This window comes from Rugamonas fusca, assembly GCF_014042365.1.
Taxonomy (GTDB): Bacteria; Pseudomonadota; Gammaproteobacteria; order Burkholderiales; family Burkholderiaceae_D; genus Rugamonas; species Rugamonas fusca.
Genome location: NZ_JACEZS010000014.1, coordinates 1 through 111,864 on the forward strand (window position 1 = coordinate 1; position 111,864 = coordinate 111,864).

Consider the following 111,864-nt stretch of genomic DNA (forward strand, 5'->3'; position numbering starts at 1 on the left):
GCTCACCGGCCCGGGGGCGGGCGCGGGTGGCGCCGCCACCGGCGGGGCGGCCGCGGGCACGGCGATCCGTACCGGCGGCGCGGCCAGCGCCACGGGCGCGGCGGCCGGCAGGGCGGGCACGGTCGCGATCGACTGGCTGGCGCGCAGTTTCAGTTCCAGCACCTGGGGCGCTAGCTGCACCAGCTCCATGCGCGACGGCGCCACCTCGGTGGCGGGCGCGGTGACGGCTGGCGTCGCGCCCGGGGCCGCAGCGGCCGCGGGCGCGGACACGGGCGTGGCGGTCGCCAGCGCGCTGGCCGGCGCGCCAGCGCGGGCCGCCGTTTGCGCCTGCACCAGGTTGTAGTAGGCGCGCCCGTTCGGCTCGAGCGCCACGGCCCGCTGCAAGGTGGCGATGGCGGCCGGGTAGTCGCCCATCAGGTAGTACACATAACCGAGGTTGTTGAGCGGCTGGGCCTCGCCGGGGTAGTCCGCCACCAGGCGTTGCAAGGCGTCGCGCGCGTCGGCCAGCCGGCCCTGCTGGGCGTCGATGGCGGCCACGGCGTTGCGGGCGTCGAGCTGGCCCGCGTCCAGCGCCAGCGACTGGGCGTAGGCCCCCAGCGCCAGGCTCAGCTGGCCGCGCTCCTGGTGGTATTTGCCCAGCCGGTACCAGCTGGCCGCGCTCTGTTCCGTGCTTTGGCTGACCCGCTGCACGCCTTGCACCTGCAGGGACTGGCGCACGGCGGGGCTGCCGCAGGCGCTCAGCATGGCGGCGCCGGCCACGGCGACGACGATCGGTTTCAAGTTCGGCATGATGTGCTCCTTACGTGATTGGGTTAGCCACCGCTGATGCCAGGCAACAGCACGCGGTAGATCTGGATGAACGCCGGCCCCATCAGCACCACCAGCAGCGAGGGGAAGATGAAGAAGATCAGCGGGAACAGCAGTTTCAGGGCGATCTTGGCCGCCATTTCCTCGGCCCGCTGGCGGCGCTTGGTGCGCAGCTGTTCCGACTGGATACGCAGCGAGTCGGCCACGCTGGTGCCGAAGCGCTCGGCCTGGATCAGCATGGCCACCAGCGCGTCCACGTCCTCCACCCCGGTGCGCAGGGCCAGGTTGCGCAGCGCCCGTTCCTTGGTGTTGCCGGCCCGCAGTTCCAGCGTGACGAGGTTCAGTTCGTCGGCCAGCAAGGGGCTTTTCAGGCCGATCTCGTTGGCCACCCGGCCCAGCGCCGCGTCCATGCCCAGCCCGGCTTCGACGCACACGGTCATCAGGTCCAGCGCGTCGGGGAAGCTGTTGAAGATGTCGCGCTGGCGGGTCTGGATGCGCTGGGCCAGCAGCAGATTGGGCAGGTAATAGCCGAAGGCGGCCGCCACCAGCAGCCACATCAGCAGCACGTTGCCGCTGTAGTGGGTGCGCGAGGCGCTCAGCGCGATGTAGGTGAGGAAGGGCAGGCTGATGGCCAGGCCCGTCTTGGCGCCGAAGAACAGGGTGGGCGCGTTCGGGTTGCGCAGCCCGGCCGTCATGAAGCGGGTGCGCAGCGCCGATTTCTCCCAGTCGCCCTCGGGCACGGACAGCTTGGCCAGCGGCCCGGTGAGCTTGAGGAAGCGGGTCAGCCACGGGCCTTGTTCGCGTGCGGCCCGCCCCGCGCTGGTGGTCTGCTCGGTGCTGCCCAGTTGTTCCAGGCGCTGCTGGACGGGGTCGGTGGCGAAGCGGTTCAGCAGCAGCAGGGCGGCACCGAACACGACGATGAACAGCAGCAGCAGCAGGCCGATTTGGGCGATGGTCATGGTGGACTCCTCCTGCTCAGACGCGGATGTGGATGATGCGGCGCATGACGTACACGCCCACGGCCATCAGCACGGCGGCGGCGCCCAGCATCTTGCGCCCGCCCGGATCGGTGTACAGCACGGCCAGGAACTGCGGGCTGGTCATGTGGATCACGGCCGCCGCCGCGAACGGCAGCAGGCCCAGCACCCAGGCCGACATCTTGCCCTCGGCCGACAGCACGCGCACCTGGCCCAGCAGCTTCATGCGGGCCCGGATGATGGCGGCGATGTTGTCGAGCAGCTCGGCCAGGTTGCCGCCCGTCTCGCGCTGGATGGTCACGGCGATCACGAAGTAGCGCAAGTCCGTGCTGGGCACGCGGGTGGCCAGGTTGAGCAGCGCATCCTGCATCGAGATGCCGAAATTGACTTCGTCGAACGCGGCCGAAAATTCGCTGGCCAACGGTTCGCGCATCTCCTCGCCCACCATGGCCAGCGCCGTGGGAAAGGCGTGGCCGGCCCGCACGGCGCGCCCGATCAAGTCCAGCGCGTCGGGCAATTGTTCCTCGATGCGGGCCAGCCGCTGGTCCTTGGCGCGCAGCGCCCACAGCAGCGGCAGGCAGGCGCCGGCCACGGCCAGCGGCAGCGCCAGCAGCCAGGGCAGGCCGAACCAGAAGGCCGCGAACAGGGCCACGCAAAAGCACAAGGCCTGCATGCCCAGCAGTTCGGCCACGCTCCAGGGCAGGCCGCTTTGCTCGAGCAGCCGGTCCACCTGGTGGATGCGGGGCAGCCCCAGCAGCACCCGTTGCAGGCCGGGCGACTCGCTCAACAGGCGCTGCTTGATCATGGAGTTGCTTTGCTGGCCCAGGTGGGCGCCGGCCGACATGGTGCGCAGCCGGCGCGCCACCCGTTCCGCCTCCGGCCCCTTGGTGGCGTTCCAGGCCAGGTATAGCGCTTCGATGCCCAGCACCACGGCCACGAAGATCAGGGTGCCGAAGATGTAGTAGAGAGTGTCCATGATGGTCAGCTCAGCTCGCGGTTGGGGTCGAACATGGTGTCGTCCAGCGCCACGCCGAAGTGGCGCAGCCGTTCGCAAAAGCGCGGCCGCACGCCGCTGGCGCGGAAGCTGCCCAGCACGGTGCCGATCGGATCGAGCCCCGTCTGGCGGAAGGCGAAGATTTCCTGCATGGTGATCATCTCGCCCTCCATCCCCGTCACTTCCGAGATCGAAGTGATCTTGCGCTTGCCGTCCGTCAGGCGCGCCACCTGCACCACCACCCCGATGGCCGAGCTGATCTGCTGGCGCATGGCCTTGGAGGGCAGGTTGGAGGCCGCCATGTTGATCATGTTCTCGAGCCGGGTGAGGGCGTCGCGCGGGGTGTTGGCGTGGATGGTGGCCATCGAGCCTTCGTGGCCGGTGTTCATGGCCTGCAGCATGTCGAGCGCCTCGCCGCCGCGCACCTCGCCCAGGATGATGCGGTCGGGCCGCATCCGCAGCGCGTTGCGCACCAGCGCCCGCTGCGTGACCTCGCCCTTGCCCTCGATGTTGGGCGGGCGCGTCTCGAGCCGCACGATGTGCGGTTGCTGCAGTTGCAGCTCGGCCGCGTCCTCGACCGTGACGATGCGCTCGCTGTGCGAGATGAAACCGGAGATCACGTTGAGCAGGGTGGTCTTGCCCGAGCCGGTGCCGCCCGAGATCAGGATGTTGACCTTGGCCTTGCCCAGGCCCTGCAGCAAGGTGCCCATGCTGCCCGTCAGGCTTTTATATTCGACCAGGTCGGCCAGCCGCAGCGGGGTGGCGGAAAAGCGCCGGATCGACATGATGGGGCCGTCGATGGCCAGCGGCGGGATGATGGCGTTCACGCGCGAACCGTCGGGCAGGCGGGCGTCCACCATGGGGCTCGATTCATCGATGCGCCGGCCGACCCGGGCCACGATCTTGTCGATGATCTTCATCAGGTGGGCGTCGTCGGTGAAGGTGGTGTCGGTCAGCTCGAGCCGGCCGTGGCGCTCCACGTACACCTGCTTGTGGGTGTTGACCAGGATGTCGGAGATGCTGGGGTCGGCCAGCAACGGTTCCAGCGGGCCGAAGCCGAGCACCTCGTACTGGATGTCGCGCGTGAGGCTCTTGCGCTCGGCATCGTTGATGACCATGGTGCCCTCGTCGAGCAGGCGCTCGACGAGGATGCGCAGTTCGTCCCGGATCTCGCTCTGGGACAGGCGCTGCATGCCTTCCAGGTCGACCCGGTCCAGCAGGGCCTGGTGGATGCGGTGCTTGAGCTCCTGGTAGCTGCGGGTGTCGATCGAGCCGGCGCTGGGCAGCACGTAGGGGGTCGGGCCGAGGGCCGTGCCGCCGCTGTTGAGGCGTTCCCGTATCGAGGGTGGCTGGGATGCCATGATGATGCTCCTGGTGAAAGTTCAGTCGGTGCGCGCCATCAGGCCCGCTTCAGTATCTTGGACAGCCAGCCGCGCGTCTCCTCGCCCGGTTCGCCGGCCAGCGTGCGGGCCAGCTCCTGCAAGGCCCGGGACACGGGACTGGTCTTGGCCAGCTGCAAGATGGGCACGCCCTGGTTGACGGAAGCGGCCGCCGCCTCGTAGTGGTTGGGCACGGTCTTGAACATGCGCGTGCCGAACGCGTCCTCGCAGTCGGACAGGCGGATCTCGCCGCCGGGCGCGTAGCGGTTCACGATCAGGTGGATCTTGTCCTTGCGGTAGTCGAGCGAGCGGAACACGCCCAGCAGCCGCTTGCCGTCGCGGATGTAGGGCAGGGTCAGCTGCAGGATGGGGAAGATCATGTCGGCCTGGTCGAGCGCGCGCACGGACACGGCGTCCAGGCTGCGGCCGATGTCGAGCAGCACGAAGTCATAGTGCTGGCGGGCCAGCTGCAGCAGCTGGCTGATGTGCTCAGGCTTGACGTCGTTGGCGTGGGCCGGGTCTTCCGGCGCGGCCAGCACGCCATAGTTGGGCGACACCTGCACCATGCTGGCGGCCAGGAAGGACGGGTCGAGCCGGTGGATCTGCTGGGCCACCTGGGCCAGCGTGGCCGGCGGCTTGTGGTCCGACACGAACAGCGAGGCGTCGCCGAACTGCAGGTTGAGGTCGAACAGGGCCACCTTCTTGTTTTCCTGGGTGGCCAGCGCGTAGCCCAGGTTGGTGGCGATGAAGGTGGCGCCGCTGCCGCCCTTGCACGAGATGAAGGCCAGCACCTTGCCCAGCGGGCGCACGCGGTTCTGCAGTTTTTCCTCGATGCGGCGCACGGCCGGCAGCAGTTGCTCGGGGTCGGCCGGGCTGGGCAGCACTTCGCGCACGCCGCTGCGCATGGCTTGCATCAGGAATTCCGGATCTTGCTGCTGGCAGATGACGATCACGGCCAGGGTCGGGTAGCCGGTGCTGATGCGTTCGAGCTGGTCCAGGTCGGCCTCGTCGAGGGTGGGCTGGTCCAGCAGCAGCAGCTGGCTGTCGATCGGTTCCTGCAGGCGCTGCAATTTGCCCAGGATGGCGTCGATTTCGTCGGCGCCGTTGCGCTCGCGCAGCAGGCGCGACAGTTCCAGCAGTTGCTTCTCGGTTCTGGAAACGACGGTGATTTTCACGATGACTCCTGTCTATGGGTAAGCGGTAGGGCGTTCAGTTGCACATGGGGTTGGGGCTGCCGCCGACCGTGCTGAGCATGCTCTCGCGCGGCAGCGTGGTCGACAGGGCCGGCAGCGACAGCGCCAGCGGCACGCCCGGAATATAGGTGGCGATGGACACGCCGCTGTTGATCGAGACCGTCACGTAGCGGCAGGTCTCGACCGTGCAGCCGCCGGGCGTGTAGCTGACCGTGATGGCGCTGGTGGGCAGCACGTCGAGCATGGCGTGCATCTTGGTCTTGATGGCGCTGGCGTTGAGGTCGCACACGGCGGCGATGCGGGCCCCGAGCCGGGTCGCTTCGGTGGCCGTGTTCCAGTAGAACAGCATGCGGCCCATTTCCATCATGCCCACCAGCAGCATCAGGAACACGGTCGAGACGATGGCAAATTCCAGCGCCGTGGCGCCACCTTGCCGGGCGCGGCGGGCCAGGGCCGGGAGCGGGAGCACGGTTTTCATAGGATTTGCCGCATGGTGGTGCTGATGTTGTTGAAGGTCACGCTGGGGGCGATGAAAGGCACCAGCGAGGTGAACGGGTAGCCGCTGATGGTCACGGTGACCAGGTTGATCACGCCGCTGCCGGTGGCCTGGTTCTGGTGGGTGGACGGGCAGCTGACGCTGTCGCACACGGTGACCATGGCCGTCGTCAAGCCCGGCGCCAGCACGCTGCCGGTGCAGTCGCCGTTGCCGTACACGGCCAGGCACTTGGCCGTGGCCAGGTCGGTGGCGTCGCCCGGACCCTGCTCGGACAGGAAGCGGGCCGCATCCCGGCTGGCCTTGGCCAGCGTGTTGTACTGGTAGATGGCGCGCCCGTACTCGGTGGTGCCGAAGGTCAGCACCAGCAGCGGGATGATCAGGAACGCCAGTTCCACGCTGGCCACGCCCCCTTGTTTGCGGAACCATCTCATGTCGCGTTCTCCTATTGCACCAGGGCCGGCACCAGCGGACCTTCGGCGGCGGGGCCGCCGACCGAGCCGGAGCTGGCGCAAGGGCTGGTGAGGTCGGTCGATTTGCCCAGGTATTCGAGGTAGGTCTCGGGATCGGACTTGCCCATCGGCGCCAGCATCAGCACGCAGGCATAGCCCAGGATGGGCACCTGCTGGGAACTGCTGCCGCCGGCCCAGGCCGCGCAATCGACCACCGGCGCCGTGACCAGGCGGCGGTCGGCGCCGGAGGTGGTCAGCTGGGCCGAGGTCGCCACCGTGACGCCCCCCATGTTGACGGTGCCGCCGGTGCTGGCATTGCCTTGCCATGCCTTGTGCTGGGTGCGCGCGGTCTGGAAGTTCGGCTCGCTGCCGCTGCTGCCCGAGTAGGCGTTGAATTTGGCGGGCCAGTTGGTGGGCGTGTAGGCATAGCCGGTGAAGTCGGGCGCGGCGGTGGCGATGGAATCGCTGCCCTTGTAGAGGCCAAAGCGGGTGTTCCAGGCCGTGTCCAGGCTGGTGATGTTGCCCTGTTCCCCCACCTGGACCGGCGGCGCCGGCACGCTGCACACCCCGGTGCCCTTGAGCAGGTCGGCCAGTTCGCTGGCGCCGCCGCCGGGCGGGGTGAAGTCGACCCAGTCGAAGCTGCCCGTGGCCGACGAACTGAGCTTGCTGGTCACCCACTGGCCCACGGTCAGGCCGGCGAACGGGTCGCTGGAGGGGCCGGGGATCTTGCACAGGCCGATGGGAATGGCGCAGTTGGTGGCGGCCCGCGACAGGGTGGCGACGGCGGAGGCGGCCACGCTCTGGCCGCCCACGCCCAGCACTTCCATGAACCAGGGCAGGATGCCGCTCTGGTGGGTGGTGCACATCACGTACTTGGAAGCGGGGTCGGCGCCGGCCGCGCGCGACAGGTAGGATGAGGCTGGCGCGTAGGTGGTGCTGAAGGTGATGTCGGACGCCGACAGCTGGGCGTTGCCCACGGCCGTGCCCTGGAAGTCGAGGAAGTTGCGCTGGCCCACGGTCAGCCCGCTGTTTTCCGCGTTGAGCAGGAACGACGCGGCGCAGGGGCCGGCGGCCGGATCGCAGGTCAGTTCGCGCGAGGCGGCCAGGGCGCAGGCGTCGGCCGCGTTCTGCAGTTCCGTCTTGTGCAGGTACAGGCGGCCGCCGTCCAGCGCCAGGCCGGCGAAACCGATCAGGATGGGCAGCGCGATGGCGGCGATGATGGCCACCGTGCCGCGCTGGCTGGTCCGTTTTGGGATACGCATGATGGCCGCTCCGTGGCCGCCTATTTGCCCGTGCCCAGGCCGATGGTGAAGGCCTGGGTCTGCGGTTCGGGGGCCCGGTAGGTCTTCTGGTACTGGTCATAGCCGCTCTTGGCGGCCTTGCCGTCCACGCCGACGCTGGGGTTGCCGGCCTGGCCCTGGGGGACGATGGTTTGCTGGGCTTGCAGCATGCGGTTGGCGTTGCCGAACTGGCTGTCCAGGTAGGGGGTGTTGGAGCCGCAAGCGCCCAACAACAGGGCGGCGCCGGCCGCGCACATCAGGGTTTTCATGGTGGTTCTCCTATTTCACGTCAAAGCCGCCAGCCGCGGGGGCGGCCGGCTGGTGGGCCGGGCCGGGCTGGGCGGGCGGCTGGCCTTCGAGTTTGCCCTGCAGGAAGAATTCACCGCGGCTGGGCTGGATGTAGCCATCGGTGGGCAGCTTGTAGTCGGCCGGCAGCGGTTGCACCAGGCGCGGCGTGACGATGAACACCAGCTCGCTGCGGTCGGTCTGGAAGTCGCTCGAGCGGAACAGCGCGCCCAGCACGGGGATCTCGCCCAGGCCGGGGAAGGCCTTGATGCTGGTGGTGACGTTGTTCTTGATCAGGCCGCCGATGGCGAAGCTCTGGCCGTCGAACAGCTGCACCGTGGTGGTGGCGCGGCGCGTGGTGAACGAGGGCAGGATGGCCGTCGTGTTCACGCCGGTGGCCGTGATGCCCACCCCTTCCTTGTTCAGGTCCGACACTTCCGGCGCCACCTTGAGATTGATGCGCCCGCCGTCGAGCACGGTGGGCGTGAACTTGACGGCCACCCCGAATTCCTTCTCCTCCAGCGTGATGGTCTGGGTGGCGCCGTTGTTGTTCTGGGCCACCGGGATGAAGATCTTGCCGCCGGCCAGGAAGCTGGCCTCCTGGCCGCTGATGGCCATGATGGTGGGCTCGGCCAGCACCTTGACCAGGCCATCGCGTTTTTGCGCGTCCAGGCTGGCGAAGTTGCCGTTGCGGTTGTTGAACGCGTCGAGCTTGCCGGGATTGTTGCTGAGCATGTTCGACAGCAGGGTGTAGGTCCAGCTGCCGGCCGTGCGGCTCATGCCCAGGCTGGCGCCGAGCTGGTCGACCAGGGTCTTGGACACTTCGGCCACCTTCACTTCCAGCATCACCTGCTGGGGCGCGGCGATCTTGAGCAGGTTGACCACCTTGGGCGAGGCGCCGGCGGCGCCGCTGTCGCCGCCGGCGGCACCGGCGCCGCCCGTGCCGCCGCCCGTCCCGGCCCCGGCGCGCGCGCCGCGCTGCACGTAGGCGGTGGCCAGCGCCATGGCCTGGTCAGCCCTGACCACGTCCGACACCGTGCCCGACAGGACCAGGGTGTCGGCCGCGGCCGTGATGTGCAAGTCCTTCTCGCCGGGCAGCAACTGCTGGTAGCGGGCCTGCAGGGCCGCCGTATCGACGCCCACGGACAGGTCGACGATGGTGGCGTCGCCCTGCTTGCTCCACAGGGTGAGGTTGGTCGAGCCGGGCGTCTTGCCCAGCATATAGACTTCGTCGGGCTTGAGCAGGATCACGTCGGCCACCCTGGCGTCGCCCACGGACAGCCGGCTGGCCGCGTAGGGCAAGTGCATCAGGGTGGACTTGCCTTCGGCCAGGTGGACTTCGGGCGCGATCTCGATGGTGGGCACATGGGCCGGCACGGCGGCGGGCGTGGTGGCAGGCTTGCCGGCCTTGGCTGCCCTGGCCGGCTTGGCCGGCTTGGCTGGCGCGGTCGCGGCAGCGGGTTCGGTGGCGGCATAGGTCGCGGTGGTCAACAGGCCGGCCAGCACCAGGCTCAGTGGCAGGGCGGTGCTGGTCTTGATGCAGCGTAGTGTCTTCATGCTTAAGCTCCTGGGTTCGGCTTAAAATTGCTGGGTGCTGCGTTCCAGCCCCTTGATGATTTCCACCTGGTTGCCGGCCGGCGGGCGCACGGCCGCGATCCGCCGCGGCGCCGGCACCCGCGGCAGTGGCGCGGCGGCGGCCGCCGCCGGCTTGGTTTCCGGCGCCGGCGCCGTCCGGCCCAGCAGGGTGGATTTGGTGGCGCCGGTCGTCTCCACCGGCTTGGGATCGACCTGGTTGCGCAGCGCCAGCGACAACGTGCCCACGCTGCGCGCCAGGTCCAGTTTCTCGGCCTGTTCCGGCGTCACCTCCAGCGTGACGGCGTTGACCACCTTGGGCTTGGTGTCGTCGCGTCCCGCTTCCTGGGCGATGGCCAGCACCAGGATGTGTTCGAGCACGATCTTGGAAATGCTGGGGTCCCTGACGCTGTTGCGGGCCCCTTCCTCCTGGGTGTTGACGAGGATGTCGACGTAGTTACCCGGCAGGGTGAAGCCGGCCACGCCCACCACGTCGTTCACGCGCACTGTGATGGCGCGCTTGCCCTCGGACACCACGGCCGACAGCCCGCCCTGGGTGCCGGGCGGCGCCAGCTTGCCTTCCATCAGCGGCTCGCCGCGCTGGATGGTGCTGCGGGTGACGCGCGCATCGAGCGCCTTGGGGTCGTTGAAGGAGCCCGGCGGGATGGCGTTGGCGGGCCAGTCCACCAGGCGCACCATCTCGGCGTTGATGCGTGAGCCGAGCGGGATGTCGACCAGGGCCACGGCCACCTTCTGGGTGTTGGCGGCCGACTGCTTGTTGATCCACTGGGCCGCCACCAGCACCGCGCCAAAGGCGAGGACGATGGCTACCAGCATCATGATCATGGCGCGTGTATTTCTCATTTTTGATCCCCCAGGTTAGTGCTGTCGCCGGCAGCGTCCGCGGACGCGGAAGCGCCGAAATAGTTTTGCCAGGCCCAGTCGAGCCCGGCCTGATCGAGGCGCGCGGCGCGGCCTTCGTAATGGGCCAGGTCGCATAACTGGCCCAGCAAGTCGTTCGGATAGCAGGCCATCAGCGGCCGCCCTTCGCGCCCGTGGCGGGCGCGCAGCAGGTAGTCATACATGGCCTCGTCCCAGTCCAGGCCCAGCCGCTCGCACACCTGGCGGAACACGGTGCGGTACAGCGGCTCGGGCAAGGGCCCCACGTGGATCTTGTAGCCCAGGCGGCGCAGGAAGGCGCCGTCGGCCAGTTCCTCGGGCTGCAGGTTGGACGAGAACACCACGATCATGTCGAACGGCACGGCGAACTTGTAGCCGTTCTGCAGGGCCAGGAAGTCGACGTGGCGGTCCAGCGGCACGATCCAGCGGTTCATCAGTTCCACCGCCGAGCAGCGCTGGCGCCCCAGGTCGTCGATCACGAGGATGCCGCCGTTGGCCTTCAGGTGGGGCGGCGCCTGGTACAGGCGGGCGCCATGGTCGAAGCGCAAGTCCAGCATCTCGATGGTCAGCTCGCCGCCGGTGAGCACGGCCGGGCGCTGGCAGCGCACCCAGCGCTGGTCGCGCGTGTAGCGGCGGTCGAACTGGCTGCCGGCCGGCGCGTCCTCGGGCACGGCCGGGTGCACCACGGGGTCGTAGATGGGCACCACGGCGCCATCGATCAGGATCGCGTGGGGAATGGGCACTTCGCCTTCGAGCAGGCCGTGCAGCCGCTCGGCCAGGTAGCTCTTGCCGCTGCCGGCCGGGCCGTGCAGGAAGATGGCGCGCCCGGAATTGAAGGCCGCGCCCAGCTGGTCGAGCAGGGCCGGGCGCACCACCACGCCCTCGTACACGCGCTGCATGTGGGCGCGCGACAGGGGCTGGTGGGTCACGCTGTGGCGCCGGATCTGGGCCACGTAGTCGGCATAGGCCACGGGCGCGGGACCGGCGTAGGCGTCGCGCAGGGCCGCCTCCTGGGCCCGCAGGCGGCCCAGGTCGGTCAGGTTGAAGCACAGGTCGGCGTCCGTGCCGCTGGCGCCGCGGCGCGTGACATCGCACAGCTTTTCCGCGCGCATGGGCGCCAGTACGGCGTCGAGCACGCTCACCGGCAGCCTGGTGGCGCCGGCCAGTTCGCTCAGGTGCATCTGGCCATGCTGGGCCAGTATCTTGCACAGCAAATCGACCAGGAACAGCTGCGGCAGACCCGTCTCCTCGACCGTGCGCGGGGCGGGCGCGCGCAAGGGGTCGGCGACGGTGGCGCTGGTGGCGGGCAGGGTGGTGGCCAACATCATGCTATCCTCGATCGTTGTCAGAACAGGCGTGGAATCACGCGGTACTTCACTTGTGCCATGTACGCCAGGTAGCGCGGATCGCGCGCCAGGAAGCGTTCCTCGCGCAGCAGGCGCGCCACCATCAGGGCGCCGGACAAGACGCTGACGGCGACGTTGAGCGCGCTCGTGTTGTTGACGATGTAGCCGGCGTAGGACAGCAGGTAGCTGGCGTACAGCGGATGGCGTACCACGCTGTACAGGCCGCCCGTCTTGAGCGTGCGGTGGGCCGCCACCAGGCCGAAGCTGCGGTTCAGCGACAGCAGGCCGGCGATCTGGATCAGCACGCCGGCCACGATCATCAGGCGGGCCGCCGGCACCACGGTCTCGCCGGTGGGCGAGAACAGGAACGGGACGAACGTGGCGGCGATGGCCAGGCCCCAGTCGAGCGGGCTGGCGGACACGCGCGCCGGTTCCGAGCGGATCAGGAACAGCACCGCCACCAGCGATTCGGAGGCGCAAAACAGCAGGTAGCTCCAGTCGCCGCTGCGCAGGAACGCTTGCAGGTGGGCGTAGCAGAACAGGCCCCAGGCCCAGGCCAGCAGCATGCCCAGGGCCAGGTTCAGGGGCCGCGAGCGCAGCAGCATGGCCAGCCGGTGTGGTGTGGTGTTCATAGCAGGTTGCTCCAGGCGGGCACGCGCGCCAGCAGCAGTTGCAGCGCGGTGCCGGTGGCGATGGCGATGGCATAGGCCAGCTTGCCGGTGGGGACGGGCGGGGCATCCAGGCGGGTCGTGCCGCCCGTGCCGGCCCGCACCAGCGCGTGCAGCAGCAACTGGCGCAGGTTGGCCAGCACTTGCGCCAGCCGGCCGCTGCCCAGCGCCACCAGCAGCGCCAGCACGCCGCCGGCCAGCATGGTCAGCAGGGCCGCGCCCAGCACGTCGCGCGGGCCCAGGAAGGCGCCGCACATGGCCATCAGCTTGACGTCGCCGGCGCCCATGGCGCCCAGCAGGTACATGGGCAGCAGCAGGGCCAGGCCCAGGCCCAGGCCGGCCAGGCCGTCGAGCAGGCCCAGCGCGCCGAAGGGCGTGGCGAACAGCCCCGCGCCCGGCGCCAGCAAGGCCTGGAACGCCAGGCCGGCCAGCGCGCCACCGAGCACCAGCCGGTTGGGGATGCGGCGCGTGCGCACGTCGTGCCAGACGGCGGCCGCCAGCAGGGCGGCCAGCACGGCGGCCGGCGGCAGCATGCGTGGTTCGACGCTCATGGCGCGCTCCCGGCCGGCGCCGGCGCGGCGCCCGCTTCGGCGGCGCCGGCGTGGCGCTGCAGCCAGCCCACCACGGTCCAGATCAGGATGGCGCCGGCCGCACCGACATAGCCATCGACCGCATAGTGCCAGCCCAGGTGGATGGAACCGGCCAGGATCAGCAGCGCGAACACGGTGAGCGCCACGCCGGCGGCCGGCCGCAGCCGCCAGCCCAGCAGCGCCAGCAGCGTGGAACTGGCCACATGCATGCTGGGCATGGCCGAGATGGTCAGGCCGGATACCCCGACGCCGTGGCGATAGCCTTGCCACAGCATGTCCTGCACGCGCAGGGCCAGCACCGGGATGTGGTGGTCGGCCCGGTGCAGGTATTGCATCAGGGGCGCGTACGGGTCGGGGCCGGCCACCACCAGGTGGTAGTAGCAGGGGCCGGCCGAGGACAGCACGATGGCCATCACGTTGCCCATCACGATCCACGACAGCACGAAGCTGAGCAGGAACTGCATGCGCAGGCGCGGCCGCTCGGTGCTGAACACCAGCCAGTACATGGTGGCGAACATGATGAAGAACCACAGGTGATAGTTGAGGTTGAGGATGGCCGTCACGATGGGGTGGCCGGCCAGCGCCTGCAGCCAGACCCACGGTTGCACGCCACCGTGCAGCAACTGGTCGGCGGCGGCCAGCCGGGTGTCCCAGTCATAGGGATGCAGCAGCGGGACGGCCGCCTTGGCGATGGTGAAGCTGGAGCCGAACACGGGCAGCAGCAACAGGGCCGGCAGCGCGTGCAGCAGGCGCTGGCGGGTCAGGTAAGCCTTGATGTGCTGGCCCAGGTAACGGATCAGTTCGCGCGGCCGTTTCGCCACCATGACATACAAGGCATAGGCGCACAGGGCGAACAGGGGGCCCAGCAGCAGCGAAGTGAGAAAGCCCTCCACCAGCGGCGCCATGTCGCTGCCGTCGGGGTAGCGCGCGCGCAGCACGGCCGCGCCGGCCGCATGGAGCAGCACGATCAGCAGCAGCCAGCGGTGCGCGCGCCACGCGGCGCGCAGTTCGGCCCGCGGGCCAGGGACGGTGGTATGGGACAGGGTGTTCATTGCATGGCGAGGACCACCTGGTCCTTGACGTGTTCAAACAGCAGTTGCACCTGGGTGCCGACGGAGACCACGGCGCCGACGATGATGACGGCGATCAGGGCGGCCAGCAGCGCGTATTCAATGGCGGTGACGGCCGAGCTGTCCTGATGAAAACGCAGCAGCCAATGGTTCACGTTGCACCTCCCTCAGGCAAAGTACGGCCCGCAGGGCCGGGTGCGCGTCGCGGTGCGCGGCCGGCGGGGTATCCCGCCCCGCCAGGCGGCGGCCTGCGGCCACCGTCTGGCGGGCACGTGGCCCGCATCAGGTGTTGGCCGTCTTCAGGTTGTTGCCAACGGTGGAGAAGGTCTTGTTCAACTGGGTGCCGACGATGGTGACGGCGGCGATGATGACGACGGCGATCAGGGCTGCGATCAGGCCATATTCAATGGCCGTCACGCCGTCTTCTTCGCGCAGGAATTTCTGGATAGCTTTCATGATCAATACTCCTCAAGATGGATGGGACAGTCGCACCAAACAGTCCGGATTCCGAGGCGCTGGTGCGTCGCCTCAGAAATTCTTGCCAAGCGCCAGCAATACGATGACGCACACGACGGCGATCAGCGAGGCCACCAGCACCGTTTCGTAAAACGTCGCTCCGCTTTCCCCCCGGAGGAAACGCTGCCAGGGCGTGGGCGAAGGGTCGATGTCACGCATACGGCGCTCCCAGGTGGATAGGTTGGTTCAGCCTTGCCAGTCTCAGCCGGCACCGAAACCGTACTGATGAGTTCACTATAAAGAAAGGAGTGTTGCGCCACATCAGACAACTGTCCTTTTTTTGCCGGGACAAAACGCCCTTTTTGCAAGAGCAATTCCATGACATTTGTCACGAGAAAGGAATGTTGTCAAAATGAATATGCGGCGCACGGGCGCGGCGGCGCGGCGGCGAGCGGACAGGCGGGGGACACGGGCAGGTTCGGGGCCCGGCGGGGAGGCGGCAGGCGCTTAGCGTTCTTGCGGTTCGGCGCGCTGGGTGGTCATGAACACATACAGGTCCAGGCGGTTGGTCACGCCCAGCTTGTGGTAGATCGACGTCAGGTGGTTGCGCAGCGTGTGGTCGGAGATGAACAGGGTCTGGGCCAGCGCCTTGTTGCCGCCGCCACCGGCCGCGATCAGGTCGCAGATCTGGCGTTCCTTGGCCGTCAGGCTGGCCAGCTTGTCGGCCCCGGCGTCGCACTTGCGGCGCTTGGGCGGGTTGCGCATGTCGTCGAAGATGCGGCCCAGGATGCCCTGGTCCAGCCACAGCTCGCCCTGGTGCAGCTTGCGGATCGCTTGCAGCACCACGTCGGCCGCCGCGTCCTTGCCCACCACGCCGCGGGCGCCGTGCAGCACGGCCGCGTCGAGCTGGGACGCATCGCGCGTGCCGCTGAGCACCAGCACGCGCGCGCCGCTGCCATTGACGAGCTCGGCCAAGATGCCCAGCGAGCTGGTGCCATCCAGGTCCAGGTCCAGCACGATCACGTCGGGCGAGAGCGCCCGGGACTGGGCCAGGGCGCCGTCGCAGTCGGCCGCGCAGCCCACCACGCGCATGGTGTCGCCCTCGCTTTCGATCAGCTTGCGCAAGCCCCAGATCATGGTTTGATGGTCGTCCACGAGCAGGACGCGGATGGGGGGATCAGTAGACACGTTATGGCCTTTCTCTCGTTTCAAATGGGGATGGTGATGTGCACCATGGTGCTGCGTTCCGCGCCGGGCAGCACCTCGGCCTGGCCACCCAGGGCCAGCGCCCGTTCCGCGATGGAATGGGGGCGGAAATTGGTCACGGCCTCGGTGGCGCAGTCATTCTCGATACGGATGTCCAGTTCGCGCTCGCTGCACGCGAGCGTGACGGCGCCGGCGCGCGCGTCGGTGTGCTTGCAGATATTGCTGATGCCCTCGCTGACGATCTGGAACACTTCGGCCGCCAGCCGGTCGTTGCCGCGCAACTGGCCGCGGCTGTGGATGGCGATGTCGATGCCGTAGAACTGCTTGACCTGGCTGGCGTGGCGCCGCAGCGCCAGCAGCAGTTCCGGTTCGCTCAAGCCCTGGCGGCCGGCCCGGAAGCTGCTGGCGTAGCGGCGCAGGTCGCCGATCACCTTGGTCGTCATCGCTTGCAGGTTGTCCAGTTCCGGCAGCAGGGGATTGTCGGGCGCGGCCTGCTTGCGGATGGCGCTCAGGCCGTGGCTCAGGCCGATGTACGGTTGCACGGTGGTGTCGTGCAGGTCGCGCGCGATGCGCTCGCGCTCGCGCTGGGAGGCGTCGGAGGCGATGCGGTCGAGCAGCTCGATGTTCTCGATCACGGGGAACACCTGGCTGACGATGTGCAGCAAGAACTGCGCGTCCTGGCGGCTCAGTTCAGGGCGCCCGGTGACGACGATCAGGCGGCCCTCGCCCGTGCGCAGCGGCACCGGCACGGTGACCAGGGCGCCGGCGTCGAGCAGTTCGGCCAGGTCGCTGGCTGCATCGGGCGCCATGCGCACCCAGCGCTGGCGGGTGGCCAGGTATTCGCGCGCCAGCGCGTGGCGGCGCAGCAGGCCGTCCAGCGGGCGCGTGTACAGCACCGTGCGCCCGGCGCTGAAGGCCAGCAGGGGCGCGGCCGCTTCGGCCGAAAGGCGGGTCGGCTGCGGCGTGCGTCCCGCCTGTTCGCCGCTGGCTGCCCGCAGCGACCAGTGTTCGGCACCGCTCTCGCGCATCAGCAGGATGCAGCGGCTGGCGCCATAGAACTGGCGGATCTTCTCGAGCACGGTGGCGATGGTCTGGTCCACCCCGAAGCGGGGATTCGATTGCTGGGTCACCTCGTGCAGCAGGGCCAGCCGCCGCTGCTGCGACACCACCAGCCCGCCCCAGTGGGCGATCATGTAGCCCAGCGCCAGCAGGAAGGTGGCGCGCAGCAGCACCCGCGACAGGGCCGCGTCGGTGTGGGCCGTGACGGCCGTGGTGGCGAACAGCGCGGTCGACACCAGCGTGGTGCGGGCCCCGGCCTCGAAGCCGAAGGTGAACGAGGCGGCCAGGATGGAGAAGAAGAAGAACAGGAAAAAGAAGCTGTTGCTGCCGCCCGTGACGAGCACGATCAGGTAGAACCAGCCCACGTCGAGCCAGTAGGCCACGTGCGGGCGCAGCCGGGGCGAGGCGAACAGGTTCAATACCAGGCTGTGCAGCAGGTAGCCGGCGAATACGAAGATGGTGAAGTCGTTCATCCGGCCCACGCCGGTCGGGTCGATGAACAGCGTGAGCAGGCACGTCATGGCCAGCACCAGGCGCATCCGGTTGACCATGGAGGCGTCGGTGGGGTCTTTCACGTGCCGGGGGGGGATCAGAATGTTGTCGCTCACAAGCGCTCCAGCCCAGTTTTCTTGCTGGTCTTGTAACAATTGGTTCAGTCTAACGGCAGACGGCGCAAGCGTCCATATCCTTGGATCAAATTTGTTGTATCAATAACGGCGATGCCACAGTCGGGGGTTTTATAGCACGAGCGTGCGCCGCCGTGCCCGTCAGGCGATGCCGGCCGGCGCGCCCCAGCAGCGGCGTACGATGGGCCGGGCCGCCGCCAGGCATAGCCCGGCCAGGGCCAGCGCCGCCACGCCGTCGCAGGCGTAATGCCAGGCCAGCACGATGGTCGAGGCCCAGATCAGCAGCGCCAGCGGCAGCGCGCCCCACAGCGCGCGCGGCCAGTGGCGCCCCAGCGACCAGGTGGCCATGGCCGTCATGGCCACATGCAGGCTGGGCATGGCCATGGTGCCGTACAACAGGCCGTTCTGGGCGATGCGCCCGGCCTGGTAGGCTTGCAGGTAGGCTTGCAGCTGGCCGCTCAGGGTGCCGCGCAGGTGGACGAACCAGCCCGGCTGATAATACGCGGGGCCGGCCACGGGAAAGCGCAGCGCGATGGCGGTGGTGCCATAGAAGGCCAGCACGATGGCCACCGCCAGCGTCAGGTAGCGCTCCGTGTGGCGCGCCTTGACCAGCAAGGCCAGCACCAGCAGCACGTACAGCCACATCAGGTGATAGATGGTTTCCCACCATGCCAGCGGGATCAGGCGCAGGCGCGGTATGAGGCGCCACAGTGGCAGCTCGAGGCGCCACAGGACCGGGTCGTACCAGACGGTGGCGGCGTCGCGGTAGACCTGCACCAGGTTGGCGTTGCCGCCGATGGCGAGGATGGCGGCGAATACCAGCGCGCAGCCGGTGATGGCCGCATCGACCGGCAGCACGGCGCGCCACAGCGGGCCGACATCGATCCGCTCGCCGCCGGGCGCCATGAACTGGCGCATGCGGCGCAGCGAGTCGAGCACGGCCAGCAGGCTGAACAGCAAGGCGTAGCAGCCCGTGAAGTAGGCCGCCACCAGCACCTGGGGCCAGGTGAGCAGGCCGACCGAGCGCGCGCCGGCCAGCCAGTTGGCCAGCGCGCCCAGGATGGCCCCCACCAGTAGCAGCGGCGCCAGGGTGCGCAGCAGGCGCGCCGCGGCCGCGCTATGGTTGGCGGACATAAACCACGGCCACCCGGTCGCCATATAGGCGGCGCCAGTGGGGCAGGGTGTCGAGCAGGTACAGCATGGGGTGGCTGTCGGCGGCGATCAGCGCCCAGCGCACGCCGTAGCGGTCGGTGGCCTGTTCGAAGGCGGCGCGGTCGGGCTGGAACGCGGCCAGGTAGGCCAGCACGAAATCGCTGCCGTACATGTCGGCGCGCCCGTCGATGTAGGGCCGTAACTGGCGGTAGATCAGATAGCCGCCGAATTCATAGCTGTTGAACACGGGCTGGGACAACAGGGCGGGCGGCACCTGCGCCAGCGCCGTCATCGGCGTGGCCTGGTCGTCGCCCCGTTGCGGCGGCATGGCCAGGCGCAGCCCGGCCGCCAGCAGGGCCATGGCCAGCAGTACGGCGCCCCAGGCGCGCCAGGCCGATGCGCCCTGCGCGCGCGCGCCATCGGCGTGCGGGGCGCCGGGGCGGCCCAGCGCCAGCCCCAGCGGGGCGGCCAGCACCAGCGCGCCCACCAGGCCGGCGATCATCTGGTGCCGGCTGTGCTTGAGCGCCATGTAGAGCAGCGCCAGCAGCATGAACACGCGCGCGGGCGGCATGCGCAGCGGCCGGGTGAGCGCCGTGTACAGCAAGGTCAGCAGCGCCAGCGTGAGCGGTTGCAGGTGGTTGAAGTTGGGCGGCTGCCATTCGGCGACGGTGGCGGTCAGCGCCGGTTGCATCAGCTGGAACGGGTGCCACAGGCTGCGCCAGCCAAACGGGGTGCACATGGCCACCGCCGCCGCGCCCAGCAGGAACAGGCTCCACTGGCGCAGCGCCGGCCCGCGCGGCGCCGGCGTGGCCGCCAGCGCCTCCAGCGCCAGCACGCCGGCCAGCGCCAGGCCCAGCACGAAACTGCCATGCAGGTTGGCCCACAGCGCCATCAGCGCCAGCCAGCGCCAGGAGGGCGCGCGTCCCGCGTCGCGCGCCGTCAGCAGCGCCACGCACCAGGCGCACAGCGGCACCAGGGCCAGCAGGTGGGGACGGGCGAACAGGCTGGGGACGATGCAGGCGGCCACCAGCGTGGTGCACACCAGCGGCGCGGGCTGGGCCAGGTGGCGTTGCAGGTAGTGGCTCGTCAGCCCCAGCGTCGCGGCCAGCGCGGCGCCGCACAGCAGCATCAGGCCACCCCAGCCGGCGGCGCTGAATGCGGCCGCCATCAGCACTTCGGACAGCCACTCGTGGGCCACCCAGGGCGCGCCGGGCATGGTGGCGGAAAACACATCGGTGTGGGGGATGGCCTGATGGGCCAGCATCCAGCGGCCCGCCGCCAGATGCCAGTAGGTGTCTCCATCAAGCAACAAGGGGCGGTGCACCAGGGGGAACAGGAAGCCGAGCAGCGCCGCCAGCAGCGCGAAGGGGGGCCAGCGCCAGGCAAGCGCTGGCGTGCTGACAGGGGTGGCGTGGCATTCCAAGGTGGCGCTCCCGGGCGTGATGTGGTTCAGTCAACATAGCAGGGGCGCCGGGGATTGTCTATCTCCTAACGCATGAACATCCACACGGTCAGCGTGGCGCCCACCAGCACGACGAAGGTGCGCATCACCTTCTCGGGCAGGCGGTGGATCAGCCAGGCGCCGCACAGGCCGCCGGCGATGCCGCCCGCGCACAGGGCCAGCGCGGCCGGCCAGCTGATCAGGTGCGAGGTGGCGAAGATCACGGTGGCGGCCGCGTTCATGGCCATGGCCAGCATGTTCTTGGTGGCCGTGGCGGCGCGCACCTGCTGGCCGGCGATGGTGAGCGCGGCCAGCATCAGGAAGCCGATGCCGCCGCCGAAGTAGCCGCCGTAGACGGCGATGCAGCTTTGCACCAGCACCAGCGCCCAGCGCGGCACGGAACCGGCCGCGTGCAGCGGCTGGCGGCGGAAGCTGCCCCAGGCGAACATGCTGGTGGCAAACAGCACCAGCCACGGCACCAGCCGGGCGAAGAAGGAGGCCGGTGTGTTCAGCAGCAGCAGCGCGCCCACCACGCCGCCGGCCACGCTGATGGCGAACATCTGGCGGAACGTGAGCGGGCCCACGTCGGCCGTCAGCTTGCGGCCCGCCACGGCCGACGTGGTCTGGCTGGGGAACATGGCGATGGTGGAAGTCATGTTGGCCGCCAGCGGATTGAGGCCGGCCAGCAGCAGGGCGGGGAAGGTGATGAAGGAACCGCCCCCGGCCAGCGCGTTCTGCACGCCGGCGAAAAAGCCGGCGGCGGCGATCATCAGGACGACGGAAATCTCGAGCGGGGGAACGGGTGGCATGGCGGGACAGTCGGTGGGTGGGAAAATAGGGCGCGGTGCGAAATTATACCCGTGCGCCGGCCAGAGCGCTGGGCGCCGGCGGCGCTATAATGGCCGCATGACCTCGCCGCCACGCCGCTCGCCCCCTGGGCTGTTTGCCCGCGTGCCGCTCCCCGTGGCGTGGGCTGGCCTGTGTTTCGCGCTGGGCGCGGCCGCCATTTTCCAGTATCCGCTGAACCACGATGTGGCCTGGCTGCTCGCCATGGCTGGCCGGGCGCGCGGGGGCGCGCGCCTGTATGTCGACCTGATTGAACTGAACCCGCCGCTCATCATCTGGCTCAGCATGCCGGTAACGGCGCTGGCCGACTGGCTGCGGGTGGCGCCTGGCACCGTCTACCGGGTGCTGGTGCTGGCCCTGGCCCTGGCATGCGTGGGCTGGGCGGCGGCGCTGGCGCGCGACCATCGGGGCGGTGCGGCCGGGGCGCTGCTGTTGCCGCCGCTGGCCTATGTGGCCGTGGCGCTGGCCGGCTACGATTTCGGCCAGCGCGAGCACCTGGCTTTGCTGCTGTCCCTGCCTTACCTGGCGCAGGCTTGCGTGCGCCTGCATGGCGCGCCGGTGCGCCGGCGCGGGCGCCTGGCCGCCGCGGCGCTGGCGGCCATCGGTTTCGCCATCAAGCCTTACTTCCTGCTGGTGCCGGCGCTGGTGGAGGGGGTGCTGGTGCTGCGCAGCCGGCGCGGCCCGGACGGCGGCGTGTGGCTGATGGGCGCCATCATGTGCGCCTACCTGGCCGCGATCCTGTGGCTCACGCCCGATTACCTGCCGCTGGCGCGCACGTTGGCGCACGTGTATGGGGCCGGCTACCTTGGCATCGGCCGGTTCGACTTCCTGCACACACCCAATTTCCTGATCGGCGCGATCTGCGCCACGCTGGCCTGGATCGCGGGACCGGCGCCGCGCGGCGCGGCGCTGCCGCTGTCGGCGGCGGCCGCCGGCTTCGCCGGCGCCGCCCTGTTGCAGAACAAGGGCTGGAATTATCACTGGTATCCGGTGGCGGCCCTGGCCTGGCTGCTGTTCGCGCTGGCCGCGGCCGAAGTGCTGGCCAGGCCTGGCCGGCTGCCGGCCCGCGCGGTGGCGCCGCTGGTGGGCGGCGTCATGGCCGTCCTGGCGGCGCTCTCGCTGCTGGCCGCGCCCCATAAGGCCGCGCTGGAAAATCCCGCGCCCGCCCTGTTTTCGCCGGTGATCCGGGAGCTGGGCGGCGGGCCGGTGCTGGTCTGGTCCAACGCCGTGCGCGCCGCCTATCCCCTGGTCACCGAGCCTGACATCGGCACCGCCTCGCGCCTGCCGACGATGTCGCTGCTTTCGGCAGCGATCGTGGCCCGCCAGGCCAGAGTCGAGGCGTACCTGCGCGATATCGTCGTGGCCGACCTGCTGCGCGCGCCGCCGAATGTGCTGGTGGTGGAAAGCCAGCCGTGGGGGCCGGCGCCATCGTTCGACTTCATCGCCTATCTGGCCGCCGATGCGCGGGCCGCGCCGGCGTTGCGCGGCTACCGCCTGGCCAGGCAGGTGGCCGGCTACCGCTTCTACCAGCGGCTGCCAGCGCCGGCGGCGCTAGGTGGCCGAGACGATGGCCAGCAGCGAGACGCCGAACGGCAGGCCCATGAACCGTAACAGGTGGCGCTCGCTACTGAAGGCCTGATGCAGGAGGCGGTTCACGGGCGCGGCGGGGATGGCCGTGCCGCTGGCGGCCTGCTTGCCCGACAGGCGGTCCGTGATGCGCGCGGCGGCGGCCAGCGGGAACAGCAGGGTGTTGAAATGCGTGAGCCGCTCCAGGCGCAGCCCGGCCGCGCCGACCTTGCGGCGCAGTTCGGCGGCGCTGTAGCGGCGCTGATGGTGCAGGAACACGTCGTGCGGTCCCCACATCCAGCGGTTGGCCGGCACCGTCAGCAGCATGCGCCCGCCGCCGGCCAGCAGCGTTTTGGCCAGGGCCAGCGTGGCCACGTCCTCGTCGATATGTTCCAGCACGTCGAACATGCAGACCAGGTCGAAGGAGGCGGGCGGGAACGGGACGTCGTCGGGGCAGCGTCCCTGGCGGATATCGAAGCGGTGGCCCGTCCTGGCGAGCGAGATCAGGCGGGCGCCCGGATCCATTTCCAGGGCGCTGACGGCGCCATGGCCGGCCAGCAGTGCCAGGTTGCCGCCCGTGCCCGAGCCGATTTCCAGGATGCGCGCCGCGGCCGGCAGGGCCATGCCGGCCAGGACGGCATCGAGGATGGCGCGGCGGCCGGTGAACCACCAGTGGCGCTGCTCGGTGTCGGCCATTTCCAGGTACGCTTCAGGGCTCATGCTCATCTCCATGACGTTGGCGCACGATATAGGTGGGCCGCCGCTTCGTCTCCAGGTAGATGCGGCCGATGTATTCACCGAGCACGCCGATGCTGATCAACTGCAGGCTGCCCAGGAACAGGATGGCCACCAGCAGCGAGGCGAAGCCCGGCACGTCCACCCCCAGGATCAGCGTGCGCAGCACGATGAACGCGGCATAGCACAGCGACAGGGCGGCCCCGGCCCCGCCGATATAGGTCCACACCTTCAGCGGCGCGGTGCTGAAACTGGTGACGCCGTCGATGGCGAAGTTCCACAGCCGCCAGCCCGAGAACTTGGTCTCGCCGCGGCTGCGCGCATGGCGCACATAGTCGATGGTGGTGCTGCGAAAGCCCACCCAGGCGAACAAGCCCTTCATGAAGCGCTGGTTCTCGGGCAGCTGTTTCAGCGCCTCGATGGCGGCGCGCGACATGAGGCGGTAGTCGCCCACGTCCTGCGGCACCTTGATGGTCGAGATCTGATTGTGGACCTTGTAGAACAGGCTGGCGGTGGTGCGCTTCAGGTAGGAGTCCGCGCTCCGGTCCACGCGCCGGGCCAGCACCACGTCGTAGCCGCGCCGCCATTCGGCGATCAGGGCGGCGATCAGCTCGGGCGGATCCTGCAGGTCGGCGTCGATGGGGATCACGGCGTCACCGCTGGCCGCGTCGATCCCGGCCGTCAGCGCCGCCTCCTTGCCGAAGTTGCGCGACAATTCGATCACCCGGAACCGGCGGTCGAGGCGGGACAGCGCCAGCAGCAAGTCCAGCGTGCCGTCCCGGCTGCCGTCGTCGACGCAGATCACTTCAAAGCGCAGCTGCGGCTGGCTATCGAGGATGGGGCGCAAGGTGTGCTGGAACAGTTCAATGCCGTCGGCCTCATTGAAGAATGGAACCACGATGGAAACGAGGTCGGGCTGTCCGCATGGTGTCGTCGCTTGCATCATTGTCGTAGGCAATCCGGTGGCTGTCGGCACGGTCCCAGTATGCATGATTCTTTAGCGATTGGACAATGGTGGCACAGGTGCGCCGTTAAGAATTGTGCACATCGGGCGCCGCGAGGGCCGGCGGCGAAGGCAGGGCGGCGAAATGCTGCTAACATGGTCCGATGCATCCGAGCGCGCCTTATCAGCTGTATTACTGGCCCGGCATCCAGGGCCGGGGCGAATTCGTCCGGCTGGCGCTGGAGGAAGCCGGTGTGCCCTACGTGGACGTGGCGCGCAAGCGGGGTGAACGGGGCATGCCGGCCATGCTGGCCAGCCTGGACGGGGCGCGCGAAACGCACCCGTCGTTCGCGCCGCCGGTGCTGCGCGCGGGCGAACTGCTGATCGGGCAGACGGCCAACATCCTGCTGTTCCTTGGCGCGCGCCATGGCCTGGCGCCGCGCGCGCAGCAGGGGCGGCTGTGGGCCAACCAGTTGCAGCTGACCATCGCCGACATCGTGGACGAAGTGCACGACTGCCACCATCCGCTGTCGACCAACCTGTACTACGAACAGCAACGGCCGGCCGCCCGCACCCGCGCGGCCGACTTCACGGCCCAGCGCCTGCCCAAGTATCTCGACTATTTCGAGGGCGTCCTGGAACGCAATCGGGCGCGCGGCAACCATGCCGTGGGCGCCCGGCTATCGTATGTGGACTTGTCGCTGTTCCAGCTGGTGGCCGGCTTGCGCTATGCCTTCCCCAACGCGATGGCGCGCCAGCAGGCCGGCTGGCCGCGCTTGCTGGCGCTGCATGGCAGCGTGGCGCAGCGGCCCCGTATCGCAGCCTACCTGCAGTCGGCGCGGCGCTTGCCGTTCAATGAGGAAGGGATATTCCGCCACTATCCGGAACTGGACCGCTGAAGGGTGGGGGGCTGGTGTCAGTCGTCGGGAGGATCGTCGAGCCGGGCCAGGTCGAAGCTGACCAGGGCCCAGATGCCGCCCGCATAATCGGGCTCGCGCGACAGCGTTTCCACCGGGGAGGGCTTGATCTCGAACGGCTTGCCCTGTTCCACCAGCTGGCCCACGTGGCCGTAGATGGCCTTGGTGGCGTTGCTCATGGCCTTGTCGATGGTGGCGCCCGAGGAGCGCACGCCGGGCAGGTCCGGTACGGTCACGCCGTAGACACTTTCCTTGTCCATGTGGATCAGTATCGGGATGTCCATAGCGGCTTGTCCTGTGGAAAGTGGGCGGCCATTGTTGACGTTGCGCTGCAAGACTAAGTTTTACACGGACAAGGTCCGGCTTCAAGCTATTTCGTGCATGGGGCCGCCAATTTACGACGCGATGCCGCATGCGGGCGCGCCGTCGTGGCCAGGCGCCCGCGCTGCCCTGTTTTGGTGCGCCGCAGCGGCAAGGGCCGTGATACTTGAGTACTCAACTACAAATCAGGGCCGTTAATTGGGGACGTACCCCCATTAACGAAAAGCCCCGCCGGCATCGCTGCGGGCGGGGCGTCGCTGAGGCAAAAAACGCTTACAGCACTTCGCTGGCGTGGTCGGCCAGGCGCGAGCGTTCGCCGCGCGCCAAGGTCACGTGGCCACTGTGCGACCAGCCCTTGAAGCGGTCCACCACGTAGGTCAGGCCGCTCGAGCCTTCCGTCAGGTAAGGCGTGTCGATCTGGGCGATGTTACCCAGGCACAGGATCTTGGTGCCGGGGCCGGCACGCGTGACCAGGGTCTTGATCTGCTTGGGCGTGAGGTTCTGCGCTTCGTCGATGATGAGGAACTTGTTGACGAAGGTGCGCCCGCGCATGAAGTTGAGCGACTTGATCTTGATGCGCGAACGGATCAGGTCCTGGGTGGCCGCGCGGCCCCACTCGCCACCGTCCGAATCGGACTTGTTGAGCACTTCGAGGTTGTCGTCGAAGGCGCCCATCCAGGGCGACATCTTTTCCTCCTCCGTGCCGGGCAGGAAGCCGATGTCCTCGCCCACGGGCACCGTGACGCGGGTGACGATGATCTCGTTGTAGAGCTTGGTCTCCAGCACTTGTGCCAGGCCCGCCGCCAGCGCCAGCAGGGTCTTGCCGGTACCGGCCTGGCCCAGCAGCGTGACGAAGTCGCACTCGGGATTCATCAGCAGGTTCAGCGCGAAGTTCTGCTCGCGGTTGCGGGCCGTCACGCCCCACACATTGTTCTTGTTGTGGGAGAAGTCGCGCAGCGTTTGCAGCACGGCCGTCTTGCCGTTGATCTGCTTGACCTGGCCGTAGAACGGCGCTTCGCCATTTTTCGGCTCGAGGAAGATGAACTGGTTGACCAGCATGGACGGCACGAACGGACCCGTCACGCGGTAGAACGTGGCGCTCTGGCCGTTCTTGTTCTCCTGCCACGATTCCATGTCCTTGCCGTGCTTGTTCCAGAAATCGTCCGGCAGTTGCACGATGCCCGAGTACAGCAGGTCGGTATCTTCCAGCACGTGGTCGTTGAAGTAGTCTTCGGCCGGCAGGCCCAGCGCGCGCGCCTTGATGCGCATGTTGATGTCTTTCGACACCAGCACCACGGGGCGGCCTTCCTGCTCCGCTTCCAGCGAACGCACGACGGCCAGGATCTGGTTGTCGGCCTTGCCCACCGGCAGGCCGGCTGGCAGGTCCGCGCTTTGCAGCCGGGTCTGGAAGTACAGGCGGCCCTTGGCGTCCTTGTTGCCCAGCTTGGACAACAGGATGCCTTTTTCGATCGCGTCATCGTCCGTGTTCGACACCAGCGCGTCCAGCGTGCGCGAGACCTGGCGCGCGTTGCGGGCCACTTCCGTCATGCCCTTCTTGTGGTTGTCCAGTTCCTCCAGCGTCATCATCGGCAGGTAGACGTCGTGCTCCTCGAAGCGGAACAGCGAGGATGGATCATGCATCAGCACGTTGGTGTCGAGCACGAACAGCTTGGTCTGTCCCAACTGGTCGGCGTGGCGGCTGGTGGAGGACTTGAGCGGCACTTCCACCGGCTTGTGCTTGGCCGGATGGGGCGCCTCGGCCGTGATCGGCGTGACCTTGGCGCGCGCGGCCGGCGCGGCCTTGACCTTCGATGGCGAGGGCGACGCTTCGCCGGCCGGCACATGGGGCGCGGCCTGCAGGATGGCGGCCTTGGCCTTGCTCCTGGCGGCCGGCTTGGCCGCTGGCGCAGGCTTGGCCACGGCCACCGCCTTGACGGTGGCGGCCTTGGCCTTGGCGGGCGCCTTCCTGGCCGCTGGCGCGGTTACTGGTGCGGCGACGTCGACCGCGAGGGCCGGTGTGGGGTTGGCGCCGCTGGCCTTGGGATAATCTTTTGCCAGCAGTAAAGTTGCTGGCTTACTTGGAATTTTTGGCAGTGGCATCAGGATCTCGATCAAATAAATTCTGGAGGAATCCGCCCACGGGCGTACCTGGCAGGGGAGCCATATGGGGTGGATGCGGGGGAAACAGGGTTACAAGACTGCCGACGGGCACTCGGGCGGCCCGGGTAAGATACCGCGTGGTGGCCAGCTGGCCACCATGTAGGGCGAGGTTTGGTACAGTGCTGACTCAAAATGGCCGGTTGCGCTTGGACGAGCTACGGTTGAGCAAACTGGATGTTCGCAACGCGCCTTAAGCTGAACTAAGCCTGACGCGCCACAAATTCCAGCACTTCATCGACGTGACCTGCTACCTTCACGCCTCTCCATTCTTTCACCAATTGCCCATGAGCGTCAATGACAAACGTGCTGCGCTCGATACCGCGCACGGTCTTGCCGTACATCTGCTTGAGCTTCATGACGCCGAATTGCTGGCACAGCGTTTCCTCGGGGTCGGAAATCAGTTCGAACGGCAGGCCCAGCTTGGCCTTGAAGCCTTCGTGCGAGCGCAGCGAGTCGCGGCTGATGCCGTAGATCTCGGTGCCGGCCGCCTGGAACTGGGCGTACAGGTCGCGGAACGCCATGCTCTCGGTGGTGCAGCCGGGCGTATTGTCCTTGGGGTAGAAATACAGCACCGTGTAGCGGGCCGGACGGCCGGCCAGCTGGAAGGTCTGGCCGCCCGTCATGGGGGCGGAAAAATCGGCGATGGGTGCTACGGTTGGGCGATCAGCCACGGGGTACTCTCCTGAACGGTGAACTTCATCAGCAACGGGGACGGCGGGCACTAGCGGGCGGCGCCTTGCACCATCAGCTGGCCCGAACGTCCCGGCAATTCGCCCCACGTCATGGGGCACACGGGCAGCACCTCATCCTTGATGTGCCCGTAGTGGTCGGCCATCGACGCCAGTTGATAACCCTGGGCGCGCCAGCCGGCCAATAACTGCTCGAAGATGGGGGCGAGTTTCTGGCCTTCAAGCTCGGCGTGCAAGGTGTACACGTGGTCGCGCGTGGCGCAGGCCGTCAGCTTGAGCAGGCAGGCGGCGATGTTGGCCGTCGTGATGACGGTGCCATCGATCTCGCGTCCCAGCAGCTCGTCCAGCGTGGGCAGGGTGGTGGGCAACTGGAGGCAATCGAGCACCTTGCCATCGACCGACAGCCGGTGCGGGCCGTCGGCCGGATTGGCCAGCGTACCGTTGTCGTTCAACACGCAGCGCCCGTCCGAGGCGTAGCGGTAGCCGGCCGCATCGTGCTCGATGAAGGCGGCGCCGTTCATCTGCCAGCCAGCCGCGCCATGCGTGTGCGGCGGCGTGCCGAACACGGTGGTGTAGCGGGCGGCCGCCTTGCGCATCATGGCCACGGTCCAGGCAGTGTGGCGTTTGGCCACGTTGTCCTGCCACAGCACGTGGTCCCAGGTGTGGATGCCGCATTCGAAACCGGCGTCGCGCACGGCGCGCAGCTCGGCCGCGCAGTGCTTGCCGATGTCCGGTCCCGGCAGCAGGGTGCCGTACATCAGGGTCTTGAAGCCGTAGTGCTCGACCACGGAGGTGCGCGATACCTTGCTGAAAAAGCCTGGCCGCAAGGCGCGTCGCAAGGCCCAGCCCGTGTGGTCCGGGCCCAGCGAGAACAGGAACGTGGCGTGGGCTTGGTGCGCTTGCAGCATGCGCACCAGGTTGGGCACACCCTCGCGGGTGCCGCGATAGGTGTCCACATCGATCTTGAGCGTCAGCAGGGGCTGACGCCGGGTGGGCAGGGGACCGGTCAAATCATCAATCCATCAGGGCCTGGGCTGCGGCTACCTGGCTGCGGTAGGCGTCGAAGATCTTGCGCAGCGCGTCGGCCATGGTGGTCGATGGCTTCCAGCCCAGTTCTTCGCAGGTGTTGGTGATCTTCGGCACGCGGTTCTGCACGTCCTGGTAGCCCGCGCCGTAGTAGGCGCCGGACGTGGTTTCCACGATCTTGACCTGCTTGGCGCCGGTGGCGTACTCCGGATATTCCTCGGCCAGTTTCAGCATCATGCCGGCCAGGTCGCGGATCGAGTAGTTGTTGGTCGGGTTGCCGATGTTGTAGATCTTGCCGCTGGCGGCGCCGTTCTTGTTCTCGATGATCTTCATCAGGGCGTCGATGCCGTCGTCGATGTCGGTGAAGGCACGCTTCTGGTTGCCGCCGTCGACCAGCGAGATGTTCTCGCCACGGACGATGTGGCCGAAGAACTGGGTCACCACGCGCGACGAGCCTTCCTTCGGCGTGTGGATCGAGTCCAGGCCGGCGCCGATCCAGTTAAATGGACGGAACAGGGTGAAGTTCAGGCCTTCCATGCCGTAGCCCCAGATCACGCGGTCCATCAGCTGCTTGGCGTTGGAGTAGATCCAGCGTGGCTTGTTGATCGGACCGCAGATCAGTTCCGAGTTCTCGGGATCGAATTCCTCGTCGTGGCACATGCCGTACACTTCCGAGGTCGATGGGAACACCAGGTGCTTGCCGTACTTGGCGGCCGAGCGGACGATGGGCAGGTTGGCCTCGAAGTCCAGTTCGAACACGCGCAGCGGCTGCTTGACGTAGGTGGACGGGGTGGCGATGGCCACCAGCGGCAGGATCACGTCGCACTTCTTGACGTGGTACTCGACCCATTCCTTGTTGATCGTGATGTCGCCCTCGAAGAAGTGCATGCGCGACTTGTACGCTTCATTCTCCAGGATGTCGGTGATGCGGTCCGTGCTCATGTCCATGCCATAGACGTGCCAGTCGGTCGTTTCCAGGATGCGCTTCGACAGGTGGTGGCCAATGAAGCCGTTGACGCCGAGGATGAGGACTTTTTTCATGTGATCTTCTCTAGGTAATGTTCAATGTCCGCTGGCGGAAGCGGCCAGGCGGGACTGCAACTGCGCGGCCGTGATGGGTTCACCGTCGGCCGTCAGGGCGGAAATCGCCAGCATGCGGCCATCGCCGCACACGCCAAAGATGCAATTATCCACTACTGTCAAGCCCGGACGCAAACTTGCGGCGGCAACATTGTCAGTATGTTCATGGTTGGCCTTGCGTAAGCGTGCCCGTTGCACCACATAGCGCACGCCATCGATGTCGGTGAAGGCGCCCGGATACGGCGGCGCCACGGCGCGGTGCAGGTTGTACACCGTTTGTGCCGGCTGGGTCCAGTCGATGCGGCCATCTTCGGGCTTGCGGCCGCCGAAGTAGCCGCCCTGGGTCAAATCGTTGTGCAGGCGCGGCGCCGTGCCGTCCAGCAGCGTGGGCAGCACGCGCCACAGCGCCTGCTCGGCCGCCACGGTGACCTTGCCGAACACTTCGAAGGCCGTGTCGTCGGGCAGGATGGGCACTTCCATCTGGGCCACGATGGCGCCCGCGTCGGGCTTGACCGTCATCTCGTGCAGGGTGGCGCCGGTCACGTCGGCGCCGTGCAGCACGGCCCAGTTGACGGGCGCGCGGCCGCGGAACTGGGGCAGCAGCGAACCGTGCATGTTGTAGGCCGGCGCCACGGCCAGCAGTTCGGCCGGCAGCATGTGGCGGTAGTAGAAGCTGAACATCAGCTCCGGCTTCGCCGCGCGCACCTGGGCCAGCAGTTCAGGCGACCTGGCGTCGGCCGGGGTGATGTAGGGGATGCCCTGGTCCTGGCAGACCGAGATCACGGAATCGAACCAGATGTTCTCGCCCGCGCTGTCCTCGTGGGTGACCACGAGGGCCACGTCCACGCCGCCGGCCAGCAGCACTTTCAGGCAGCGCACGCCGACGTTGTGGTAGGCGAACACGACGGCGCGCGGCCGGTGTTCCAGCATGGCGCCGTTCATCGGGCCACCGAGCGTTTTTCGAGCTCGTCCGTGTTGAGCTGCTCGTGGCCGTGCTGCTGTTGCAGGATGGTCTGTACCACGTAGCGCGGGCGGGCCCGCACTTGCTGGAAGATGCGGCCCACGTATTCGCCCAGCAGTCCGATGCCGAACAGGATCACGCCCATGAAGAAGAACGCGATCGCGAACAGCGTGAACAGGCCTTCCGCTTCCGCGCCCAGGAACAGGCGGCGCACCAGCAGCACCAGCACCAGCAGGCCGGAGCCGACCGACAGCGCCATGCCCAGCATGGAGAACATTTGCAGCGGCACCAGCGAGAAGCCCGTCACCAGGTCGAAGTTCAGGCGGATCAGGCTGTAGAGCGAGTATTTCGATTCGCCGGCCGCCCGTTCCTCGTGCTCGACGATGATTTCCGTCGGCTTGCGCGCGAAGCGGTAGGCCAGCGCCGGCACGAAGGTATTCACTTCGCCGCACTGGTTGACCAGGTCGATCACGTTGCGGCCGTAGGCGCGCAGCATGTTGCCCTGGTCCGTGATCTTGATGTTGGTGATGCGCTCGCGCAGCTGGTTCATGGCCTTGGAGGCATAGGTGCGCCAGGCCGAATCCTGGCGCTTGCGGCGGATCGAACCGACGTAGTCGTAGCCTTCGCGCATCTTGGCCACCAGGTGGCGGATTTCCTCGGGCGGGTTCTGCAGGTCGGCGTCGAGCGTGATCATGATGTCGCCGCGGGCCGCCTCGAAGCCGGCCAGGATGGCCATGTGCTGGCCGTAGTTACCGTTGAACAGCACCACGCGCGTGACGTCGGGCCGGGCGCGGAACTGCTCGGCCAGGATGGAGACCGAGTTGTCGCGGCTGCCGTCGTTGACGAACACGATCTCGTAGCTGGTTTGCAGCGCGTCGAGCGCGGGATAGAGGCGGTCGAACAGGGTCTGCAAACCGGCCTGCTCGTTGTAGACCGGGATGACGACGGATATTTCTGGTTTCATTGGTGTGACGGTCATTGCGGTCATTATTTGATCAGGATGGCCTTGACGGCGGCGACGGCGCGTTCGACGTCGGCCGTGGTCATGGCGTAGAACATGGGCAGCGTGACGGTCAGGCGGCCCACTTTTTCCGACACGGGGAACATGCCTTCCTTGAAGCCGCGCGCGCGGTACATGGTGAACAGGTGAATCGGCGCGTAATGGTAGCCGGTGCCGATGTTGTACTCGGCCATCTTGCGCATGAAGTTGGCGCGCGTGTCCGGGCCCTGGTCGGGCAGCACGATCTGGAACAGGTGGTAGTTGCTGGTGTCGAAGGCTTGCAGCGGCAGCTGGGCGCCCGATTGCGCTTCGAAGTCGGGGCCGAAGCAGCTGAAATAGTGGCGCGCCAGCGCGCGGCGGTGGGCCGTGATGGCGTCGATGTTGGCGAACTGGCCCAGGCCGATGGCGGCCATGATGTCGCTCATGTTGTACTTGCCACCGAGGACGTCGACGTCGATACCGTCCACGCCGCTGCGGGTCACGCCCTGCAGGCGGTATTTCTCGGCCAGCCGCGCTTCTTCCTCGTTGTTGAGGACCAGGCAGCCGCCTTCGCCGGTGGTGATATTCTTGTTGGCCTGGAAGCTGAACGAGACGAAGTCGCCGAACGCGCCGATGCGCTTGCCCTTCCATTCGGAGCCGAAGGCCTGCGCCGCATCCTCCACCACGCGCAGCTGGTGCTTGTTGGCGATGGCGTACAGGCGGTCCATGTCCACGGGCAGGCCGGACAGGTAGACCGGGATGATGGCCTTGGTGCGCGGCGTGATGGCCGCTTCCAGCTTGTCCAGGTCGATGTTGCGGGTCACGGGGTCGATGTCGGCGAACACCGGCGTGGCGCCCACTTCGATGATGACATTGGCCGTGGCCACCCACGAGATCGGGGTGGTGATGACTTCGTCGCCGGGGCCGATGCCGGCGATGCGCAGCGCGATCTCCATGGTGCAGGTGCCGGAATTGAAGGTGCGCACGGGGCGCCCGCCAAAGTATTCGGACAGCTTGGCTTCAAAGGCTTGCACTTTCGGGCCGCTGGTGATCCAGCCGGAACGCAGCACCTCGCCGACGGCGGCGATGGTGGCTTCATCGATGGTGGGTTTGGAAAAAGGCAGGAAGGGCAGGGCTGCGCTCATATCGGTGGTCACTTTCTTCAACTTGTTCTGGTGGTCAGGCGGGCGCTCGTGGCGCGCCGCCCCCAAGGGCAGCGCATATTCTAATGGGTTCTCGCTACGACCGGCCATTTTGTTGGCTGGCCGGCAAAAAGCGCGCCGGGTCAGCTGCGCGCCAGCAGGGCCACGCCGACCAGGATCACGACGATGGCGGCCATGCGTTGCAGCGACACGGCTTCGCCGAAGAAGTACCAGGCGCCCACGGCCGTCACCACGTAGCCCAGCGACAGCATGGGGTAGGCGATCGACACGTCCACCCGCGACAGGGCGATGATCCACAGCACCACCGACAGCACGTAGCAGGTCAGGCCGCCGATGATGGGCAGCTGGGTGGCCACCTTGAGGCCGATCGAGAACCAGTTGTCCATGGTCAGGTGGATGGCGCCGACGGCCTTGGTGCCGGCCTTGAGCAGCAGCTGGGCCAGGGCGTTGAGCAGCACACCCGTGACGATAAAACTGAAGGTTGCGAGATTCATCAGGAAATACGGTTAAAAATTCAATCAGTTACAGGTTGGCGACGGCCAGGCGGCGGGTATCTTCGGCGATGACGCGCATGGGGATGCCGCGCGCCTGCAGTTTCGGATAGTCCTCGACGTCGATGATGGCGATGTCCTTCACACCGGCCTTGGCGTCCTGCTGCCAGATGGCGATCCAGGCGTCCACCGTGGGGATGGACAGTTCCGGCTGCTGTTGCAGGCCGAAGGTGAATTCATCCCAGTAGTTGACCAGCGTGACGGTGCGGCCCAGGTAGAACGTCATCGACTGTTCGTAGGTGGAGACGGAATAGATCTTGGTGTCCGGCTTCAGTTCGGCCTGGATGCGGTGGGTCAGCGCCTTGCCGGCCCGCAGCTTGCCATACGGCTCGAAGCCGGCCAGCACCATCTGGGTGGCCAGGAAGCCGGCGATGGCCAGCGTCAGCACGCTGGCGTCGCGGCGCAGGTGGCGCGCATGGAGCAGGGCCAGCGCGCCGCCGGCCGCGGCGACGATGGCGGCCGCCAGCACCCACGGCTGGTAGGCTTCCAGCATCTTCACTTCGGCCGGGCTGTAGACCTTGATGTGGGCGATCTGCGGCACGGCGGCGATGCCGGCCACGCCGACGATCAGCAGCAGCACGGCGGCGAACACGCGGTTGGGGCGCGAGGCGTTTTCCAGGTAGACGGCGATCAACAGGGCCAGCGCCGGGAAGATGGGCAGGATGTAGCCGGGCAGCTTGGAGCTGGAATAGCTGAAGAAGAAGAAAATGAACCCGGCCCAGATAAGCAGCATCAGGCGCGGCTGGAAGCTGGCCAGCGGTTGGCGGCGCAGCGCGCCCAGCAGGCTTTGCGGCAGCACGCCCAGCCACGGCATGATGCCGGGAATGAGCATGACGAAGAAGTAGTACCACGGGCCTTCGCGGTGGTGGGTCTTGAGCAGGAAGCGCTCGACGTGTTCGTGGATGAAGAAGAAGTGCGGCTGTTCCGGGTTTTTCAGCGCCACCAGCACGAACCATGGCGTGGCCACGGCGAAGAACAGCAGCAAGCCCTTGCCCAGGTGCAGCCGGGTCCAGATGCCCCAGTCGCGCGCGGCCACCGTGTACAGCACCAGCACGGCGCCGGGCAGCACCAGGCCGATCAAGCCCTTGGCCAGCACGGCCAGCGCCATGCCGGTCCAGCATACGAGCATCCAGTTGCGCCGCTGCGCGGCCATGGCGCCGTCGCGCTGGGCCAGCAGCAGGGCGCACAGGGCGATGGTCATCATGCCCGACAAGCTCATGTCGAGCGAGTCGATCTGGCCCGAGGCCACCCAGAACAGGCTGGCGCCCAGCGCCAGCGCGGCGTAAAAGCCGGCGCGCGCGCCGAACACCTTGTGGCCCGTGTAGCCGGTCAGCAGCACGCCGCCCAGGCCGCACAGGCCCGTCCACAGGCGCGCCTGCCATTCGCCCAGGCCGAACACGGCGAACGAAAGCGCGTTCATCCACGTTTGCAGGGGGGGCTTTTCAAAGTACTTGATGCCGTTCAGGCGGGTGGTGATCCAGTCGCCCGTGGCGAGCATTTCGCGCGCCATTTCCGCGTAGCGGCCCTCGTCGGGCGGCACCAGCGTGCGCCAGCCCAGCACGTACAGCCAGACCAGGGTGAAGACGATCGCGAGCGACCACAGCAGCTTTTTGGAGTTGTACAGGTCGTTGTTCATCAGGCCGGCTCACCCGCACCCAGGGTTGCCCCCATCACCAGGGCCAGCGTGACCTTGCGGCCTTCGCCCATCAAAATGTTGTAAGTCCGGCAAGCGGCCTGGTTGTCCATGCATTCCACGCCGATGCGGCGCATGGTCAGCGCGGCCGTCAGCCTGGGGTGGATGAAGCGCTGGCGCGCGCCCGTGCCGAGGATCACGACGTCGGGCGCCAGGTCCAGGATGGCGGTGAAATGGGCTTCCGTCAGTGCCTCGAAGGTGGCCGCGCCCCAGGCTTGCGGCGCCGTCTCGGGCAGCACGAGCAGGCTGTAGTTGTAGCGCTGGGCGTTGATTTCGACCCCGGTGTCATCGTAGCCGGTGACGGTCTGGTATTGTTGGGTGCTGCTGGGATGGAGCTTCATATAGGGTTTCAGGCGCGGTCTTGCGGTCTAGGGTCGGCAAAAGAAGCGTCATTGTAGCGTTTTTCCCGGACTTGCCCGCCGCAAAGGTTGATTAAATGGGAGGCTTTCGGCAGAATGGGTCTTTTCGCATTGCAGCATGGGCCAGGGCCGGATTTTGGCAGGCCGCGTCGTTTTGCCTCACCAACACAGGATTTTATTTTGCGACCGATTCATAAATCGAACAAACTTGCGGAAGTGTGCTACGAGATCCGCGGGCCCGTGCCGGAAAAAGCCCGGCAAATGGAGGAGGAAGGCCACAAGATCACGAAGTTGAATATTGGCAACTTGGCCGTGTTCGGCTTCGATCCGCCCGACGAGATCGTGCACGACATGATGGTCAACCTGCCCAACGCGGCCGGCTACACCGATTCCAAGGGCATGTTCGCGCCGCGCAAGGCGGTCATGCATTACACGCAAGGCAAGAACATCCGCGGCGTCACCATCGACGACATTTACCTGGGCAATGGCGCCTCCGAGCTGATCGTGATGGCCATGAACGCGCTGCTCAACACGGGCGACGAAGTGCTGGTGCCGGCGCCCGACTATCCGCTGTGGACGGCCGCCGTCAGCCTGTCCGGCGGCACGCCCGTGCACTACATCTGCGACGAGCAGCAGGACTGGTACCCGGACCTGGCGGATATTCGCAGCAAGATCACGTCCAACACGCGCGCCATCGTCATCATCAACCCCAACAACCCGACGGGCGCGCTGTACCCGGTCGAGCTGCTGCGCGAGATCATCGAGATCGCGCGCCAGAACCAGCTGATCGTCTACGCCGACGAGATCTACGACAAGGTGCTGTACGACGAAGCCCAGCACGTGTCGATCGCCTCGCTGGCCGACGACGTGCTGTGCGTGACCTTCAACGGCCTGTCGAAGAATTACCGCTCGTGCGGCTACCGTTCCGGCTGGATGGTGGTGTCGGGCGAGAAAAGCCATGCCAAAGATTACATCGAGGGCCTCAACATGCTGGCCTCGATGCGTTTGTGCGCGAACGCGCCGGGCCAGTTTGCGATCCAGACTGCGCTGGGCGGCTACCAGAGCATCAAGGACCTGGTGGGGCCGGGCGGACGCCTGTTGAAGCAACGCGACCTCGCTTACCAGCTGCTGACGGACATCCCCGGCATCACCTGCGTCAAGCCGAAAGCGGCGCTCTACATGTTCCCGCGCCTCGATCCGAAGATCTACCCGATCGTGGACGACCAGCAATTCGCCTACGAACTGCTGGCCGAAACCAAGGTGCTGATCGTCCAGGGCAGTGGCTTCAACTGGATCAACCATGACCACTTCCGTGTCGTGTTCCTGCCCAACACGGACGACATGACGGAAGCGTTCGGCCGCATCGCGCGCTTCATGGAAGGTTACCGCAAGCGCCACAGCCTGGGCTATTGAGCCGTTTCCGCCCTTTATTCACCGGGCGCCGCCGCGGCGGCGTTCGATATCACCGTAATGAAACGAGTTGTTATGAATCCCATCAAAGTAGGTCTGCTAGGCATCGGCAACGTTGGTGCCGGTACGTTCAACGTGTTGCGCCGCAACCAGGAAGAAATCCGCCGCCGCGCCGGCCGCGGTATTGAGGTGGTGGCCGTCTCGGCCCGCAACCTGGAACGGGCCAAGGAGCGCACCGGCGGCCAGGTGAAAGTGGTGGCCGATCCATTCGACATCGTCAACGATCCCGAGATCGATATCGTCGTCGAGCTGATCGGCGGCTACGACACGGCCAAGGCCCTGGTGCTGCAGGCGATCGCCAACGGCAAGCACGTGGTGACGGCCAACAAGGCGCTGCTGGCCGTGCATGGCAACGAGATCTTCGCCGCCGCCCAGGACAAGGGCGTGATGGTGGCGTTCGAGGCGGCCGTAGCCGGCGGCATCCCCATCATCAAGGCGCTGCGCGAAGGCTTGACGGCCAACCGCATCGAATGGCTGGCCGGCATCATCAACGGCACCACCAACTTCATCCTGTCCGAGATGCGCGACAAGGGCCTGGACTTCGCCACCGTGCTCAAGCAGGCGCAGGAACTCGGTTACGCGGAAGCCGACCCCACCTTCGACATCGAAGGCGTGGACGCGGCGCACAAGGCCACCATTTTGGCCGCGATCGCGTTCGGCATTCCGGTGCAGTTCGACAAGGCGTACGTGGAAGGCATCTCCAAGCTCAACGCCGTGGACATCCGCTACGCCGAGCAACTGGGCTACCGCATCAAGCTGCTGGGCATCGCCAAGCGCGCCAAGGTCAATGGTACGGAAGGGGTGGAACTGCGCGTGCATCCGACCCTGATCCCGGCCAAGCGCCTGATCGCCAACGTGGAAGGGGCCATGAACGCCGTGCTGGTGCAGGGCGACGCCGTGGGCGCCACGCTGTACTACGGCAAGGGCGCCGGCGCCGAGCCGACCGCCTCGGCCGTGATCGCCGACCTGGTCGACATCACCCGCCTGGCCACGGCCGATCCCGAGCACCGCGTGCCGCACCTGGCGTTCCAGCCCAACGAGATGACCGACATCGAGATCCTGCCGATGTCGGAAGTGACGACCAGCTACTACCTGCGCATGAACGTGGCCGACCAGCCCGGCGTGCTGGCCGACCTGACCCGCATCCTGGCCGACGCCACCATCTCGATCGACGCCATGCTGCAGAAGGAGCCGGCCGAAGGCGAGATCCGCACCGACATCATCTTCCTGACCCACCAGACCCAGGAAAAGAACGTGGAAGCGGCCATCGCCAAGATGGAAGGCCTGGCCAGCGTGTTCGGCACGGTGACCAAGATCCGCCTGGAAAACCTGAGCTAAGCGCCCGGCCCGCATCCGCGGCGACGAGGCCAGCCCCCGGCAACGGGTGCTGGCTTTTTTTTGGTTCTTCACGGATTACCGGGAAAGCCTGCCTTGATCGTCCGGAAGCAGCAGGCCCGGTCCCGGCCGCCGCAGGCCATCGGCTGCGTCATGTTGATGCGCTCATTCCTTTTTTTTTCGCAGTAAAACCACAGCATGACGGGAGAGCGCACGCGGCAGTGGCGCAACGGGGTTCATGGCGTTACAGTGATAGCGAGTATTGCCATCCGGCTATCCTGGATGGCCTACGTTATGGGCGGCCAAGCGCAGGCTGGTGCGGGCGCCCGGATCGCGGGACGGCGCACGGTTCCCGCTGCATCCAGATTGTTGCAAAATAGAATGAAAATAGAGTACGCTGAATGCAGCATGGCCGGCGTATTGCCTGCGCACGGCCAGCGAAGTGCCGCAGTCATGAGGCGCGCCGTCAGAGCGCCAATTCACATTCCGGGGAGAACATATGTCTGAATTCTTACGCCGCCTGTCGATCCAGCAAAAGCTGATGTCGAGCATGGCCCTTTGCCTGTTGTTGTTCCTGGTGCTGTCGGCCACGCTCAGCGTGGTCATGACGGGCAACACCATCCAACAACGCGTGGTGGGGCAGGAACTGCCGGCTGTGGTGGGCGAGATCCGCAACGATATCCAGCGCCAGATCGGCGCGCCGGTGGCGTCCGCGCTGGCCCTCAGCGCCAACACCTTCCTGCTGGAGTGGGAAAAGGCCGGGCTGCCCGAGAGCGGCGACGCGGCCTGGAAGGCCTATGCGCAAAGCGTGAAGAAAGTGAGCAAGGCGGCGTCCGTGTCCTGGGTCTCGGCCGCCACCGGCAAGTATTATGACGAGACCGGCTATCGTCGCATGGTCGACAAGAACGCGCCATCGGACCAGTGGTTCTTCGGCTTTCTCGCCAGCGGCAAGCCCTACACGCTGAACCTGGACAAGGAGCAGGGCAGCACCACCTATAACGTGTTCATCAACACCCGCTTCGACGCCGGCGATGGCAAGATCGGCATCGGCAGCCTGGGGCTGTCGGTGGACAAGCTGGCCGAGACCATCCGCAACTACAAGATCGGCAACTCCGGCTTTGTCTACCTGGTGCGCCCCAACGGCATGCTGCTGGTGCACCGCGATCCGCAACTGGCCGACAGCAAGCACTTCATGAAGGATTTGCCCGGCTTTAGCGAGGACCTGAGCGGCAAGCTGCTGGGCGGCCAGCAATTTGCCACGGTCAATTACAGCGCGCCGGACGGCAAGCGCATCGTCGCCTCGTCGTTTGTGCCGGAACTGAATATGTACGTGATCGCGGAAGTGCCCGAGCAAGAAGTGCTGGGCCAGGTGACCCGTTCCGTGCTGCTGGCTGCGCTGCTGGGCGGGCTGGTGGGCGGCGGTATCGGCCTGTTCATCATCTACCTGGTGAGCCGCGCCATGGCCGCGCCCGTGGCGCGCGCCGCCCAGATGCTGGGCCAGATCGCCGACGGCAATGGCGACCTGTCGCGCCGCATGACGGTGGAATCGGGCGACGAGATCGGCATGCTGGCTGACGCCTTCAACCGCTTCGTGTCCTCGCTCAACCGCACCATACGCGAGGTGCGCAACAGCACGGAGACCATCGCCCACGCATCGCGGGAGATCGCCAGCGGCAACCTCGACCTGTCGTCGCGCACGGAAGGGCAGGCCTCCAGCCTGGAGCAGACGGCGTCCGCCATGGAGGAGCTGACGGCCACCGTGACCCAGAATGCCGACAGCGCACGCCATGCCAACGAGCTGGTGCAGTCCGCGTCCGGCTACGCCACCCAGGGCGGCGCCGTGGTGGGACGGGTGGTCGAGACGATGGCCTCGATCAAGGACAGTTCGCGCAAGATCGTCGACATCATCGGCGTGATCGACGGCATCGCGTTCCAGACCAACATCCTGGCCCTGAACGCGGCCGTGGAAGCGGCCCGCGCCGGCGAGCAGGGCCGCGGCTTCGCCGTGGTGGCGTCGGAAGTGCGCAACCTGGCCCAGCGCAGCGCGGCGGCGGCCAAGGAGATCAAGGAACTGATCGGCGATTCGGTCGTCAAGGTCGACGCCGGGGGCTCGCTGGTGGACGAGGCGGGCGCCACGATGGCCAAGATCGTCGCCTCGGTCGAGCAGGTGACCAGCATCATGGGCGAGATCGTGGCGGCCAGCCACGAGCAGAGCGATGGCATCGCCCAGGTCAACCTGGCCGTGACGGAGATCGACAGCACCACCCAGCAGAACGCGGCGCTGGTGGAACAGGCGGCGGCCGCTGCCGCCTCGCTGCAGGAACAGGCGGCCAACCTGGCGGCCGTGGTCAGCGTGTTCAAGCTCGACGAGCGGGGGTGATGGCGGCGTTGGCGGCGTCAGCGTGATTGGTTTTACTGCGCCTGGAACGCCACCCGCACCAGTAACCCTTGCGGCCCGACCGCATCGGCCAGCGTGACGGTGGCGCCGTGCAGGGCGGCGATGTCGCGCACGATGGCCAGTCCCAGGCCGGCGCCGCCCGGGTTGCGCTCCAGCGTGGCGCTGGCCCGGTAGAACGGCGCGAACACTTTTTCCCGTTCGGCGGCCGCGATGCCGGGGCCGCTGTCCTCCACTTCCAGCGTGGCGCCGCGTGCATCCTCGCGCACCCGCAGCACCACCGTGCCACCGGGCGGCGTATAGCGCAGCGCGTTGTCCACCAGGTTGGCGATCATTTCGTGCAGCAGCAGCGCCTGGCCATGTACCACGGCCGGCTGATCCCCTTCCAGCGACAGGTCGATCTGCTTGGTGACGGCCGCAATCGCCAGTTCCAGTCCCACCTGGCGCGCCACGTCGCGCAGCGAAACCGGCGCCAGCGCCGCATGGTCGCCGCCCTGGCCGCCGTGTTCGATGCGCGCCAGCGTCAGCAGCCGGTTGGCCAGGTTGACGGTGGAATCGGTGGTGGCGGCGATGCTGTGCACGATGTCGCGCAGGGCCGATTTCATCTGTTCGGGATCGGCCTGGGCGCGCTCGCATTCGCGTAGCGCCAGTTCGGCCTGGGTTTTGAGCACCGTCAGCGGCGTGCGCAACTGGTGCGAGGCGTCGGCGATGAAGCGGCGCTGGCTGGCGATCAGGCTTTGCAGCCGCGCCATCGAGGTGTTCATGGCCGCCACCAGCGGCCGTACTTCCTTGTGCACCAGCGCCGGGTCCACGTCCGACAGGTCGTTCAGGCTGCGCGTTTCCACTTCCAGTTTCAAGCGCATCAGCGGCTGCAGCACGAGGCGCACGGCGAACCACACCAGCAGCGCCAGCGCCAGCAACAGGGCGGCTTGCCACAGCAGTGTGTCGAACAGGATCTGGTTCGACAGGCCGCGCCGCGCGTCCAGCGTCTCGCCCACCTGGATCAGGGCGATGCCGCGCATGGAGTCGTCATACACGGGCTGCAGCAGGGCGGCGATGCGCAGCGGCTGGCCGTTGTAGTTGGCGTGGTAGAAGCGCACCAGCGCCGGGTAGGCTTGCGAGCGCGGGACGTTGGCCGGCACCGGCGGCAAGTCGTCGTAGCCGGACACGGTCTCGCCGTGGATGCCGGTCACCTTGTAGTAGATGCGGCCCAGCGTGTCCGTCTCGAAGCTGTCGAGCGCCACGTAGGGCACGTCGGCCACCACCTTGCCGTTGACCACGGACACCCGTTCGGCCAGCGCCCGCGTGGAGGCCAGCAGCGAGCGGTCGTAAGCCATGTCGGCCGCGTCGAGCGCGTTGCGGTAGACGAAGAAGGCGTTCACGATGACCAGCACGATCAGCGGCACCAGCAGCCAGCGCAGCAGCTGGCCGCGCAGGCTGCCCAGCGGGGCGCCCGGACCGGGCCTGCGCAGGTGGGCGCTGGCCGCCAGGCGGGACGGGCGCGCCGCCATCTAGCCGCCGACGGCGCCGCGCGGCTGCAGCAGGTAGCCGATGCCGCGCAGCGTGGTGATGACGGCGGCGTCGGGCAAGCCGTTGTCGAGCTTCTTGCGCACGCGGTGGATGTACAGTTCGATCGCGTCCAGGTTGGCCTCGTCGTCCAGCGCGAACACTTCGTCGAACAGCTTTTCCTTGGACACGGCGCGGCCCGACCGCGAGATCAGCGCTTCGAGCACGGCGTGCTCGCGCGGCGTGAGCGCCAGCGCGGCGCCGCCGTAGCTGAAGCAGCGCGTGACGGTGTCGAAACTGAGGGCGCCGCAGCGGTGCACCAGCGCCTCGTTGCCCACGCTGCGGCGCAGCAGCGCGCGCACCCGCGCTTCCAGTTCGGCCAGCTCGAACGGCTTGGCCAGGTAATCGTCGGCGCCCAGGTTCAGCCCCTGCACGCGGTCATCGAGGCCGCCGCGGGCCGTCAGGATCAGCACCGGGGTCTGGCTGCGCGGGGCGGGGCGCGCGCGCAGGCGCTTGAGCACCTCCAGCCCGTCCATGCGCGGCAAGGTCAGGTCCAGGATCACCAGCGCATAGTCCTGGGTGTGCAGCAGGGCGTCGGCGTCGGCGCCGTTGTCGGCGCATTCGACCGTCATGTTGGCGTCGCGCAGGGCCTTGGACAGCCAGCGTGACAGCTCGGTGTGGTCTTCCACTAACAAAATGCGCATAAATCTTGCCAATCCGATCAAAGAAGTTCAGTGTCAGACTGCATGATAGCCCCAGCGCGCCGTCCGCGCGGCGACGTTGGCGCTTTGTGGTGCACGGGAGACAGGGGCGGCCCAAGCTGCCGGGACTGAAAGGCAAATGAAAGGAAGTGAATTTTATAGTGGACCCCTGATTTCCGATCAGGTGCTTCACTAATAGCGAACTCATAACTACATTTACCGGAGACTCACATGAAAAAATCCTCTTTGTCCCTCGCCATCCTGGCCCTGCTGGGCGCCGCCGGCGGCGCGCACGCGCAATCGAACGTGCAGGTATATGGCTTGCTGGACATGGGTGTGGATTACGCCAGCGACGCCAAGGCGGGCGGCGGCGCGATGACCCGCGTGACCTCGGGCGGCATGAACACCTCGCGCTGGGGCCTGCGCGGCACCGAGGACCTGGGCGGCGGCCTGAAAGCCGTGTTCAACCTGGAAGGCGGCATCCTGATGGACACCGGCGCCTCCGACGGCGTGCTGTTCAAGCGCCAGGCCAACGTGGGGCTGGAAGGCGGCTTTGGCCGCGTGGTGCTGGGCCGTTCGTTCACCAGCGTGTACGACACGGTGATCCATTTTGACCCGATGGGCTTCGCGCCGTTCTACTCGTGGGCCACGTCCGGCCCGGCCACGGGGCCCAGCAAGTATGGCTTCACCACGGCCTGGGACAACATGATCAAGTATTCCGTGGCCGCCGGCGGCTTCAAGTTCGGCGCGTCCTATGGCGCCGGCGAGCAAAGCACCAGCAGCAATGACAGTGCCAAGTTCTCCACCGCGCTCACCTACACCACCGGCCCGGTGAGCGTGATGGCGACCTGGGAGCGCGTCAACGGCAACACCGTGGTCGCCACCGGCAACCGCGACAAGAGCACGGTCTGGCACCTGGGCGCCAACTACGAGAACGGCCCCGTGAAGCTGACGGCCGTGGTGCGCGACTACAAGCTGGTGGCCGGCAAGGCGCTGACCGCCGATGTCGATGCCACCACCACCTGGGGCGGCGTGGTCTACAAGCTCGATGCCGTCAACACGCTGACGGGCGCGATCTACCACGTCAACGTCAAGAACGTGGCCGCCGGCAAGGACGCCGATCCGACCCTGTACGTGGCGCGCATCCGCCATGCGCTGTCCAAGCGCACCGACCTGTACGTGGCCGCCGCCTACGCCAAGGCCAAGAATGGCCAGCTGACGGGCCTGTCGCGTGACGATGCCGGCTTCGCCGACACCCAGCGCGGCTTCATGACGGGCATCCAGCACCGCTTCTGATCCGGGACATCCGGGGCCGTTTTTTTCTGCCTGGCCCCGGATGTTGAAAGCGCTTTGAAAGCTGGCGCGAACTACCATACCTACATCGATGAAAACAATTTTGCTGGCATGGCTGGCCGTCCTGATGGCCGGCACGGCGGCGCAGGCGGCGGGCACGGAATGCATCGTGCCGTCCAAGCCGGGCGGCGCGATGGACTTCACCTGCAAGCTGGCGCGGCAAGGGTTGCTGAGCTTGCCGGAACACGGCGGCGCGCCGATGCGGATCAGCTACATGCCCGGCGGAATTGGCGCCGTGGCCTGGCACGCGCTGGTGTCGCAGCGGCGCGCCGAGCCGGACACGCTGGTGGCTTTTTCGGGCGGCTCGCTGCTCAATCTGGCCCAGGGCAAGTTCGGCAAGGCCAAGGCGGACGACGTGCGCTGGGTGGCGGCGCTGGGCGCGGACTACGGCATGATCGCGGTGCGCGCCGATTCGCCCTACCACACGCTGGGCGAGCTGGTGACGGCCCTGAAGCACCATCCGGAGCAGGTGCTGATCGGCGTGAGCGGCACCATCGGCAGCCAGGACTGGCTGAAGATCGCGCTGGTGGTGAAGGCGGCCGGCGTGGACCCGAAAGTGCTGCGTTTCGTGGCGCTCGAGGGCGGCGGCGAAGCCTTCACGGCCATGCACGCGGGTTTTGTGCAGGTGGTGTCGGGCGACGCGTCGGAAGCGACGCTGTACTCGGCCGGCGGCAGCACCCGGGTGCTGGCCGTGCTGTCCGAGCAGCGCTTGCCGGGCGTGCTGGCCAAGGTGCCCACGGCGCGCGAGCAGGGCTACGACGTGGTGTGGCCGGTGATCCGCGGCGTGTGGATGGGCCCCCAGGTATCGGAGGCCGATTACCGCAAGTGGGTGAGCGCCTTCGACCGCGCACTGGCCAGCCCGCAGTTCGCGCAGGCCCGTGCCAGCTACGGCCTGTATCCGTTCAGCTTGACGGGGCCGGCGCTGACGGCCTACGTCAAGAAGGCAGTCGATGATTACGGCAAGCGCGCCAGCGAACTGGGTCTGGTGCGATAGCCAACAGAGCAAAAGCAGTCACGCAGCATACACATGGCAGTACATAAACAGACGGAGACAAACATGATGTTCAAAACCACCCTGGCCGCCGCAGTGGCCACCACCTTGGCCACCGCATTCGCCACCGCCGCCCTGGCCCAGGTGCCGGCCGGCTATCCGGCCGACTACCAGAAGATCATCGACGGCGCGAAGAAGGAAGGCAAGCTGGTGATCTACGGCGCCACCGACAGCAAGGCTACCCAGCCGCTGATCAAGGATTTCAACGCGCTGTACCCCGGCATCACGATCGAATACAACGACATGAATTCGACCGAGGTGTACAACCGCTTCATCTCCGAAGTGGCGGCCGGCGGCAACACGGCCGACGTGATGTGGTCCTCGGCCATGGACCTGCAGATGCGCCTGGCCTCGGACGGCTACGCGCTCAAGTACAAATCCGTGGAAGCGTCCAAGATTCCCGGCTGGGCCATCTGGGATGACCAGGCCTACGGCACCACGTTCGAGCCGGCCGCCATCGTCTACAACAAGCGCCTGCTGGACGCCAAGGAAGTGCCGCAGACCCACGCCGAGTTCGCCAAGCTGATCCAGCAGCCCAAGTTCAAGGACAAGGTCACCACCTACGACATCGAGAAATCCGGCGTCGGCTTCATGTTCATGACCCAGGATGCGCGCGAGCTGGGCACCAGGTTCCCCGACCTGGAGAACGCGTTCGGCGTGGCCAAGGTGCGCGTGCAGTCGTCCACCGGCACCATGATGGAGCGCATCTCGTCGGGCGAGAACCTGATCGGCTTCAACGTGCTCGGCTCCTACGCGCTGGTGCGGGCCAAGGCTGATCCGTCGATCGGCGTGGTGCTGCCCAAGGATTACACCCTGATCCTGTCGCGCGTGCTGTTCATCAACAAGGGCGCCAGGAACGTCAACGCGGCCAAGCTGTGGCTGGACTACATGCTGTCGCACCGCGGCCAGACCATCATCGCCAACGATTCGCGCCTGTACGCGATCCGCACCGACGTCACCGGCGAAACCACGTCGGCTGACCTGATCAAGCAGATCGGCAAGGACAACGTCAAGCCCGTGCCCGTGCACCCCATCGTGCTGCAATTCCTTGGCCCGGCCAAGCGCATGGCCTTCCTCAAGCAGTGGAAAGAAACGGCCGGCAAAAAATAAGCGGCCCGCCGCCGGCGCTGCCGGCGGCCGCATCATCCCTCCATTCAAACACGCGACGGCGCCCGCCCGCGCCGCGCCTGAAGGTATCCTCACATGCAAACGATGACCATACCCGGCTCCGGCCGGCGCAGCCTGAACTGGCCACGCGGCGTGGTGGTGACGCTGACCGCGCTCGCCATCTTCGTGCCGCTGCTGCTGATTTTTTACCAAAGCTTCCTGTCGGCGCCATTCTTCGTGCCGGGCAAGGAGCTGGGCCTGGACGCCTACCGCTTCATCTTCGATGATCCCGACTTCATCGTCGCGTTCAAGAATGGCCTGATCCTGGCCACCGGCCTGGCCGTGATCGCCGTGCCGCTGGGCGGCATGCTGGCCTTCCTGATGATCCGCACCGACCTGCCAGGCCGCGGCTGGATCGCGCCCATGCTGCTGGTGCCGATCTTCGTGTCGCCGATGGTGATGGGCTTTGGCTACGTGGTGTCCATGGGGCCGGTGGGCTTCTACTCCACGTGGGCCAAGGAACTGCTGGGCTTCGTCCCCTGGAACATCTATTCGTTCACCAGCATCGTCGTGATCGCCGGCCTGACCCACGTGCCGCACGTCTACCTGTACGCCTCGTCGGCGCTGAAAAGCCTGGGCTCGGACGTGGAGGAGGCGGCCCGCGTGGCCGGCGCCTCGCCGCTGCAGGTGATGCTCAACGTGTCGCTGCCCATGGTGATGCCGGCGCTGGCCTACGCGGCCGTGCTGGTGTTCTTCCTCGGCTTCGAAGTGTTCGGCCTGGTGCTGGTGCTGGGCGACCCGGAAGGCCACCTGGTGCTGGCCACCTATTTGTACAAGCTGACCAACAAGCTCGGTACGCCGTCCTACCACCTGATGGCCGCCGTCGCCGTGTGCCTGGTGATGGTGACCATGCCGCTGGTGATGCTGCAGCGCTGGCTGCTCAAGTCGGCCAACAAATACGTGTCGATCAAGGGCAAGGGCGCGCGCACCAAGTCCATGCCGCTGGGCCGCTGGAAGTGGCTGGCGTTCGCGCTGATCGCCGCCTGGCTGCTGTTTACCATCGTGATGCCGATCTCGGGCATCGTGCTGCGCTCGTTCGTGCAGTACTGGGGCGAGGGCGTGCGCCTGGCCGACGTGCTGACGCTGGACCACTTCCGCGAAATCCTGGAACAGCCCTCGCTGATGCGCGGCATCCTCAACACCATCCTGATCGGCGTGGTGGGTGGCGGGCTGGCCGTGATCTGCTACAGCGGCATCGCGCTGGCCATGCACCGCAAGCCGGACGGCATCACCCGCCTGCTCGACTACAGCGTGCTGGTGCCGCGCGCCATTCCCGGCCTGCTGGCAGGCCTGTCGTTCCTGTGGGTGTTCCTGTTCGTGCCCAGCTGGCTGGACGGCATGTTGAAGGGGATGGACAACGGTGTGGCCCTGTGGCTCAGTGAACATGCGATTCCCGTGCTGCGCTCGCTGCGCTCGACCATTTTCGCCCTGTGGCTGGCGTACTCCGTGGTGTGGCTGGCCTACGGCATGCGCTTGATCTCGACGGCCTTGCTGCAAGTGGGGCCGGAACTGGAGGAAGCGGCGCGCGCCGTGGGCGCCCGCCGCGGCCAGGTGACGCGCGACGTGACGCTGCCCTTGATCAAATACGGCATGCTGGGCGCCTGGCTGATGGTGTTCCTGATCTTCGAGCGTGAATATTCGACCGGCGTGTACCTGCTCTCGCCCGGCACCGAGGTGATCGGCGCCATGCTGGTGTCGCTGTGGGCCGGCGGTTCGACCGACCTGGTGGCGGCCCTGTCCTTCATTAACATTTCCCTGGTCGCCATCGGCCTGGGGATCGCGCTGCGCTTTGGCGTCAAACTGCATAACTGAGAACCTAGCCATGAAACGAGACCTGATCATGAATGAACTGAGCGTCAACGAACTGCACCTCGATTACGGCAGCGGCGCCCACGCCAATCCCATCCTCAAGGGCGTGTCCATGCATTTGCAAAAGGGCGAAGTGGTGGCGCTGCTGGGGCCTTCGGGCAGCGGAAAGACCACGCTGCTGCGCGCCGTGGCGGGACTGGAAAGCCCCAAGCTGGGCACCATCGCCATCGGCGACCGGCGCGTGTTCGACGGCGAACGCGGCTTCGAGATGCCGGCCGAGCAGCGCAACCTGGGCCTGGTGTTCCAGTCCTACGCGCTGTGGCCGCACAAGACCGTGTTCGACAACGTGGCCTATGGCCTCAAGCTGCGCAAGATGGGCGCGGCCGACATCGCCGAACGCGTCAACGAAGTGCTCAAGCAGTTGGGGCTTGGCCATCTGGGTGAACGCTTCCCGCACCAGCTGTCCGGCGGCCAGCAGCAGCGCGTGGCCATCGCCCGCGCGCTGGTGTACAACCCGCCCGTGATTTTGCTGGACGAGCCGCTGTCCAACCTGGACGCCAAGCTGCGCGAGGAAGCGCGCGCCTTCCTGCGTGAGCTGATCGTGCGCCTCGGCTTGTCGGCGCTGATGGTCACCCACGACCAGGCCGAGGCGATGGCCATTTCCGACCGCATCCTGCTGCTCAACAACGGCAAGATCGAGCAGCAGGGCACGCCGCAAAGCATGTACGAGACGCCCGACACCTTGTTCACGGCCGAATTCATGGGCAGTAACAACCGCCTGCCGAGCCGCATCGTGCAGCGCAACGGCAGTCGCGTGCAGCTGGACGTGAACGGCACCACGCTGCAGGCCACGGCGCGCGGCGCCTCCACCGGCGCCGAAGGCAGCACCATCATCCGCGTTGAGGAAGTGCGCGTGAGCGCCACGCCGGTGGAGAACGCCATCGAACTGCCGCTGCTGACCTGCATGTACCTGGGCGACCGCTTCGAGTGCCTGTTCAAGAGCGAGTCCGGCCCCGAGATCAGCCTGCGCGCCCACTCGCGCTACAAGCTGGAACCGGGCCGCTACTGGCTGCAACTGCCGGCCGATAAGCTCTGGGTGTTTTAAGAAATGGCAGGGAGTCCCGCGGCATGACGTGGTTGGTCTGGTTCGAGGGCGGCGGGACGCAAGTGCAGGCATGGCTGGCGGCGCTGCTGGCGTCGCTGGCTGGCGCCGCGCTGTGCCTGTGGCTCGATACGCCGCTGCCGTGGATGATCGGTCCGCTGTTCGCCACGGCCATGCTGCGCCTGGCCGGGCGCGACCTGCGCACACCCGTGTGGGCGCGCGAGGCGGGGCAGTGGGCCATCGGCACGGCGCTGGGCCTGTATTTCACGGCGCCCGTGCTGCTGGCGTTATCGAACTACGCGCCCTTGATCGCGCTGGCCGTGGGCTTTACGCTGGCGCTGGGCTGGGGCAGCGGCTATCTGCTGCATAAGATGGCGCGCACCGACCGCACCACCGCCTTTTTCGCGATGGCGGCCGGCGGCGCGTCCGAAATGGCGGTGCAGGGCGAGCGCCACGGCGCCAGCGTGGAGCGGGTGGCGGCCGCGCACAGCCTGCGCGTGATGCTGGTGGTGGCCGTGATTCCGTTCACGGTGCGCTGGTGGGGCAGTCACGGGCTGGCCCTGGGCGACGATGTGTACCACCCCGGTGCGGCCGAGGTGCATATCGGGGGCTTGCTGCTGCTGGTGGCGCTGACCAGCGTCGCCGCGCTGCTGTGCAAGCGCACCGGCATGCCCAACGCCTGGGTCATCGGCCCGCTGCTGGCGGCGATGGCGCTGACGGCCGGCGGGATGCACCTGAGCCGCCTGCCCGAGTGGATGATACGGGGCGGCCAGCTGTTCATCGGCGCCTCGCTTGGCTGCCGCTTTTCACCGGCGTTCCTGCGCGCGGCGCCGCGTTTCCTGGCCAGCGTGGCCGCTTGCAACCTGGCGGCGATGGCGCTGGCGGCCGGCTTCGGCCTGTTGCTGGCGCGGGGCGCCGGCATCCATCCTGGCACGGCCATCCTGGCCACGTCGCCGGGCGGCATCGCGGAAATGGCGCTGACGGCCAAGACGCTGCACCTTGGCGTGCCTATCGTTACGGCCTTTCACGTGGCGCGCATGGTGGTGCTGGTGCTCACCATCGGCCCGCTGTTTCGGCTGATCCGGCGCGTGGCGCGGCGCTAGGACGAAAAAAACCGGCGCAAGGCCGGTTTCGCGATCAGTCGGATCTGATGGCAGCTTAGAACTTGACGCGCACGCCGACGGACAGCAGGTCGGCTTTGACGTTGAGCGAATTTTGCTCGGCGACTTTGCCGAAGTTTTCATATTCAGCCACGAAGGTGATCTTCTGGTCCAGCGCGAACGATGCGCCGATGCCGATCATGGCTTGGGTCTTGTTCTTGGATGTGCTGTAGAACTGACCTGGCAGCCAGGCTTCAATCGTGGTGTGGTTGTATGCTACGCCCAGTTTGCCGAACAGCGAGAATTGCGCGTTCAATGGCAGGGTGCCGGTGGCGGCGGCGTAGATGGCCGATGGCTTGGACGATGCGCCGTAGCCGGAGTCCGAGCCCTCCACTTTGCGGAAGTCGACGTAGCCGACTTCGGCGCCGAAGTTGTTGGTGTAATTGTAGCCGCCGTACAGTTTGAAGCCGGTCGTGTTTTCCGTGCCCGTGCCGGACGGAATTTCCAGTTTTTGTTCAGCGCGGCCGATGTTGGCGCCAACGTAGGCGTTGTCTGCTTGGGCGGCCAGCGGAGCGGCCAGGGCGGCGATTGCTGCGATGATGATGCTGTGTTTCATGCGGATATCCTTAATGTGTAAGCCCTGCGGCAAGGGTGAAGGGCGCGAATGGCGCCGGATATTGCCTTTAGGAAACGCGGATTCTAAAGCCTGATTATGATTTCTGCAATAGTTATTTTTGCTTAAGGAAACTTGTCTTACATATTTTTAATTTTGACAATCCCGGTCACGGCCGGCGGCGCCCTGACCGGGGGCAATGCATCAGCGCTGCGCCATTGCGGACCGCCGCGCGCTGCTGTATGTTCTCTACCCATCCCCACCCACGCTGACCGGACATGAGCCAAACCAACCAGTTTTCCCTGTTGTCGCAGCGCCGCTTCGCCCCGTTTTTCTGGACCCAGTTCCTGGGCGCGTTCAATGACAACCTGTTCAAGACGGCGCTGATGGTGATCCTCACCTACGACGCCTTGAGCTGGACCACGCTCAAGCCATCGCTGCTGACCAACCTGATTCCGGGCCTGTTCATCCTGCCCTACGTGGTGCTGTCCGCCACGGCCGGGCAGATGGCCGACAAGTTCGAGAAATCGGGCCTGACCCGCTTCGTCAAGTGGCTGGAACTGGCCATCATGGGCGTGGCCGCCATCGGCTGGATGCAGCACATCCTGTGGCTGCTGATCGCGGCCGTGGTGGGCATGGGCATCCATTCGACGCTGTTCGGCCCCGTCAAATATGCCTACCTGCCGCAGCACCTGAAGACGGAAGAACTCATCGGCGGCAACGGCGTGACGGAGATGGGCACCTTCGTCGGCATCCTGCTCGGTGAAGTGCTGGGCGCCATCCTCGTCATGCAAAAGCCGGCCGGCCTGCTGCTGACCGCTGGCGGTACGCTGCTCACGGCCGTGCTGGGCCTGATCGCCAGCTACCGCATCCCGCACACGCCGGCGGCCGATCCCACGCTGCGCATCAACCTCAATCCGCTGACGGAGTCGGTACGCAATATCGGCTTCTCGCGCAAGAACCGGGTGGTGTTCCTGTCCATGCTGGGCAATTCGTGGTTCTGGTTCTATGGCGCGCTGGTGCTGGCCCAGTTCCCCGTCTACGCCAAGGATTACCTGCACGGCGACCATGGCGTGTTCGTGCTGCTGCTGACCATATTCTCGCTGGGCGTGGGCGCCGGTTCGCTGCTGTGCGAACGGCTGTCGGGCCGCAAGGTGGAGCTGGGGCTGGTGCCGTTCGGCGCCATCGGCCTGACAGTGTTCGGCATCGACCTGTACCTGTCCAGCGTGGGCTTCGCCGGCACGGGCGGCCAGGTGGCGGCCGTGCTGGTGCAGCAGGGCGGGGCGCGCCTGGGCGCGTTCGACTGGCTGGCGCTGCACGGCACGCTGCGCATCCTGGCCGACGTGCTGATGATCGGCATGTTCGGCGGCTTCTTCATCGTGCCCCTGTTCGCGCTGATCCAGGTGCGCTGCGAACCGGGCCACCTGTCGCGCACCATCGCCGGCATGAATATTTTGAACGCGTTGTTCATGGTGGCGGCGGCGGGCGTGGCCATCGTGCTGCTGGGGCAGGGCTTGACGATACCGGAACTGTTCCTGGCCACGGCGCTGATGAACGCCCTGGTGGCGCTCTACATCTTCTCGCTGGTGCCGGAGTTCCTGATGCGCTTCCTGGCCTGGATGCTGATCCACACCATCCACCGCGTCAAATGCATCAACGCCGACCGCATTCCGGCCGAAGGGGCGGCGGTCCTCGTGTGCAACCACGTGAGTTACGTGGATGCGATCGTGATCGGCGCGGCCAGCCCGCGCCCGATCCGCTTCGTGATGGACCACCGCATCTTCAAGCTGCCGCTGCTGGGCTGGATCTTCCGCACGGCGCGCGCCATCCCCATCGCGCCGGCCAAGGAAGACCCATGGCTGATGGAGAAGGCCTACGTCGATATCGCCCAGGCCCTGCATGAGGGCGACCTGGTCTGCATTTTCCCGGAAGGGAGGCTGACCACGACCGGCGAGATGAACGAATTCAAGGGCGGCATCGCCAAGATCGTGGCGCGCTCGCAGGTGCCGGTGATCCCCATGGCGCTGCGTGGCCTGTGGGGGCATTTGCTGAGCAGGGGCGCCCAGCCCGTGCTGGAGCGCACCTTTCGCAAAGGCTTGCGTTCGCGCCTGGCGCTGGCCGTGGGCGAGCCCGTGGCGCCGCCCGACGCCACGCCCGAATACCTGTACCAGCAAGTGCGCGAACTGCGCGGCGGCTGGAAGTAAGTCCGCACCTCGCCACTGTCCCATCACCAGGCCCGCCCCAACCTTCCCGGTTGCGCGGGCCTGGTGCTTTTTGGCGCTTCTCTCCCTCTGTCGCCGCGCTCTTGCACACAAGTCGTTACAAATCGTTTCTTGACGACATTAGAATGATCGTTCATTCTATCAACTGGATTACGTTAAATTGGAAAAATAACAATGAAAGCCTTGCTTACCCCGCACATGCGCCGCCGTGCCGGCGCCGTTGTCCTGCTTAGCGCGAGTGGCCTGCTGGCCGCTTGCTCCCCATCCACGGCCGTAGCACCTCATGCGCAGGTGGCGGAAGTGGGCGTTTTCACCGTCACGCCGCAGGCGCTGCCGATCACCACCGAACTGCCGGGCCGCACGGCCGCGTTCCAGGTGGCCGAGGTGCGCCCGCAGGTGAGCGGTATCGTCCAGCAGCGCCGTTTCGTCGAAGGCGCCGACGTGGCGGCTGGCGCCGCCCTGTACCAGATCGACGCGGCCAGCTATCAGGCGGCCTACAACTCGGCCAAGGCGGCGCTGGCCAAGGCCCGCGCCAACCTGCTCACCAGCGGCCCGAAAGCGGCGCGCTACAAGGAGCTGGTGCAGATCGAAGGCGTGAGCCGCCAGGAGCTCGATGACGCCATCGCCGCCAACGAGCAGGCCAAGGCGGAAGTGGAATCGGCCACCGCCGCCGTGGAGGCGGCCGCCATCAACCTCAAATACACGCGGGTGGAAGCGCCCATCGGTGGCCGCATCGGTCGCTCCACGGTGACGCCGGGCGCGCTGGTGACGGCCGGTCAGGCCGCCGCGCTCACCACCGTGCAGCAGCTCGATCCGATCTACGTGGACGTGACCCAGACCAGCACCGAGATGCTGCGCCTGAAGCGCGCGCTGGAATCGGGCAGCCTGAAACAGTCGGGCGGACAGGCCAAGGTGAGCCTGATCCTGGCCGACGGCAGCAAGTACGCGCAACCGGGCAAGCTGCAATTCGCCGACGCCAGCGTCGATCCGGGCACTGGCAACGTAACCTTGCGCGCGCTGTTCCCCAATCCCAAGCACGATCTGCTGCCCGGCATGTTCGTGCGCGCCGTGCTGGAAAACGGCGTGGACGAACAGGCCATCGCCGTGCCGCAGCAGGGCGTGTCGCGCAATCCCAAGGGCGAGGCGACGGCGCTGGTGCTGAACAAGGACGGCAAGGTGGAGCAGCGCATCATCGCAACCGGCGGCACACTGGGCGACAAGTGGCTGGTGACGGCTGGCCTGAGCGCCGGCGACCGCGTGATCGTGGAAGGCGTGCAGAAGGTCAAGCCTGGCGCACCCGCCACCGTGGCTGCCACGCCGGCCGCGTCGCCCGCACCGGCCGCCGTCGCGGGGGGCGCCATGCCCGCCAACGCCAAGAGCGCGCATTAAGGCGAGGGCATAGTCATGGCTAAATTTTTCATCGACCGGCCCATCTTCGCGTGGGTGGTGGCGATCGTCATCATGCTGGCCGGCGCGCTGGCGATCCACGGGCTGCCCGTGTCGCAATACCCGAGCATCGCGCCGCCGTCCATTTCCATCACCGGCTCCTATCCCGGCGCCTCGGCCCGCACGGTGGAAGACGCCGTCACCCAGGTGATCGAACAGAAGATGAAGGGCATCGACGGCTTGCGCTACATGTCCTCGTCGAGCGATTCGGCCGGTGGCATCAACATCACGCTGACGTTCCAGAACGGCACCAATCCAGACATCGCGCAAGTGCAGGTGCAGAACAAGCTGCAACTGGCCACGCCGCTGCTGCCGGCCGCCGTCACCCAGCAGGGGTTGGTGGTATCGAAGTCCACCAAGAACTTCCTGATGGTGCTGGGCTTTATCTCCGAGGACGGCAGCATGAAGCAGGCCGACCTGGGCGACTACGTGGCCGCCAATGTGATCGATCCACTCAGCCGCGTGCAGGGGGTGGGCGACGTGACGCTGTTCGGTTCCCAGTACGCCATGCGCATCTGGCTCGACCCGGCCAAGCTGCAAAGCTACCAGTTGACGCCGGCCGACGTGAGTGCGGCCATCGTGGCGCAGAACACGGAAGTGTCAGCCGGTGAGCTGGGCGGCGCACCGGCCGTGCCGGGCCAGCAGCTGAACGCCACCGTGACGGCGCAAAGCCGCTTGCAGACGGCCGAACAGTTCGGCGCCATCCTGCTCAAGACCTCCAGCAACGGCGCCACCGTGCGCCTGCGCGACGTGGCCCGCATGGAGCTGGGCAGCGAGAGCTACAACACCGTGGCCCGCTACAACGGCCATGCCGCCACCGGCGTGGCGATCAAGCTGGCCACGGGCGCCAACGCGCTCGACACGGCCGCCGCCGTCAAGCACAAGATTGATTTGATGAGCAAGCAGTTCCCGGCCGGGATGAAGGGCGTGGTGGCATATGACACCACGCCGTTCGTCACGCTGTCGATCGAGGAAGTGGTCAAGACGCTGGCCGAGGCCATCGTGCTGGTGTTCCTCGTCATGTACCTGTTCCTGCAGAACGTGCGCGCCACCTTGATCCCCACCATGGCCGTGCCGGTCGTGTTGCTGGGCACCTTCGGCGTGCTGGCCGCGCTGGGCTATTCGATCAACACGTTGACCATGTTCGCCATGGTGCTGGCCATCGGCCTGCTGGTGGACGACGCCATCGTGGTGGTGGAGAACGTGGAGCGGGTGATGACGGAGGAGGGCTTGTCGCCGAAGGAGGCGACCCGCAAGTCGATGGGCCAGATCACGGGCGCGCTGGTGGGCATCGCCCTGGTGCTGTCGGCCGTGTTCGTACCCATGGCCTTCTTTGGCGGCTCCACCGGCGTAATCTACCGCCAGTTCGCCGTCACCATCGTGTCGGCCATGGTGCTGTCGGTGCTGGTGGCCATGGTGTTCACGCCAGCCCTGTGCGCGACCTTCCTCAAGCCGGTGGCCAAGGGACACCATGCTGCCAGCACGGGCTTCTTCGGCTGGTTCAACCGCAGTTTCGAGCGCGGCAGCAGCCGTTACCAGGGCTGGGTGGGCGCAATCCTGCGCCGCGGCGGCCGCTCGATGGCGCTGTACGCGATCCTGCTGGCGGTGCTGGCGCTGGCCTTCATGCGCCTGCCCACGTCCTTCCTGCCGGCGGAAGACCAGGGCGTGCTGTTCGCGCAGGTGCAGCTGCCTACCGGCGCTACCCAGCAACGCACGCTGAAGGTAATCGAGCAGGTCGAACATCATTTCATGGTCGATGAGAAGGATGCCGTGCAGTCGATCTTCACGGTGGCCGGCTTCAGCTTCGGCGGCAATGGCCAGAACACGGGCATCGCTTTCGTGCGCTTGAAGGACTGGGAGGAACGCAAGAGCGCCGCGCTGCGTGCGCCGGCCGTCGTGGGCCGTGCCATGGGCGCGTTCTCGCGCATCAAGGACGCGATGGTGTTCGCGTTCGCGCCGCCGGCCGTGCTGGAGCTGGGTAACGCCAGCGGCTTCGACCTGCAACTGCAGGACCAGGGGGGCGTGGGCCACGACGCGCTGATGGCGGCCCGCAACCAGTTGCTGGGCATGGCGGCCAGGAATCCGCTGCTGGTGGGCGTGCGCCCCAACGGGCAGGAAGACACGCCGCAGTACAAGATCACGGTGGACCAGCAGCAGGCCGCCGCGCTGGGGCTGGCCATCGCCGACGTCAACAAGGTGCTCAGCACCGCCTGGGGCGGCGCTTACGTGAACGACTTCGTCGACCGTGGGCGCGTGAAGAAGGTCTACATGCAGGGCCAGGCCGACGCGCGCATGGTGCCGGAAGACCTGGGCAAATGGTTCGTTCGGAACGCGGCTGGCGAGATGGTGCCATTCTCCGCCTTCGCCAGCGGCCAGTGGATCTACGCTTCGCCGCGCCTGGAGCGCTACAACGGCATGCCGTCCGTGGAAATCCTGGGCATGCCGGCGCCGGGCCAGAGTTCGGGCGTGGCCATGGCCGAGATGGAAAAGATGGCGGCCCAGCTGCCGCCCGGCATAGGCTACGAGTGGACCGGCCTGTCCACCGAGGAACGCGACTCCGGCGCGCAAACGCCAGCCCTGTACTCGATCTCGATCCTGATCGTGTTCCTGTGCCTGGCCGCGCTGTATGAAAGCTGGTCGGTGCCGTTCTCGGTGCTGCTGGTGGTGCCGCTGGGCGTGATCGGCGCCGTGCTGGGCACGTGGGCCTTCCACCTGTCGAACGACGTGTACTTCCAGGTCGGCCTGTTGACCGTGGTGGGCCTGGCCGCCAAGAACGCCATCCTGATCGTGGAATTTGCCAAGGAGTTGCAGGAGCAGGGCGTGCCGCTGCAGCAGGCCACGCTGCAGGCCGTGCGCTTGCGGCTGCGTCCCATCCTGATGACGTCGATCGCGTTCGGTCTGGGCGTGCTGCCGCTGGCCGTGGCCAACGGCGCCGGTTCGGGCAGCCAGAACGCCATCGGCGTGGGGGTGTTGGGCGGCATGTTGTCGGCCACCTTCCTCGGCATCTTCTTCGTGCCACTGTTCTTCGTGCTGGTGCGCGGCCTGTTCGCCGCCAAGCACGGCGCGGTGGCTCCAACCGCTGTTGCGGAGTAACGCATATGAACAAGACCTTGATTTCCATCGCGGCGGGTGTGCTGCTGTCCGGTTGCAGCCTGGCGCCCGTGTACCAGCAGCCGCTGGCGCCTGTCGCGCAAGCGTGGCCGTCCGGCGACGCCTACAAGCCCGCGCCAGCGGCGCCCGGCGCGCAAGCCGCCGCCGACATCGCCTGGCGCGACTACTTCACCGATGCGCGCCTGCGCCAGGTGATCGCGCTGGCGCTGGCCAACAACCGCGACTTGCGGGTGGCCGCGCTCAATATCGAGAAGGCACGCGCCCAGTACGGCGTGACCGGCGCGGCGCAACTGCCGTCCGTGTCGGCCTCGGTGAGCCAGAACGCGTCGCGCACGCCGGCCAATATGCGGCCTGACGGTGAGGCGGCCATCAACCGCCAGTACAGCGGCGGCCTGGGCGTGGCGTCATATGAGCTGGACTTCTTCGGCAAGGTGCGCAACCTGTCCGAGGCCGGCCTGCAAACCTACCTGGGCACGGAGGAAGCGCGCCGCGCTGCGCAAATCAGCCTGGTGGCGGAAGTGGCCAACAGCTACCTGACGCTCATCGCGGACCAGCAGCGGCTGGCGCTGGCGGCCGATACGCTCAAGAGCCAGCAGATCAGCTATGAACTGAGCCAGCGCCGCTTCGCCGCCGGCGCCACCTCTGGCGTGGACATGTACGAGGCGCAGAGCAGCGTGGAAGCTGCCCGCAACGAGATGGCCGTCTACACGGCGCAGGTGGCGCAGGACCGTAACGCGCTCACGTTGCTGGTTGGCGGCGCCGTGCCGGACGCCATGCTGCCGCAGGGCGAACTGGAAGCGGTGGCGCAGACGGCCAGCCTGCCTGAAGGCTTGCCGTCCGACGTGCTGCGGCGCCGGCCCGACGTGCTGCAGGCGGAACGGACGCTGCGCGCGGCCAACGCCAACATCGGCGCGGCGCGCGCCGCCTTCTTCCCCAGCATTTCGCTGACGGCGACGGCCGGCAGCGCCAGCGGCGACCTGACTGGTTTGTTCAAGGGCGGCTCGTCGGCGTGGACGTTCCTGCCGCAGATCCGCCTGCCGATCTTCGACGGTGGCGCCAACCGCGCCAACCTCGATATCGCCAAGGTGGACCGCGACATCGCCGTGGCCAGATACGACAAGGCGATCCAGGGCGCGTTCCGCGAAGTGGCCGACGCGCTGGCCCAGCACGGTACGCTGGATGAGCGGCTGGCGTCGCAGCAGGCGCTGGCCGAGGCGTCGGACAAGAGCTTCCGCATCCACCAAGCGCGCTACGAGAAGGGCGCCGAGTCCTACCTGAACGCGCTGGTGTCGCAGCGCGCGCTGTACGCGGCCCGGCAAAGCCTGATCACGGCGCGCCTGGCCAAGGCCAGCAACGCCGTCACGCTGTACAAGGTGCTGGGCGGCGGCTGGCAGGAGGAGGGCGGCGGCCAGGTGGCGGCGGCTGGTACCACCGCCGGCGCGCGGGCAAATTGACAAACGGCGCCGCCTTGGCCACAGTATCGCCTGGACCAGATATCACGAAAGCAGCCATGAGCATCACGGAAAAACGCCACACGGACCCGGAGCGGGCGCAGAGCCGCCGCAGGCAGGTGCTCGACGCGGCGGCCCTGTGTTTCAGCCGCAGCGGTTTTCATGGCGCCAGCATGGCCGAGATTTCGAAGGCGGCCGGCATGAGCGCGGGCCACATCTACAACTACTTCGACGGCAAGGATGCGATCATCGCGGCCTTCGTGGAAGAGGAAGTGGAGCGCGTGGCGCTGCTGCTGCGCGACCTGGAGCAGAAGGACGATCCGCTGCAAGCCATCGTCGACGAGAGCGACAACTCCGTCGACGAGCACATGGCGCCCGATTTCTGGCGGCTCAAGCTGGAAATATTTGCTGAGGCGTCGCGTAATCCCAAGGTGGCGGCCGTGATGGTGAACGCGGATCTGCGCATGCGCACGCAGTTCCGCGCCATCGTCAAGGCGGGCCGCGAACGGCATGGCCTGGCGGCGGACGACGCCACCATCGACGGCCGGCTGGAAGCGACCATTGCATTGTTCCAGGGGCTGGCGCTGCGGGCGTTGCATCATCCTGAACTGGACAAGGCTGCGCTCAAGCGCGCTTACCGCGTCGGGCTCGGGGCGCTGCTGCTGTCCTAGTGCCATGAAGGCTGTTTCATCTTCCCGTACAACTACCCGTAAGGAATCCGCATGACCTCCTACGTTTTCCCCGCCCATGACATCGTCGGCCTGCCGGTGGCCGGCACCGAACAGCGCTTCCCCGTGCGGCGTGTCTACTGCGTGGGCCGCAACTACGCCGCGCACGCGCGCGAGATGGGTTTCGATCCCGAGCGCGAGCCGCCGTTCTTCTTCTGCAAACCGAACGATGCGCAGGCCGTGGTGCCGGTCGCGCCGGGGCAGGTACTGGAGCTGCCGTATCCGCCGGCCACGGCCAACCTGCACTACGAGTGTGAGCTGGTGGTGGCGCTGGGCGTGGGCGGGCGCAATATCGCCGTGGAGGATGCGGCGCGCCACATCTACGGCTACGCCGTGGGCCTGGACATGACGCGGCGCGACCTGCAGTTCAAGATGCGCGACGCCGGCCGGCCATGGGAGATCGGCAAGGCCTTCGACTTTTCCGCGCCGGTGGGCACGCTGGTGCGCGCGGCCGAAGCGGGCGACATCCACCACGCGGCCATCACGCTGGACGTGGACGGCGTGCGCAAGCAGGACAGCACCATCGCCCACCTGATCTGGTCCGTGAGCGAGACGATTGCCAACCTTTCGACCCTGTTCGCACTGGAGCCGGGTGACCTGATCTTCACCGGCACGCCCGAAGGCGTGGGCGCCGTGGTGCGCGGCCAGGCGCTGGTCGGGCGCGTGGCTGGGCTGCCGGAACTGGCCGTCAAGCTGGTGTGAATGTTGGATGCGGCAATATCCGACCAAAATGTAAGGTTTATTGCCGAAAGGTGTCCCGCAAGTGTGGCAAAAGGATAAGCGGGCTGCTATAATGCTTGCCTAGTCGGGGCGTAGCGCAGCCTGGTAGCGTACTTGCATGGGGTGCAAGGGGTCGGAAGTTCGAATCTTCTCGCCCCGACCAATAGATTTAACGAGATAGGCCAACCTTCGGGTTGGCCTTTTTCGTTTGCATCATTCAATGGCTACCCCAATGGGGGGATTACCGGAGTAGCACAGCAATTAGTCGACATGCCACATACATTTTTCCTCGAAAATTGAATCGCTATTGCTCATGGGGTAAGTACGATCGGCGCTTTGGGTCAATCCGGCGTCGGCGCCAACACCGGTGGGATCAGAATTTTTCCCAGTCGGTGCCGACAGCCGCCGCCTTGCGGGGTGCCGGCGCGCCCAGCTCGGTCAGCCGAAGGGGACTTTTCGCGGCCCTGGCTTCGAGCGGTACGGCAGGCGCCAGCGGCCGGGTACGGCCGTCCGTCCCGACCTTGAAGATGTCCACCACTTGGGCCAGACCGTCGGCCTGCTCCTGCATCGAGCCGGCGGCGGCAGCGGCCTGTTCCACCAGCGCCGCGTTCTGCTGGGTGACATTGTCCATTTGAATGATGGCCTCGTTGATTTGTTCGATCCCAGTGCTTTGCTCGCGGCTGGCCGACGATATATCGGCCACGATCGCGCTCACTTGGTGAACGCTGTCGACCACTTGTTGCATGGTGGTGCCGGCCTGCTGCGCCAATTCGCTACCAGACGCCACCTGCGTGACCGAATGGTTGATCAAATCCTTTATTTCCTTGGCGGCCGCTGCGCTGCGCTGCGCCAGGTTGCGGACTTCTGTCGCCACCACGGCAAAGCCGCGCCCTTGTTCGCCGGCGCGCGCCGCTTCCACGGCGGCGTTTAGGGCCAGGATGTTGGTCTGGAATGCGATGCCGTCGATGACGCCGATAATATCGACAATCTTGCGCGAAGAGTCATTGATCGCGTTCATGGTGCCCACCATCTGCTGCACCATTGCACCGCCGCGGGACGCCACATCGGAGGCCTTGCCGGCTAGCTGGTTGGCCTGTTGCGCGTTATCGGCGTTCTGCTTGACAGTACTGGTCAGCTCTTCCATCGAGGAGGCGGTTTCCTCCAGCGCGCTGGCCTGTTGCTCGGTGCGCGACGACAGGTCTAGGTTGCCGTGCGCAATTTCGCGTGAGGCAGTGCCGATGGTGTCGCTGGCCTGGCGCACCCGGCCAACGATGCCGGCCAGATTATGGTTCATGTCCTGTAGCGCCAGTAGCAGCTGTCCCATTTCATTGCGGGCGCCAATCTCGATGTGCCCGGTCAGATCGCCGCGGGCCACGCTTTGCGCCACCTGAACGGCCTGTGCCAGCGGCTGGGTAATAGCACGCAGCAGCCAGGCGCCGAAGATGATGGCCAGCGCCAGGGCGGCCAGCAGCACCACGCAGACCACGATACGGAAACGTTGGTATTGCTGCTGCGAGCGGTCGTATTCGCCTTTTGCCACGGTGAGCTGCAGCGCGATCAGGTCGTTGAGCGGGGTACGCACCTTGGCGTAGAGCGGCATCACCTTCTGGTGCAGGATCTCGGTCATTCCAGCCATATCACCCGTCCTGGCCGCCGCAACTGCCGGTTCCACGCCCTCTCGAACAAAGGTCTGACGCGCAGCGACGAACTGCTCGGCCAACTGCTTTTCCTCGGGCGTCAAATAGGTCGCCGTGTATTCGTCCCAAATCTTGTCCACTTCGAGACGGTTGTTCACCACGGCCTCGACCATGGTGGGGAGCTGGGCGGGGTCTTGGGTGGCCGAGCTGGCGATGGCCAGCTGGCTGCGGTTGAGGCCGCGGATGATGCGGTCGAGCTGACCTAGGGCCACCAGGCGGTCGTCATAGATTGTTTTCACCGCACTATTGCTGGTTTGCAGGCTGAACAGACCGGCCAGGCCGATGCCCACCATCATGACGCTGAGCGCGGCGAGCGTCGCAATCAGCAAGCTTTTGATTGAAATATGCTTGAACATAAGGTCCCCTTGGCGTGTTTCGTGGTTGGGTGCGCTAGTCTGGGGGCTAGGCCGCGAGGGCTGGACTGGGGCCGCAATGTTTGGGCGGTGAGGTGCGCTGTCGGGCAGGTTTGCGGTCAGGGGCGGTGACGGTCGGCTGCTTCATTGCAAAACGATAGTAACGTGATTACCTAGCGCAAAGCAAATGCAAATAGGTAATTTCCAGTATCTTGCGGGCCGGGCAAATCATGGGCCGCCAGTCAGTGTGCAGCGTCGGTCGGCCCGCTTTTGGCGTCTACGCCAAATTGAACTAGACCGATGATTTTCGCTGCGCCAGGCGAATTCGCGAAAGCGTAGGCTCAGTGCGACTCCCGGAAGGCATCGCCGCCATGGCCGCCTCGCGCACCACCTGGATCGCCCGTTCGCGGAACCATTGATGCACGCGGTCAGCGTCGCGCATCTCGTGCCAGTAGGCGAAGATCTGGTACGGCTTGACCCGCAGTGGCAATGGCTTGACGACGATGGGCAGCAGTTCGGCCAGGCGCAGCGCGTAAATGCGCGGCAGGGTCAGCAGCAGGTCGCCGGACGCGGCGATCTGGCAGGCGGCGAAATGGTGCTGGCAGTACAGGTGGATCTGCCGGTGGCGGCCATCGTTGCCGAGCAGGACGTCCAATGTGTTGGGTTCTCCCAACGTTGATACGCACACATGCCGCGCCGCGAAGTAATCGTCGCGGCTCGGGGTGCCATGGGCCAGCGGATGGTCGCGGCGCATGACGACGACGTGCGTTTCGTCGAACATATAGGCGCTGGCTACGCGCGGACCCACCCGCAGGCGGCGCTCGAACACCAGGTCCAGCTGGCCGCTGGCCAGCGCCCGCTCCACCTCGTCCAGTGGCACGCGCCGGCTGGCCAGCCGCAGCCGCGGCGCTTCGCGCGAAAAAGCGGCCGCCAGGGCGGGCAGCGTCATCGATTCCAGCATGTCGCGCGCGCCCAGCTTCATCTCCACATCCAGTGTCTCCGGCTGCACTTCCGCCTCGCTGTGCAAGGTGCCTTGCAGGCCATGCAAATGGCTTTGTACGGTGTCGATCACGGCCAGCGTGCGCTCGGTGGGCACGATGCGGTTGCCCTGCCGGACAAACAAGGGGTCACCGAAGTGCTCGCGCAAGCGGTTCAAGGCATGGGTCACGGCCGGCTGCGTGAGGTGCAGCGCGCGCGCGGCGGCCGTGATGCCGCCCTGCTGGTAGATCGCGTCGAGGACGCGGAACAGGTTCAAGTCGATGCGGCCGTCGGTGGACATGGTGGAGCGGGATGGATGGCGGGGAAGTCGGCGAATTCAGGCATATTAACCGTATTTATGCCGCCGCATTACTAATATTCATTTTATGGATGGGCATAATTCGCTTACGCTGGCTGTATCACAACAGCCTGGGCTTCGCATTATGAAATTCTCTGCATTTGAACGTCGCCGCGCGCGTGCCGTGCGTGGCGTGGCCGCCAACAACGCATCGCAGCTGCGTGCTGCCGCCCGAAAGGAGCACGCATGAGCAGCGCGATCACCGACGCCCGCCCCGTGCGCGAGGAAGACCGGCTCGACATGGCGCGCCTGGACGCCTGGCTCAAGAGCGCGATCGACGGGCTGGAAGGGGAACCGGAGATCCGCCAGTTCCAGGGTGGCGCTTCCAACCTGACCTACCTGGTCAACTATGGCGAGCGCGCCCTCGTGCTGCGCCGCGCCCCGGCCGGCGCCGCCGGCGCGGGCGCGCACGACATGCTGCGCGAGGCGGCCGTGATGGCGGCCCTGAAAGCCAGCTATCCCTACGTGCCGGCCATCCTGGCGCGCTGCGATGATCCGGCCGTGATCGGCGCGCCGTGCTTTGCCATGGAATGCCTGCCCGGCATCATCCTGCGGCGCGACCTGCCGCCCAACCTGGGCCTGGACAGGGCCGGCGTGCGCCAGCTGTGCACCAATGTGCTGGACCGCCTGATCGAGCTGCATGCCGTCGACACCTCGCGCCCGGAAATCGCCGCGCTGGGCAAGGGCGATGGCTACGTGGAGCGCCAGTACGGCGGCTGGACGGGGCGTTGGCAGCGCGCGCTGACCGAAGGCACCGACGGCTGCGAGGACGTGGTGGCCTGGCTGGGCGCCATGCGGCCGCAGCGCGACACGCGCCAGTGCGTGATCCACAACGACTACCGCTTCGACAACGTGGTGCTCGATCCAGCCGATCCCACCCGCGTGATCGGCGTGCTGGACTGGGAGATGGCGACCATCGGCGACCCGCTGATGGACCTGGGCGGCTCGCTGGCCTACTGGGTGGAGGCGGGCGACGAACCGGCCTTCCTCGCTTCGCGCCGCCAGCCCACGCACGCGCCGGGCATGCTGACGCGGCGCGAAGTGCTGTCGTACTACGCCGAGCGCACCGGCACCGACATCGGCGACTTTGCGTTCTACGAAGTGTTCGGCCTGTTCCGCCTGATGGTGATCGCGCAGCAGATCTACCGCCGCTACGCGCTGGGACAAACCACCAACCCGCAGTTCGCCGGCTTTGGCGACATGGTGCGCTACCTGGGCCAGCGCTGCCGGGCCGTGATCACGGCTGGCGGCAGCGTGCGGTGAGCGAATATTTCAACCTTCAAAAGAACACCAACATGAACCCATCCAATCTGTTCGACCTGACCGGCAAGGTCGCCCTGGTCACTGGCGCCAGCCGTGGCATCGGCGAGGAAGTCGCCCGCCTGCTGGCCGCCAGCGGCGCGCATGTGATCGTCACCAGCCGCCGCGTCGATGACTGCCAGCGCGTGGCCGACGAGATCGTGGCCGCCGGCGGCTCGGCCGAAGCGGCCGCCTGCCACATCGGCGACATGGCGCAGATCGAAGCCTTGTACGCGCACCTGGCCGCGCGCCACGGCCGGCTCGACATCCTGGTCAACAACGCGGCCACCAGCCCGTATTTCGGCCCCATCGCCGACACCAGCGCCGAGGCGTTCCAGAAAACGGTGGACGTCAACATCCGTGGCTACTTCTTCATGTCCACCCACGGCGCCAAGCTGATGGCGGCCAATGGCGGCGGTTCCATCATCAACGTGGCGTCCGTCAACGGCGTCATTCCGGGCATGCACCAGGGGATCTACTCGATCACCAAGGCGGCCGTTATTTCCATGACCAAGGCCTTCGCCGTCGAAATGGCACAACAGGGCGTGCGCTGCAACGCGCTGCTGCCGGGCTTCACCGACACCAAGTTCACCACGGCGCTGAAGGACTCGCCGGCCGTGCTCAAACAGCTGCTGGCGCACGTGCCGATGCGCCGCGCCGCCCAGCCTTCCGAGATGGCCGGCACCGTGCTTTACCTCGCTTCGGCCGCGTCGAGTTACACTACGGGAGCTGTTCTCAATGTCGACGGTGGCTACCTGTGCGTTTGAACCGTCGTTAATGTACGCTTTCATGGAATAACAGGAACAACATATGTCTCTAACGATAGCTGTGCCACGTGAAGTTTACCCGCAGGAGAAACGTGTCGCCACCGTGCCCGATGTGGTGGAAAAGCTCATTAAGCTGGGCTTTTCCGTCGCAGTGCAAGCGGGCGCCGGCGATGCCGCCAATTTCAGTGACGACGCCTATCGCGCCGCCGGCGCGCGCATCGTCGACAGTGCGCCCGAATTGTGGGCGCAGGCCGATATCGTGTTCAAGGTGCGTGGCCCGAACCCGGAAGAAGTGGCGCTGGTGCGCGAAGGCAGTACCCTGGTGTCCTTCATCTGGCCGGCCCAGAACCCCGAGCTGCTGCAGCAACTGGCGGCCAGGAAGGTGACGGTGCTGGCGATCGACGCGCTGCCCCGTACCTTGAGCCGCGCCCAGAAGATGGACGCGCTCACCTCCATGGCCGGCGTGGCCGGCTATCGCGCCGTGATCGAGGCGGCCAATGCGTTTGGCCGCTTCTTCAACGGCCAGGTGACGGCGGCCGGCAAGATCCCGCCCGCCAAAGTCTTCATCGCCGGCGCCGGTGTGGCCGGCCTGGCCGCCATCGGCACGGCCGTGGGCCTGGGCGCCATCGTGCGCGCCAACGACACGCGGGCCGAGGTGGCCGACCAGGTGGTGTCGCTGGGCGGTGAATTCGTCAAGGTCGATTACGAGGAGGAGGGCGGCGGCGGCGGCGGTTACGCCAAGGTGATGAGCGAGGGTTTCCAGCAGGCCCAGCGCGCCATGTACGCCAACCAGGCCAAGGAAGTGGACATCATCATCACCACCGCCCTGATCCCCGGCAAACCAGCGCCCCGGCTGATCACGGCCGACATGGTGCGCAGCATGAAGCCGGGCAGCGTGATCGTCGACATGGCCGCCGAACAGGGCGGCAACTGCGAACTGACCGTGCCCGGCCAGGTGGTGGTGCAGCATGGCGTGACCATCGTCGGCTACACGGACCTGGTGAGCCGCCTGGCCAAGCAATCGTCGACGTTGTATTCCAACAACCTGCTGCGCCTGACCGAGGAACTGTGCAAGACCAAGGATGGCGTCATCAACGTCAACATGGAGGACGATGCGATTCGCGGCCTGACCGTGGTCAAGGATGGCGCAGTCACCTGGCCGGCACCGGCGCCCAAGCTGCCGCCGCCGGTCGCCAAGCCGGCTGCGGCCGCCGTGCCGGCGCCCAAGGCGCACGGCCACGGCGCGCCGTCCGAGCCAGCGTCGGCCGGGCGCGTGGTGGCGCTGTTCGGCGTGGCCGCCGCGCTGTTGCTGGCGATCGGCGCGTTCGCGCCGGCCGCCTTCCTCGGCCACTTCACCGTGTTCGTGCTGGCCTGCTTCATCGGCTACATGGTGGTGTGGAACGTGACGCCGGCCTTGCATACGCCGCTGATGAGCGTGACCAACGCCATTTCCAGCATCATCGCCATTGGCGCCCTGGTGCAGATCGCGCCGCCGGTGGACGCGGCCATGGCCCGTCCGGCCGACGCGATCCGCTGGCTGGCCATGCTCGGTATCGTGCTCACCGCGATCAATATGTTCGGCGGTTTCGCCGTCACGCGCCGCATGCTGGCGATGTTCCGCAAATAATTCGAAGAGGGCTAAAACGATGTCTGAAAGTCTCACCACCGTCGCCTATCTGGGCGCGACGATCTTGTTCATACTGAGCCTGGGCGCCTTGTCGCACCCGGAAACGGCACGGCGCGGCAACGTGTACGGCATGATCGGCATGGCCATCGCCGTGCTGGCGACCGTCTTCGGCCCGCACGTGACGGCCTCCGGCCTGTCGTGGATCGTGATCGCCATGGTCGCGGGCGGCTCGCTGGGCCTGTACGCGGCGCGCACCGTGCAAATGACGCAAATGCCGGAACTGGTGGCATTGATGCACAGCCTGGTCGGCCTGGCCGCCACGCTGGTCGGCTACGCCAACTACATCGATCCGTCCGTGTCGGCCCAGCTGTCGGGCGCGGAAAAGGCGATCCATGAAGTGGAAATCTATGTCGGCGTGCTGATCGGCGCCATCACGCTGTCCGGTTCCCTGATCGCGTTCGGCAAGCTGTCGGGCCGCGTGGGCGGCAAGCCGCTGCTGCTGCCTGGCCGCCACTGGCTCAACCTGATCGGTTTGCTGATCGTGATCGTCGTCGGCCAGCGCTTCCTGCACGCCGAAGCGGTGGCCGACGGCATGCTGCCGCTGGCAGTGATGACCGTGATCGCGCTGCTGTTCGGCGTGCACATGGTGATGGCCATCGGCGGCGCCGACATGCCGGTGGTGGTGTCGATGTTGAACAGCTATTCGGGCTGGGCGGCGGCGGCCACCGGCTTCATGCTCAATAACGACCTGCTGATCGTGACCGGCGCGCTGGTCGGTTCGTCCGGCGCCATTCTATCCTACATCATGTGCCGCGCCATGAACCGCAACTTCATCAGCGTGATCGCGGGCGGCTTCGGCAGCGGCGCCAGCAAGCCGGCCGCCGGTGGCGGTGCGGCGCAACCGGCAGGCGAAGTGGTGGCCGTGACCGCCGTCGAGACCAGCGAAATGCTGCGCGAGGCGAAGAACGTGATCATCGTGCCCGGCTACGGCATGGCGGTGGCGCAGGCGCAGCACACGGTCAACGAGATCACGCAGTACCTGCGCTCCAAGGGCGTGAACGTGCGTTTCGGTATCCACCCGGTGGCGGGCCGTATGCCGGGCCACATGAATGTGCTGCTGGCCGAAGCCAAGGTGCCCTACGATATCGTGCAGGAGATGGATGAACTGAACGATGATTTCGGCGACACCGATGTCGCGATGGTGATCGGCGCCAACGACATCGTCAATCCGGCCGCGCAGGATGATCCTTCGAGCCCGATCGCCGGCATGCCGGTGCTGCAGGTGTGGAAGGCGAAGAACTCGATCGTGATGAAGCGCAGCATGGCTTCCGGCTACGCGGGCGTGGACAATCCGCTGTTCTACAAGGAGAACAACCGCATGCTGTTCGGCGACGCGAAGAAGATGCTGGACGAGGTGCTGGCAGCGTTGAAAGCGGCAGCGTGATGGTAAGCAGGCGCTGATTTGACGTGCGAAAGGCCAATCTCCCGATTGGCCTTTCGTTTTTCCGGCATCGTCTTTCCGGGCAGTGTGCGTGATCAGTGCGCGCGGCGCCGCTTTACAGGCAGGCTGGCCTGGGGCAGGGCGGCCGGCGTCCCGGCTGTGGCGCCCTCTGCCGCCTCCAATGACTCGATGATGGGACAATCGGGCCGTTCATCGCCATGGCAGCAGCGCACCAGGCTTTCGAGCGCGGTGCGCATTTGCTGAAGTTCTCTCAGCTTGGCGTCCAGCTCCGCGAGGTGCGCCTGTGCCAGTGCCTTGACCTGGCGGCTGGAACGGTCGCGGTTCTGCCACAGGTCGAGCAATTCGCCCACCTGGTCCAGCGCAAAACCCAGATCCCGGCAATGGCGGATGAAGCGCAACCGCGCCACATCCTTGTCGCCGTAGCGCCGATAGCCGGCATCCGTTCGGCCCGGCTGCGGCAACAAGCCGATACTTTCGTAGTGCCGTATCTTTTTCGCCGAGACCCCGGAGATCGCGGCGACTTCGCCTATATTCATCGAATCACTCCTGAAGCGCTTTACGTAATCAGTCTGATCCTTGCCATGGTGGGAAGGTCAATCGCATTGTACTGCGTGGCCAGCCATACGGTGACGCTAGCGGCCACCGAGGCCGAGCTGCAGGCGCTGTGCGACGCCATCGCGGATGCCGGCTACGCGCCGGTGCGCATCGTGCCAGCCTGGCCTGCCCGCGAATGACCTGTCGCGAGGGCGGCCTATACCCTAAGCGAGGAAAGTCATGACCAGCACCAGCGTGGCCGCCGACAACAGGGGCTGCAGCGTGATCACCCCGGCCATCAGGTGGCTGTCGCCGCCCAGTTGCCGGGTCAGCACGTAGGAGGTCGGGGCCGTGGGCAGGGCGAAGAACAGCACCAGCGCCGCCGTTTCGACGGCCGACAGGGCTAGCAAGCGCGCACACCCCCAGGCGACGGCCGGCACGATGAGCAATCGCGTCAGGCTGTTGATGATCAAGGCGCCGCTCTGGCCGCGCAGTTCGTCCAGCCGCAGCGCCGCGCCCACGCTGAGCAGGCCAAGCGGCAGGCTGGTATTGGCCAGCAGCGCCAACAGCCGGTCGGCACCCCAGCGCAGCTCGATGCCGGCGAGGTTCAGCAGCACCCCGGCCAGGCAGGACACGATCAAGGGGTTCCTGGCGAGGGAGAACAAAAGCGCTCCTGGCGTGGTATGCCGGTCCGCCGACAGGGCCAGCACGGACAGCACATTCACCATCGGTACGAGCAGGGCGATAATGACGCTGGCGAACAGCAAGCCCGGTTTGCCGTACAGGCCGCCGATGGCTGCCAGCCCCAGGTAGGTGTTAAAGCGCAGGATACCCTGCAGCAGCACGCCAAAACGGGCCGCAGGCCAGTTCCTGATCTTGCGCGCGATGAGCAGCCCCGCGCCACAGACCGCAACCGTCAGCGCCACCGCCGCCAGCAGGCGCGGTAACGCCGGATCGCGCAACGGCGCCGTGGAAAGGCTGGAGAGCAGCAGGGCGGGGAACAGGATGAAGTAATTGAGGCGCTCGGCGCCGGGCCAGAACTGCTCGCCGGGAAAGCCGCATTTCCTCATGGCGTATCCCGCCACGATCAGCAGGAACAGCGGCCACAGTGCGATCAGGATGGTAATCATGGTCCGGTTGCCTCAGCGCGCCAACATCGTTATACGTGCCCGTCATGGTAGGGTTCATCCGTTTCATGGACAATCGAATTCGAATTCGAATTCAATGCAGCTGCCACGGGGGGGAGACTAGGACGTTTTCCTCCACGGGGCGATGGTCCGCCATGAGCACACCGGCCTTGCGCCAGCTTGAGCTGTTCGGCCACGCCCGGGAAGCATGTCTCGGCTGGTTTCTCGTATGCGTTTCCAGCGAAGACGGTAAGCACGTGGCTTATTCGCACGCGTTCAGGGAAAGCATGGGCAATACCAGCTTGCCCAATACCGCCGCGCCGATCGACACCCGCCATGCACAGGACAACCTGGTGCTTGCCTACACCCGCCTGTTGTAAGCGCGCGGCATGGCCCGATCAGGGCCGCGAGGCACGACAGCCCCTCTGCGCATGGGCGGTCGTGCCGTCACGCCTACCTTAGTTCGCCAGGAAGCCGGCCAGGCGTTCGCGGATGATGCTGTTGGCTTCGGCCATGATGCGCTCTATCAGTTCCCGGACGGTGGGGATATCGTGGATCAGGCCAGCTACCATGCCGCACGACCACGCGCCCGTTTCCATGTCGCCTTCTTTCATGATGCGGGGATAAACGCCGGCCACTTCCTCGATGATGTCCTCGAACTTGAGGGCGGCGCCCAGTGCGCGTTCCTTCTCCATCAGGCGGTCCACGGCCGCGTTGCGCAGCACCCGTTCCGTGTTGCGCAGGCCGCGCATGACGAGGCGGGTATCGAGTTCGCTGGCGGCCACGATGGCTTGCTTGACGTTCTCGTGCACCGGCGCCTCCTTGGTGGCGATGAAGCGGGTGCCCATGTTGATGCCCTGCGCGCCCAGCGCCAGCGCGGCCACCAGGCTGCGCCCGTCGGCCATGCCGCCCGAGGCGACGAAGGGGATTTCCAGCTCGTCGGCCGCGCGCGGCAGCAGGATGAAGTTGGGCACGTCATCCTCGCCGGGATGGCCGGCGCATTCGAAGCCGTCCACGCTGACGGCGTCGCAACCGATGCTTTGGGCTTTCAGCGCGTGGCGCACCGAGGTGCATTTGTGGATCACCTTGACGCCGGCTTCATGCAGCAGGGGCAGGTATTTCTGCGGGTTGTTGCCGGCCGTCTCGACGGCCTTGACGCCACCATCGACGATGGCGCGGATGTAGGCGGGATAGTCCGGCGTGTTGATGATGGGCAGGAAGGTGAGGTTGACGCCGAACGGCTTGTCCGTCATCTCGCGGCAGCGGGCGATCTCGCGGGCCAGGTCGTCGGCCGAACGCTGCGTCAGGCCGGTGATCATGCCCAGGCCGCCCGCGTTGGAGACGGCGGCCGCCATCTCCGCGTAGCCCACGTGGTGCATGCCGCCCTGGATGATGGGGTGTTCGATGCCGAATAATTCCGTGATTTTCGTTTTCATGGCTGTTCTACCTGCTGGAAGTGGATGGTTCGATGCGGCGCAGACACCTGTCTGACCGGGGGCGTGCTGGCCTGTCCCGGCTATTGTCGCAGCGGTATCGGGCATCGCCACAGGGCAGGGGTGGACATTCGATAGTCATTTCAGGCCAATTTGCGTTATGCTGGCCACATGAACCCGACCGCCACCCCGACCGCCCCCTCTTTGCGCGCCCGCCAGGCGCCCAGCATCCACCCTGTCTATGTGCGCCTGTTGTGCAACACCCTGCGCAAGCGCGGGCTCGAGGTGGACGCCTTGCTGGCCGGCGCCGGGCTGGCGCCGGACGCGCTGAGCGAGGCGGCCGGTCCCATCCTGTTTTCCCAGCTGCTGGCGCTGTTGCGGCTGGCCGTGCGCCAGTGCCCGGATCCCTTGCTGGCGATCGAATGGGGCCGGCGCATCCGCGCCAATGTCCATGGCAATGTCGGCAATGCCATCTTTTCCAGCAACACCGTGCGCCAGGCCCTGCGCACGGCGGAACAACTGGCCAGCCTGCGCTGCTCGGGCATCGGTGTGACACTGCGCGAGGCGGGCGCCTTTGTCCGGCTGGAGCTGGTGCCCGTGGTGCCGCTGCATGGGCTCGACGAGTTCGTTTCCACGGTGGTCGCGTTCACGGCCATCGAAGTGCTGCGCGGGCTGGTCGGCGGCGGCATTGGCCGGGTGTGCATCGAGTATCCCTTCCCGTCGCCGGCCTGGGCGCCCGAGCGCGCCGCCCATTGCCCGTGCGACGCCCGGTTCGATGCGCCCATGCTGGCGGCCCGGATACCGGCCGAGCTGCTGGAGCAGGAATTGCCGACGGCCGACGCCCACGCCCACGCCCTGGCCATGCGCCAGTGCCAGCTCGACATGCGGGCCGGTTCGGCCCAGTTGTCCGAGCGCGTGGCCGCCTGGCTGGCTGGCCACGCGGGCGCCTATCCCACGCTGGACCAGGTGGCCGACCACTTCTGCCTGTCGCCGCGCACGCTGCGGCGCATGCTGCAGCAGGAAGGGCAGCAATACCAGAAGATCCTCGACCAGGTGCGCATGGACGCCACCCGGCTGCTGCTCACGCAGTCGGCGCTGAGCGTGGACGAGATCGCCGCGCACGCGGGCTACAGCGACACGTCCAACTTCATCCGCGCCTTCCGCCGCCATCACGGCCAGACGCCGCGCCAGTTCCGCGACGCCGGCGCGGCCGATAGCACCGCCACGTAGCGCGACCGGGGCCGGCGCACCCGTGGCAGAAAATGATCGCGGGTTGGCAGGAATTAACAAGTTTCGTCGCGCGGCCTGCCCGACAATGTCTCCCATCAAAGGCCCCCATCGAGGGCCGTCATCAACCAGGAGACTATGCGATGGAGATCATGCCGCGAAGCGCGCCGGCGAAGGCGGGCGTATGGAACTGAACAAGGAATTGACGAGCAAGCGCTTGTGTGTCAACGGCATCACCCTGAACGTGATCGACGTGGGGCAGGGCGAACCGGTGCTGCTGCTGCATGGCTTTCCCGATACCAGCGCGATCTGGCGCCACCAGATCCCGGCGCTGCTCAAGGCCGGCTACCGCGTGATCGCACCGGACTTGCGCGGCTGCGGCCAGAGCGACATCCCGCGCAGCAAGTGGTCATACCGCTTGAACAATCTGGTGGCCGACGTCGCCGCCTTGCTGGACGCCTTGCAACTGCGGCAGGTGCGCCTGGTGGCGCACGACTGGGGCGCCGTGATCGGCTGGGCCTTCGTGCTGCGCCATCCCGAGCGCGTGTCCTGCTACGTGGCCATGTCCGTCGGCCATCCCACCTGCTACGCGCGCGCCGGCCTGCTGCAAAAGCTCAAGGGCTACTACACGCTGGTGTTCCAGCTGCCCTGGCTGCCTGAATGGCTGCTCAAGCTCGGTGATTTCAAGGGGCTGGCCTTGATGGGCGGCAGTCCGGTGGAGATGCCGCTGTGGCGCAAGGCGCTGTCCGTGCCGGGCCGGCTCACGGCCGGCATCAACTACTACCGTGCCAATCCCGACCTGCTGCTGCCGTTCAGCCGCGGCGACGCGCTGGTGCCCGTGTACGGCATCTACTCCACGGGCGACCGCTTTCTGGTGGAAAGCCAGATGACGAACTCGCAGCGCTACTGCAAGCGCGGCTGGTCCTACACCCGGCTCGATCACGTGGGCCACTGGATGACGGTCGAGGCGCCCGAAGAAGTCAACACACTGTTGTTGTCCTACCTGGAACGCCAGGTTCCTACCTCCACTCACTAAAACGAGCACAATATGCGCAACAGCACTTTCATGGCCCGCCTTGGCGCGGCCTTTGGCGTGATCTTCATCGCCATTTATTTGTGGCAGACGCCCGGCCTCATCACCGGCAAGCTGACCAAGCCAGAGATCGACCACTACCTCGCGGCCGCCGACAAGAACCTGGAGATGCCCGATCCCGCCCTCAAGCAGCGCGTGATGCAGCGCCTGCGCGCGTGGTCCGAGGCCGACGACGGCAAGCCGTTCTACATGCTCAACCTGATGCGTCACTTCCCGCAGCTGGTCGAGCCCAAGGGCGCCCCGTCGCTGAACATGACGCCGCAACAGGCCAATGACTATTACGAGGGCGAGGCATTCAAGCTGCTGGCGCCGAACGCGGGCAGCTTACCCTACGGCAGCGACATCCGCTTCAAGGATGCTTTGATCCCGATCGGCGACCAGGCTTCGTTCGACCACTGGTCGCGCATCCTGCTGGTGCGCTACCCGAACCGCCGCGCCTTCCTGCAACTGGTGGCCGACCCGAACTACGCGCCGCTGGAGCCGTACAAGCTGCGCGCGCTGGAAGTGCTGCTGGTGCCGACCGATGGCGACGTGGTGCTGCCCGACGTGCGCCTGGCCGCCGGCGCCGTGCTGCTGCTGTCCTTCCTGGGCCTGGGCTGGTACCGCAGCGCGCGCCAGCCATCCGTCCGTACTGATGTGAGGAACTGAACCATGAAAGCTGTCGTCTGCCAGAACGCTGAACTGACCGTTCGCGAACTTCCCGATCCCGTGCCGCAGCAGGGGCAAGTGCTGCTGAAGGTACTGCGCTGCGGTATCTGCGGCTCGGACCTGCACATGCGCCACCATTGCGACCACATGGGTGAACTGATGGCGCGCACCGGCTACCACCATTTCCCGAAAGCGAGCCAGCCCCTCGTGATGGGGCACGAGTTCTGCGGCGAAGTGCTGGAGCAGGGCGCCGGCACCTCGCGCAAGCTCAAGACGGGCACGCGGGTTTGCGCCATGCCCGTCATGCGCCAGGGTAGCGAGATCGACATGATTGGCCTGTCGGCGCGTTCGCCGGGCGCCTACGCCGAGCGCGTGGTGGTGGCCGAGAGCATGCTGATGCCGATCCCGAACGGCTTGCCCAGCGACCAGGCGGCGCTGACGGAACCGATGGCCGTGGCCCTGCACGCCGTCAACCGCAGCCAGATCACGCGCAAGGACGTGGCCATCGTGGTCGGCTGCGGCCCGGTGGGGCTGGCCGTGGTGGCCATGCTCAAGGCGCGCGGCGTGGCCACCGTGGTGGCCAGCGATTTTTCGCCCAAGCGGCGCGAACTGGCCCGCCTGTGCGGCGCGGACGTGGTCATCAATCCGGCCGAGAATTCGCCATTCGACCAGCCGGAGCGCTACGGCTTCCTGGACGGCTTGCCGGGATTGCTGGAGCTGGGCGTGGGCACGCGCGAGCAGCTGGGTAAATTGCCGCTGCCGTGGTGGCACGTGTGGCGCCTGGCCGAGAAGCTGGGCCTGCAGCCCAAGCGTCCCATCATCTTCGAATGCGTGGGCGTGCCCGGCATGCTGCAGCGGATCATCGAAGGCGCGCCCCTGCTGTCGCGCATCATGGTGGTGGGCTATTGCATGGAGCCGGACCGCATCGAGCCGGCCATGAGCAACAACAAGGAGATCGACCTGCGCTTCTGCATGGGCTATTCGCCGCTCGAATACCGCGACGCGCTGCACCTGATGGCCGAGGGCAAAGTGCAATGCGCCCACCTGGTCACGGGCACCGTGGGCCTGGACGGCGTGGCCACGGCCTTCGACGCACTGCGCGATCCCGAGCGCCACGCCAAGATCCTCGTCGATCCGGCCAGCCTGGCCTGTCAGCCATAAGCAGCATCGCCGCATGTGATCGATCGACGATCAGCACTTGCGGCGCAAGTACCGTGGCCGTTGGGGGCGGGCCAGGAACCGCCTCCTTTCCAGACGCTGCTAATTGCGCGGGAACGATGCTATTGCGTGCTATCGCTTACCCAAAACACCGCGCAGGCAATACGATTACTCTCTGATCGGGCCGATAGTCACTCGAGGCATTGAGTGCGCTTTAGCGCCGCTATTCGGCCCTGGCCGCTCACAGGTAGCCCAGCGCCGGCGCGTTTTTCACCGTCAGCTGGCGCGCCAGGCGGCGCGACAGGCGCATGGTGCGGCAGGCCAGTTTGGCGAACGGGCCCGTCTCGACAAGGGCCGCGCCGCTTTGCACGCCGCGCACGATATCGTCGCCCACCACGGCCGGCGCACAACCCTTGGCATCGTAGTAGGCTTGCAGCCGGCGCAGTTGCGCCTCGGGGATGGCGGGCGAGATATTGCCGCGCGCGTTGAAGATGTTGGTGCTGATCACGCCCGGCGCGACGATGGTGACGGTGATCGGGGAAGCGGCCAGCTCCATCGCCAGCACTTCCGACAAACCCACCACGGCGTGCTTGGAAGCGGCGTAGGCGGCCATGGTGGGCGCCGGCGCGAAGCCTGCGGTGGAGGCAATGTTGACGATGGCGCGCGCGCCGCCGGCCTCGCGCATGCCGGGCAGGAAGGCGCGCGTCATGTGCACCACGCCGTTGACGTTAATCTCCATCACGCGCCGCCAGGCCGCCATCGGCGTGTCCATGAAGGCGCCGAGGTAGACGATGCCGGCGTTGTTGACCAGCACATCGACCGCTCCGGCCATGTTGGCCAGTCTCTGCACGGCCGTCTCGTCGGCCACGTTGCAGGTGTGCGCCTCGCAGTGGGCGCCAGCCGCCACCAGTGCGCTCCGCGCCTGTTCCTGTGCGTCGGGATTGATGTCGGAAATGATCAGCCGCGCACCTTGCCGCGCGAAGCTGTGGGCGCAGGCCAGGCCGATGCCCGATGCCGCGCCCGTGATGAGGACCCGCTTATGGTTCAAGTCCGGTATCGCCATGTGTGGCTCCTTCCTGTAAATGTTTGAGTAACAGGGCGTTGACCTGTTCGGGCGCGGACAACTGCATCCAGTGGCAGGCGCCGATGATGCGGTCGTAGCCGAACGGCACCGCCACATAGCTGGCCGACAGCGCCATCTGGCGCTCCGTCACGTAGCGGTCGCCGGTGGAGAAAATGCCGCGCGCCGGCATAGGCAGCGGGCGCAAGCGGGGTGGGCGCAGCAGGTGGCCGATATTGGCCCGGTAAAAATTCATGCCGGCCGTCAGCCGGCCTGGCCGCTCCAGCGCCGCGCGCCAGTGCGGATATTCCTGCGGCAGGTTGGTGACGACGCGGAAGGCCAGCCAGTCGCAGGCCGTGACGACCCGCTCGGCGATGCCGCGCAGCTGGAAGATCCACACGTACCACGATTTGAGTTTCTGCATCAGGCCGCCCCTGGCGTAGCACGATGGATGGCCCACCGACAGCGCGATCAGGCGTTCCACCCGTTCCGGATACTGGCTGGCCATGAACCAGGCCTGGAACGCGCCCAGGTCGTGGCCCACCAGGCGCACCTTGTCTATGCCCAGCACGTCGAGCAGGCGCACCAGGTCGGCCGCCATCGTCTCGATCCGGTAGTCGCTCACGTGCGCGGGCATGTCGCTGTCGCCGTTGCCGCGCGTGTCGGGCGCCACCACGCGGTAGCCGGCCTGGCGCAGCGCCCGGATCTGATGGCGCCAGACCTGGTGCGTGTCGGGGAAGCCGTGCACCAGCAGCACGGCCGGGCCATGGCCACCGTCATACACGTTCATCCAGATGTCGCCCACGCGTACCCGCCGGCAGTTGTCTTGCTCCATGGCGGCCTCCTACACCAGGTCGCGCCGTTCGCTGCCGGGCAGTTCGAGCACGAAGTCGGCGCCGAACAGGCCGCCCGGGGTCTGGAAGCCCGGCCTGGCCTGGCCCGCCAGCACGCGGGCCGCGATGGCACAGGCCGAGTCGACGGTGAGCGCGTAGCCTTCGCGCGTGGCCAGGTAGCTGCGGCAAAGCTTGCCCTGCGCGTCGCGCGCCTCGGCGATGAATTCGCAGCGCCCCGCCTCGCGCTGGCCGGCGCCGGGGCCGGTCACGAAGCGGCGCACCAGCGCCTTGAGCGCACGCTGCACCGGCGCCGACTGCTGCAGGCTGCGTCCGTAGCGCGACAGCGCGACCATGATGGGCGCGCCGGGCAATAAGCTCATATGGACGGCGATGTCGGCAATGCCCGTGGTGCGCCAGGCCGTGGCGATATCGCCCCACGGCACGCTGACCATGGACACGGTGCGGTCGGGGAATGGCACCTTGCGACGGTCGGCGCCGGCCGTGCGTTCCACCAGCTGGCCGCCGGCCCGCACCACGTTGGGCAAGCCCATGCCTTCGATCATGGTGGTGGCGGTGCCCGGCGACAGCTGTTCCAGCGCGCGGATGTAGATGTCGAGCCGTACGGCGCCCGGCATGCGCCGGCGCATGTGGGCCGCCAGGCAGTCGGTGGGCACCACGTCCATGCCCACGCCGCACATGGCCATGATGCCGGCCTCGCGCAAGGCCGCGTCGCGCGCGGCCACGGCCTCGATCACCTGGTATTCGCCGCAGATGTCGAGGTAGTGGGCGCGGGCGCGCAGGCAGCCGTCCAGCATGGGCGCGGCAGTGGCCGAGAACGGGCCGGCGCAATGGAGCACCACGGCGATGCCTTGCAAGCCCTGGTCCACCTGGGACGGCTGCTCCAGTGCGAAACTGCGGAACGGCAGTCCCAGTTCGTGCGCCAGCGCCGCCGTGCGCGTCGCGTCGCGGCCGGCCAGCACGGGCCGCATGCCGCGCGCCACGGCCGCTTCGGCGATCAGGCGGCCGGAATAGCCGTAGGCGCCGTAAATCAGAATGTCACTCATCTTCGATTTCCCAAGAAACGCATGATCGAACGATGATTGTGCGGTGGCGGCCAAGGCGCGGTATTGTCATTCGGGGACAAACAATTTACATTTAAGGACATGCGATCCCCCCCTCCAAACGACTTTCATCCCGCGCTGGTGCGGGCCCGCGCGCTGACCGGTTTCCCCCAGCTGGTGGCCGACGCGGGCGGCGACCTGGCGGCCCTGCTGGATGCCGCCGGCATCGCGCCGCGTTTGCTGGAAACGCCCGACGCGGCGCTGCCCCTGGACCAGGTGGCGCGCCTGCTGGAGCACGCGGCGCGCGTGCTGGCCATGCCGGACCTGGGGCGCCGGCTGGCCCGCCGGCAGGACATATCCGTGCTGGGCGCGGTGGCGCTGGTGATGGGCAATGCGCCCACGGTGGGCGAAGCCTTGCTGGCCCTGCAGCGCGATTTCGCCTATCACTCGCCCGGCGCCCACCTGGAACTGGACCACGGCCCCGGCGCCGGCCAGGTGACGCTGCGCTACGACTTGCGGCTGGGCGCGGGCGTGCCGCGCCGTCACATGCTGGAACTGGGTTATGGCATCGGCATCGGCTTCCTGCGGCTGGTCGCGCCCGGCGACTGGGGCGCGTGGGAGCTGCACTTTCGCCACGCGGTCGGGCCCGACGCCGAAGCCTGCCAGCGCTTCTTCGGCGCGCCGGTGCGCTTCGGCCAGCCCTGCGACGCGGCCATCATCCCCGCCGCCGTCCTGGCGCACCGCATCGCCTCGGACCAGGGCGCGTTGCGGCAGGCGGCGGAACGGGCCGTGCGCTACGCCATCCGCAACCATCCGCTCGACATCGGCGCCCAGGTGCGGCTGCTGGCGGCCGCGCAGCTGCCGTCCGGCCAGCTGTCGCGCGCCATCATCGCCAGCCAGCTCGGGTTGCACGAGAAGACGCTGGCGCGCCGGCTCGGGCAGCAGGGGTTGGTGTTCCAGCAGATTGTCGACCAGTTGCGCCAGGAACGCGCCATGGCCTATCTGGAGGAGGCGGCGCTGCCGCTGACGGAAGTGGCGGCGCTGCTCGGCTACACGGAGCAGGCCTCGTTCATCCGGGCCTGCCGGCGCTGGTTCGGCAAGACGCCGAAGGCGCTGCGGCTGGTTTAAGCGGCGTCGCCGCCGCCTTGGCCGGCCCGGTAGCTGCCGGGCGAGACGCCGTTGACCTTGCGGAACGAGCGGCTGAAATTGGCCACGTCCGTATAGCCGAGGCGATAGGCGATCTGCGAGATGCTGGACTTGCCCCCCGCGAGCAGCTCGCACGCGCGCTCGTTGCGGATCTGGACCGCCAGCGTGCGGAAGTTCACGCCCTGACGCGCCAGGTGGCGGTCCAGCGTGCGGGTCGACACATTGAGCACGGCCGCCAGCTCGTCCAGTTTCGGCTGGCTGTCCTCGGCCCCGCGCAGCATCATCTCCACCCAGTCGCGCCAGTTCCCGTGCACCGTGAATTCATCCATCATCTGCTTGCAGCGTTCCTCGGCCTGGCGCAGTGCGCGCAGGTCGGCCATGGGCAGCGGCTGGTCCAGCAGGCAGGCATCGAATACGAGGCGGATGCCGCGCTGGCCGCCGTCGCCGAAGTGCACGCGCACGCCGCGCAGCTCGCGGTAGCGCGCCAGGTAGGGCGGGGCGGGGGCGGACAGGAAGATGTCGTACACGGGCTGCCGGCCCTGGGTGAGCACCGCGAACTGGCCGTGGCATGACACGGTGATCATGTCCGTGTAGAAGGCGAATACATCGGGCGGCAGGTTGGCCACGGGCTGGAACAGCACTTCGGCCGACGTGGCGTGGCGGATGTAGCGCATGGTGAACAGCGGCACCATCAGGCGGTAGTAGCGCGCGGCCAGGCGCAGCAGGTGGTCGATGGTGGGCGCGCTGAGGAAGGCGTAGCCCAGCACGTCGTGCGAATTGAGCTTGATCAGGCGGCCCAGTTCGAAACCGAGGTCCTGGCGGCCCGACAGGCGCGCCGCTTCCGTCAGCAGGGCACGCACCTGGGGCAGCGTGAGGCGCGCATGGCGGTCGTTCAGCGTGCGGATCTGGGCCGCGCTCAACACGTCGCGGCATGGCATGCCTTGCGACTCCAGGTGGTCGAGCAATTGCGTGAAATAACGCGCGGGGATGGACAGTTCATTCGGCTTCATGACGTGGGAAATTGTAGCAGCGCCGCTTTCATTCTACTTCCGGGCTGGCGGGAAATGACCATCGCATGACGGGAAATAACCATCGGCGTATGGCCGCCGCCACAACGCGCAGCCCGGCCCCGCTGCCGCAGTGCGCCCGCGCTGGCCGGAAATGACCAACACTAGTCGGCAAATGACCAAGCCTTTGCGCCGCCGCCGCTCCACAATATTTAACGGGACCAGCGCCACCAAGGCCGCCCGCAACCATCGCGTTGATAAAAAATACAAAGGAGATAGCAAAGCATGACTTACCCGAACCTGCGGCTGCGGCCCGCGCGGCATGCGCTCGCCCTGGCGGCCGCCTTGTGCGCGGCGGCCAGCGCCGGCGCCGGCGAAATCGATACCGGCAATGCCGACCTGTCGATCCGCTTCGATAACACCGTCAAGTACAACTACGCACGCCGCGTCGTGTCGCAGAACGCGGACATCCTGCGTTCGCCCAATTACGACGATGGCGACCGCAATTTCGACAAGGGCACGGTGGGCAACCGCCTGGACCTGCTGTCCGAATTCGACGTCGTATGGCAAAAACGGATGGGCATGCGCGTGAGCGCGGCGGCCTGGTACGACGCCGCCTATGACAAGCTCGATAACGCCAGCGTGGCCACTTCCAACCATATCGAGAACGGCAAGCCGGCGCTGGGCCTGTCGGACTACGCGCGCCGCTATCACAAGGGCTTGTCGGGCGAAGTGCTGGACGCGTTCGTGTTCAGCAGCTTCGAGGTGGGCGACATGCCGGCCAACGTCAAGCTGGGCAAGCACACCCTGTATTGGGGCGAGAGCCTGCTGTCGCCGATCCACGGCGTGAACTACGGCCAGAACGCGATCGACCTGATCAAGGGCCTGTCGGTGCCGGGCACGGAAGCGAAGGAATTGTTCCTGCCGCGCGAATCGCTGTCGGCGCAACTGTCGCCTGGCACCGAACTGGCGCTGGCGGCCCAGTACTTCTTCAAGTGGCGCCCGGCGCGCCTGCCCGAAGCGGGTTCCTACCTGGGCTTCTACGACTACGGCTTCCAGGGCGGCGAATCGCTCAACCTGGGTCCCCTGGGCACGGCCTTGCGGGCCAAGGACAGCGAGGCGCAGCAGCGTGGCGACTTCGGCCTGTCCGCCCGCTGGAGCCCGGACTGGGTGGACGGCACGCTGGGCATGTACTACCGCCAGACCTCGGATCTGCTGCCGCAGGCGAACCTGCGCCTGGCCGCCCTGCCCACGGCCATGCTGGGCGGGGCCGGCGGCGCCGCCATGGGCGCGGCCGTGTGCCAGGGCGCCATCCCCGGCGCGGCCGTGGTCGGACCGTACTGCCTGCTGTATCCGGCCGCGCTGGGGCAGACCAGCCGCTATCAGCTCGAATATGGCGACCATATCGACATGCTGGGCTTGTCGCTGTCGAAGAACGTGGCCGGCATGTCGCTGGGCGCGGACTTGAACTACCGCCACAACATGCCGCTCAACAGCAGCCTGGCCGTGCTGATGCCGGCCGGGACGGCCGCCCCCGTGATGGCGGGCCTGAACGGCACCCTGGCCGCGATGGGCGGCGCCATGGTGGCCAAGGCGGCCGACGTGCCCGGCGTGGGCGGCGTCAGCGGGGCGCGCGGCAACACCTGGCATGGCGTGCTCAATCTGCTCGGCACCACGGCCAAGTCGGCGCTGTACGACGCTTCCACCTGGCTGGTGGAATTGCAGTGGAACCGCTGGGACAAGGTGACCCAGGGCGAGGAACTGTTCAAGGGGCGCGCCGGCTATAACGGTGTTGACCGCGTCACCAGGGACTTCGTCGGCCTGGCCATCAACTACACCCCGACCTGGTTCCAGGTGCTGCCCGGCGTCGACCTGTCGGCCCCGATCGCCTACACGCGCGGCCTGTCGGGCACGTCGGCCGTCAACTCGGGCGGCAACAAGGATGCCGGCAATTACTCGCTGGGCCTGTCGTTCGATATCCAGCAAAAGTACAAGGTGGACGTGCGCTATGTCGATTTCTTTGGCCCGTACGCGACTGACGCCAGCGGCGCCATCACCAGCAACGCGGGCGTGACGGCGGTGCTGAAAGACCGCGGCTTCGTGGCCGTGACCCTGAAAACCACCTTCTGACGCGAGGAAGATCATGCAGTTAAAGACCACCATCATCGCGGCCGCGCTGGCCGCGGCCTTGCCGGCCTGGGCCAACGTGTCGCAGGACGAAGCCCGGCAACTGGGCGCCACGCTGACGGCCGTGGGCGCCGAGAAGGCCGGCAACAAGGACGGCACCATCCCCGACTACACGGGCGGCCTGACCAACGGGCCGGCCGTGGCCAAGGGCAGCGGCATGCGGCCCGACCCGTACGCGGCCGACAAGCCGCGCCTGGTCATCACGGGCAAGAACCTGCAGGGCCAGGAAGACAAGCTGACCATGGGCACGCGCGAACTGCTCAAGCGTTTCCCCAGCTTCCGGGTGGACGTGTACCCGACCCGGCGCAGCGTGGCGTTCCCCAAATTCGTGCAGGATAACGCGGCCAAAAACGCGCTCAACGCCAAGGCCGTCGAAGGCGGCCTGGGGGTGGAGGGCGCCGTCGGCAGCGTGCCGTTCCCGATTCCCAAGTCCGGCTACGAGGCGATGTGGAACCACCTGCTGGCCTACAAGGGCCGTTCCATCTACTTCAAGTACGATTCCTGGAACGTGGATGCCTCCGGCACGCCGGCCCTGGCCACCACGGGCGAGATCTGGGAAGAGTTCCCGCTGGCCGACGCCAAGCGCACCGAGGCGGCCAGGCCGAACGACGTGTTCTTCCGCACCAAGCTCAATTACACGGCGCCAGCCCGCCGTGCGGGCGAGGGTGTGATGGCATTCGACGCCATCAACCCGCTGGCGCAGCCGCGCAAGGTGTGGCAGTACCTGCCGGGCCAGCGCCGCGTGAAGCTGGCGCCGGACGTGGCCTACGACACGCCCAACCCGGGCAGCGCCGGCGCCTCGACTTACGACGACAGCTGGCTGTTCAACGGCGCCATGGACCGCTTCGACTTCAAGCTGCTGGGCAAGAAGGAAATCATCGTGCCCTACAACGACTACAAGCTGGCCTACCACAAGAACGTGGCCGACGTGACCACGCCGCACCACGTCAATCCCGACCTGGTGCGCTGGGAGCTGCACCGCGTGTGGGTGGTGGAGGCCAACCTCAAGCCGGGCAAGCGCCACATCTACGGCAAGCGGGTGTTCTACATCGACGAGGACAGCTGGGTGACGCTGGCCTCGGACGCCTACGATGCGCGTGGCCAGCTGTACCGCGCCGCGTTCACCTACCTCACCTACTCGTACGACGTGCAGGCGCCGCAGACCGATGGCCAGGTGTTCTATGACTTCGTGGCCGGCGTCTACAACGTTACGGGATTGGCCGGCCAGTCCGGCGGCATCAAGTACATCGACCCGCTCAAACCTTCGGAGTGGTCGGCCGAAGCCCTGTCGGGCGCCGGCGTGCGCTGACGGGTAGTACTGAGTTTCTCGCTGTGTCTCTTGGCGCCAGTCCAGCCCGCGACGCGTGGTTGGCTGGCGCGTTTTTTTTCACACGGGAGGCGTGATGGCACCAGTGCTCCGCGCGCGTCTCAAGTGGCGCCGCGCGGCATGTCGCCGCGCCCGGCGTGCGCCGCCAGCGCCTGGCCGGCTGGCGCCAGCACTTTCTGCCAGTAGCCAACGTCGACCCAACGCCCGAATTTGAAACCGACTTCGCGGAACTGTGCCACCTTCTCGTATCCCATCTTCTCGTGCAGCGCCACGCTGGCGGCATTGGGCAGGGCGATGCCGCCGATGACCAGGTGGCAGCCCTGCGCGCGCAAGCGCTCCAGCAATGCCGTGTACAACATCGTGCCCAGGCCCTGGCCAGCGGCCTGCGGCGCCAGGTAGACGGAACTCTCCACGGAGAAGCGGTAAGCGTGGCGCACGCGCCATTTGGTCGCGTAGGCATAGCCCAGCACCACGCCGCCATCCTCGATCACCAGCCAGGGCAGGCCCGCCTCTTGCACCTCGCCGATACGGCGCGCCATGTCGGCATCCGTCACCGGCTGCTCCTCGAACGAGATGGTGGTGTCGGCGATGTAAGGGTTGTAGATGGCGGTAATGGCCCTGCTGTCGTTGGTGATGGCGTCGCGTATGTGCATATTGGTTCCGAAGTTATTTGCCCGATGATACCGGCGTCCGGTACAGCCAGCCAAACAGCGCCGTGGCCGCCGCCGCGCCGGCCAGTTGGGCGAGGATGAAGCCGGGCGTGTCGGCCGGGCGGATGCCGGCGAAAGTGCTGGTGGCGGCGCGCGCCAGCGTCACGGCCGGATTGGCGAACGAGGTCGAAGCCGTGAACCAGTAGGCGGAGGTGATGTAGGCCGCGACCGCGAACGGCGTCATGGCGGGGCGCGCGCGCGAACAGCCCATGATGACGGCGATCAGGCCGAACGTGGCCACGCATTCGCTCCACCACTGGCTGGCGCCGGTGCGCACGTGTTCCGAGGCGGAGAACAGCGCCTCGCCGAACATGCCATGTGCGGCCGCCACGCCGGCGAAGGCGCCCGCCACCTGCACCAGGATGTAGGGCGCCACCTCGCGTCCCGGCAACTTGCCTTGCCACGCTTCCGACAGCGTGACGGCCGGGTTGAAGTGGGCGCCCGAGACGGCCCCGAACATCAGGATCAGCGCCACCAGGCCGGCGCCGGTGGCGAGCGCGTTGGCCAGCAGCGCGATGGCGACATTGCCGCCAGCCAGCCGCTCGGCCATGATGCCCGAGCCCACCACCACCGCCAGCAGCATGGCCGTGCCCAATGCCTCCGCGGCCAGCCTGCGCGCCAGCGTCATGGTTGCACCTGGCCGATGCGGTCCAGTTCCGCTTTCAGGCGCGCCGGTTGCGACTGCAATTGATCCAGCGGCAGCGCCAGGAACGCTTCGATGCGTGCCCGCAGCGTGCGGTAAGCGCGCAGGAAGGCCGCGTCGATTTCTTCATCCGTGCCGCTCGCGTGGGCCGGATCATCCACGCCCCAGTGCGCGCGGATCGCCGGCGCCAGGTAGGCCGGGCAGGTTTCGCCGGCGGCGCTGCCGCACACGGTGATGACGATATCGGGCGTGACCGGGAGCTGGTCCCACGACTTGCTGTAACAGCCTTCGGTGGCGATGCCTTCGCGTTGCAGCAGCGCGAGCGAACGCGGGTGGACATAGCCGGCCGGCTTGCTGCCGGCGCTGATGGCGCGCCAGCCCGGCGGCGCCAGGTGGTTGAACGTGGCTTCGGCCAGGATGGAGCGGCACGAGTTGCCGGTGCAAAGAATCAGGACATGCATCGTAAGGTTCCGGTGGTGAGTGAGGAGATCAGCCGCGGCCCGCCGTGGCGGGCACGCCGCAAGGGGCGCCACCGCAGCAGTTATCGGTGAGGAAGGCCAGCACGCCATTCAAGGTGTCGACGTTGGCGTGGTAGATGACGTAGCGTCCCTCCTGCCGCGATCCGATCAGGCCCGCATGGGTCAGCTCTTTCAGATGAAACGACAGCGACGAAGGCGACACGTCGAGCTGCACGCCGATCTTGCTGGCCGCCAGCCCGTTGGGGCCCGCTTGCACCAGCAGGCGGAACGTGGCCAGCCGGGTTTCCTGCGCCAGCGCGTCCAGCGCGGTGATGACTTGTCTGGTTTCCATGATGATGGCTTGTTAGGGTTTTTTGTAATAATACGATATTTCAAGAAATATTGAAATATCGTGGCCGTGGCGCGCGCATCCGTGGCCGCTATCGGGAGTAAAATCGCGGTTCCGATCGCGCCAGCCGGCCAAGGGAGGCATATGGGGAGCATGACAACCAGACGTCGACTGCTGCTTTGCGCATGCGCCTTGCTGGCGCTGGCGGCGCTGCCGGTGCCGTACGCCGCCGCGCGCGAGCTCGATATCGTCTTCATCCCCAAGGCCCGCGACCAGGATTTCTGGACCTTCATGCGCCAGGGCGTCGAGCAAGCCGTGCGCGAAGCGGGCGATGTGAAGCTGACCTGGCGCGGCCCGGCCAGCAACGACGATATCGATTCCCAGATCCAGATCCTGGGCGTGTACACGCGCCCCGGCGTGGATGCCATCATCATCGCGCCCACCGACCGCTTGCGCCTGGTGGCGCCGGTGCGCAAGGCGGCCGCGCTGGGCATCAGGATCGTCGTCGTCGATTCGGGCCTGGCCGATAAAACCCCCGTCAATTTCATCAGCACCGACAACGTGGCGGCCGGCCGCCTGGCGGCCGAGCGCCTGGCGGGGCAGTTGACGGGACCGGCCACCGTGGCCGTGCTGCGCACGGTGGCGGGCAGCGCCTCCACCGATGAGCGGGCCGAAGGCTTTCTGGCTTACCTGCGCAAATTCGCGCCGCAGATCAGCGTGGTGGCCGACGAATATGGTGGCGGCACGCGCGGCAAGGCTTACCACAAGGCCCTGGCCATGCTGGAACAGCGGCCCGGCGTGGATGGCATTTTCGCCGTCAACGAATCGTCCAGCGACGGCATGCTGCGGGCGCTGCGGCAAGCCGGGCTGGCCGGCAGGAAGAAATTCGTCGGCTTCGACACCACCGACTTCCTGCTGGAGGGCGTGCGCAAGGGCGAGATCCAGAGCCTCATCATCCAGAACCCGCGCCAGATGGGCTACCTGGGCATGAAGGCCGCCGTCGCGGCGGTGCGGGGCGAGCATGCCAGGGAGCCGGTCATCTACACCCAGGCGGTGGCGGTCACGCTGGACAACCTGGATCGTCCGGACATCCACGATTTGCTGGTGCCCTGACGTGCCGGCCCGCCCCGCGCAGCGTCACAGCGTCTCGCGCACGTAAGGGAGTCCCACCTCGTCGTAGATCTCGTAGATCACGGCCAGCATGCTTTGCAGCTCCTCCGAGCGATCCAGCTTGCGCACGCTGAACATCACGGGCGAAATGGCGTGGCGGTCCGAGATGTCCCGGTAGACCACGTCGTCGCGCCGCATCCCTTTCACGCTCTCGGGCACCACGGCCACGCCCTGGCCGGCCGCCACCAGGCCGATGGCGATCTGCAGTTCGCGCACTTCCAGGATCTTGTGCGGCGTGATGGCCCGTTCCGTCAGCACGGCCAGCACCTGGTCGGCGAAGCTGGGGCGCGGCGTCTTGGGATACACGATCACCGATTCCATTTGCAGGTCCAGCAGCTTGACCGGATCGGTGGAGCTGGCCAGCGGATGGTTCGACGGCAGGGCCACGATCAGCCTTTCCTCGCGCAGCACGATGCGGCGGATATTCGGGTCCTCGCTCTTGACGCGGCCGAAGCCGACGTCGATCACGCCATCCTTCAAGGCCTGGATCTGCTGCATGGTGGTCAGTTCGTGGAACGTCACATCGACGTTGGTATTGCGCTCGCGGAAGCGGCGCACGATCTGCGGCAGCAAGCCGTACAGGGTGGAGGCGACGAAGCCGATCGACAGGCTGCGCTCGATCTTGCCCACGCGCTGGGTCATGGTCTTCAACTCGGCCGCCTTGGCCAGCAGCTCCTGCGCGTGCGCGTGGAAGAAGTGGCCGGCCTCGGTCAGGCGCAGCGGCCGCGACCCCTTTTCGATCAGGTCCACCCCCAGCTCCTGCTCCAGCAACTGGATCTGCCGGCTCAGCGGCGGCTGGGCGATGAACAGCCGCTTGGCGGCGCGGGTGAAGTTCTTCTCGTCGGCGACGGCGACGAAGTAGCGCAAGTGACGTAATTCCATACTATACCTTTTAGGTATTAAAACAATACTAACTCAGTGTTGGACGGACGGATTTGCGTGGCATATCGTGTATCCATTGCGACCCATTATACAAACTAAATATGATCACCCACATCGAAGTCATCCTGGCCGAGGTCCCCACCATCCGTGCGCACCGCCTGTCCGTGGCCACCATGCATACCCAGACCCTGGTGCTGGTCCGGGTGCGCTGCGCCGATGGCGTGGACGGCTGGGGCGAGGCGACCACCATCGGCGGCCTCAATTACGGCGAGGAGAGCCCGGACAGCATCAAGGCCAACATCGACCGCCATATCGCGCCGCTGCTGATCGGCATGGACGCGCGCCAGGTGGCCAAGGCCATGGCCAAGGTGCGCAAGGTGATCCAGGGCAACCGCTTCGCCAAGTGCGCCATCGAGACGGCCTTGCTGGACGCGCAATCGCGGCGGCTGGGCGTGCCGCTGAGCGAACTGCTGGGCGGCCGGGTGCGCGACGCGCTGCCCGTGGCCTGGACCCTGGCCAGCGGCGACACGGCCACCGATATCGCCGAAGCCGAGCAGATGCTGGAACTGCGCCGCCACAACATCTTCAAGCTCAAGATCGGCGCCCGCCCCGTGGCCGACGACGTGGCCCACGTGCTGGCCATCAAGAAGGCGCTGGGCGACGCCGTCAGCGTGCGCGTCGACGTCAACCAGGCCTGGTCCGAACTGGACGCGGTGCGCGGCATCGCGGCGCTGGAGGCCGGCGGCATCGACCTGATCGAACAGCCGGTGCGGGCCGAACACAAGGCCGCCATGGCCCGTCTGGCGCAGCGCTACGCGGTGGCCCTGATGGCCGACGAGGCCCTGCATGGCCCGCTCGATGCGCTCGACTTCGTGCGCCACGACGGCGCCGACGTCTTCGCCGTCAAGATCACCCAGTCCGGCGGCCTGCTGCCGGCGGCCCAGGTGGCGGCGCTGGCGCAACTGGCCGGCATCGGCCTGTATGGCGGCACCATGCTCGAAGGGGGCGTGGGCACGGCCGCCTCGGCCCAGCTGTTCTCCACGTTCGGCGAGCTGGCCTTCGGCACCGAATTGTTTGGCCCCTTGCTGCTGACCCAGGAGGTGCTGCGCACGCCGCTGGTCTACCAGGACTTCATGCTGCACGTGCCCACCGGCCCCGGCCTGGGCGTGGAGCCGGACCTGGACAAGCTGCGCGACCTGCGCCGCCGTTGAACCAACAGCCCATCAAGGAGAGACACGATGTTATTCCACGTACGCATGGATGTGAACCTGCCGCCGGCCATGCCGCATGAGCAGGCCGAGGAACTCAAGCGCAGCGAGCGCGAACTGGCCCAGCGCCTGCAGCGCGACGGCCAGTGGCGCCACCTGTGGCGCATCGCCGGCCAGTACGCCAACGTCAGCATCTTCGACGTCGACAGCGTCGACACGCTGCACGCGCTGCTGACGTCACTGCCGCTGTTCCCGTACATGCAGATCCAGATCATGCCGCTGTGCCGCCACCCCTCGTCGGTGCGCGACGGCGACGCCTGACCCCAACGCAACCGACCACCACCACCACGAAGGAGACTAGCATGACCCATACCGACATCGACACCCTGGTTAGCAGCTGGATCAGCGCACCAGCCACCGGCCCCGTGAACCCGCGCGTGCAGCAGGTGATGCTGCGCCTGGTGGGCGACCTGTGCAAGGCGATCGAAGACCTCGACATCCAGCCCAGCGAATTCTGGAAAGGCCTGGAGTACCTGAGCGAAGCGGGCGCCCGCAATGAACTGGGCCTGCTGGCGCCGGGCCTGGGCCTGGAGCGCTTCCTCGACATCCGCGCCGACGAGGCCGAAGCGCGCGCCGGCCTCACCGGCGGCACCCCGCGCACCATCGAAGGCCCGCTGTACGTGGCCGGCGCGCCAGAGAGCAAGGGCTACGCCCGGCTCGACGACGGCACCGAGAGCGACCGCGCCGAAGTGCTGTTCATGCAGGGCACGGTACGCGATCAGGATGGCAACCCACTGCCGGGCGCCAAGGTGGAAGTGTGGCACTGCAACCTGCTGGGCAACTACTCCTTCTTCGACAAGACCCAGTCGCACTTCAACCTGCGCCGCACCATCATCGCCGACGGCGAGGGCCGTTACCAGCTGCGCAGCATCCTGCCGGTCGGTTACTCCTGCCCGCCGGACGGCACCACCCAGCGCCTGCTGGACCAGCTGGGCCGCCATGGCAACCGTCCGGCCCACATCCACTTCTTCATCAGCGCCGCCGGCCAGCGCAAGCTGACCACCCAGATTAACATCGACGGCGACCAATACCTGTGGGACGACTTCGCGTTCGCCAGCCGCGAAGGCCTGGTGCCGCCCGTGCGCCGCGTCAGCGAGCCGGCCGCCATCGCCGCCAAGGGCTTGCAGGCGCCGTACGCCGAGATCGATTTCGACTTCCAGCTGTATGCCGACACGCCAGTGGCGCCCGCCACCGTGGTGCAACGCGTGCGCGCCGCCGCCTGAGAGAGAGCGCCATCATGATCCCCATCCATCCCGCCGCCGCGCCCACGATCGAGAGCCTGGACGGCTTCCTGATCGAGGACAAGGAGCGCGGCGACTATCGCCTGCACCGCCGCGCCTTCACCGACCCGGCCCTGTTCGAACTGGAGATGAAGCATATCTTCGAGGGCAACTGGATTTATCTCGCCCACGAGAGCCAGATCCCGAACAACAACGACTACTACAGCACCCACATCGGGCGCCAGCCGGTGTTCATCGCCCGTAACCGCCAGGGCGAGCTCAATGCCTTCATCAACGCCTGCACCCACCGCGGCGCGCAGCTGTGCCGCCACAAGCGCGGCAACAAGGCCACCTACACCTGCCCGTTCCATGGCTGGACCTTCAGCAACAACGGCAAGCTGCTCAAGGTGAAGGACCCGGAGGACGCCGGTTACCCGGACTGCTTCAACAAGGAAGGCTCGCACGACCTGAAGAAGGTGGCCCGTTTCGAGAGCTACAAGGGCTTCCTGTTCGGCAGCCTCAATCCGGACGTGCTGCCGCTGGCCGAATTCCTGGGCGAGGCGGGCAAGATCATCGACATGATCGTCAACCAGTCGCCGGACGGACTGGAAGTGTTGCGCGGCTCGTCCACCTACACCTTCGAAGGCAACTGGAAGCTGCAGGCCGAAAACGGCGCGGATGGCTATCACGTCTCGGCCGTGCACTGGAACTACGCGGCCACCACCAGCCGCCGCAAGGAGCAGACCGAGACCCGTCCCGACAATATCCGCGCCATGGACGCGGGCAAGTGGGGCAAGCAGGGCGGCGGCTTCTACGCCTTCGAGCATGGCCACATGCTGCTGTGGACGCAGTGGGCCAATCCGCAGGACCGGCCCAACTTCCCGCGCCGCGAGGAATACGCGCAGCGCTTCGGCGGCGCCACGGCCGACTGGATGATAGGCCGCTCGCGCAACCTGTGCCTGTATCCGAACGTGTACCTGATGGACCAGTTCGGGTCGCAGATCCGCCTGCTGCGCCCCCTGTCGGTGGACAAGACGGAAGTGACGATCTACTGCATCGCGCCCAAGGGCGAGCCGGACGAGGCGCGTGCGCGCCGCATCCGCCAGTACGAGGACTTTTTCAACGTCAGCGGCATGGCCACGCCGGACGACCTGGAGGAGTTCCGCGCCTGCCAGCAGGGCTACCTGGGCAGCGCGCTGGAATGGAACGACATGTGCCGCGGCAGCACGCACTGGATCGAAGGCGCCGACGCGGCCGCCCGTGAAATCGGCCTGCAGCCGGTGATGAGCGGCCTGAAGACGGAGGACGAAGGCTTGTACACCATCCAGCACCGCTACTGGCTGGACGTGATGCGGCGCGCCGTGGGCGGCGAAGGAGAGCAGGCATGAGCGCCATCACCCTGGACCAGGTCCACGCCTTCCTGTACCGCGAGTGCCGTCTGCTGGATGACCAGCAGTGGGACGAGTGGCTGGCGTGCTACCACCCGCAAGTGCAGTACTGGATGCCGTCGTGGGATGACGATGGCCAGCTGATCACCGATCCGCAACGCGAGATTTCGCTGATCTTCTATCCCACCCGCCAGGGCCTGGAGGATCGCGTGTTCCGCATCAAGACCGAGCGTTCCAGCGCCACCATGCCCGACACGCGCACCAGCCACAACATCTCGAACGTGGAGATCGAACGGCAGGAAGGTTCGCGCGTGACGGTGCGCTTCAACTGGCAGACGCTGAGCCACCGTTATCAGACCGATTTCAGCCACTTCGGCATGATGCGCTACGAGATCGATTTTGGCGGCCCGCAGCCGTTGATCACCAATAAGTACGTGGTGCTCAAGAACGACTACATCCAGCAAGTGATCGACATTTACCACCTGTAGCAAGCCCGCTTTACCGCAACAGAACCAGGAGAGAGACGATGAGCTACCGCATCGCACTGCAGTTTGAGGACGGGGTGACCCGCTTCATTTCGTGCAACGACAACGAGAAGCTGGCCGACGCCGCATACCGCCAGCAAGTCAACATACCGCTCGATTGCCGCGATGGTGCCTGTGGCACCTGCCGCGGGCTGTGCGAGACGGGCAGCTACGACATGCCCGAGTCGAGCTACATCGAGGACGCGCTGACGGCGCAGGAGGCGGCCCAGCGCCACGTGCTGGCCTGCCAGATGAAGCCCACCTCGGACTGCGTGGTGCGCATTCCCGCCACGTCGGCCGCCTGCAAGACGGGCGTGTCCCGTTACGCCGGCAGCCTGGCCCAGGTCAAGCGCCTGTCGGAGACCACGCTGGGCTTCGCGATCGAACTGGAGGAGGGCGCCGACGTGGGCTTCCTGTCCGGCCAGTACGTCAACGTGGAAGTGCCGGGCACGGACCTCACGCGCTCCTACTCGTTCAGTTCCGCGCCGGGCGCGCGGCGCTACGAGTTCGTGGTGCGCAATGTGCCGCAGGGCCGCATGAGCACCTTCCTGGCGCAGGATGCGCAAGTGGGCCAGCCGATCGCCTTCTCCGGCCCGTATGGCAGTTTCTACCTGCGCGAGGTGCGGCGCCCCTTGCTGCTGCTGGCCGGCGGCACGGGCATCGCGCCGTTCCTGTCGATGCTGCAGGTGCTGGCCGCCAGCGGCTTCCGCCAGCCGGTGCGCATGGTGTTCGGCGTGACCAACGACGTGGACCTGGTGGCGCTCGACCACCTGGAACGCATCGCGGCCAGCCATCCCCAGTTCAGCTACCGCACGGTGGTGGCTTCGCTCGACAGCGCCCATCCGCGCAAGGGCTATGTGACCCAGCACGTGGACCCGGCCTGGCTCAATGGCGGCGACGTCGATCTCTACCTGTGCGGCCCCGTGCCCATGGTGGAGGCGGTGCGGCGCTGGCTGGACGAATGCGGCGTGACACCGGCCAATTTCTACTTCGAGAAGTTCTCGGCCAGCAGCGAGGTGGCAGCATGAGCGCGCGCCGGTTTGAAGGACAGGTGGTGGTGGTGACGGGCGCCGCCCAGGGCATCGGCCGCGGCGTGGCGCTGGCGCTGGCCGGCGAGGGCGCGCGGCTGGTGCTGGCCGACCGTTCGCCGCTGGTGGAGGAGGTGGCGGCCGAGGCGCGGGCGCTGGGTGCGCCGGTGCTGGTGGCCATGGTCGACCTGGAGACGTGGGCCGGCGCCGAACAGCTGGTGGCGGCCGCGCTGGCCGAATATGGCCGGGTCGAAGTGCTCGTCAATAACGTGGGCGGCACCATCTGGGCCCAGCCCTACCAGGAATACACGCCCGAGCAGATCGAGGCCGAAGTGCGGCGCTCGCTGTTCCCCACCTTGTGGTGCTGCCGCGCCGTGCTGCCGGACATGGTGGCGCGCCAGCAGGGCGTGATCGTCAACGTGTCGTCCATCGCCACCCGCAGCATCTACCGCATTCCGTATGCCGCGTCCAAGGGCGGGGTGAACGCGATGACGGCCAGCCTGGCGATGGAACACGCGCAGAACGGCATCCGCGTCAACGCGGTGGCCACCGGCGGCACGGACGCGCCGCCGCGCCGCATCCCGCGCAACGCGCAGCCGCTCAGCGCGCAGGAGCAGGCCTGGTACCAGGGCATCATCGACCAGACCGTGGCCAGCAGCCTGATGCACCGCTACGGCACCATCGACGAGCAGGTGCGCGCCATCCTGTTCCTCGCCTCCAGCGAGGCGTCGTACATCACCGGCACCGTGCTGCCGGTCGGTGGCGGCGATCAGGGTTGATCCACACCATACCGGGAGCCAGGCCATGCCTGTAGTACGCAGCAACGATATCGACATTCATTTTGAGACCGAGGGCGATCGGCATCTGCCGGCGCTGCTGTTCTCCAATTCGCTGGGCACCGACTGGCGCATGTGGCAGCCGCAGGCCGAGCATCTGCGCAGTCGCTTCCACGTGATCCGCTACGATACCCGCGGCCACGGCCAATCGGGCACGCCGTCCGGCCCCTGCAGTCTGGCGCAACTGGGGCACGATGTGCTGGCGCTGCTCGACCACCTGGACATCGAGCGCGCCCACGTGTGCGGCATCTCGATGGGCGGCGCCACGGCGCAGTGGCTGGGCATCTACGCGCCGCAGCGGCTGCGCAAGCTGGTGATCGCCAATTCGGCGGCCCGCATCGGCACCGAGGCGGGCTGGCGCGAGCGCGCCGCGCTGGCCCGCCGGGAAGGGCTGGACGACATCGCCGATGGCGCCCCGGCGCGCTGGTTCGGGCCCGCGTTCGCGGCCGCCGAACCGCAGGCGGTGGCGGCGCTGGTGGCCACGCTGCGCGCCGGCAGCGCCCATGGTTACGCCGCCTGCTGCGATGCGCTGGCGGGCGCCGACCTGCGCCCGCAGCTGCCATTGATCGCCGCGCCCACCCTGATCATCGCCGGCGCCGCCGATCCGGTGACGACGGTGGTCGACGCGCAAGCCATGCGGCAGTTGATCCCGCACGCCGAACTGGTAACGCTGGCCGCCTCGCACATCTCGAACATCGAGGCGGCGCCGGCGTTCAACGAGGCCCTGGCCAATTTCCTGGCCGATTGAAGGGCGCCCGCCGCCGCGCTTGCAGCACCCCATGACGGACCGCCACCGATAAGGGCGGCCGGACTTCACAACAACAGGAGACACGATGCACCAGGCTGCCCGCCATCAGCAGGACCCGTCACGCCCGGACGCACCGCCCGAACCGGCCGGTGCGCCGCGCGCGGCCAGCGGTTCCTTGCGCCTGTTTTTCGCTGACTGGTCCCTGTCGGCCATGGTGGCGGGCTTCCTGGCCGTGCTGGTGTCCTTGTCCGGCCCGCTCACCATCTTCTACCAGGCCGCCCAGGCGGCGCATATGTCCAACGAGATGTTCGCCTCGTGGGTGTGGGGCATTTGCGTGGGCGCCGCCGTGGCGGGAATATTCCTGAGCTGGGTGTTGAAGGCGCCCGTCATCACGGCCTGGTCGGCGCCCGGCACGGCGCTGCTGATTCCCCTGTTCCCCGGCCTGTCGATTCACGAGGCGGTGGGCGCCTACATCACGGCCGCCGTGCTGCTGCTGGCGATTGGCCTGTCGGGTGGCTTCAACCGGCTGATGGCGCACGTCCCCAAGGGCATCGCCAGCGGCATGATGGCCGGTATCCTGCTGCCGTTCGGGCTGAACGCGTTCAAGGGCAGCGGCACGCTGCCGCTGCTCACCGGCGGCATGATCATTTCCTTCCTCATTTACAAGCGCTGCTTCCCGCGCTACAGCGTGGTGCTGTTGCTGGCGACGGGCGCCGCCATCGCCGGCGCCACCGGCCTGACCCATTTCGGCGGCGTGCGGCTGGAACTGGTCGCGCCGCACTTCATCGCCCCGGCATGGTCGTGGACCAGCACTTTCAGCCTGGCCTTGCCGCTGGTGCTGACCACGCTCACGGGCCAGTACCTGCCCGGCATGGCCATCCTGCGCTCCAGCGGCTACGACAGCCCGGCGCGCCCCATCATCGTCGTCAACAGCCTGGCCTCGCTGGCCACGGCGCTGGCGGGCGGCATCACGATCGCCATCGCCGCCATCACGGCCGCCATGTGCACCGGCCGCGACGCCCATGAGGACCCGGCCCGGCGCTACGTGGCCGGCATTGCCAATGGTTTGTTCTACCTGCTGGCCGGCGCCTGCGGCGGCTCGGTCGTGATGCTGTTTGGCGCCTTGCCGCATGAACTGATCGTCACCCTGGCCGGCCTGGCGCTGCTGGGACCCGTCACGGTCAACCTGGTCCATATCGCTTCCGCGCCGGAGCGCGACGCGGCCGTGCTCACATTCCTGGCCACGGCGTCCGGCATGACCTTGTTCGGCCTGGGCTCGGCCTTCTGGGGCATTGTGATCGGCGTGATCGCGCACCGCCTGCTGCGTGCCGAAACACCCGCCCCGGCCGCGCCAAAGCAAAACTGATTCACCTGTTCCAACGTCGTATCGATCGCAGTACCCACACCTACAACACAGAGGGAGACAAACATGCAGCAAATCGATGTTCAACAACTGTCGGATGGAGCGCGCTTCAATCGCTTCCATGCCGGCGTGCTGGCCTGGTGCGCCGTCATCATCATCTGCGACGGCTACGACCTGGCCGTGGCCGGGATCGCACTGCCTTCGATCATGAAGGCCATGGGCGTGACGGCCCAGAACGCGGGCTTCATGGTCAGCTCGGCGCTGTTCGGCATGATGTTCGGCGCCATCTTCCTCGGTTCCGTGGCCGACCGCATCGGCCGCCGCTACGCCATCGCCATCTGCCTGGCGCTGTTCAGCGTGTTCACGGCCGCCGCCGGCCTGGCGCACGACCCTTATCTGTTCAGCGCCATGCGCTTCCTGGCCGGCCTCGGCATCGGCGGCGTGATGCCCAACGTGGTGGCGCAGATGACCGAGTACTCACCGCGCCGCATCCGCGCCACCATGGTCACGCTGATGTTCAGCGGCTATGCGGTGGGCGGCATGCTGGCGGCGCTGCTGGGCAAGGGGCTGATCGAGTCCTACGGCTGGTCGTCCGTGTTCCTGGCCGCCGGGGTGCCGGTGGTGCTGATCCCGTTCATCCTCCGGAGCTTGCCGGAGTCGATGCCGTTCCTGATTCGCCGCCAGCGCTTCGATGAGCTCAAGCGCATCCTGGCCCGCATCGAGCCGCAATACCTGCCCGGCGCGCGCGACCAGTTCGTGTCGGCCGGCAGGGAGCGCGCAGGCGCCGCTTCCATCGGCCAGTTGTTCCAGGAGGGCCGTGGCTTCAGCACCGCCATGTTCTGGGTGGCCTTTTTCATGTGCCTGTTCATGGTCTATGCGCTCAGTTCCTGGCTCACCAAGCTGATGGCCAGCGCTGGCTACAGCCTCGGTTCGGCGCTGACGTTCGTGCTGGTGCTGAACTTTGGCGCCGTGATCGGCGCCATCGGCGGCGGCTGGCTGGCCGACCGCTTCCACATCAAGTACGTCCTGGTGGGCATGTATGCGCTGGCCGCCGTGTCGATCACCCTGCTCGGCTTCAAGGTACCCACGGCCGCGCTGTTCGTGCTGGTCGGCCTGGCCGGCGCGTCCACCATTGGCACCCAGATCGTCACCTATGCCTACGCGGGCCAGTTCTACCCGGCCGCCGTGCGCGCCACCGGCATCGGCTGGGCCTCCGGTGTGGGCCGTGGCGGCGCCATCATCGCCCCGATCGCCATTGGCACGCTGGTCGGCCTGGCCTTGCCGCTGGAGCAGAACTTCATGGCGATCTCCGTTCCCGCCGTGATCGCGACCATCGCGGTGGCGCTGATCCGGCACGGCCGCTCCGCATCGGCCGTCCAGGAGGGCGGCGATGCGGCGGGTGGCTTGCGCACGGCGGCCGCTTAAGGATGCCTGAGGGCCGCCAAGGCAGCCTTATTTATAGAAGCCGGCGCCGACCACGTAGTCGTCGCTGCGCTCGACGTAGGATTTTTTCTGTTGCAGTTGCCCGGTGGCCGGGTTGATCCATTTGTATTCGACCCAGCCGCTGCCGGCCGTGCTGGCGATGCGCACCATCTCGCGACTGAAGGCGAATCCATTGGCATCCTTCAGCTCCGCCAAGTCCTTGCCGACGATGCGTGGATTGGAGGGATTGCACACCATCTTGACGTGCATGTCCTGGATGAAGACGTAGGAAGCGCCCGCCATGTAGCCCTTGGCCGGGTCGCCGAAATCGGCGCAAGCCTGCTGCAGGCCGCTGGCCTTCAAGTGGCCGATGGCCTTCTTGACCAGTTGCCGGGCGCTGTCTTCCGGCGTGGCCAGCACCGCTGGCGCGCTGGCGCCGCCGACGGCGGCCAGGGTGGCGATGGCCAATAGTTTTTGTAACGTCATGGTGGTTCTCCTTGGGGACTGCGGTGGTGAGTAAAGGCGTAGTGAGTGTTTTACCCGCACATGGTATATAGCCAGTGTGCGATTATCAATCATGTGGGCGTTATTCGCACACAATAATAATCAAGGAGCAAACAATGAACAACACGATCCGCCGCGCCTGCGCGCTGCTGGCAATGGGCGCCGCGAGTGGCGCCATGGCGCAAAGTTCGGTCACGGTCTACGGCCTGCTCGATACGGGACTGGCCCACATGACCAACACCAACGCCGCCGGCGATGCGGTGACGAAGATGCCGTCATTGACAGGTTCATTCCCGTCGCGGCTGGGCTTTCGCGGCGCCGAGGACCTGGGCGATGGCTTGCAGGCCATCTTCACGCTGGAATCGGGACTGGCGATGGATACCGGCGCCATGGGGCAGGGCAACCGCCTGTTCGGGCGCCAGGCGTCGGTGGGCTTGAAGGGCGCGTTCGGTACGGTCTCGCTGGGGCGCCAGATCAACATGACCTACGTGGCCTTGACCAAGACGGATGTGCTGGGGCCTAACCTGTTCTCGATCAACAGCATCGATCCCTACCTGCCGAACGCGCGCAGCGACAACGCCATCGGCTACCTGGGCAATTTCAACGATGTCGTGCTGGGCGCCACCTATAGTACGGGGCGCGACGGCTCGGCCGCCGGCGGCCCGTCCGCCACCAACTGTCCGGGCGAGGTGCCCGGCAACGCCAAGGCCTGCCGGCAGGTCACGGGATTGATCGGCTATGAGACCAAACCGTTCGGCGTCAATGCTTCCTACGACATCATGTATGGCAACGCCGGCGCGGCCAATGGCCTGACCAGCAGCGACAACAGCGACCGGCGCGTGACGGTGAACGGCTACGTGATGGCGGGTGCGGGCAAGCTAGCGGGCGGCGTGATCGAGCGCACCACGCGGGCGGTCGCCGGCGTGACGCGTTCGGACCTGTATTACTTCGGCGGCAGCTATCCGGTGGCGCCGCAGGCAACGCTGGATGTGCAGGTGGCCAGACGGGACGTGAAGCACAGCGACGCCGACGCCACCATGCTGGTGGCACGCCTGAGCTACTACCTGTCCAGGCGCACGGCTGTCTATGGCAGCGTGGGCCACATGAAGAACAGTGGACTGTCGGCCATTGCGCTCGATGCGGGCGGCACGGTCGGGGTGGGGAGGACGCAGAACGGCGTGATGGCCGGCCTGCGCCACACGTTCTGATTCTGGGCAAGGCGAAGGCGCCGGCGTGGGCCGGCGCCGGTCAGGGCAGCAGGATGGCCAGCGCCTGGGCGCCTTGCTGCAGCACCGGCAGGAACTCCTGCTCCAGTTGCCGCACGCTGACGCGGGCCGCTTGCGCGCCCACGTTGAGCGCCGCCAGCACCTTGCCCGAGGCACCGCGCACGGGCACGGCGATTGAACGCAGGCCCAGTTCCAGTTCCTCGTCGTTGACGGCGTAGCCAGCCTGGCGCACGCCGGCCAGGATCTCGCGCAACCGTTTGACGGAGGTGACCGTGTTGTCCGTCATGGGCCGCAGACGGGTCCGGGCCAGGTACTGGTCCAGTTCAGCGGGCGGCAGGTGGGCCAGCAGCACGCGGCCCAGCGAGGTGCAGTAAGCCGGCAGCCGGCTGCCCGTGTTGAGCGCCACCGACATCACGCGCGAGGTGGCCGCGCGTGCCACGTACAGCACTTCATCGTCCTCCAGCACGGCCAGCGAACTCGATTCGTTGAGCGTGCGGCTGATGTCGTTCAGGTAGGGCTGGGCCGAGACGGTGAGCGGCGTCGACGACAGGTAGGAGTAGCCCAGCGTGAGCACCTTGGGCCGCAGCGTGAAGTTGTTCAGCTCCGCGTCCACGTAACCCAGCTCGCGCAGCGTGTGCAGGCAGCGTCGCACGGCAGCGCGCGGGATGCCCGTCTTCTGGCTGATGCTGGCGATGGTCTGCGGCTTGCGCGCATCGCTGAACGCATGCAGCACGGCCAGGCCGCGCGCCAGCGAAGTCATGAAACTGGGATCGGTCAGCGCGTCGATCTGTTCGGAGATGGTCAGTTCGCGCTCCGGCGCCGGCGCGGCGGCGGGACGGTCGTTGGTGGTGGTCTTGGGCATGGCGTGATTTTAATGCAGCGGGCAGTTTCGATAGTTGTTTTTTTCTTGACCTGGCCATCCCGCTCTCGCTACACTGGATGTGCGGTTATCAATCATTAGTTCGATAATCGCACAACTGAGATAAGCAAGGTGGAAATATGATCGACAAAACTTATGCATCACTACAGCGGGCCGTGGCCGATGTGCACGATGGCGCCACTGTCATGATCGGTGGCTTCGGCAATGCCGGCATGCCCTCGGCGCTGATCGACGCGCTGATCGAACAGGGCGCGCGCGAGCTCACCATCGTCAACAACAACGCCGGCAATGGCGACACGGGGCTGGCCGCGCTGCTGGCCGCCGGCCGGGTGCGCAAGATCATCTGCTCGTTTCCGCGCCAGGCCGACTCGCACCATTTCGACGCCCTGTACCGGGCCGGCAAGATCGAACTGGAGCTCACGCCGCAAGGCAACCTGGCCGAGCGCATCCGCGCCGCCGGCGCCGGCATCGGCGGCTTCTTCTCGCCCACCGGCTACGGCACCCAGCTGGCAGAGGGCAAGGAGACGCGCGAGATCAATGGCCGCATGTATGTGCTCGAATCGCCCATCCATGCCGACTTCGCGCTGATCAAGGCGCTGCGCGGCGACCGCTGGGGCAACCTGGTGTACCGCAAGACGGCCCGCAACTTCGGCCCCATCATGGCGATGGCGGCCAAGACCACCATCGCCCAGGTGCGCCAGGTGGTGGCCCTGGGGGAACTGGACCCGGAAGTGATCGTCACCCCGGGCATCTTCGTACAGCGCGTCGTCAAGGAGGCCGCATGATGAACCGATACACCCGCGACCAGATCGCCGCCCGCGTGGCGCAGGACATTCCTGAAGGCGCCTACGTCAACCTGGGCATCGGCCTGCCGACCAAGGTGGCCAACTACCTGCCGCCCGAGCGCGAAGTGTTCCTGCACAGCGAAAACGGCCTGCTCGGCATGGGCCCCGCGCCCGCGCCCGGCGAGGAGGACGAAGACCTGATCAACGCCGGCAAGCAGCCCGTCACGCTGCTGACGGGCGGCGCCTATTTCCACCACGGCGACTCGTTCGCCATGATGCGCGGCGGCCATCTCGATATCTGCGTGCTGGGCGCGTTCCAGGTGGCGGCCAACGGCGACCTGGCCAACTGGCACACGGGCGCGCCGGACGCCATTCCCGCCGTGGGCGGCGCGATGGACCTGGCGATCGGCGCCAAGCAGGTGTTCGTGATGATGGACCACCAGACCAAGGACGGCGAAAGCAAGGTCGTGGCCCAGTGCAGCTACCCGCTCACGGGCGTGGGCTGCGTCGACCGTATCTACACCGACCTGGCCGTGCTCGACGTCACCCCGGCCGGCCTGGCCGTGCGCGAGATGGCGCCCGGTCTCACCTTTGAAGCACTGCAGGCCGTCACCGGCGCGCCGCTGCTGCCCCCCAACGACTGAACGAGGACACCATGCAACAAGCTTTTATCTGCGACGCCATCCGCACCCCCATCGGCCGCTACGGCGGCGCGCTCAAGGACCTGCGGGCCGACGACTTGGGCGCCGTGCCGCTGCGCGAACTGATGCGCCGCCATCCCGGCCTGGCCTGGCAGGAAGTGGACGACGTGATCTATGGCTGCGCCAACCAGGCCGGCGAGGACAACCGCAACGTGGCGCGCATGTCGGCGCTGCTGGCCGGCCTGCCGCAGGAAGTGCCCGGCTCCACCGTCAACCGCCTGTGCGGTTCGGGCATGGACGCGGTGGGCACGGCGGCGCGTGCCATCATGGCGGGCGACGCCAGCCTGATGATCGCCGGCGGCGTCGAGTCCATGACGCGGGCGCCGTTCGTGATGGGCAAGGCCGATGCCGCCTTTTCCCGCAACGCGGCGATCTACGACACCACCATCGGCTGGCGCTTTCCCAATCCCCTGATGCAGCGCCTGTATGGCGTGGACGCCATGCCGGAGACGGCCGAGAACGTGGCCGACGATTACGGCATCAGCCGCGCCGACCAGGATCGCTTCGCGCTGGCCAGCCAGCAGAAGACGGCGCGCGCCCAACGCGACGGCCTGTTCGCCGACGAGATCGTGCCCGTGGCGCTGCCCCCGGCCCGGCGCGGGGGCGGGGCGGGCGAACCCGTGCTGTTCGCGCAGGACGAGCATCCGCGCGAGACGACGCTGGAGGCGCTGGCCAAACTCAAGGGCGTGGTGCGGCCCGATGGCAGCGTCACGGCCGGTAACGCCTCTGGCGTCAATGATGGCGCCTGCGCGCTGCTGCTGGCCAGTGCGCAGGCGGCCAGCCGGCATGGCTTGACGCCGCGCGCGCGCATCATCGGCATGGCCACGGCCGGCGTGGCGCCGCGCGTGATGGGAATCGGCCCGGCGCCGGCCAGCCAGAAGCTGCTGCGCCAGTTGGGCCTGACGCTGGACCAGATGGATGTGATCGAGCTCAATGAAGCGTTCGCCGCGCAGGGCCTGGCCGTGCTGCGTGCGCTGGGACTGCGCGACGATGATCCGCGCGTCAATCCGTATGGCGGCGCCATCGCGCTGGGCCATCCGCTGGGCATGAGCGGGGCGCGGCTGGTCACCACGGCCATGTACCAGTTGCACCGGAGCGGCGGCCGCTACGCCTTGTGCACCATGTGCATCGGCGTCGGGCAGGGCATCGCGATCGTCATCGAACGGGTGTAGCGGGGCGGCGGGGCGGCTTGCCCAGGCCGGGATCGGCGATGCCGTACTTGGCCGCCAGCCGCTTCGCGTCGCCGCTGCGGCCGAGGGCGTCGATGCCGTCGTTGAGCACCTCCAGCAGTTCGGCGCCATAGGGCACGTTACGACTCACCATCATGTGAAATGGCGAGGGCGCCAGGTCCGGCAGCGCGCCGTAGGCGATGCCCAGCACTTTGAAATCGACCTTGCCCAGCGCCTGGTAGCCCAGCGCGATCTCGAGCCGCTCGGGCACGGCGTCACAGCGGTTGTTCTTGAGCTTGAGCAGCGACTGGATCAGGTCTTGCGCGCCGGTGTCCATCTGCGCCGGATTCAGGCCGAACGCGGCATAGGTATAGCCGTTGATGCCGCACAGGCGCAGCTTCTTCAGGTCCGGCGCCGTCTCGACGGCCGGCCTGGGGCGCGCCAGGTCGTAGAAATAGACCAGGTGCTGGCTGTAGTAGGGCTTGCTCACCAGGTAGATCCTGGCCCGCTCCGGGTTGCTGGCCAGGTCCGTCATCATGTCGTGCATGCCGAGCCGGACGGATTCCGTGCACCGCTTCCAGGGTAGCATGTCGAAGGTGTAGCGCAAGCCTTTGCGCTCCAGGCTCAGTTGCAGCATCTCGGCCGAATAGCCGGTCACCTCGTCGGTCGCCCCGCCCAGGTCGCGCTTGAAATACAGGTAGGGCGGCCATTCGGCGATCTGCCCGCACACCCGGATCACCTGTTCCGGCGCCAACGGCGTGGCGTGCGCACCGGCGTTCACCCCGGCGAGCAGCAGGGCGATGGTGGGCAGGGCGACGGTGGTCATTCTCATGCGGGATCCTGGACGGCCGGAGCCCCCATCTTACTGGACAGCTTGCAAACTTTCTAGCCGACAATAGGTCATCATGCTAAGAAATATGGAGTTGACGCCACACCCCGTCAGCGCTCCTCGTGTTGATCCTTGTCGCGCCGGCCTTCGTTCTGCCTGCCTTGAGGCCCGCGGCGCTCCTCGCCACGCTCGGGCCGTTGCGCCGCCTCGTGTGGTGGGGCGGCCCGGCCGGGTGGCGTCGCTTGCTGGTGTGGGGCAGGCGCCTGCTCGCGCGGCGGGGGCGGGCGGTTGGTCTCCATGCGATTGGGCGGCGGCGATGGCAGAGGTTGTGGCGCATGCGGCGGCGGACCATAGTGCGGCACGGCTTGCTGTTGCCGCTGTTGCGGATGCTCCGGCTGTGGCGGACGTTGCTGCTGCTGCTGCTGCTGCGCGTGCTCCTGCCGGCCCGGCGGCGCATGCTGACGTTCCGGCGCGATGGGTGGGGCGGGCCGGGGGGCGGGTGCCGCTGGCTGGAAGTGCTGCTGCGCCAGCGCGTCATGCGGACGGTAGCGGTAATGCTGGCTTTGCAGGTTTTGTTGCTGGGCTGGCTGCGGATAGCGGCTGCCCGCGTACTGGCGCTGGTAAGTGGGCAATGGTGCGGGCGCGGGCACGGCGCGGCGGTCCCAGTGTTCCCAGCCTTCGTGGCGGCGCTCCCAGTCCGGTCCCCAGTGGCGGCCCCACATGGGCGGCTCATCGCGACGCCAGTCCACGAAATAGACGGGCGGCGCGAGGTAGTAGCGCACGGGCACGCGCAGGACGAACAGCGGCACCGCGTCCGGCCCCACGTAGGACCACGGGCCGTTGTACCAGGTGCTGACATACCAGCTGTCGCCGATCAGCAGCCAGTACAGGCCATCGTAAAAGAAGAAATTGGCGTGCAGCCGGGGCGCGTAGTAGACCGGGTAGCCCGGCACGGGCACCAGTTCCGGGTAGGTGGAGACGCTGAAGTTCAGGCTGACATAGGTGGCCGCGCTACCCAGCAAGGGTGCGCCGGCCAGCAGCCAGCAAAGTAGTAGCCGGTTTCTCATGATCGTTCCTCCGCGCCGTTATCGCCGCTGGCACCGCCGGTACTGGTTGTCGCGTTTGCATGCGCGTTTGCATAGTTTCATGCTAGCAGAATGGCACCATCCTTGTCGTACCCGGTGCACCTACCGTGCGCGGCCATGGTAACTGGCGGTCCCATTTTGCTTGCCGCTGTCGTATGATGGACAGCAACGGCCCGCAGCCCGGCCACAGCCAAGGATGAGCATGATCAGCATCGTCGCGGCGCATCGCGCCGGCTTATTTGTACGGAACCAGATTCTGCGCAACGTGATCGCCGGCGTGATCGTCGGCGTGGTGGCGTTGCCGTTGGCCATGGCCTTCGCCATCGCTTCCGGCGCGCGGCCCGAACAGGGCTTGTACACGGCCATCGTGGCCGGGGCGCTGGTGTCGGCCTGCGGCGGCACGCGGGCCCAGATCGCCGGTCCCACGGGCGCCTTCATCGCCATCCTGGCCGGCGTGACGGCCCGCTACGGCATCGACGGCCTGCAGGTGGCCACGCTGATGGCCGGCCTGATGCTCGTCACCATGGGCTTTGCCGGCATGGGCGCCGTGATCCGCTTCATTCCCGCGCCCGTCATCGTCGGCTTCACGGCCGGTATCGGCGTCATCATCTGGGTGGGGCAGTGGAAGTATTTCTTCGGCCTGCATCCGGTCGAGGCAGGCCATTTCCACGAAAAGTTGTGGAACCTGATCCAGATCCTGCCCCAGCTGCACCTGGCCACCACGGGGCTGGCGCTATTGAGCCTGCTGCTGGTGCTGCTGTCGCCGCGCATCCCCGGCCTGCGCCACGTGCCGGGACCGCTGGTGGCGATGGTGGTGACCACCGTGGTCTTTGTGATCTTCCGTTTCGACGGTGTGGCCACCATCGGCAGCGCGTTCGGCGGCATCCCGCAGCAGTTGCCCGGCTTCAAGCTGCCGACCGTATCGCTGGCGCGCATAGTTGAACTGATCAGCCCTGCCTTCACCATTGCCATGCTGGGCGCGATCGAGTCGCTGCTGTCGGCCGTGGTGGCCGACGGCATGGCCGGCACCCGCCATGATTCCAACCAGGAGCTGATCGGCCAGGGCCTGGCCAACATCGCCGCGCCGCTGTTCGGCGGTTTCGCCGCCACCGGCGCCATTGCGCGCACGGCCACCAGCATCCGTAACGGCGGTACCAGCCCGCTGGCCGGCATCGTCCACTCCATCACGCTGGTGCTGATCGTGCTGGCGCTGGCGCCGCTGGCGGCCAGCGTGCCGCTGGCCGCGCTGGCCGCCATCCTGTTCGTGGTGGCCTACAACATGAGCGAGATCAAGCACTTCGCGCGCATGGTACGGCGCGCGCCGCGGGCCGACGTGGTGATCCTGCTCATCACGTTCCTGCTGACGGTGTTCGCTGACCTGGTGGTGGCCGTCAACATCGGCGTGATCCTGGCCACCATGCACTTCCTGCGCCGCATGTCCAGTTCCGTGGAAGTGCAGTCGCAGACGGACAAACAACTGGCCCAGGAGCTGGCCGAGCAGGGCTTGCAGTCGCTGCCGCCCGGTGTACTCGTGTACGGTATCGAAGGGCCGGTGTTCTTCGGCGCCGTGGAGAATTTCGAACGGGCCCTGATCCAGACGCACACGGAACCGCACATCCTCATCATCCGGCTGCGCCATGTGCCGTTCATGGACATCACGGGCATCCAGACGCTGGAGGAAGTGGTACGCAAGATGCAGGCGCGCGGTGTGCGGGTGCTGCTGTGCGAGGCCAACGAACGCGTCAAGGCCAAGCTGGAGAAGGCTGACCTGTTCGACGTGCTGGGACCGTCCGACTACCAGCAGGAGTTCGGCGCGGCGCTGGCGCGCTGCAAGGACGAGATCGCCCACGGTGGCCGCAAGCGTTCGCCGGTGACGTTGCAGGCGGAAAAGCTCGTCAACGTCAGCAAGCACTTCTTCGCCAACAAGCACGATGTGTAGTCGCTGATATTCTAGCTGCCACGAGGCGTCAAATGGGTTATGGGAGGCTTTGACTGCTTTCGCCATGAGCAGCCCTTCTATTCCTCCGCCAGTCTGATATTGCTTTACTCATTTTCATACGGCAGATGCCTAAGTCTCCGCGGATACTTATTCTGCGTTCTCTGCCAAATTAAGTTGCCGTCCATGCGAATTCAAGTCTCACCCGATGCACGTCTTTTTGTCGATGTCGATGGCTCCGGTCTCGTGCCAGACGGCGCAGGCATGCGAGAAAAGCCGACGCTACTATTGCTTCATGGCGGTCCTGGTTACGACCACGCTGGCTTTAAACCAGGCTTCTCTCGGTTGGCGGACATCGCCCAAATCATCTACTACGACCATCGCGGCCATGGCCGAAGCGACCGGCGCCCCATCGAAGAATTGACTCTAGACACCTACGCCGAAGACGTCGTGCGGCTGTGCGACGCACTGGGCATAACCAAACCCATACTCCTCGGGCAGTCATTCGGAGGCTTCGTCGCCCAGCGTTACATCGACAAGTATCCGGAACACCCGGCGAAAGTCATCCTTTCCAGCACGTCCCCGAGCCTTGGATTGGCCCGCAAGCTAGCCGTGTTCGAACGCCTGGGCGGTACGGAGGCACGTGACGCCGCAGAGCAATTCTGGCGTTCGCCCAGCGAAACCACATGGGTTGCGTATCAGCGCGTGTGCAAGCCTTTATATTCGCAAGCTCCGCTAGCCTGTGGCGATGTGGTGCCTCGCACTACTGTCAACAAAGATATCCTGTTTGCATTTGCAGGCGAGGAGCAGCAAATCATGAACTTGCTGCCGGGACTGGCGCGAGCACAATGTCCGGTCTTAGTGCTTGCCGGCGAGCTCGACCCGGTATGCCCGCTGGAGGATGCGAAGGATATCGTCGCCGCCTTACCTGCGCATTTCGTTCAATTTGAACAGTTTGACGGTTGCGGTCACGGCGTGTGGAGAGATGCCCCGGATGCTGCGTTTGCGCGGATACGGCGGTTCATCAATGAATAAATGGGAGCAGCGTGCGGCCAAAAGCCGCCAGCCCGGTATGCCAATACATCAGTGTTAGAACATTAGTGATGTGGTTGCTTATCAACGAGGCAAGTTTATTTCGTGCCACCGCAAGTAGTCGAGTCCGGAGGTAGTAAGGCAGAGACTACCAGCCGAATCTCGGCTCACTAGCCCAAGGGTCGTCAGGATGCCCGCTTCAGGGAAAATCGGCTGGTAGACGCGCCCGAGACTTTCCATCAACTGCAATGTGTTGAGTTCTTTGATGCTCAGGCTTGGAAACACGTTAGTTCTCCCCTGGGGGACAGATCGATTGGCATTCGTCAGTTGCAGTGTATGCCTTTGGTGAACGTTCACCTAACACTATTGGATTCTCTGCTGGATCATTCACATCTGCGGCACATGAAGGTCGGCAACTGGGCGGCTTCAGCCTGAAGTGAGGATTTGTGAGCTTTGCTGATAAGCAAGCTGCTATCCTGAACGCCGTTGGGCGAGGTCGGCCAATAACTGCTGGTCATGCTGGTCCACCAAAGCGCGCTGTCTCTGCAAACCAAGCATGCTATAAATGCAACTTATTTCAGTTGTTTGTGATTTTACGTGGCTTGTTCATTTTGTTAAGCCTAATGAGCGTTTTGCAGTTTATAACAAGTTAGGCGTCATGAAGCACCTCGCACTGGCTGTCTCCCTCGCACTCCCGAACCTGGCGTATGCCGGGGCGTCTCCATTCGTGCGGGCAGAACTGCTCAGCAACGGAGCCACGTTGAGTTTGCAACGCCATGATGGCAGCAAGTTTGTTGCGCCCAAGTTCGATGATCAGGACTTTTTCGACAAGCCGGCCATCGCAAGCAATTTCTCCTATGTCGGCTGGCTTGCCCTGTTTCCAGATCGCGGGGCTTCGTACTCCCAGCCGTTGTATCTTGTGATTCTGGATTGGTCTAATCGAGTCCATCGCTTTCAAGGCAAGTTTGGCATGGTTTTCGGATGGTGCTTTACGGAAGACGGACGTTCTGTAGTGTATGAGTATAGTTTCCCGCACGGCACAACTCCCATCGCCTTTGACATGCGCCGCATTGAGGATGGAAAGCTTCTGCGCCGGTTTGAACTCGCCCCGGTCGCTCCTAAAGACGATGAGGACGCGGTTCTTCAAGCAAAGACTCCAAGATGGGCGAGGTGCGCGGAAAAAAACGCACGCGGGCAATAATGATGTTCCGAACATTTTCACTGGACGCTTGGTTCATGCCTGCGCGGTTCTTTCGACGGGATTGATCGTCTCCGTGCCGGTGACTTTATACCCATCGGAATTGCGCGTCGAGGAGTTGGATGGATTGATTTCAAGGGTGGCTTCGGGGCGACAGCAACCGGCCAGGAGTGGGCGGCTGAATATGATTTTGGAGCTTCTATGAAAGAGTTGCGGTTTAATATTTTCGGTGCCCTCATCGCTATAACTGATTCAGGCGGGGTTTGGCAGGCCTGTTACCTTGGGACTGACGGGAAGCGCCGACCAGCAGACTTTGTGGTGCCGAGTGATGTTGCTGAGGATGAGTTATGTGAATATCTAGCTGACCTCTACCACGAGAACGCGACACCTCGAAACCCTAATGCCGTGCAATTGACCTGAGTCCGCGCTCGGCCAGGAGCGGACGGTCAAAGCCGCCCGGTGCTGAAGCCCGACTAAAACTAGTTCGGAGTGATTCGATGGCAGCAGATGTTGAGACGATGTTGTTCCCAACCCAGGTAGCGTTTGCGCGGTGGCTGGCAGCGCACCACGATAGCTCTGACGGGGTATGGCTGCAGCATGCGAAGAAAGGGGCTCCGGTCCCTAGCATAAGCTATCAAGAGGCATTGGAAGTTGCGCTGTGCTTCGGCTGGATTGATGGCCAGAAGCGTTCGCTCGACCTGCATCACTATTTGCAGCGCTGGACGCCCCGTCGCCCACGCAGTCTATGGTCCAAGGTCAATCGCGAGAAGGTGCTGAGGTATATTGAGGAGGGTAAGATGCAGCCGAGCGGCCTGGCTGAAATCGAACGAGCGAAAAAAGATGGTCGATGGGATGCAGCCTACGATTCGACTAGCATGGCGAACGTGCCGCCCGAACTCCATGCTGCATTCGC

Annotated in this window: 107 protein-coding genes and 1 tRNA gene (1 of these 108 only partly in view); 51 read left to right on the forward strand and 57 right to left on the reverse strand. The window is 66.6% G+C overall.

The annotated features are described in order from the left end of the window. The 23 genes from H3H36_RS16380 to H3H36_RS16490 form a co-directional block, all read right to left on the reverse strand. On the reverse strand, positions 1-789 hold a 789-nt coding region (locus H3H36_RS16380; RefSeq protein ID WP_182219171.1), incomplete at its 3' end, for a tetratricopeptide repeat protein. A 23-nt stretch (positions 790-812) separates the two neighbouring features. Beyond that, positions 813-1,766 (reverse strand): type II secretion system F family protein, encoded by a 954-nt coding sequence (locus tag H3H36_RS16385; protein WP_182219172.1) that lies wholly within the window; start codon positions 1,764-1,766, stop codon positions 813-815. 16 nt (positions 1,767-1,782) lie between these two features. Continuing rightward, the gene (locus H3H36_RS16390; RefSeq protein WP_182219173.1) at positions 1,783-2,760 is read right to left on the reverse strand and encodes a type II secretion system F family protein; all 978 of its coding nucleotides are present in this window, start codon (positions 2,758-2,760) and stop codon (positions 1,783-1,785) included. 5 nt (positions 2,761-2,765) lie between these two features. Continuing rightward, on the reverse strand, positions 2,766-4,139 hold the full coding sequence (locus H3H36_RS16395; protein ID WP_182219174.1) for a TadA family conjugal transfer-associated ATPase: 1,374 nt from the start codon (positions 4,137-4,139) through the stop codon (positions 2,766-2,768). A gap of 38 nt (positions 4,140-4,177) precedes the next feature. Then, complete coding sequence (locus H3H36_RS16400; RefSeq protein ID WP_182219175.1) at positions 4,178-5,332, reverse strand: CpaE/TadZ family protein; 1,155 nt, start codon at positions 5,330-5,332, stop codon at positions 4,178-4,180. A gap of 34 nt (positions 5,333-5,366) precedes the next feature. After that, entirely contained in the window at positions 5,367-5,828 is a 462-nt protein-coding gene (locus H3H36_RS16405; RefSeq protein WP_182219176.1) for a TadE/TadG family type IV pilus assembly protein, read from the reverse strand. Continuing rightward, the gene (locus tag H3H36_RS16410; RefSeq protein ID WP_182219177.1) at positions 5,825-6,277 is read right to left on the reverse strand and encodes a TadE/TadG family type IV pilus assembly protein; all 453 of its coding nucleotides are present in this window, start codon (positions 6,275-6,277) and stop codon (positions 5,825-5,827) included. Before H3H36_RS16410 ends, H3H36_RS16405 begins: the two co-directional genes overlap by 4 nt. Positions 6,278-6,288: 11 nt before the next feature. Then, a complete protein-coding gene (locus H3H36_RS16415) occupies positions 6,289-7,557 on the reverse strand; it encodes a pilus assembly protein TadG-related protein (protein ID WP_182219178.1) in 1,269 nt (422 codons plus the stop codon). Between the two features lie 20 nt (positions 7,558-7,577). Continuing rightward, positions 7,578-7,844 (reverse strand): pilus assembly protein, encoded by a 267-nt coding sequence (locus H3H36_RS16420; RefSeq protein WP_182219179.1) that lies wholly within the window; start codon positions 7,842-7,844, stop codon positions 7,578-7,580. A 10-nt stretch (positions 7,845-7,854) separates the two neighbouring features. Then, complete coding sequence (locus H3H36_RS16425; RefSeq protein WP_182219180.1) at positions 7,855-9,417, reverse strand: type II and III secretion system protein family protein; 1,563 nt, start codon at positions 9,415-9,417, stop codon at positions 7,855-7,857. Positions 9,418-9,438: 21 nt separating this feature from the next. Next, positions 9,439-10,296: a Flp pilus assembly protein CpaB gene (gene cpaB, locus H3H36_RS16430; RefSeq protein WP_182219181.1), complete on the reverse strand. Its 858-nt coding sequence runs from the start codon at positions 10,294-10,296 to the stop codon at positions 9,439-9,441. After that, positions 10,293-11,660 carry an ATP-binding protein gene (locus H3H36_RS16435; RefSeq protein ID WP_229219950.1) on the reverse strand — a complete coding sequence of 456 codons (1,368 nt, stop codon included), beginning with the start codon at positions 11,658-11,660 and terminating at the stop codon, positions 10,293-10,295. Before H3H36_RS16435 ends, cpaB begins: the two co-directional genes overlap by 4 nt. Before the next feature lie 17 nt (positions 11,661-11,677). Then, positions 11,678-12,310 carry a methyltransferase family protein gene (locus tag H3H36_RS16440; protein ID WP_182219182.1) on the reverse strand — a complete coding sequence of 211 codons (633 nt, stop codon included), beginning with the start codon at positions 12,308-12,310 and terminating at the stop codon, positions 11,678-11,680. Next, positions 12,307-12,897, reverse strand: coding sequence for an A24 family peptidase (locus H3H36_RS16445; RefSeq protein ID WP_229219951.1), 591 nt, complete (start codon positions 12,895-12,897; stop codon positions 12,307-12,309). The genes H3H36_RS16440 and H3H36_RS16445 overlap by 4 nt, the downstream gene beginning before the upstream one ends. Then, entirely contained in the window at positions 12,894-13,988 is a 1,095-nt protein-coding gene (locus tag H3H36_RS16450; RefSeq protein ID WP_182219183.1) for a phosphatase PAP2 family protein, read from the reverse strand. Before H3H36_RS16450 ends, H3H36_RS16445 begins: the two co-directional genes overlap by 4 nt. Continuing rightward, positions 13,985-14,161, reverse strand: a complete 177-nt coding sequence (locus H3H36_RS16455) for a Flp family type IVb pilin (RefSeq protein ID WP_375539600.1) — start codon at positions 14,159-14,161, stop codon at positions 13,985-13,987. Before H3H36_RS16455 ends, H3H36_RS16450 begins: the two co-directional genes overlap by 4 nt. Positions 14,162-14,288: 127 nt before the next feature. Continuing rightward, the gene (locus H3H36_RS16460; protein WP_182219184.1) at positions 14,289-14,462 is read right to left on the reverse strand and encodes a Flp family type IVb pilin; all 174 of its coding nucleotides are present in this window, start codon (positions 14,460-14,462) and stop codon (positions 14,289-14,291) included. Positions 14,463-14,534: 72 nt separating this feature from the next. After that, positions 14,535-14,681, reverse strand: a complete 147-nt coding sequence (locus H3H36_RS16465) for a Flp family type IVb pilin (protein ID WP_182219185.1) — start codon at positions 14,679-14,681, stop codon at positions 14,535-14,537. A 288-nt stretch (positions 14,682-14,969) separates the two neighbouring features. Then, positions 14,970-15,650: a response regulator gene (locus H3H36_RS16470; RefSeq protein ID WP_311196644.1), complete on the reverse strand. Its 681-nt coding sequence runs from the start codon at positions 15,648-15,650 to the stop codon at positions 14,970-14,972. A 20-nt stretch (positions 15,651-15,670) separates the two neighbouring features. Continuing rightward, positions 15,671-17,335 carry a sensor histidine kinase gene (locus H3H36_RS27570; RefSeq protein WP_182219186.1) on the reverse strand — a complete coding sequence of 555 codons (1,665 nt, stop codon included), beginning with the start codon at positions 17,333-17,335 and terminating at the stop codon, positions 15,671-15,673. A gap of 159 nt (positions 17,336-17,494) precedes the next feature. Then, entirely contained in the window at positions 17,495-18,487 is a 993-nt protein-coding gene (locus H3H36_RS16480) for a phosphatase PAP2 family protein (protein ID WP_182219187.1), read from the reverse strand. Continuing rightward, positions 18,471-19,928, reverse strand: a complete 1,458-nt coding sequence (locus tag H3H36_RS16485; protein ID WP_182219188.1) for a hypothetical protein — start codon at positions 19,926-19,928, stop codon at positions 18,471-18,473. Before H3H36_RS16485 ends, H3H36_RS16480 begins: the two co-directional genes overlap by 17 nt. A 65-nt stretch (positions 19,929-19,993) precedes the next feature. Continuing rightward, positions 19,994-20,755 carry a sulfite exporter TauE/SafE family protein gene (locus H3H36_RS16490; protein ID WP_182219189.1) on the reverse strand — a complete coding sequence of 254 codons (762 nt, stop codon included), beginning with the start codon at positions 20,753-20,755 and terminating at the stop codon, positions 19,994-19,996. 97 nt (positions 20,756-20,852) lie between these two features. On the opposite strand from H3H36_RS16490, the gene H3H36_RS16495 reads away from it, so the two are divergent. Continuing rightward, positions 20,853-22,403 carry a hypothetical protein gene (locus tag H3H36_RS16495; RefSeq protein ID WP_182219190.1) on the forward strand — a complete coding sequence of 517 codons (1,551 nt, stop codon included), beginning with the start codon at positions 20,853-20,855 and terminating at the stop codon, positions 22,401-22,403. Here H3H36_RS16495 and H3H36_RS16500 read toward each other — a convergent pair. Further along, positions 22,344-23,078: a class I SAM-dependent methyltransferase gene (locus H3H36_RS16500; RefSeq protein ID WP_182219191.1), complete on the reverse strand. Its 735-nt coding sequence runs from the start codon at positions 23,076-23,078 to the stop codon at positions 22,344-22,346. The genes H3H36_RS16495 and H3H36_RS16500 overlap by 60 nt on opposite strands. After that, positions 23,068-24,039 carry a glycosyltransferase family 2 protein gene (locus H3H36_RS16505; RefSeq protein WP_311196645.1) on the reverse strand — a complete coding sequence of 324 codons (972 nt, stop codon included), beginning with the start codon at positions 24,037-24,039 and terminating at the stop codon, positions 23,068-23,070. Before H3H36_RS16505 ends, H3H36_RS16500 begins: the two co-directional genes overlap by 11 nt. A gap of 161 nt (positions 24,040-24,200) precedes the next feature. Here H3H36_RS16505 and H3H36_RS16510 point away from each other — a divergent pair, with 161 nt between their 5' ends. Next, positions 24,201-24,935: a glutathione S-transferase gene (locus H3H36_RS16510; protein WP_182219192.1), complete on the forward strand. Its 735-nt coding sequence runs from the start codon at positions 24,201-24,203 to the stop codon at positions 24,933-24,935. 17 nt (positions 24,936-24,952) lie between these two features. On the opposite strand, the gene H3H36_RS16515 is transcribed toward H3H36_RS16510, so the two are convergent. From H3H36_RS16515 to H3H36_RS16565, 11 genes are all read right to left on the reverse strand, one after another. Then, on the reverse strand, positions 24,953-25,237 hold the full coding sequence (locus tag H3H36_RS16515) for a type II toxin-antitoxin system HicB family antitoxin (RefSeq protein ID WP_182219193.1): 285 nt from the start codon (positions 25,235-25,237) through the stop codon (positions 24,953-24,955). 310 nt (positions 25,238-25,547) lie between these two features. Further along, on the reverse strand, positions 25,548-27,374 hold the full coding sequence (locus tag H3H36_RS16520; RefSeq protein ID WP_182219194.1) for a PhoH family protein: 1,827 nt from the start codon (positions 27,372-27,374) through the stop codon (positions 25,548-25,550). Positions 27,375-27,634: 260 nt separating this feature from the next. Continuing rightward, entirely contained in the window at positions 27,635-28,105 is a 471-nt protein-coding gene (locus H3H36_RS16525; protein WP_311196646.1) for a peroxiredoxin, read from the reverse strand. A 50-nt stretch (positions 28,106-28,155) separates the two neighbouring features. Continuing rightward, a complete protein-coding gene (locus H3H36_RS16530) occupies positions 28,156-29,133 on the reverse strand; it encodes a polysaccharide deacetylase family protein (RefSeq protein WP_229219952.1) in 978 nt (325 codons plus the stop codon). 4 nt (positions 29,134-29,137) lie between these two features. Then, complete coding sequence (locus H3H36_RS16535; RefSeq protein ID WP_182219195.1) at positions 29,138-30,190, reverse strand: bifunctional UDP-4-keto-pentose/UDP-xylose synthase; 1,053 nt, start codon at positions 30,188-30,190, stop codon at positions 29,138-29,140. Between the two features lie 21 nt (positions 30,191-30,211). Continuing rightward, on the reverse strand, positions 30,212-31,171 hold the full coding sequence (locus H3H36_RS16540) for a formyltransferase (protein WP_375539601.1): 960 nt from the start codon (positions 31,169-31,171) through the stop codon (positions 30,212-30,214). After that, the gene (locus H3H36_RS16545) at positions 31,168-32,154 is read right to left on the reverse strand and encodes a glycosyltransferase (RefSeq protein WP_182219196.1); all 987 of its coding nucleotides are present in this window, start codon (positions 32,152-32,154) and stop codon (positions 31,168-31,170) included. Before H3H36_RS16545 ends, H3H36_RS16540 begins: the two co-directional genes overlap by 4 nt. 23 nt (positions 32,155-32,177) lie before the next feature. After that, entirely contained in the window at positions 32,178-33,314 is a 1,137-nt protein-coding gene (locus H3H36_RS16550; protein WP_182219315.1) for a DegT/DnrJ/EryC1/StrS family aminotransferase, read from the reverse strand. A gap of 140 nt (positions 33,315-33,454) precedes the next feature. Beyond that, positions 33,455-33,826 carry a DMT family transporter gene (locus H3H36_RS16555; protein WP_182219197.1) on the reverse strand — a complete coding sequence of 124 codons (372 nt, stop codon included), beginning with the start codon at positions 33,824-33,826 and terminating at the stop codon, positions 33,455-33,457. A 28-nt stretch (positions 33,827-33,854) separates the two neighbouring features. Further along, entirely contained in the window at positions 33,855-35,519 is a 1,665-nt protein-coding gene (locus H3H36_RS16560) for a glycosyltransferase family 39 protein (RefSeq protein ID WP_182219198.1), read from the reverse strand. Continuing rightward, complete coding sequence (locus tag H3H36_RS16565) at positions 35,519-35,917, reverse strand: Mth938-like domain-containing protein (RefSeq protein ID WP_182219199.1); 399 nt, start codon at positions 35,915-35,917, stop codon at positions 35,519-35,521. Before H3H36_RS16565 ends, H3H36_RS16560 begins: the two co-directional genes overlap by 1 nt. 198 nt (positions 35,918-36,115) lie before the next feature. On the opposite strand from H3H36_RS16565, the gene H3H36_RS16570 reads away from it, so the two are divergent. The 3 genes from H3H36_RS16570 (at position 36,116) to H3H36_RS16580 (ending at position 41,120) form a co-directional block, all read left to right on the forward strand. Continuing rightward, on the forward strand, positions 36,116-37,348 hold the full coding sequence (locus H3H36_RS16570; protein WP_182219200.1) for a pyridoxal phosphate-dependent aminotransferase: 1,233 nt from the start codon (positions 36,116-36,118) through the stop codon (positions 37,346-37,348). 72 nt (positions 37,349-37,420) lie between these two features. Further along, complete coding sequence (locus tag H3H36_RS16575; protein WP_182219201.1) at positions 37,421-38,743, forward strand: homoserine dehydrogenase; 1,323 nt, start codon at positions 37,421-37,423, stop codon at positions 38,741-38,743. 496 nt (positions 38,744-39,239) lie between these two features. After that, complete coding sequence (locus H3H36_RS16580; protein WP_182219202.1) at positions 39,240-41,120, forward strand: methyl-accepting chemotaxis protein; 1,881 nt, start codon at positions 39,240-39,242, stop codon at positions 41,118-41,120. Positions 41,121-41,152: 32 nt separating this feature from the next. Here H3H36_RS16580 and H3H36_RS16585 read toward each other — a convergent pair whose 3' ends face one another. Beyond that, positions 41,153-42,646, reverse strand: a complete 1,494-nt coding sequence (locus H3H36_RS16585; protein WP_182219203.1) for a sensor histidine kinase — start codon at positions 42,644-42,646, stop codon at positions 41,153-41,155. After that, positions 42,647-43,345: a response regulator gene (locus tag H3H36_RS16590; RefSeq protein ID WP_182219204.1), complete on the reverse strand. Its 699-nt coding sequence runs from the start codon at positions 43,343-43,345 to the stop codon at positions 42,647-42,649. It lies immediately after the preceding gene. A gap of 228 nt (positions 43,346-43,573) precedes the next feature. Here H3H36_RS16590 and H3H36_RS16595 point away from each other — a divergent pair, with 228 nt between their 5' ends. The 6 genes from H3H36_RS16595 (at position 43,574) to H3H36_RS16620 (ending at position 50,927) form a co-directional block, all read left to right on the forward strand. Beyond that, a complete protein-coding gene (locus H3H36_RS16595; RefSeq protein ID WP_182219205.1) occupies positions 43,574-44,638 on the forward strand; it encodes a porin in 1,065 nt (354 codons plus the stop codon). Between the two features lie 88 nt (positions 44,639-44,726). Further along, positions 44,727-45,689 carry a Bug family tripartite tricarboxylate transporter substrate binding protein gene (locus H3H36_RS16600; RefSeq protein WP_182219206.1) on the forward strand — a complete coding sequence of 321 codons (963 nt, stop codon included), beginning with the start codon at positions 44,727-44,729 and terminating at the stop codon, positions 45,687-45,689. 63 nt (positions 45,690-45,752) lie between these two features. Beyond that, on the forward strand, positions 45,753-46,856 hold the full coding sequence (locus H3H36_RS16605; protein WP_182219207.1) for an ABC transporter substrate-binding protein: 1,104 nt from the start codon (positions 45,753-45,755) through the stop codon (positions 46,854-46,856). A gap of 93 nt (positions 46,857-46,949) precedes the next feature. Beyond that, complete coding sequence (locus H3H36_RS16610; protein WP_182219208.1) at positions 46,950-48,725, forward strand: ABC transporter permease; 1,776 nt, start codon at positions 46,950-46,952, stop codon at positions 48,723-48,725. 28 nt (positions 48,726-48,753) lie between these two features. Beyond that, on the forward strand, positions 48,754-49,827 hold the full coding sequence (locus tag H3H36_RS16615; protein ID WP_182219316.1) for an ABC transporter ATP-binding protein: 1,074 nt from the start codon (positions 48,754-48,756) through the stop codon (positions 49,825-49,827). A 23-nt stretch (positions 49,828-49,850) separates the two neighbouring features. After that, positions 49,851-50,927 (forward strand): AbrB family protein, encoded by a 1,077-nt coding sequence (locus H3H36_RS16620; RefSeq protein WP_182219209.1) that lies wholly within the window; start codon positions 49,851-49,853, stop codon positions 50,925-50,927. Between the two features lie 55 nt (positions 50,928-50,982). Here the strand turns inward: H3H36_RS16620 and H3H36_RS16625 are convergent, their stop codons facing one another. Next, the gene (locus H3H36_RS16625) at positions 50,983-51,540 is read right to left on the reverse strand and encodes an outer membrane beta-barrel protein (protein ID WP_182219210.1); all 558 of its coding nucleotides are present in this window, start codon (positions 51,538-51,540) and stop codon (positions 50,983-50,985) included. 275 nt (positions 51,541-51,815) lie between these two features. On the opposite strand from H3H36_RS16625, the gene H3H36_RS16630 reads away from it, so the two are divergent. The 7 genes from H3H36_RS16630 to H3H36_RS16660 all read left to right on the forward strand — a co-directional run bounded on the left by H3H36_RS16630 (position 51,816) and on the right by H3H36_RS16660 (position 61,378). Then, complete coding sequence (locus H3H36_RS16630; RefSeq protein WP_182219211.1) at positions 51,816-53,741, forward strand: MFS transporter; 1,926 nt, start codon at positions 51,816-51,818, stop codon at positions 53,739-53,741. Between the two features lie 192 nt (positions 53,742-53,933). After that, the gene (locus H3H36_RS16635) at positions 53,934-55,148 is read left to right on the forward strand and encodes an efflux RND transporter periplasmic adaptor subunit (RefSeq protein ID WP_229219953.1); all 1,215 of its coding nucleotides are present in this window, start codon (positions 53,934-53,936) and stop codon (positions 55,146-55,148) included. Between the two features lie 15 nt (positions 55,149-55,163). Next, positions 55,164-58,298, forward strand: coding sequence for an efflux RND transporter permease subunit (locus tag H3H36_RS16640; protein WP_182219212.1), 3,135 nt, complete (start codon positions 55,164-55,166; stop codon positions 58,296-58,298). A gap of 5 nt (positions 58,299-58,303) precedes the next feature. Continuing rightward, complete coding sequence (locus H3H36_RS16645) at positions 58,304-59,770, forward strand: efflux transporter outer membrane subunit (RefSeq protein WP_182219213.1); 1,467 nt, start codon at positions 58,304-58,306, stop codon at positions 59,768-59,770. Positions 59,771-59,826: 56 nt separating this feature from the next. Next, positions 59,827-60,438 carry a TetR/AcrR family transcriptional regulator gene (locus tag H3H36_RS16650; RefSeq protein WP_182219214.1) on the forward strand — a complete coding sequence of 204 codons (612 nt, stop codon included), beginning with the start codon at positions 59,827-59,829 and terminating at the stop codon, positions 60,436-60,438. A gap of 51 nt (positions 60,439-60,489) precedes the next feature. Next, positions 60,490-61,197: a fumarylacetoacetate hydrolase family protein gene (locus H3H36_RS16655; protein ID WP_182219215.1), complete on the forward strand. Its 708-nt coding sequence runs from the start codon at positions 60,490-60,492 to the stop codon at positions 61,195-61,197. A gap of 104 nt (positions 61,198-61,301) precedes the next feature. Next, positions 61,302-61,378, forward strand: a tRNA-Pro gene (locus H3H36_RS16660). 210 nt (positions 61,379-61,588) lie between these two features. On the opposite strand, the gene H3H36_RS16665 is transcribed toward H3H36_RS16660, so the two are convergent. Next, positions 61,589-63,268 (reverse strand): methyl-accepting chemotaxis protein, encoded by a 1,680-nt coding sequence (locus H3H36_RS16665; protein WP_182219216.1) that lies wholly within the window; start codon positions 63,266-63,268, stop codon positions 61,589-61,591. Between the two features lie 289 nt (positions 63,269-63,557). Continuing rightward, the gene (locus tag H3H36_RS16670) at positions 63,558-64,544 is read right to left on the reverse strand and encodes a LysR family transcriptional regulator (protein ID WP_182219217.1); all 987 of its coding nucleotides are present in this window, start codon (positions 64,542-64,544) and stop codon (positions 63,558-63,560) included. 243 nt (positions 64,545-64,787) lie between these two features. Between H3H36_RS16670 and H3H36_RS16675 the strand changes: the two genes are divergently transcribed. The 4 genes from H3H36_RS16675 to pntB are packed head-to-tail and all read left to right on the forward strand — an operon-like array spanning position 64,788 to position 69,738. After that, entirely contained in the window at positions 64,788-65,864 is a 1,077-nt protein-coding gene (locus tag H3H36_RS16675; RefSeq protein ID WP_182219218.1) for a phosphotransferase family protein, read from the forward strand. A gap of 32 nt (positions 65,865-65,896) precedes the next feature. After that, positions 65,897-66,667, forward strand: coding sequence for an SDR family oxidoreductase (locus tag H3H36_RS16680; RefSeq protein ID WP_182219219.1), 771 nt, complete (start codon positions 65,897-65,899; stop codon positions 66,665-66,667). 43 nt (positions 66,668-66,710) lie between these two features. Next, complete coding sequence (locus H3H36_RS16685) at positions 66,711-68,294, forward strand: Re/Si-specific NAD(P)(+) transhydrogenase subunit alpha (RefSeq protein ID WP_182219220.1); 1,584 nt, start codon at positions 66,711-66,713, stop codon at positions 68,292-68,294. Between the two features lie 19 nt (positions 68,295-68,313). Beyond that, positions 68,314-69,738: a Re/Si-specific NAD(P)(+) transhydrogenase subunit beta gene (pntB, locus tag H3H36_RS16690; RefSeq protein ID WP_182219221.1), complete on the forward strand. Its 1,425-nt coding sequence runs from the start codon at positions 68,314-68,316 to the stop codon at positions 69,736-69,738. Between the two features lie 92 nt (positions 69,739-69,830). Here the strand turns inward: pntB and cueR are convergent, their stop codons facing one another. Further along, positions 69,831-70,292, reverse strand: coding sequence for a Cu(I)-responsive transcriptional regulator (gene cueR, locus H3H36_RS16695; RefSeq protein WP_182219222.1), 462 nt, complete (start codon positions 70,290-70,292; stop codon positions 69,831-69,833). A 45-nt stretch (positions 70,293-70,337) separates the two neighbouring features. On the opposite strand from cueR, the gene H3H36_RS16700 reads away from it, so the two are divergent. Continuing rightward, positions 70,338-70,490 carry a hypothetical protein gene (locus H3H36_RS16700; RefSeq protein WP_182219223.1) on the forward strand — a complete coding sequence of 51 codons (153 nt, stop codon included), beginning with the start codon at positions 70,338-70,340 and terminating at the stop codon, positions 70,488-70,490. A 24-nt stretch (positions 70,491-70,514) separates the two neighbouring features. Here the strand turns inward: H3H36_RS16700 and H3H36_RS16705 are convergent, their stop codons facing one another. Continuing rightward, positions 70,515-71,420, reverse strand: coding sequence for an AEC family transporter (locus H3H36_RS16705; protein WP_182219224.1), 906 nt, complete (start codon positions 71,418-71,420; stop codon positions 70,515-70,517). Positions 71,421-71,572: 152 nt separating this feature from the next. On the opposite strand from H3H36_RS16705, the gene H3H36_RS16710 reads away from it, so the two are divergent. Continuing rightward, positions 71,573-71,797, forward strand: a complete 225-nt coding sequence (locus tag H3H36_RS16710; RefSeq protein WP_182219225.1) for a hypothetical protein — start codon at positions 71,573-71,575, stop codon at positions 71,795-71,797. Between the two features lie 78 nt (positions 71,798-71,875). Here H3H36_RS16710 and H3H36_RS16715 read toward each other — a convergent pair whose 3' ends face one another. Next, on the reverse strand, positions 71,876-72,853 hold the full coding sequence (locus tag H3H36_RS16715) for an NAD(P)H-dependent flavin oxidoreductase (protein WP_182219226.1): 978 nt from the start codon (positions 72,851-72,853) through the stop codon (positions 71,876-71,878). Positions 72,854-73,021: 168 nt separating this feature from the next. On the opposite strand from H3H36_RS16715, the gene H3H36_RS16720 reads away from it, so the two are divergent. From H3H36_RS16720 to H3H36_RS16735, 4 genes are all read left to right on the forward strand, one after another. After that, positions 73,022-74,080 (forward strand): helix-turn-helix transcriptional regulator, encoded by a 1,059-nt coding sequence (locus H3H36_RS16720; protein ID WP_182219227.1) that lies wholly within the window; start codon positions 73,022-73,024, stop codon positions 74,078-74,080. Positions 74,081-74,261: 181 nt separating this feature from the next. After that, on the forward strand, positions 74,262-75,113 hold the full coding sequence (locus H3H36_RS16725; RefSeq protein ID WP_182219228.1) for an alpha/beta fold hydrolase: 852 nt from the start codon (positions 74,262-74,264) through the stop codon (positions 75,111-75,113). Positions 75,114-75,125: 12 nt separating this feature from the next. Further along, positions 75,126-75,818, forward strand: a complete 693-nt coding sequence (locus H3H36_RS16730) for a hypothetical protein (RefSeq protein ID WP_182219229.1) — start codon at positions 75,126-75,128, stop codon at positions 75,816-75,818. A gap of 3 nt (positions 75,819-75,821) precedes the next feature. Then, entirely contained in the window at positions 75,822-76,979 is a 1,158-nt protein-coding gene (locus tag H3H36_RS16735) for a zinc-binding dehydrogenase (RefSeq protein WP_182219230.1), read from the forward strand. A 238-nt stretch (positions 76,980-77,217) separates the two neighbouring features. Here H3H36_RS16735 and H3H36_RS16740 read toward each other — a convergent pair whose 3' ends face one another. Genes H3H36_RS16740 through H3H36_RS16750 form a run of 3 tightly spaced genes read right to left on the reverse strand, consistent with a single transcriptional unit; the run spans position 77,218 to position 79,933 of the window. Continuing rightward, on the reverse strand, positions 77,218-78,039 hold the full coding sequence (locus H3H36_RS16740) for an SDR family NAD(P)-dependent oxidoreductase (protein ID WP_182219231.1): 822 nt from the start codon (positions 78,037-78,039) through the stop codon (positions 77,218-77,220). Further along, positions 78,014-78,871, reverse strand: a complete 858-nt coding sequence (locus tag H3H36_RS16745; RefSeq protein ID WP_182219232.1) for an alpha/beta fold hydrolase — start codon at positions 78,869-78,871, stop codon at positions 78,014-78,016. Before H3H36_RS16745 ends, H3H36_RS16740 begins: the two co-directional genes overlap by 26 nt. A 9-nt stretch (positions 78,872-78,880) precedes the next feature. Further along, positions 78,881-79,933 carry a saccharopine dehydrogenase family protein gene (locus tag H3H36_RS16750; protein ID WP_182219233.1) on the reverse strand — a complete coding sequence of 351 codons (1,053 nt, stop codon included), beginning with the start codon at positions 79,931-79,933 and terminating at the stop codon, positions 78,881-78,883. A 99-nt stretch (positions 79,934-80,032) separates the two neighbouring features. Between H3H36_RS16750 and H3H36_RS16755 the strand changes: the two genes are divergently transcribed. Next, positions 80,033-81,058 carry an AraC family transcriptional regulator gene (locus H3H36_RS16755; protein WP_182219234.1) on the forward strand — a complete coding sequence of 342 codons (1,026 nt, stop codon included), beginning with the start codon at positions 80,033-80,035 and terminating at the stop codon, positions 81,056-81,058. On the opposite strand, the gene H3H36_RS16760 is transcribed toward H3H36_RS16755, so the two are convergent. After that, on the reverse strand, positions 81,055-82,086 hold the full coding sequence (locus H3H36_RS16760; RefSeq protein WP_182219235.1) for an AraC family transcriptional regulator: 1,032 nt from the start codon (positions 82,084-82,086) through the stop codon (positions 81,055-81,057). The genes H3H36_RS16755 and H3H36_RS16760 overlap by 4 nt on opposite strands. Before the next feature lie 282 nt (positions 82,087-82,368). Between H3H36_RS16760 and H3H36_RS16765 the strand changes: the two genes are divergently transcribed. Next, positions 82,369-84,213, forward strand: a complete 1,845-nt coding sequence (locus tag H3H36_RS16765; protein ID WP_182219236.1) for a DUF1302 domain-containing protein — start codon at positions 82,369-82,371, stop codon at positions 84,211-84,213. Positions 84,214-84,226: 13 nt separating this feature from the next. Next, positions 84,227-85,579 (forward strand): DUF1329 domain-containing protein, encoded by a 1,353-nt coding sequence (locus H3H36_RS16770; protein WP_182219237.1) that lies wholly within the window; start codon positions 84,227-84,229, stop codon positions 85,577-85,579. A gap of 119 nt (positions 85,580-85,698) precedes the next feature. Here H3H36_RS16770 and H3H36_RS16775 read toward each other — a convergent pair whose 3' ends face one another. From H3H36_RS16775 to H3H36_RS16790, 4 genes are read right to left on the reverse strand one after another with little or no spacing between them, the layout of a single operon-like run. Beyond that, on the reverse strand, positions 85,699-86,250 hold the full coding sequence (locus H3H36_RS16775) for an arsinothricin resistance N-acetyltransferase ArsN1 family B (protein WP_182219238.1): 552 nt from the start codon (positions 86,248-86,250) through the stop codon (positions 85,699-85,701). Between the two features lie 13 nt (positions 86,251-86,263). Beyond that, positions 86,264-86,935: an aquaporin gene (locus H3H36_RS16780; RefSeq protein WP_182219239.1), complete on the reverse strand. Its 672-nt coding sequence runs from the start codon at positions 86,933-86,935 to the stop codon at positions 86,264-86,266. Further along, positions 86,932-87,411, reverse strand: coding sequence for an arsenate reductase ArsC (locus tag H3H36_RS16785; protein WP_182219240.1), 480 nt, complete (start codon positions 87,409-87,411; stop codon positions 86,932-86,934). The genes H3H36_RS16780 and H3H36_RS16785 overlap by 4 nt, the downstream gene beginning before the upstream one ends. A 28-nt stretch (positions 87,412-87,439) precedes the next feature. Next, entirely contained in the window at positions 87,440-87,760 is a 321-nt protein-coding gene (locus H3H36_RS16790; protein ID WP_182219241.1) for an ArsR/SmtB family transcription factor, read from the reverse strand. 150 nt (positions 87,761-87,910) lie between these two features. Between H3H36_RS16790 and H3H36_RS16795 the strand changes: the two genes are divergently transcribed. Continuing rightward, the gene (locus H3H36_RS16795; protein ID WP_182219242.1) at positions 87,911-88,870 is read left to right on the forward strand and encodes an ABC transporter substrate-binding protein; all 960 of its coding nucleotides are present in this window, start codon (positions 87,911-87,913) and stop codon (positions 88,868-88,870) included. A gap of 24 nt (positions 88,871-88,894) precedes the next feature. Here H3H36_RS16795 and H3H36_RS16800 read toward each other — a convergent pair whose 3' ends face one another. Beyond that, on the reverse strand, positions 88,895-89,809 hold the full coding sequence (locus H3H36_RS16800; protein WP_182219243.1) for a LysR family transcriptional regulator: 915 nt from the start codon (positions 89,807-89,809) through the stop codon (positions 88,895-88,897). Between the two features lie 101 nt (positions 89,810-89,910). Between H3H36_RS16800 and H3H36_RS16805 the strand changes: the two genes are divergently transcribed. From H3H36_RS16805 to H3H36_RS16850, 10 genes are all read left to right on the forward strand, one after another. Then, positions 89,911-91,020, forward strand: a complete 1,110-nt coding sequence (locus H3H36_RS16805) for a muconate/chloromuconate family cycloisomerase (protein WP_182219244.1) — start codon at positions 89,911-89,913, stop codon at positions 91,018-91,020. 27 nt (positions 91,021-91,047) lie between these two features. Continuing rightward, positions 91,048-91,338, forward strand: coding sequence for a muconolactone Delta-isomerase (gene catC, locus H3H36_RS16810; RefSeq protein ID WP_182219245.1), 291 nt, complete (start codon positions 91,048-91,050; stop codon positions 91,336-91,338). A 41-nt stretch (positions 91,339-91,379) separates the two neighbouring features. Beyond that, positions 91,380-92,300: a catechol 1,2-dioxygenase gene (gene catA, locus H3H36_RS16815; protein ID WP_182219246.1), complete on the forward strand. Its 921-nt coding sequence runs from the start codon at positions 91,380-91,382 to the stop codon at positions 92,298-92,300. A gap of 14 nt (positions 92,301-92,314) precedes the next feature. Further along, on the forward strand, positions 92,315-93,685 hold the full coding sequence (gene benA / locus H3H36_RS16820) for a benzoate 1,2-dioxygenase large subunit (protein ID WP_182219247.1): 1,371 nt from the start codon (positions 92,315-92,317) through the stop codon (positions 93,683-93,685). Beyond that, positions 93,682-94,173: a benzoate 1,2-dioxygenase small subunit gene (gene benB / locus H3H36_RS16825; protein ID WP_182219248.1), complete on the forward strand. Its 492-nt coding sequence runs from the start codon at positions 93,682-93,684 to the stop codon at positions 94,171-94,173. The genes benA and benB overlap by 4 nt, the downstream gene beginning before the upstream one ends. 38 nt (positions 94,174-94,211) lie before the next feature. Continuing rightward, on the forward strand, positions 94,212-95,237 hold the full coding sequence (benC, locus tag H3H36_RS16830; protein ID WP_182219249.1) for a benzoate 1,2-dioxygenase electron transfer component BenC: 1,026 nt from the start codon (positions 94,212-94,214) through the stop codon (positions 95,235-95,237). Continuing rightward, positions 95,234-96,016: a benzoate diol dehydrogenase BenD gene (gene benD / locus H3H36_RS16835; RefSeq protein WP_182219250.1), complete on the forward strand. Its 783-nt coding sequence runs from the start codon at positions 95,234-95,236 to the stop codon at positions 96,014-96,016. Before benC ends, benD begins: the two co-directional genes overlap by 4 nt. Positions 96,017-96,041: 25 nt before the next feature. Continuing rightward, entirely contained in the window at positions 96,042-96,821 is a 780-nt protein-coding gene (gene pcaD, locus H3H36_RS16840; protein WP_182219251.1) for a 3-oxoadipate enol-lactonase, read from the forward strand. 85 nt (positions 96,822-96,906) lie between these two features. After that, complete coding sequence (locus H3H36_RS16845) at positions 96,907-98,187, forward strand: benzoate/H(+) symporter BenE family transporter (RefSeq protein ID WP_182219252.1); 1,281 nt, start codon at positions 96,907-96,909, stop codon at positions 98,185-98,187. Positions 98,188-98,250: 63 nt separating this feature from the next. Next, complete coding sequence (locus tag H3H36_RS16850; RefSeq protein WP_182219253.1) at positions 98,251-99,609, forward strand: MFS transporter; 1,359 nt, start codon at positions 98,251-98,253, stop codon at positions 99,607-99,609. Positions 99,610-99,636: 27 nt separating this feature from the next. On the opposite strand, the gene H3H36_RS16855 is transcribed toward H3H36_RS16850, so the two are convergent. Continuing rightward, complete coding sequence (locus H3H36_RS16855; RefSeq protein WP_182219254.1) at positions 99,637-100,092, reverse strand: cache domain-containing protein; 456 nt, start codon at positions 100,090-100,092, stop codon at positions 99,637-99,639. Between the two features lie 134 nt (positions 100,093-100,226). Between H3H36_RS16855 and H3H36_RS16860 the strand changes: the two genes are divergently transcribed. Then, positions 100,227-101,318, forward strand: a complete 1,092-nt coding sequence (locus H3H36_RS16860; RefSeq protein WP_182219255.1) for a porin — start codon at positions 100,227-100,229, stop codon at positions 101,316-101,318. 40 nt (positions 101,319-101,358) lie between these two features. On the opposite strand, the gene H3H36_RS16865 is transcribed toward H3H36_RS16860, so the two are convergent. Then, a complete protein-coding gene (locus H3H36_RS16865; protein ID WP_182219256.1) occupies positions 101,359-102,198 on the reverse strand; it encodes an IclR family transcriptional regulator domain-containing protein in 840 nt (279 codons plus the stop codon). A 137-nt stretch (positions 102,199-102,335) separates the two neighbouring features. On the opposite strand from H3H36_RS16865, the gene H3H36_RS16870 reads away from it, so the two are divergent. Genes H3H36_RS16870 through pcaF form a run of 3 tightly spaced genes read left to right on the forward strand, consistent with a single transcriptional unit; the run spans position 102,336 to position 104,874 of the window. Continuing rightward, complete coding sequence (locus H3H36_RS16870; RefSeq protein ID WP_182219257.1) at positions 102,336-103,001, forward strand: 3-oxoacid CoA-transferase subunit A; 666 nt, start codon at positions 102,336-102,338, stop codon at positions 102,999-103,001. After that, on the forward strand, positions 103,001-103,645 hold the full coding sequence (locus tag H3H36_RS16875) for a CoA transferase subunit B (protein ID WP_182219318.1): 645 nt from the start codon (positions 103,001-103,003) through the stop codon (positions 103,643-103,645). Before H3H36_RS16870 ends, H3H36_RS16875 begins: the two co-directional genes overlap by 1 nt. 11 nt (positions 103,646-103,656) lie before the next feature. After that, entirely contained in the window at positions 103,657-104,874 is a 1,218-nt protein-coding gene (gene pcaF, locus H3H36_RS16880; protein WP_182219258.1) for a 3-oxoadipyl-CoA thiolase, read from the forward strand. On the opposite strand, the gene H3H36_RS16885 is transcribed toward pcaF, so the two are convergent. Both H3H36_RS16885 and H3H36_RS16890 read right to left on the reverse strand, forming a co-directional pair. After that, entirely contained in the window at positions 104,858-105,703 is an 846-nt protein-coding gene (locus H3H36_RS16885; RefSeq protein ID WP_182219259.1) for a substrate-binding periplasmic protein, read from the reverse strand. The genes pcaF and H3H36_RS16885 overlap by 17 nt on opposite strands. A 107-nt stretch (positions 105,704-105,810) precedes the next feature. Continuing rightward, on the reverse strand, positions 105,811-106,767 hold the full coding sequence (locus H3H36_RS16890) for a hypothetical protein (protein WP_182219260.1): 957 nt from the start codon (positions 106,765-106,767) through the stop codon (positions 105,811-105,813). A 220-nt stretch (positions 106,768-106,987) separates the two neighbouring features. On the opposite strand from H3H36_RS16890, the gene H3H36_RS16895 reads away from it, so the two are divergent. From H3H36_RS16895 to H3H36_RS16910, 5 genes are all read left to right on the forward strand, one after another. After that, positions 106,988-108,724: a SulP family inorganic anion transporter gene (locus tag H3H36_RS16895; protein ID WP_182219261.1), complete on the forward strand. Its 1,737-nt coding sequence runs from the start codon at positions 106,988-106,990 to the stop codon at positions 108,722-108,724. Positions 108,725-108,907: 183 nt separating this feature from the next. Continuing rightward, on the forward strand, positions 108,908-109,756 hold the full coding sequence (locus H3H36_RS16900; protein ID WP_182219262.1) for an alpha/beta fold hydrolase: 849 nt from the start codon (positions 108,908-108,910) through the stop codon (positions 109,754-109,756). A 562-nt stretch (positions 109,757-110,318) separates the two neighbouring features. Continuing rightward, positions 110,319-110,954, forward strand: a complete 636-nt coding sequence (locus H3H36_RS16905; RefSeq protein ID WP_182219263.1) for a hypothetical protein — start codon at positions 110,319-110,321, stop codon at positions 110,952-110,954. Between the two features lie 198 nt (positions 110,955-111,152). After that, entirely contained in the window at positions 111,153-111,371 is a 219-nt protein-coding gene (locus H3H36_RS27850; RefSeq protein ID WP_229219954.1) for a DUF7661 family protein, read from the forward strand. Between the two features lie 77 nt (positions 111,372-111,448). Then, a protein-coding gene (locus H3H36_RS16910) for a YdeI/OmpD-associated family protein (RefSeq protein WP_182219264.1) crosses the window boundary here: on the forward strand, positions 111,449-111,864 show its 5' portion. 202 nt of this gene lie beyond the right edge of the window; 416 of the gene's 618 nt are visible here — the first part of the coding sequence; the start codon lies at positions 111,449-111,451; the stop codon falls past the right edge of the window.

Excerpts from the sequence above, each read along its gene's own strand:
- cueR (WP_182219222.1), bottom strand. The coding sequence starts at position 70,292 with ATGAATATAGGCGAAGTCGCCGCGATCTCCGGGGTCTCGGCGAAAAAG.
- H3H36_RS16515 (WP_182219193.1), bottom strand. The coding sequence starts at position 25,237 with ATGGACATCCCGATACTGATCCACATGGACAAGGAAAGTGTCTACGGC.
- benD (WP_182219250.1), top strand. The coding sequence starts at position 95,234 with ATGAGCGCGCGCCGGTTTGAAGGACAGGTGGTGGTGGTGACGGGCGCC.
- H3H36_RS16600 (WP_182219206.1), top strand. The coding sequence starts at position 44,727 with ATGAAAACAATTTTGCTGGCATGGCTGGCCGTCCTGATGGCCGGCACG.
- H3H36_RS16905 (WP_182219263.1), top strand. The coding sequence starts at position 110,319 with ATGCAACTTATTTCAGTTGTTTGTGATTTTACGTGGCTTGTTCATTTT.
- H3H36_RS16390 (WP_182219173.1), bottom strand. The coding sequence starts at position 2,760 with ATGGACACTCTCTACTACATCTTCGGCACCCTGATCTTCGTGGCCGTG.
- benC (WP_182219249.1), top strand. The coding sequence starts at position 94,212 with ATGAGCTACCGCATCGCACTGCAGTTTGAGGACGGGGTGACCCGCTTC.
- H3H36_RS16555 (WP_182219197.1), bottom strand. The coding sequence starts at position 33,826 with ATGAATCTCGCAACCTTCAGTTTTATCGTCACGGGTGTGCTGCTCAAC.
- benB (WP_182219248.1), top strand. The coding sequence starts at position 93,682 with ATGAGCGCCATCACCCTGGACCAGGTCCACGCCTTCCTGTACCGCGAG.
- H3H36_RS16755 (WP_182219234.1), top strand. The coding sequence starts at position 80,033 with ATGCGATCCCCCCCTCCAAACGACTTTCATCCCGCGCTGGTGCGGGCC.
- H3H36_RS16885 (WP_182219259.1), bottom strand. The coding sequence starts at position 105,703 with ATGAGAATGACCACCGTCGCCCTGCCCACCATCGCCCTGCTGCTCGCC.
- H3H36_RS16450 (WP_182219183.1), bottom strand. The coding sequence starts at position 13,988 with ATGAACACCCTGTCCCATACCACCGTCCCTGGCCCGCGGGCCGAACTG.
- H3H36_RS16725 (WP_182219228.1), top strand. The coding sequence starts at position 74,262 with ATGGAACTGAACAAGGAATTGACGAGCAAGCGCTTGTGTGTCAACGGC.
- H3H36_RS16480 (WP_182219187.1), bottom strand. The coding sequence starts at position 18,487 with ATGTCCGCCAACCATAGCGCGGCCGCGGCGCGCCTGCTGCGCACCCTG.
- H3H36_RS16545 (WP_182219196.1), bottom strand. The coding sequence starts at position 32,154 with ATGAAACCAGAAATATCCGTCGTCATCCCGGTCTACAACGAGCAGGCC.
- H3H36_RS16870 (WP_182219257.1), top strand. The coding sequence starts at position 102,336 with ATGATCGACAAAACTTATGCATCACTACAGCGGGCCGTGGCCGATGTG.
- H3H36_RS16845 (WP_182219252.1), top strand. The coding sequence starts at position 96,907 with ATGCACCAGGCTGCCCGCCATCAGCAGGACCCGTCACGCCCGGACGCA.
- H3H36_RS16610 (WP_182219208.1), top strand. The coding sequence starts at position 46,950 with ATGCAAACGATGACCATACCCGGCTCCGGCCGGCGCAGCCTGAACTGG.
- H3H36_RS16520 (WP_182219194.1), bottom strand. The coding sequence starts at position 27,374 with ATGCCACTGCCAAAAATTCCAAGTAAGCCAGCAACTTTACTGCTGGCA.
- H3H36_RS16415 (WP_182219178.1), bottom strand. The coding sequence starts at position 7,557 with ATGCGTATCCCAAAACGGACCAGCCAGCGCGGCACGGTGGCCATCATC.
- H3H36_RS16605 (WP_182219207.1), top strand. The coding sequence starts at position 45,753 with ATGATGTTCAAAACCACCCTGGCCGCCGCAGTGGCCACCACCTTGGCC.
- H3H36_RS16720 (WP_182219227.1), top strand. The coding sequence starts at position 73,022 with ATGAACCCGACCGCCACCCCGACCGCCCCCTCTTTGCGCGCCCGCCAG.
- H3H36_RS16645 (WP_182219213.1), top strand. The coding sequence starts at position 58,304 with ATGAACAAGACCTTGATTTCCATCGCGGCGGGTGTGCTGCTGTCCGGT.
- H3H36_RS16395 (WP_182219174.1), bottom strand. The coding sequence starts at position 4,139 with ATGGCATCCCAGCCACCCTCGATACGGGAACGCCTCAACAGCGGCGGC.
- H3H36_RS16780 (WP_182219239.1), bottom strand. The coding sequence starts at position 86,935 with ATGACGCTGGCGCGCAGGCTGGCCGCGGAGGCATTGGGCACGGCCATG.
- H3H36_RS16855 (WP_182219254.1), bottom strand. The coding sequence starts at position 100,092 with ATGACGTTACAAAAACTATTGGCCATCGCCACCCTGGCCGCCGTCGGC.
- H3H36_RS16710 (WP_182219225.1), top strand. The coding sequence starts at position 71,573 with ATGAGCACACCGGCCTTGCGCCAGCTTGAGCTGTTCGGCCACGCCCGG.
- H3H36_RS16685 (WP_182219220.1), top strand. The coding sequence starts at position 66,711 with ATGTCTCTAACGATAGCTGTGCCACGTGAAGTTTACCCGCAGGAGAAA.
- benA (WP_182219247.1), top strand. The coding sequence starts at position 92,315 with ATGATCCCCATCCATCCCGCCGCCGCGCCCACGATCGAGAGCCTGGAC.
- H3H36_RS16425 (WP_182219180.1), bottom strand. The coding sequence starts at position 9,417 with ATGAAGACACTACGCTGCATCAAGACCAGCACCGCCCTGCCACTGAGC.
- H3H36_RS16790 (WP_182219241.1), bottom strand. The coding sequence starts at position 87,760 with ATGGAAACCAGACAAGTCATCACCGCGCTGGACGCGCTGGCGCAGGAA.
- H3H36_RS16895 (WP_182219261.1), top strand. The coding sequence starts at position 106,988 with ATGATCAGCATCGTCGCGGCGCATCGCGCCGGCTTATTTGTACGGAAC.
- H3H36_RS16500 (WP_182219191.1), bottom strand. The coding sequence starts at position 23,078 with ATGAGCCCTGAAGCGTACCTGGAAATGGCCGACACCGAGCAGCGCCAC.
- H3H36_RS16445 (WP_229219951.1), bottom strand. The coding sequence starts at position 12,897 with ATGAGCGTCGAACCACGCATGCTGCCGCCGGCCGCCGTGCTGGCCGCC.
- H3H36_RS16765 (WP_182219236.1), top strand. The coding sequence starts at position 82,369 with ATGACTTACCCGAACCTGCGGCTGCGGCCCGCGCGGCATGCGCTCGCC.
- H3H36_RS16630 (WP_182219211.1), top strand. The coding sequence starts at position 51,816 with ATGAGCCAAACCAACCAGTTTTCCCTGTTGTCGCAGCGCCGCTTCGCC.
- H3H36_RS16440 (WP_182219182.1), bottom strand. The coding sequence starts at position 12,310 with ATGAACACCACACCACACCGGCTGGCCATGCTGCTGCGCTCGCGGCCC.
- H3H36_RS16670 (WP_182219217.1), bottom strand. The coding sequence starts at position 64,544 with ATGTCCACCGACGGCCGCATCGACTTGAACCTGTTCCGCGTCCTCGAC.
- H3H36_RS16675 (WP_182219218.1), top strand. The coding sequence starts at position 64,788 with ATGAGCAGCGCGATCACCGACGCCCGCCCCGTGCGCGAGGAAGACCGG.
- H3H36_RS16785 (WP_182219240.1), bottom strand. The coding sequence starts at position 87,411 with ATGCATGTCCTGATTCTTTGCACCGGCAACTCGTGCCGCTCCATCCTG.
- pcaD (WP_182219251.1), top strand. The coding sequence starts at position 96,042 with ATGCCTGTAGTACGCAGCAACGATATCGACATTCATTTTGAGACCGAG.
- H3H36_RS16745 (WP_182219232.1), bottom strand. The coding sequence starts at position 78,871 with ATGGAGCAAGACAACTGCCGGCGGGTACGCGTGGGCGACATCTGGATG.
- H3H36_RS16900 (WP_182219262.1), top strand. The coding sequence starts at position 108,908 with ATGCGAATTCAAGTCTCACCCGATGCACGTCTTTTTGTCGATGTCGAT.
- H3H36_RS16700 (WP_182219223.1), top strand. The coding sequence starts at position 70,338 with ATGGTGGGAAGGTCAATCGCATTGTACTGCGTGGCCAGCCATACGGTG.
- H3H36_RS16890 (WP_182219260.1), bottom strand. The coding sequence starts at position 106,767 with ATGAGAAACCGGCTACTACTTTGCTGGCTGCTGGCCGGCGCACCCTTG.
- H3H36_RS16540 (WP_375539601.1), bottom strand. The coding sequence starts at position 31,171 with ATGAACGGCGCCATGCTGGAACACCGGCCGCGCGCCGTCGTGTTCGCC.
- H3H36_RS16640 (WP_182219212.1), top strand. The coding sequence starts at position 55,164 with ATGGCTAAATTTTTCATCGACCGGCCCATCTTCGCGTGGGTGGTGGCG.
- H3H36_RS16575 (WP_182219201.1), top strand. The coding sequence starts at position 37,421 with ATGAATCCCATCAAAGTAGGTCTGCTAGGCATCGGCAACGTTGGTGCC.
- H3H36_RS16665 (WP_182219216.1), bottom strand. The coding sequence starts at position 63,268 with ATGTTCAAGCATATTTCAATCAAAAGCTTGCTGATTGCGACGCTCGCC.
- H3H36_RS16650 (WP_182219214.1), top strand. The coding sequence starts at position 59,827 with ATGAGCATCACGGAAAAACGCCACACGGACCCGGAGCGGGCGCAGAGC.
- H3H36_RS16505 (WP_311196645.1), bottom strand. The coding sequence starts at position 24,039 with ATGATGCAAGCGACGACACCATGCGGACAGCCCGACCTCGTTTCCATC.
- H3H36_RS16735 (WP_182219230.1), top strand. The coding sequence starts at position 75,822 with ATGAAAGCTGTCGTCTGCCAGAACGCTGAACTGACCGTTCGCGAACTT.
- H3H36_RS16405 (WP_182219176.1), bottom strand. The coding sequence starts at position 5,828 with ATGAAAACCGTGCTCCCGCTCCCGGCCCTGGCCCGCCGCGCCCGGCAA.
- H3H36_RS16620 (WP_182219209.1), top strand. The coding sequence starts at position 49,851 with ATGACGTGGTTGGTCTGGTTCGAGGGCGGCGGGACGCAAGTGCAGGCA.
- H3H36_RS16625 (WP_182219210.1), bottom strand. The coding sequence starts at position 51,540 with ATGAAACACAGCATCATCATCGCAGCAATCGCCGCCCTGGCCGCTCCG.
- H3H36_RS16585 (WP_182219203.1), bottom strand. The coding sequence starts at position 42,646 with ATGGCGGCGCGCCCGTCCCGCCTGGCGGCCAGCGCCCACCTGCGCAGG.
- H3H36_RS16680 (WP_182219219.1), top strand. The coding sequence starts at position 65,897 with ATGAACCCATCCAATCTGTTCGACCTGACCGGCAAGGTCGCCCTGGTC.
- H3H36_RS16760 (WP_182219235.1), bottom strand. The coding sequence starts at position 82,086 with ATGAAGCCGAATGAACTGTCCATCCCCGCGCGTTATTTCACGCAATTG.
- H3H36_RS16715 (WP_182219226.1), bottom strand. The coding sequence starts at position 72,853 with ATGAAAACGAAAATCACGGAATTATTCGGCATCGAACACCCCATCATC.
- H3H36_RS16740 (WP_182219231.1), bottom strand. The coding sequence starts at position 78,039 with ATGGCGATACCGGACTTGAACCATAAGCGGGTCCTCATCACGGGCGCG.
- H3H36_RS16705 (WP_182219224.1), bottom strand. The coding sequence starts at position 71,420 with ATGATTACCATCCTGATCGCACTGTGGCCGCTGTTCCTGCTGATCGTG.
- H3H36_RS16550 (WP_182219315.1), bottom strand. The coding sequence starts at position 33,314 with ATGAGCGCAGCCCTGCCCTTCCTGCCTTTTTCCAAACCCACCATCGAT.
- H3H36_RS16865 (WP_182219256.1), bottom strand. The coding sequence starts at position 102,198 with ATGCCCAAGACCACCACCAACGACCGTCCCGCCGCCGCGCCGGCGCCG.
- H3H36_RS16490 (WP_182219189.1), bottom strand. The coding sequence starts at position 20,755 with ATGCCACCCGTTCCCCCGCTCGAGATTTCCGTCGTCCTGATGATCGCC.
- pcaF (WP_182219258.1), top strand. The coding sequence starts at position 103,657 with ATGCAACAAGCTTTTATCTGCGACGCCATCCGCACCCCCATCGGCCGC.
- H3H36_RS16860 (WP_182219255.1), top strand. The coding sequence starts at position 100,227 with ATGAACAACACGATCCGCCGCGCCTGCGCGCTGCTGGCAATGGGCGCC.
- H3H36_RS16595 (WP_182219205.1), top strand. The coding sequence starts at position 43,574 with ATGAAAAAATCCTCTTTGTCCCTCGCCATCCTGGCCCTGCTGGGCGCC.
- H3H36_RS16535 (WP_182219195.1), bottom strand. The coding sequence starts at position 30,190 with ATGAAAAAAGTCCTCATCCTCGGCGTCAACGGCTTCATTGGCCACCAC.
- H3H36_RS16420 (WP_182219179.1), bottom strand. The coding sequence starts at position 7,844 with ATGAAAACCCTGATGTGCGCGGCCGGCGCCGCCCTGTTGTTGGGCGCT.
- catC (WP_182219245.1), top strand. The coding sequence starts at position 91,048 with ATGTTATTCCACGTACGCATGGATGTGAACCTGCCGCCGGCCATGCCG.
- H3H36_RS16800 (WP_182219243.1), bottom strand. The coding sequence starts at position 89,809 with ATGGAATTACGTCACTTGCGCTACTTCGTCGCCGTCGCCGACGAGAAG.
- cpaB (WP_182219181.1), bottom strand. The coding sequence starts at position 10,296 with ATGAGAAATACACGCGCCATGATCATGATGCTGGTAGCCATCGTCCTC.
- H3H36_RS16565 (WP_182219199.1), bottom strand. The coding sequence starts at position 35,917 with ATGAAGCTCCATCCCAGCAGCACCCAACAATACCAGACCGTCACCGGC.
- H3H36_RS16495 (WP_182219190.1), top strand. The coding sequence starts at position 20,853 with ATGACCTCGCCGCCACGCCGCTCGCCCCCTGGGCTGTTTGCCCGCGTG.
- H3H36_RS16615 (WP_182219316.1), top strand. The coding sequence starts at position 48,754 with ATGAATGAACTGAGCGTCAACGAACTGCACCTCGATTACGGCAGCGGC.
- H3H36_RS16465 (WP_182219185.1), bottom strand. The coding sequence starts at position 14,681 with ATGCGTGACATCGACCCTTCGCCCACGCCCTGGCAGCGTTTCCTCCGG.
- H3H36_RS27850 (WP_229219954.1), top strand. The coding sequence starts at position 111,153 with ATGAAAGAGTTGCGGTTTAATATTTTCGGTGCCCTCATCGCTATAACT.
- H3H36_RS16635 (WP_229219953.1), top strand. The coding sequence starts at position 53,934 with ATGAAAGCCTTGCTTACCCCGCACATGCGCCGCCGTGCCGGCGCCGTT.
- H3H36_RS16435 (WP_229219950.1), bottom strand. The coding sequence starts at position 11,660 with ATGATGTTGGCCACCACCCTGCCCGCCACCAGCGCCACCGTCGCCGAC.
- H3H36_RS16385 (WP_182219172.1), bottom strand. The coding sequence starts at position 1,766 with ATGACCATCGCCCAAATCGGCCTGCTGCTGCTGCTGTTCATCGTCGTG.
- H3H36_RS16410 (WP_182219177.1), bottom strand. The coding sequence starts at position 6,277 with ATGAGATGGTTCCGCAAACAAGGGGGCGTGGCCAGCGTGGAACTGGCG.
- H3H36_RS16775 (WP_182219238.1), bottom strand. The coding sequence starts at position 86,250 with ATGCACATACGCGACGCCATCACCAACGACAGCAGGGCCATTACCGCC.
- H3H36_RS16730 (WP_182219229.1), top strand. The coding sequence starts at position 75,126 with ATGCGCAACAGCACTTTCATGGCCCGCCTTGGCGCGGCCTTTGGCGTG.
- H3H36_RS16770 (WP_182219237.1), top strand. The coding sequence starts at position 84,227 with ATGCAGTTAAAGACCACCATCATCGCGGCCGCGCTGGCCGCGGCCTTG.
- H3H36_RS16655 (WP_182219215.1), top strand. The coding sequence starts at position 60,490 with ATGACCTCCTACGTTTTCCCCGCCCATGACATCGTCGGCCTGCCGGTG.
- pntB (WP_182219221.1), top strand. The coding sequence starts at position 68,314 with ATGTCTGAAAGTCTCACCACCGTCGCCTATCTGGGCGCGACGATCTTG.
- H3H36_RS16875 (WP_182219318.1), top strand. The coding sequence starts at position 103,001 with ATGAACCGATACACCCGCGACCAGATCGCCGCCCGCGTGGCGCAGGAC.
- H3H36_RS16850 (WP_182219253.1), top strand. The coding sequence starts at position 98,251 with ATGCAGCAAATCGATGTTCAACAACTGTCGGATGGAGCGCGCTTCAAT.
- H3H36_RS16795 (WP_182219242.1), top strand. The coding sequence starts at position 87,911 with ATGACAACCAGACGTCGACTGCTGCTTTGCGCATGCGCCTTGCTGGCG.
- H3H36_RS16510 (WP_182219192.1), top strand. The coding sequence starts at position 24,201 with ATGCATCCGAGCGCGCCTTATCAGCTGTATTACTGGCCCGGCATCCAG.
- H3H36_RS16750 (WP_182219233.1), bottom strand. The coding sequence starts at position 79,933 with ATGAGTGACATTCTGATTTACGGCGCCTACGGCTATTCCGGCCGCCTG.
- H3H36_RS16805 (WP_182219244.1), top strand. The coding sequence starts at position 89,911 with ATGATCACCCACATCGAAGTCATCCTGGCCGAGGTCCCCACCATCCGT.
- H3H36_RS16590 (WP_182219204.1), bottom strand. The coding sequence starts at position 43,345 with ATGCGCATTTTGTTAGTGGAAGACCACACCGAGCTGTCACGCTGGCTG.
- H3H36_RS16560 (WP_182219198.1), bottom strand. The coding sequence starts at position 35,519 with ATGAACAACGACCTGTACAACTCCAAAAAGCTGCTGTGGTCGCTCGCG.
- catA (WP_182219246.1), top strand. The coding sequence starts at position 91,380 with ATGACCCATACCGACATCGACACCCTGGTTAGCAGCTGGATCAGCGCA.
- H3H36_RS16580 (WP_182219202.1), top strand. The coding sequence starts at position 39,240 with ATGTCTGAATTCTTACGCCGCCTGTCGATCCAGCAAAAGCTGATGTCG.
- H3H36_RS16460 (WP_182219184.1), bottom strand. The coding sequence starts at position 14,462 with ATGAAAGCTATCCAGAAATTCCTGCGCGAAGAAGACGGCGTGACGGCC.